Source organism: Scleromatobacter humisilvae, assembly GCF_023231945.1.
In the GTDB taxonomy this organism is placed as follows: Bacteria; Pseudomonadota; Gammaproteobacteria; order Burkholderiales; family Burkholderiaceae_C; genus Scleromatobacter; species Scleromatobacter humisilvae.
Genome location: NZ_JAJLJH010000008.1, coordinates 1 through 112435, shown reverse-complemented (window position 1 = coordinate 112435; position 112435 = coordinate 1). Strand labels below are relative to the sequence as shown.

Annotated in this window: 110 protein-coding genes and 1 tRNA gene (1 of these 111 cut by a window edge); 48 read left to right on the top strand and 63 right to left on the bottom strand. The window is 69.8% G+C overall.

Annotated elements, in window-relative coordinates; all coding sequences use genetic code 11:
- From LPC04_RS21855 to LPC04_RS21825, 7 genes are all read left to right on the top strand, one after another.
- Positions 1-316: the 3' end of a glycosyltransferase family 4 protein gene (locus LPC04_RS21855; RefSeq protein ID WP_275684409.1), read on the top strand. 923 nt of this gene lie to the left of the window's left edge; only the last 316 of its 1239 coding nucleotides appear in the window; the start codon falls outside the window, past its left edge; its stop codon occupies positions 314-316.
- Positions 317-432: 116 nt separating this feature from the next.
- A complete protein-coding gene (locus LPC04_RS21850) occupies positions 433-1572 on the top strand; it encodes an MraY family glycosyltransferase (protein WP_275684408.1) in 1140 nt (379 codons plus the stop codon).
- A 75-nt stretch (positions 1573-1647) separates the two neighbouring features.
- Complete coding sequence (locus LPC04_RS21845; RefSeq protein WP_275684407.1) at positions 1648-2817, top strand: DegT/DnrJ/EryC1/StrS family aminotransferase; 1170 nt, start codon at positions 1648-1650, stop codon at positions 2815-2817.
- A 17-nt stretch (positions 2818-2834) separates the two neighbouring features.
- Positions 2835-3431 (top strand): sugar transferase, encoded by a 597-nt coding sequence (locus tag LPC04_RS21840; RefSeq protein ID WP_275684406.1) that lies wholly within the window; start codon positions 2835-2837, stop codon positions 3429-3431.
- Between the two features lie 25 nt (positions 3432-3456).
- Positions 3457-5358, top strand: coding sequence for a polysaccharide biosynthesis protein (locus tag LPC04_RS21835; RefSeq protein WP_275684405.1), 1902 nt, complete (start codon positions 3457-3459; stop codon positions 5356-5358).
- A gap of 56 nt (positions 5359-5414) precedes the next feature.
- Positions 5415-6692 carry a Vi polysaccharide biosynthesis UDP-N-acetylglucosamine C-6 dehydrogenase TviB gene (tviB, locus tag LPC04_RS21830; protein WP_275684404.1) on the top strand — a complete coding sequence of 426 codons (1278 nt, stop codon included), beginning with the start codon at positions 5415-5417 and terminating at the stop codon, positions 6690-6692.
- Between the two features lie 17 nt (positions 6693-6709).
- Positions 6710-7762, top strand: coding sequence for an NAD-dependent epimerase/dehydratase family protein (locus tag LPC04_RS21825; protein WP_275684403.1), 1053 nt, complete (start codon positions 6710-6712; stop codon positions 7760-7762).
- A 9-nt stretch (positions 7763-7771) separates the two neighbouring features.
- On the opposite strand, the gene LPC04_RS21820 is transcribed toward LPC04_RS21825, so the two are convergent.
- From LPC04_RS21820 to LPC04_RS21755, 14 genes are all read right to left on the bottom strand, one after another.
- On the bottom strand, positions 7772-8902 hold the full coding sequence (locus tag LPC04_RS21820) for a glycosyltransferase family 4 protein (protein WP_275684402.1): 1131 nt from the start codon (positions 8900-8902) through the stop codon (positions 7772-7774).
- Positions 8899-10845, bottom strand: coding sequence for an asparagine synthase (glutamine-hydrolyzing) (asnB, locus tag LPC04_RS21815; protein ID WP_275684401.1), 1947 nt, complete (start codon positions 10843-10845; stop codon positions 8899-8901). Before asnB ends, LPC04_RS21820 begins: the two co-directional genes overlap by 4 nt.
- Position 10846: 1 nt before the next feature.
- The gene (locus LPC04_RS21810; protein ID WP_275684400.1) at positions 10847-11578 is read right to left on the bottom strand and encodes a DUF2334 domain-containing protein; all 732 of its coding nucleotides are present in this window, start codon (positions 11576-11578) and stop codon (positions 10847-10849) included.
- Positions 11578-12738 carry a glycosyltransferase gene (locus LPC04_RS21805; protein WP_275684399.1) on the bottom strand — a complete coding sequence of 387 codons (1161 nt, stop codon included), beginning with the start codon at positions 12736-12738 and terminating at the stop codon, positions 11578-11580. Before LPC04_RS21805 ends, LPC04_RS21810 begins: the two co-directional genes overlap by 1 nt.
- Positions 12735-13526: a hypothetical protein gene (locus LPC04_RS21800; protein WP_275684398.1), complete on the bottom strand. Its 792-nt coding sequence runs from the start codon at positions 13524-13526 to the stop codon at positions 12735-12737. Before LPC04_RS21800 ends, LPC04_RS21805 begins: the two co-directional genes overlap by 4 nt.
- Positions 13527-13537: 11 nt before the next feature.
- A complete protein-coding gene (locus LPC04_RS21795; RefSeq protein WP_275684397.1) occupies positions 13538-14554 on the bottom strand; it encodes a glycosyltransferase family 4 protein in 1017 nt (338 codons plus the stop codon).
- Positions 14555-14663: 109 nt separating this feature from the next.
- A complete protein-coding gene (locus tag LPC04_RS21790; protein WP_275684396.1) occupies positions 14664-16460 on the bottom strand; it encodes a right-handed parallel beta-helix repeat-containing protein in 1797 nt (598 codons plus the stop codon).
- Entirely contained in the window at positions 16391-17404 is a 1014-nt protein-coding gene (locus LPC04_RS21785) for an EpsG family protein (RefSeq protein WP_275684395.1), read from the bottom strand. Before LPC04_RS21785 ends, LPC04_RS21790 begins: the two co-directional genes overlap by 70 nt.
- A gap of 24 nt (positions 17405-17428) precedes the next feature.
- On the bottom strand, positions 17429-18535 hold the full coding sequence (locus LPC04_RS21780; protein WP_275684394.1) for a glycosyltransferase family 4 protein: 1107 nt from the start codon (positions 18533-18535) through the stop codon (positions 17429-17431).
- Positions 18532-19833 carry an O-antigen translocase gene (locus LPC04_RS21775; RefSeq protein ID WP_275684393.1) on the bottom strand — a complete coding sequence of 434 codons (1302 nt, stop codon included), beginning with the start codon at positions 19831-19833 and terminating at the stop codon, positions 18532-18534. Before LPC04_RS21775 ends, LPC04_RS21780 begins: the two co-directional genes overlap by 4 nt.
- Positions 19830-20942, bottom strand: a complete 1113-nt coding sequence (locus LPC04_RS21770) for a DegT/DnrJ/EryC1/StrS family aminotransferase (protein ID WP_275684392.1) — start codon at positions 20940-20942, stop codon at positions 19830-19832. Before LPC04_RS21770 ends, LPC04_RS21775 begins: the two co-directional genes overlap by 4 nt.
- A complete protein-coding gene (locus LPC04_RS21765) occupies positions 20942-21718 on the bottom strand; it encodes an acyltransferase (RefSeq protein ID WP_275684391.1) in 777 nt (258 codons plus the stop codon). Before LPC04_RS21765 ends, LPC04_RS21770 begins: the two co-directional genes overlap by 1 nt.
- Positions 21715-22602, bottom strand: a complete 888-nt coding sequence (locus tag LPC04_RS21760) for a WxcM-like domain-containing protein (RefSeq protein WP_275684390.1) — start codon at positions 22600-22602, stop codon at positions 21715-21717. Before LPC04_RS21760 ends, LPC04_RS21765 begins: the two co-directional genes overlap by 4 nt.
- A gap of 74 nt (positions 22603-22676) precedes the next feature.
- Complete coding sequence (locus LPC04_RS21755) at positions 22677-23075, bottom strand: MarR family EPS-associated transcriptional regulator (RefSeq protein ID WP_275684389.1); 399 nt, start codon at positions 23073-23075, stop codon at positions 22677-22679.
- Positions 23076-23320: 245 nt separating this feature from the next.
- On the opposite strand from LPC04_RS21755, the gene LPC04_RS21750 reads away from it, so the two are divergent.
- Entirely contained in the window at positions 23321-25468 is a 2148-nt protein-coding gene (locus tag LPC04_RS21750) for a hypothetical protein (protein ID WP_275684388.1), read from the top strand.
- Positions 25469-25534: 66 nt separating this feature from the next.
- Here the strand turns inward: LPC04_RS21750 and LPC04_RS21745 are convergent, their stop codons facing one another.
- Positions 25535-26638: a GumC family protein gene (locus tag LPC04_RS21745; protein WP_275684387.1), complete on the bottom strand. Its 1104-nt coding sequence runs from the start codon at positions 26636-26638 to the stop codon at positions 25535-25537.
- A complete protein-coding gene (locus tag LPC04_RS21740) occupies positions 26638-28605 on the bottom strand; it encodes an SLBB domain-containing protein (protein ID WP_275684386.1) in 1968 nt (655 codons plus the stop codon). The genes LPC04_RS21745 and LPC04_RS21740 overlap by 1 nt, the downstream gene beginning before the upstream one ends.
- A gap of 200 nt (positions 28606-28805) precedes the next feature.
- On the opposite strand from LPC04_RS21740, the gene LPC04_RS21735 reads away from it, so the two are divergent.
- Together LPC04_RS21735 and LPC04_RS21730 are read left to right on the top strand one after the other, a co-directional pair.
- Positions 28806-29756, top strand: coding sequence for a GDP-mannose 4,6-dehydratase (locus tag LPC04_RS21735; RefSeq protein ID WP_275684385.1), 951 nt, complete (start codon positions 28806-28808; stop codon positions 29754-29756).
- Positions 29757-30004: 248 nt separating this feature from the next.
- Positions 30005-31354: a DEAD/DEAH box helicase gene (locus LPC04_RS21730; RefSeq protein WP_275684384.1), complete on the top strand. Its 1350-nt coding sequence runs from the start codon at positions 30005-30007 to the stop codon at positions 31352-31354.
- 10 nt (positions 31355-31364) lie between these two features.
- Here LPC04_RS21730 and LPC04_RS21725 read toward each other — a convergent pair whose 3' ends face one another.
- From LPC04_RS21725 to LPC04_RS21650, 16 genes are all read right to left on the bottom strand, one after another.
- The gene (locus LPC04_RS21725; protein ID WP_275684383.1) at positions 31365-32411 is read right to left on the bottom strand and encodes an aromatic ring-hydroxylating oxygenase subunit alpha; all 1047 of its coding nucleotides are present in this window, start codon (positions 32409-32411) and stop codon (positions 31365-31367) included.
- Positions 32408-33043 carry an acetyltransferase gene (locus tag LPC04_RS21720; RefSeq protein WP_275684382.1) on the bottom strand — a complete coding sequence of 212 codons (636 nt, stop codon included), beginning with the start codon at positions 33041-33043 and terminating at the stop codon, positions 32408-32410. Before LPC04_RS21720 ends, LPC04_RS21725 begins: the two co-directional genes overlap by 4 nt.
- Positions 33040-33804, bottom strand: coding sequence for an SDR family NAD(P)-dependent oxidoreductase (locus tag LPC04_RS21715; protein ID WP_275684381.1), 765 nt, complete (start codon positions 33802-33804; stop codon positions 33040-33042). Before LPC04_RS21715 ends, LPC04_RS21720 begins: the two co-directional genes overlap by 4 nt.
- Positions 33801-34883: a ketoacyl-ACP synthase III gene (locus LPC04_RS21710; protein ID WP_275684380.1), complete on the bottom strand. Its 1083-nt coding sequence runs from the start codon at positions 34881-34883 to the stop codon at positions 33801-33803. The genes LPC04_RS21715 and LPC04_RS21710 overlap by 4 nt, the downstream gene beginning before the upstream one ends.
- Positions 34858-35094, bottom strand: a complete 237-nt coding sequence (locus LPC04_RS21705) for an acyl carrier protein (RefSeq protein WP_275684379.1) — start codon at positions 35092-35094, stop codon at positions 34858-34860. The genes LPC04_RS21710 and LPC04_RS21705 overlap by 26 nt, the downstream gene beginning before the upstream one ends.
- A gap of 13 nt (positions 35095-35107) precedes the next feature.
- The gene (locus LPC04_RS21700) at positions 35108-36127 is read right to left on the bottom strand and encodes a ketoacyl-ACP synthase III (RefSeq protein ID WP_275684378.1); all 1020 of its coding nucleotides are present in this window, start codon (positions 36125-36127) and stop codon (positions 35108-35110) included.
- A gap of 29 nt (positions 36128-36156) precedes the next feature.
- On the bottom strand, positions 36157-37146 hold the full coding sequence (locus LPC04_RS21695) for a WaaS/CpsH family glycosyltransferase (RefSeq protein WP_275684377.1): 990 nt from the start codon (positions 37144-37146) through the stop codon (positions 36157-36159).
- Entirely contained in the window at positions 37143-37697 is a 555-nt protein-coding gene (locus LPC04_RS21690; protein WP_275684376.1) for a serine O-acetyltransferase, read from the bottom strand. The genes LPC04_RS21695 and LPC04_RS21690 overlap by 4 nt, the downstream gene beginning before the upstream one ends.
- Positions 37694-38812, bottom strand: a complete 1119-nt coding sequence (locus LPC04_RS21685; protein ID WP_275684375.1) for an NAD-dependent epimerase/dehydratase family protein — start codon at positions 38810-38812, stop codon at positions 37694-37696. Before LPC04_RS21685 ends, LPC04_RS21690 begins: the two co-directional genes overlap by 4 nt.
- A 48-nt stretch (positions 38813-38860) precedes the next feature.
- Positions 38861-39679 (bottom strand): glycosyltransferase family 2 protein, encoded by an 819-nt coding sequence (locus LPC04_RS21680; RefSeq protein ID WP_275684374.1) that lies wholly within the window; start codon positions 39677-39679, stop codon positions 38861-38863.
- Between the two features lie 7 nt (positions 39680-39686).
- Positions 39687-40448 carry a glycosyltransferase family 2 protein gene (locus LPC04_RS21675; protein WP_275684373.1) on the bottom strand — a complete coding sequence of 254 codons (762 nt, stop codon included), beginning with the start codon at positions 40446-40448 and terminating at the stop codon, positions 39687-39689.
- Positions 40445-41665 carry a glycosyltransferase gene (locus tag LPC04_RS21670; protein ID WP_275684372.1) on the bottom strand — a complete coding sequence of 407 codons (1221 nt, stop codon included), beginning with the start codon at positions 41663-41665 and terminating at the stop codon, positions 40445-40447. Before LPC04_RS21670 ends, LPC04_RS21675 begins: the two co-directional genes overlap by 4 nt.
- Positions 41662-42771, bottom strand: coding sequence for a DegT/DnrJ/EryC1/StrS family aminotransferase (locus tag LPC04_RS21665; RefSeq protein ID WP_275684371.1), 1110 nt, complete (start codon positions 42769-42771; stop codon positions 41662-41664). The genes LPC04_RS21670 and LPC04_RS21665 overlap by 4 nt, the downstream gene beginning before the upstream one ends.
- A 4-nt stretch (positions 42772-42775) precedes the next feature.
- On the bottom strand, positions 42776-44128 hold the full coding sequence (locus tag LPC04_RS21660; protein ID WP_275684370.1) for a lipopolysaccharide biosynthesis protein: 1353 nt from the start codon (positions 44126-44128) through the stop codon (positions 42776-42778).
- A 98-nt stretch (positions 44129-44226) separates the two neighbouring features.
- Positions 44227-45018: an SAM-dependent methyltransferase gene (locus tag LPC04_RS21655; protein ID WP_275684369.1), complete on the bottom strand. Its 792-nt coding sequence runs from the start codon at positions 45016-45018 to the stop codon at positions 44227-44229.
- The gene (locus LPC04_RS21650; RefSeq protein WP_275684368.1) at positions 45015-45638 is read right to left on the bottom strand and encodes a Maf family nucleotide pyrophosphatase; all 624 of its coding nucleotides are present in this window, start codon (positions 45636-45638) and stop codon (positions 45015-45017) included. The genes LPC04_RS21655 and LPC04_RS21650 overlap by 4 nt, the downstream gene beginning before the upstream one ends.
- Positions 45639-45678: 40 nt before the next feature.
- Here LPC04_RS21650 and LPC04_RS21645 point away from each other — a divergent pair, with 40 nt between their 5' ends.
- From LPC04_RS21645 to ettA, 15 genes are all read left to right on the top strand, one after another.
- Positions 45679-46302, top strand: a complete 624-nt coding sequence (locus tag LPC04_RS21645; protein WP_275684367.1) for a YceD family protein — start codon at positions 45679-45681, stop codon at positions 46300-46302.
- Between the two features lie 188 nt (positions 46303-46490).
- Positions 46491-47672, top strand: coding sequence for a methionine adenosyltransferase (metK, locus tag LPC04_RS21640; protein WP_275684366.1), 1182 nt, complete (start codon positions 46491-46493; stop codon positions 47670-47672).
- A 204-nt stretch (positions 47673-47876) separates the two neighbouring features.
- Entirely contained in the window at positions 47877-48059 is a 183-nt protein-coding gene (gene rpmF, locus LPC04_RS21635) for a 50S ribosomal protein L32 (protein ID WP_275684365.1), read from the top strand.
- A 287-nt stretch (positions 48060-48346) separates the two neighbouring features.
- Positions 48347-49381, top strand: a complete 1035-nt coding sequence (gene plsX / locus LPC04_RS21630; RefSeq protein WP_420854754.1) for a phosphate acyltransferase PlsX — start codon at positions 48347-48349, stop codon at positions 49379-49381.
- 30 nt (positions 49382-49411) lie between these two features.
- Positions 49412-50425, top strand: coding sequence for a beta-ketoacyl-ACP synthase III (locus LPC04_RS21625; protein ID WP_420854753.1), 1014 nt, complete (start codon positions 49412-49414; stop codon positions 50423-50425).
- 79 nt (positions 50426-50504) lie between these two features.
- A complete protein-coding gene (gene fabD / locus LPC04_RS21620) occupies positions 50505-51443 on the top strand; it encodes an ACP S-malonyltransferase (RefSeq protein WP_275684364.1) in 939 nt (312 codons plus the stop codon).
- Positions 51444-51501: 58 nt separating this feature from the next.
- Positions 51502-52254: a 3-oxoacyl-ACP reductase FabG gene (gene fabG / locus LPC04_RS21615; protein WP_275684363.1), complete on the top strand. Its 753-nt coding sequence runs from the start codon at positions 51502-51504 to the stop codon at positions 52252-52254.
- Positions 52255-52351: 97 nt separating this feature from the next.
- Positions 52352-52591, top strand: coding sequence for an acyl carrier protein (acpP, locus tag LPC04_RS21610; protein ID WP_275684362.1), 240 nt, complete (start codon positions 52352-52354; stop codon positions 52589-52591).
- A 6-nt stretch (positions 52592-52597) separates the two neighbouring features.
- On the top strand, positions 52598-53842 hold the full coding sequence (gene fabF, locus LPC04_RS21605; protein ID WP_275684361.1) for a beta-ketoacyl-ACP synthase II: 1245 nt from the start codon (positions 52598-52600) through the stop codon (positions 53840-53842).
- Positions 53843-53865: 23 nt separating this feature from the next.
- Positions 53866-54375 (top strand): hypothetical protein, encoded by a 510-nt coding sequence (locus LPC04_RS21600; protein WP_275684360.1) that lies wholly within the window; start codon positions 53866-53868, stop codon positions 54373-54375.
- Complete coding sequence (rpoE, locus tag LPC04_RS21595; protein ID WP_275684359.1) at positions 54372-54986, top strand: RNA polymerase sigma factor RpoE; 615 nt, start codon at positions 54372-54374, stop codon at positions 54984-54986. The genes LPC04_RS21600 and rpoE overlap by 4 nt, the downstream gene beginning before the upstream one ends.
- A 90-nt stretch (positions 54987-55076) precedes the next feature.
- The gene (locus LPC04_RS21590; protein WP_275684358.1) at positions 55077-55754 is read left to right on the top strand and encodes a sigma-E factor negative regulatory protein; all 678 of its coding nucleotides are present in this window, start codon (positions 55077-55079) and stop codon (positions 55752-55754) included.
- Complete coding sequence (locus LPC04_RS21585; protein WP_275684357.1) at positions 55754-56866, top strand: MucB/RseB C-terminal domain-containing protein; 1113 nt, start codon at positions 55754-55756, stop codon at positions 56864-56866. The genes LPC04_RS21590 and LPC04_RS21585 overlap by 1 nt, the downstream gene beginning before the upstream one ends.
- A 71-nt stretch (positions 56867-56937) precedes the next feature.
- Positions 56938-58434, top strand: a complete 1497-nt coding sequence (locus LPC04_RS21580; protein WP_275684356.1) for a Do family serine endopeptidase — start codon at positions 56938-56940, stop codon at positions 58432-58434.
- Between the two features lie 150 nt (positions 58435-58584).
- Positions 58585-60249 (top strand): energy-dependent translational throttle protein EttA, encoded by a 1665-nt coding sequence (gene ettA / locus LPC04_RS21575; protein ID WP_275684355.1) that lies wholly within the window; start codon positions 58585-58587, stop codon positions 60247-60249.
- Positions 60250-60306: 57 nt separating this feature from the next.
- Here ettA and LPC04_RS21570 read toward each other — a convergent pair whose 3' ends face one another.
- The 4 genes from LPC04_RS21570 to trxB form a co-directional block, all read right to left on the bottom strand.
- Positions 60307-61074: a DUF481 domain-containing protein gene (locus LPC04_RS21570; RefSeq protein ID WP_275684354.1), complete on the bottom strand. Its 768-nt coding sequence runs from the start codon at positions 61072-61074 to the stop codon at positions 60307-60309.
- 214 nt (positions 61075-61288) lie between these two features.
- Positions 61289-61459, bottom strand: coding sequence for a 50S ribosomal protein L33 (gene rpmG / locus LPC04_RS21565; protein ID WP_275684353.1), 171 nt, complete (start codon positions 61457-61459; stop codon positions 61289-61291).
- 21 nt (positions 61460-61480) lie between these two features.
- Positions 61481-61714: a 50S ribosomal protein L28 gene (gene rpmB / locus LPC04_RS21560; RefSeq protein WP_275684539.1), complete on the bottom strand. Its 234-nt coding sequence runs from the start codon at positions 61712-61714 to the stop codon at positions 61481-61483.
- A gap of 138 nt (positions 61715-61852) precedes the next feature.
- Positions 61853-62818, bottom strand: a complete 966-nt coding sequence (gene trxB / locus LPC04_RS21555) for a thioredoxin-disulfide reductase (RefSeq protein WP_275684352.1) — start codon at positions 62816-62818, stop codon at positions 61853-61855.
- A gap of 147 nt (positions 62819-62965) precedes the next feature.
- Here trxB and LPC04_RS21550 point away from each other — a divergent pair, with 147 nt between their 5' ends.
- From LPC04_RS21550 to lolA, 3 genes are read left to right on the top strand one after another with little or no spacing between them, the layout of a single operon-like run.
- A complete protein-coding gene (locus LPC04_RS21550; RefSeq protein WP_275684351.1) occupies positions 62966-63628 on the top strand; it encodes a Crp/Fnr family transcriptional regulator in 663 nt (220 codons plus the stop codon).
- Between the two features lie 30 nt (positions 63629-63658).
- Entirely contained in the window at positions 63659-65992 is a 2334-nt protein-coding gene (locus LPC04_RS21545; protein ID WP_420854752.1) for a DNA translocase FtsK, read from the top strand.
- 2 nt (positions 65993-65994) lie between these two features.
- On the top strand, positions 65995-66618 hold the full coding sequence (gene lolA, locus LPC04_RS21540; protein ID WP_275684350.1) for an outer membrane lipoprotein periplasmic chaperone LolA: 624 nt from the start codon (positions 65995-65997) through the stop codon (positions 66616-66618).
- Between the two features lie 123 nt (positions 66619-66741).
- Here the strand turns inward: lolA and LPC04_RS21535 are convergent, their stop codons facing one another.
- On the bottom strand, positions 66742-67275 hold the full coding sequence (locus LPC04_RS21535) for a chemotaxis protein CheW (RefSeq protein WP_275684349.1): 534 nt from the start codon (positions 67273-67275) through the stop codon (positions 66742-66744).
- Positions 67276-67484: 209 nt separating this feature from the next.
- Here LPC04_RS21535 and LPC04_RS21530 point away from each other — a divergent pair, with 209 nt between their 5' ends.
- From LPC04_RS21530 to LPC04_RS21505, 6 genes are all read left to right on the top strand, one after another.
- Positions 67485-68786 (top strand): replication-associated recombination protein A, encoded by a 1302-nt coding sequence (locus LPC04_RS21530; protein ID WP_275684348.1) that lies wholly within the window; start codon positions 67485-67487, stop codon positions 68784-68786.
- A 512-nt stretch (positions 68787-69298) separates the two neighbouring features.
- Positions 69299-70222, top strand: coding sequence for a branched-chain amino acid ABC transporter permease (locus LPC04_RS21525; RefSeq protein ID WP_275684347.1), 924 nt, complete (start codon positions 69299-69301; stop codon positions 70220-70222).
- Positions 70223-70241: 19 nt separating this feature from the next.
- Positions 70242-71327 (top strand): ABC transporter permease subunit, encoded by a 1086-nt coding sequence (locus LPC04_RS21520; protein ID WP_275684537.1) that lies wholly within the window; start codon positions 70242-70244, stop codon positions 71325-71327.
- 19 nt (positions 71328-71346) lie between these two features.
- Positions 71347-72123, top strand: a complete 777-nt coding sequence (locus LPC04_RS21515; protein ID WP_275684346.1) for an ABC transporter ATP-binding protein — start codon at positions 71347-71349, stop codon at positions 72121-72123.
- A 14-nt stretch (positions 72124-72137) separates the two neighbouring features.
- Entirely contained in the window at positions 72138-72851 is a 714-nt protein-coding gene (locus LPC04_RS21510) for an ABC transporter ATP-binding protein (RefSeq protein WP_275684345.1), read from the top strand.
- Positions 72852-73158: 307 nt separating this feature from the next.
- Positions 73159-75360, top strand: coding sequence for a S53 family peptidase (locus tag LPC04_RS21505; RefSeq protein WP_275684344.1), 2202 nt, complete (start codon positions 73159-73161; stop codon positions 75358-75360).
- Positions 75361-75367: 7 nt separating this feature from the next.
- Here LPC04_RS21505 and LPC04_RS21500 read toward each other — a convergent pair whose 3' ends face one another.
- Both LPC04_RS21500 and LPC04_RS21495 read right to left on the bottom strand, forming a co-directional pair.
- The gene (locus tag LPC04_RS21500; RefSeq protein ID WP_275684343.1) at positions 75368-75790 is read right to left on the bottom strand and encodes a hypothetical protein; all 423 of its coding nucleotides are present in this window, start codon (positions 75788-75790) and stop codon (positions 75368-75370) included.
- Between the two features lie 22 nt (positions 75791-75812).
- The gene (locus tag LPC04_RS21495; RefSeq protein ID WP_275684342.1) at positions 75813-76850 is read right to left on the bottom strand and encodes a CDP-6-deoxy-delta-3,4-glucoseen reductase; all 1038 of its coding nucleotides are present in this window, start codon (positions 76848-76850) and stop codon (positions 75813-75815) included.
- A 99-nt stretch (positions 76851-76949) separates the two neighbouring features.
- Between LPC04_RS21495 and LPC04_RS21490 the strand changes: the two genes are divergently transcribed.
- Genes LPC04_RS21490 through LPC04_RS21480 form a run of 3 tightly spaced genes read left to right on the top strand, consistent with a single transcriptional unit; the run spans position 76950 to position 79461 of the window.
- The gene (locus LPC04_RS21490) at positions 76950-77627 is read left to right on the top strand and encodes a helix-turn-helix domain-containing protein (protein ID WP_275684341.1); all 678 of its coding nucleotides are present in this window, start codon (positions 76950-76952) and stop codon (positions 77625-77627) included.
- A 51-nt stretch (positions 77628-77678) separates the two neighbouring features.
- Complete coding sequence (locus tag LPC04_RS21485; RefSeq protein ID WP_275684340.1) at positions 77679-78572, top strand: DMT family transporter; 894 nt, start codon at positions 77679-77681, stop codon at positions 78570-78572.
- Positions 78573-78585: 13 nt separating this feature from the next.
- Complete coding sequence (locus LPC04_RS21480) at positions 78586-79461, top strand: SDR family oxidoreductase (protein WP_275684339.1); 876 nt, start codon at positions 78586-78588, stop codon at positions 79459-79461.
- 3 nt (positions 79462-79464) lie between these two features.
- Here LPC04_RS21480 and LPC04_RS21475 read toward each other — a convergent pair whose 3' ends face one another.
- Complete coding sequence (locus tag LPC04_RS21475) at positions 79465-80112, bottom strand: rhomboid family intramembrane serine protease (protein ID WP_275684338.1); 648 nt, start codon at positions 80110-80112, stop codon at positions 79465-79467.
- A 200-nt stretch (positions 80113-80312) separates the two neighbouring features.
- Between LPC04_RS21475 and LPC04_RS21470 the strand changes: the two genes are divergently transcribed.
- Positions 80313-80957, top strand: a complete 645-nt coding sequence (locus tag LPC04_RS21470) for a hypothetical protein (protein WP_275684337.1) — start codon at positions 80313-80315, stop codon at positions 80955-80957.
- 25 nt (positions 80958-80982) lie between these two features.
- Here the strand turns inward: LPC04_RS21470 and LPC04_RS21465 are convergent, their stop codons facing one another.
- Positions 80983-81267, bottom strand: a complete 285-nt coding sequence (locus tag LPC04_RS21465; RefSeq protein ID WP_275684336.1) for a hypothetical protein — start codon at positions 81265-81267, stop codon at positions 80983-80985.
- Between the two features lie 283 nt (positions 81268-81550).
- Positions 81551-81635, bottom strand: a tRNA-Leu gene (locus LPC04_RS21460).
- 128 nt (positions 81636-81763) lie between these two features.
- On the opposite strand from LPC04_RS21460, the gene cysM reads away from it, so the two are divergent.
- The 4 genes from cysM to LPC04_RS21440 all read left to right on the top strand — a co-directional run bounded on the left by cysM (position 81764) and on the right by LPC04_RS21440 (position 83931).
- Positions 81764-82669 carry a cysteine synthase CysM gene (cysM, locus tag LPC04_RS21455; RefSeq protein WP_275684335.1) on the top strand — a complete coding sequence of 302 codons (906 nt, stop codon included), beginning with the start codon at positions 81764-81766 and terminating at the stop codon, positions 82667-82669.
- Complete coding sequence (locus LPC04_RS21450) at positions 82666-83238, top strand: NUDIX hydrolase (protein WP_275684334.1); 573 nt, start codon at positions 82666-82668, stop codon at positions 83236-83238. The genes cysM and LPC04_RS21450 overlap by 4 nt, the downstream gene beginning before the upstream one ends.
- A 28-nt stretch (positions 83239-83266) precedes the next feature.
- A complete protein-coding gene (locus LPC04_RS21445; RefSeq protein WP_275684536.1) occupies positions 83267-83494 on the top strand; it encodes a sulfurtransferase TusA family protein in 228 nt (75 codons plus the stop codon).
- Between the two features lie 65 nt (positions 83495-83559).
- Complete coding sequence (locus tag LPC04_RS21440) at positions 83560-83931, top strand: hypothetical protein (protein WP_275684333.1); 372 nt, start codon at positions 83560-83562, stop codon at positions 83929-83931.
- Between the two features lie 38 nt (positions 83932-83969).
- On the opposite strand, the gene LPC04_RS21435 is transcribed toward LPC04_RS21440, so the two are convergent.
- The 16 genes from LPC04_RS21435 to LPC04_RS21360 form a co-directional block, all read right to left on the bottom strand.
- On the bottom strand, positions 83970-86804 hold the full coding sequence (locus LPC04_RS21435) for a valine--tRNA ligase (RefSeq protein WP_275684332.1): 2835 nt from the start codon (positions 86802-86804) through the stop codon (positions 83970-83972).
- Positions 86805-86860: 56 nt separating this feature from the next.
- Positions 86861-87490: a glutathione transferase gene (gene yfcF / locus LPC04_RS21430; protein ID WP_275684331.1), complete on the bottom strand. Its 630-nt coding sequence runs from the start codon at positions 87488-87490 to the stop codon at positions 86861-86863.
- On the bottom strand, positions 87487-88161 hold the full coding sequence (locus LPC04_RS21425) for a hypothetical protein (protein WP_275684330.1): 675 nt from the start codon (positions 88159-88161) through the stop codon (positions 87487-87489). The genes yfcF and LPC04_RS21425 overlap by 4 nt, the downstream gene beginning before the upstream one ends.
- Positions 88158-89525: a DUF58 domain-containing protein gene (locus LPC04_RS21420; RefSeq protein WP_275684329.1), complete on the bottom strand. Its 1368-nt coding sequence runs from the start codon at positions 89523-89525 to the stop codon at positions 88158-88160. The genes LPC04_RS21425 and LPC04_RS21420 overlap by 4 nt, the downstream gene beginning before the upstream one ends.
- A 12-nt stretch (positions 89526-89537) precedes the next feature.
- Positions 89538-90524 (bottom strand): AAA family ATPase, encoded by a 987-nt coding sequence (locus tag LPC04_RS21415; protein ID WP_275684328.1) that lies wholly within the window; start codon positions 90522-90524, stop codon positions 89538-89540.
- A gap of 24 nt (positions 90525-90548) precedes the next feature.
- Complete coding sequence (locus tag LPC04_RS21410) at positions 90549-91853, bottom strand: DUF4350 domain-containing protein (RefSeq protein ID WP_275684327.1); 1305 nt, start codon at positions 91851-91853, stop codon at positions 90549-90551.
- Positions 91850-92668 carry a DUF4129 domain-containing protein gene (locus LPC04_RS21405; protein WP_275684326.1) on the bottom strand — a complete coding sequence of 273 codons (819 nt, stop codon included), beginning with the start codon at positions 92666-92668 and terminating at the stop codon, positions 91850-91852. Before LPC04_RS21405 ends, LPC04_RS21410 begins: the two co-directional genes overlap by 4 nt.
- Entirely contained in the window at positions 92649-93383 is a 735-nt protein-coding gene (locus LPC04_RS21400; protein ID WP_275684325.1) for a hypothetical protein, read from the bottom strand. The genes LPC04_RS21405 and LPC04_RS21400 overlap by 20 nt, the downstream gene beginning before the upstream one ends.
- Positions 93380-94417, bottom strand: a complete 1038-nt coding sequence (locus LPC04_RS21395; protein ID WP_275684324.1) for a stage II sporulation protein M — start codon at positions 94415-94417, stop codon at positions 93380-93382. The genes LPC04_RS21400 and LPC04_RS21395 overlap by 4 nt, the downstream gene beginning before the upstream one ends.
- Complete coding sequence (locus tag LPC04_RS21390) at positions 94417-95130, bottom strand: RDD family protein (RefSeq protein WP_275684323.1); 714 nt, start codon at positions 95128-95130, stop codon at positions 94417-94419. The genes LPC04_RS21395 and LPC04_RS21390 overlap by 1 nt, the downstream gene beginning before the upstream one ends.
- Positions 95131-95155: 25 nt before the next feature.
- The gene (locus LPC04_RS21385) at positions 95156-95785 is read right to left on the bottom strand and encodes an RDD family protein (RefSeq protein ID WP_275684322.1); all 630 of its coding nucleotides are present in this window, start codon (positions 95783-95785) and stop codon (positions 95156-95158) included.
- 150 nt (positions 95786-95935) lie between these two features.
- Positions 95936-96526, bottom strand: a complete 591-nt coding sequence (locus LPC04_RS21380; RefSeq protein WP_275684321.1) for an RDD family protein — start codon at positions 96524-96526, stop codon at positions 95936-95938.
- Positions 96527-96579: 53 nt separating this feature from the next.
- Complete coding sequence (locus LPC04_RS21375; RefSeq protein WP_275684320.1) at positions 96580-97158, bottom strand: RDD family protein; 579 nt, start codon at positions 97156-97158, stop codon at positions 96580-96582.
- Positions 97159-97263: 105 nt separating this feature from the next.
- Entirely contained in the window at positions 97264-97815 is a 552-nt protein-coding gene (locus LPC04_RS21370; RefSeq protein ID WP_275684319.1) for an RDD family protein, read from the bottom strand.
- Positions 97816-97894: 79 nt separating this feature from the next.
- On the bottom strand, positions 97895-98872 hold the full coding sequence (locus LPC04_RS21365; RefSeq protein ID WP_275684318.1) for a GMP reductase: 978 nt from the start codon (positions 98870-98872) through the stop codon (positions 97895-97897).
- Between the two features lie 22 nt (positions 98873-98894).
- Complete coding sequence (locus tag LPC04_RS21360) at positions 98895-99578, bottom strand: hypothetical protein (protein WP_275684317.1); 684 nt, start codon at positions 99576-99578, stop codon at positions 98895-98897.
- A gap of 69 nt (positions 99579-99647) precedes the next feature.
- Between LPC04_RS21360 and LPC04_RS21355 the strand changes: the two genes are divergently transcribed.
- Both LPC04_RS21355 and LPC04_RS21350 read left to right on the top strand, forming a co-directional pair.
- Complete coding sequence (locus tag LPC04_RS21355) at positions 99648-102041, top strand: UvrD-helicase domain-containing protein (protein ID WP_275684316.1); 2394 nt, start codon at positions 99648-99650, stop codon at positions 102039-102041.
- Positions 102041-102973, top strand: a complete 933-nt coding sequence (locus LPC04_RS21350; protein WP_275684315.1) for a GNAT family N-acetyltransferase — start codon at positions 102041-102043, stop codon at positions 102971-102973. Before LPC04_RS21355 ends, LPC04_RS21350 begins: the two co-directional genes overlap by 1 nt.
- A 4-nt stretch (positions 102974-102977) precedes the next feature.
- On the opposite strand, the gene LPC04_RS21345 is transcribed toward LPC04_RS21350, so the two are convergent.
- The 4 genes from LPC04_RS21345 to LPC04_RS21330 form a co-directional block, all read right to left on the bottom strand.
- On the bottom strand, positions 102978-103472 hold the full coding sequence (locus LPC04_RS21345; RefSeq protein ID WP_275684314.1) for a hypothetical protein: 495 nt from the start codon (positions 103470-103472) through the stop codon (positions 102978-102980).
- Positions 103473-103524: 52 nt separating this feature from the next.
- On the bottom strand, positions 103525-104394 hold the full coding sequence (locus LPC04_RS21340) for a BPSS1780 family membrane protein (RefSeq protein ID WP_275684313.1): 870 nt from the start codon (positions 104392-104394) through the stop codon (positions 103525-103527).
- Positions 104395-104399: 5 nt separating this feature from the next.
- Entirely contained in the window at positions 104400-105368 is a 969-nt protein-coding gene (locus LPC04_RS21335; RefSeq protein WP_275684312.1) for a homoserine kinase, read from the bottom strand.
- A 66-nt stretch (positions 105369-105434) separates the two neighbouring features.
- On the bottom strand, positions 105435-105821 hold the full coding sequence (locus LPC04_RS21330) for a hypothetical protein (protein ID WP_275684311.1): 387 nt from the start codon (positions 105819-105821) through the stop codon (positions 105435-105437).
- 97 nt (positions 105822-105918) lie between these two features.
- Here LPC04_RS21330 and polA point away from each other — a divergent pair, with 97 nt between their 5' ends.
- The 4 genes from polA to LPC04_RS21310 all read left to right on the top strand — a co-directional run bounded on the left by polA (position 105919) and on the right by LPC04_RS21310 (position 111988).
- Positions 105919-108690: a DNA polymerase I gene (gene polA, locus LPC04_RS21325; RefSeq protein WP_275684310.1), complete on the top strand. Its 2772-nt coding sequence runs from the start codon at positions 105919-105921 to the stop codon at positions 108688-108690.
- Complete coding sequence (locus tag LPC04_RS21320; protein ID WP_275684309.1) at positions 108690-109265, top strand: hypothetical protein; 576 nt, start codon at positions 108690-108692, stop codon at positions 109263-109265. The genes polA and LPC04_RS21320 overlap by 1 nt, the downstream gene beginning before the upstream one ends.
- A gap of 127 nt (positions 109266-109392) precedes the next feature.
- A complete protein-coding gene (gene ppk1, locus LPC04_RS21315; RefSeq protein WP_275684308.1) occupies positions 109393-111486 on the top strand; it encodes a polyphosphate kinase 1 in 2094 nt (697 codons plus the stop codon).
- Between the two features lie 25 nt (positions 111487-111511).
- The gene (locus LPC04_RS21310; RefSeq protein ID WP_275684307.1) at positions 111512-111988 is read left to right on the top strand and encodes a SixA phosphatase family protein; all 477 of its coding nucleotides are present in this window, start codon (positions 111512-111514) and stop codon (positions 111986-111988) included.
- 267 nt (positions 111989-112255) lie between these two features.
- On the opposite strand, the gene LPC04_RS21305 is transcribed toward LPC04_RS21310, so the two are convergent.
- Positions 112256-112435, bottom strand: a 180-nt coding sequence (locus tag LPC04_RS21305) for a hypothetical protein (protein WP_275684306.1), incomplete at its 5' end; no start/stop codon positions are given.

The following is a 112435-nucleotide window of genomic DNA, read 5'->3' as shown; positions in this document are numbered from 1 at the left end:
CGACATCGCCTACATCGGCTGGCAGCGCGTGCCGATCTACCGCTTCGGCATCGCACCCAACAAGCTGATGGACTACATGATGGCCGGACGCGCCGTGCTGCACTCCGTGGAGGCGGGCAACGACCCGGTAGCCGAGGCGGGCTGTGGCGTCACCGTCGCGCCGCAGGACGCCCGTGCCGTCGCCGACGGCCTGCTCAAGCTGGCCCAGCTGGCGCCCGCCGCGCGTGCCGTGATGGGCGAGCGCGGGCGCGCGTTCGTGCTGGCGCGCCACACCTATCCGGTCCTGGCGAAGCGGTTTCTCGATGCCCTGAAGTGAGCGCACCGGTTCGGGGCATTCCGACCCGGCGAGTGGCTGTCCCGGCGCGCTCCGCCCCCTCCAAAGAGGGATACGGGTATGCCGTGCCCCAAATTCGAACACCGTAGAATCCCGTAATGATCTGGATTCTCATGGTTGCGCTCGTCTGCTCGTCGGTCGCAATGCTTTTTGTCGTCACCCAGGCGGAGCGCCTCGCGCACTGGTTCGACGACCACGACCTCTCCGGTCCGCAGAAGATGCACGTCAAGGCCGTCCCGCGCGTGGGCGGCATCGGCATCCTGGCGGGCGTCTGCGGCGGGCTGGCGGCGGCCGCCTGGATGCATGGCGCGCTGGGTTCGGGGATCCTGCTGATGCTGGCCTGCATGGTGCCGGCCTTCGGATCGGGCATCTGGGAGGACTTCACCAAGTCGATCTCGCCGCGGCGCCGCATGGTGGCGCTGGCGCTGTCGGGCCTGCTGGGCGTGCTGCTGCTCGGCGGCAAGTTCACACACACGGGCTGGCAGGCGTTCGACGACATGCTCATGTCCAACGGCCTGCTGTGGCTGGGGGCGGTCGGCGCCGTCTTCGCGGTCACCGGCGTCTCCAACTCGGTCAACATCGTCGACGGCATGAACGGCCTCGCCTCGGGCTGCACGATGATGATGAACCTCTCGCTCGCCTACATCGCATGGCGCGTCGGCGACGAGCTGGTCTTCAGCGTCGCGCTCGCCACGGCCGGCGCGACGCTGGGCTTCTTCCTCTGGAACTATCCGCGCGGGCTGGTCTTCCTCGGCGACGGCGGCGCCTACCTGCTCGGCTTCATCGTCGCGGAGCTGGGCATCCTGCTGACGACGCGCCATCCGCAGGTATCGATGGTCGCGCCGCTGCTGCTCGTGGCGTATCCGGTCTTCGAGACGCTGTTCACGATGTATCGCCGGCGCTTCATCCACCAGCGCTCGATGACGCAGCCCGATGGCAGCCACCTGCACACGCTGATCTACCGCCGCCTCAAGCGCGGGCCGGTCGACGAGTCGGGCGTGCGGGGATCGACGCGCGGCAATTCCGGCACCTCGCCGTACCTGTGGCTGCTCAACGCCGTGGCCGTCGTCCCGGCGACGATCTGGTGGGGCAACACGCCGGCGCTCGCGCTGAGCCTGGCGGTGTTCGTCCTGGCCTACCTGGACGTCTACTGGCGCATCGCCAGGTTCCGTTCGCCGAAGTGGATGGGCGCGCGCCGCGAGTCCGCGCCGCCGGCCGAATCCTTCAACAAGTCGTGAAGCGTTGCGCCGCCGGGAGGTTCCGGCCGGTGCCCACTGCCGTGCAGGCTTCCCGATGACCGACAATCGGGCCCCATGAACGAAGCATCCAGACCCTTCCTCCCATTTGCCCTGCCCGAGATCGGCGACGAGGAGATCGCCGAAGTCGTCGACACGCTGAAGTCCGGCTGGGTCACCACCGGCCCGAAGGCCAAGCGCTTCGAGACGGCGTTCACCGAATTCCTGGGCGACGCGTCGCTCGAGTCCATCGCGGTGAACTCCGCCACGGCCGGCCTGCACCTGGCGCTCGAGGCGCTGGGCATCGGCCCTGGCGACGAGGTGATCACCACCACGCACACCTTCACCGCCACCGCGGAAGTCGTGCGCTACCTGGGCGCCGACGTGGTGCTGGTGGACGTCGACCCCGACACGCTGTGCATCGCGCCCTGGGCCATCGAGGAGGCGATCACGCCGCGCACCAAGGCCATCATCCCGGTGCACTACGCCGGCCTCGCCGCCGACATGCCGGCCATCCTCGCGATCGCGAACAGGCATGGCCTGAAGGTGGTCGAGGACGCGGCGCACGCGCTGCCCACGTTCAGCGCGGGCCAGCTGGTCGGCACGCTCGATTCCGACATCACCGTCTTCAGCTTCTACGCCAACAAGACGATGACCACGGGCGAGGGCGGCATGATCGTCACGCGCCATCCCGAACTCGCGCGGCGCATGAAGGTGATGCGCCTGCACGGCATGAGCCGTGACGCCTTCGACCGCTTCACGGCCACCGTGCCGAGCTGGTACTACGAGATCGTCGCGCCCGGCTTCAAGTACAACCTGACCGACATCGCGGCCGCGCTGGGCCTGCAGCAGCTCAAGCGCATCGACGGCTTCCAGAAGCGCCGCGTGGAGCTGGCCGACGCGCTCGACGCCGGCCTCGCCGGCCTGCCGCTGATCCTGCCGCCGCGCGCGCCGCGCGACGGCCAGCACTCGTGGCATCTCTATGTCGTGCGGCTGACGGACGAGGCCAAGGTCTCGCGCGACGTCTTCATCGAGCGCCTGTTCGCGCAGGGCATCGGCGTCAGCGTGCACTACATCCCGCTGCACCTGCAGCCGTACTGGCGCGACCGCTACTCGCTCACGCCGCAGCAGTTCCCGCACAGCCAGCGCGCGTTCGAGCGCATGGTGAGCCTGCCGCTGTACACGCGCATGACCGATGCCGACGTCGCGCGCGTGTGCGACGCGGTGCGCAGCGCGCTCGCGGGTTGATCCCGCTCGCGGCCAGCATGTTCAAGCGCCTGTTCGACGTCGTGTCGGCGCTGCTCGGCCTGCTGGTCTTCGGCCTGCCGATGCTGGCGGTGGCCGCGTGGATCCGGCTGGATTCGCCCGGCCCGGTGTTCTTCCGCCAGGAGCGCGTGGGCCGGCACGGCAAGGTGTTCCGCATCCACAAGTTCCGCACGATGACGGTGGACGCCGAACAGCGCGGCCCGCAGCTGACGGTGGGCGCGGACGCGCGCGTCACGCGCGTGGGACGCGTGCTGCGCGCCAACCGGCTCGACGAGCTGCCGCAGTTCTTCGACGTGCTGGCCGGCGACATGAGCCTCGTCGGCCCGCGGCCCGACGTGCCGCGCTACGTCGAGCGCTGGCCCGCCGACCTGCGCGAGCGCGTGCTCGCCGTGCGCCCGGGCATCACCGATCCGGCGTCGCTGAAGTTCCGCGACGAGGCGACGCTGCTCGCGCAGGCGGCCGACCCCGAGCGCGAATACATGGACGTGATCCTGCCGCGCAAGCTCGCGCTGGCCGCCGACTACGCCGACCACGCCTCGCTGTGGACCGACCTCGCCGTGATCGGGCGCAGCGTCGGCGTCCTTCTCTTCCGCTGATCCCGCCGCCCGTCGTCGCACGCCCGTGAATCCGCCCTCGAAGCCCACTCCGCCCACCGTCTGGCATCGCCTGGACCACTTCCTCGCGCGGCTGCGGCCGCATCGCGAGCCGCTCTCGCTGGTGGTGGACGGGCTGCTGATCGCGTTCGCGTGGAACGTCACCTACCTGTTCCGCATCGGCTTCGACCGCTGGTTCGACGCGCGGCCCTGGTACGACTTCTGGGTGATGCTGGGCATCATCGCCGCGTACCTGACGCTGTTCTGGATCCTGCGCGTGCCGCAGAGCATGTGGCGCTTCTCGGGCTTCGGCGAAGTCAAGCGCCTCACCTGGGCCTGCCTCGGCGCGGGCGTGGCCTGCGCGGCCACGGTGATGGGCCTGCAGCTGTATGGGGTGCCGCGCTCGGTGCTGGCGCTGCATCCGCTGGTCACGCTGATGTCCGTGTGCATGGTGCGCGTGGGCTATCGCATGCTCTACGAGCACTCGCGTGCGCAGATCACCGGCGGCGACAAGGAGGTGCGGCGCGCGCTGATCCTCGGCGCGGGGCAGGCCGCCAAGCGGCTGATGGCGGGCATCCACCAGCAGGGCTGGATCGTGATGGGCATGCTCGACGACGATCCGGCCAAGCAGGGCGCGCGCATCTCCGGCGTTCCGGTGCTGGGGCCGCTGGAGGCGGTCAGCGACCGCGCCGTGCTGGGCGCGGCCACGCACCTGATCATCGCGCTGCCGGGCGCCGCGGCGCGCCAGCGCCGGCGCGCGTTCGAGCTGGCCAGTTCCGCCGGCCTGCCGGTGCTGACCGTGCCGTCGGCCGACGAGCTGCGCCTGGGCACGGGCAGCGCCGAGCGCGTGCGCGACATCGAGCCGGAGGACTTGCTCGGGCGCGAGACCGTGCAGCTCGACGAGCAGGGCATCGACATGGTGCTGCACGGCAAGACGGTGCTGATCACCGGTGGCGGCGGCAGCATCGGCGCGGAACTGTGCCGCCAGGTCGCGCGCTACAAGCCCGCGCGGCTGGTGCTGGTGGAGCTGTCGGAGTTCAACCTGTACACGATCGAGCAGGAGCTGAGCCAGCGCTTTCCCGAGCTCCCGCTGCTGCGCCTGGTCGGCGACGTGAAGGACCTGGACAACCTGCGCAACATCCTGCGCGCCACGCGTCCGGCCGTCGTGTTCCATGCCGCGGCCTACAAGCACGTGCCCTTGATGGAGGAGCACAACGCCTGGGCGGCGATGCGCAACAACACGCTGGGCAGCTACAACGCGGCGCTGGCGTCCGCCGAGGCCGGCGTCGAGCGCTTCGTCCTCATCAGCACCGACAAGGCCGTCAACCCGACCAACGTGATGGGCGCGACCAAGCGGGCCGCGGAGATCGTGATCTCGGCGCTCGTGCCGGCCTGGCCGGCCACGCGCTTCATGGCGGTGCGCTTCGGCAACGTGCTGGGCTCGTCGGGCAGCGTGATCCCGAAGTTCAAGGAGCAGATCGCGCGCGGCGGCCCGATCACCATCACGCATCCCGACATCATCCGCTACTTCATGACGATCCCCGAGGCCGCGCGCCTGGTGCTGCAGGCCGCCGCGATCGGCACGAGCGGCCAGGTGCTGGTGCTGGACATGGGCGAGCCGGTGCGCATCGTCGACCTCGCGCAGCAGCTGATCCGGCTGAGCGGACACGCCCCGGAGGACATCCCCATCGTGTTCTCGGGCCTGCGCCCGGGCGAGAAGCTGTTCGAGGAGATGCTCGCCGATTCCGACACCACGATCGCCACGCCGATCGCGCGCCTGCGCATCGCCCGCCTGCGCGAGCGCGGCTCCGACGACGAGAGCGTGGATGCGTGGCTCACCGCCTTCGAGGCCTTGCGCTACGCGGAGGACGAGGCGATCCGCACGCACCTGCGCCGCCTCGTTCCCGAATTCCAGCCGCCGACGCATTGAGCCGCGCGCTTTCTCCGGCGGCGTCCCACCCACTCCTCTTCCACACAAGACAAGACATGGATATCACCAGCGCAAGAGTCGCCATCATCGGCCTCGGCTACGTGGGCCTGCCCCTGGCCGTCGAATTCGGCAAGCGCCGTCCGGTGCTGGGCTTCGACATCAACCAGACCCGGATCGCGGAGCTGCGCGGCGGCACCGACCACACGCTCGAGACCGACGCCGAGGAACTGGCCGCCGCCTCGCAGCTGGCGTTCAGCCACGACCGCGCGGATCTGAAGTCCTGCCAGGTCTTCATCGTGACCGTGCCGACGCCCGTCGACCAGGCCAACCGTCCCGACCTGACCCCGCTCGTCAAGGCGAGCGAGACCGTGGGACAGGCCTTGAAGAAGGGCGACATCGTGGTCTACGAATCGACCGTCTATCCCGGCGCGACCGAGGAGGTCTGCGTGCCCATCCTCGAGAAGACCAGCGGCCTGAAGTTCAACGTCGACTTCTTCTGCGGCTACAGCCCCGAGCGCATCAACCCGGGCGACAAGGAGCATCGCCTGCCGACCATCAGGAAGGTGACGAGCGGCAGCACGCCCGAGGTCGCCACCGCGGTGGACGGCCTGTACGCGCAGATCATCACGGCCGGCACGCACAAGGCCAGCAGCATCAAGGTGGCCGAGGCCGCGAAGGTGATCGAGAACACGCAGCGCGACCTGAACATCGCGCTGATGAACGAGCTGTGCCTGATCTTCCGCAAGCTGGGCATCGACACGCTGGAGGTGCTGCAGGCCGCGGGCACGAAGTGGAACTTCCTGCCGTTCCGCCCGGGCCTGGTCGGCGGCCACTGCATCGGCGTCGACCCCTACTACCTCACGCACAAGGCGCAGGAAGTGGGCTACCACCCCGAGGTCATCCTGGCCGGGCGCCGCATCAACGACAGCATGGCGGCCCACGTGGCCGACGAGACCGTCAAGCTGATGCTCAAGAAGAACATTCCCGTCCTGGGCAGCCGTGTCCTGGTGCTGGGCCTGACGTTCAAGGAGAATTGCCCTGACGTGCGCAACACGAAGGTGGTCGACATCGTCAAGACGCTGCGCGGCTACAACACCGAGGTCGACGTCTACGACCCGTGGATCGACACGGACGAGGCCATGCACGAGTACGGCCTCGCCTGCCTGAAGGACGCGCCGCAGCCGGGCCGCTACGCCGCGGTGGTCGTCGCGGTGGGCCACCGCGAGTTCCATGCGATGGGCGCGCAGGGCATCCAGGCGCTGGGCATTCCCGGCGCCGTGATCTTCGACGTCAAGGGCCTGCTGCCCTTCGGCGTCGCCGACGGTCGACTTTGAACAAGGGCGAGGCGCACATGGTTTCCAACGCAACTCCGACTGCTTTCGAGACGCTGCAGGCGACGCTGCGCGCCCAGCCGCGCACGTGGCTGGTGACCGGCGTCGCCGGCTTCATCGGAAGCAACCTGCTCGAGACCTTGCTCCGGCTCGACCAGCGCGTGGTGGGCCTGGACAATTTCGCGACCGGCCACCAGCGCAACCTGGACGAGGTGCGCACGCTGGTCGACGCGTCGCAGTGGGCGCGCTTCCGCTTCATCGAGGGCGACATCCGCGAACTCGCGGATTGCCAGGCGGCCTGCGCCGGCGTCGACCACGTGCTGCACCAGGCCGCGCTCGGCAGCGTGCCGCGCAGCCTGGCCGACCCGATCTCGACCAACGCGGCCAACATCACCGGCTTCCTGAACATGCTGGTGGCCGCCCGCGATGCCGGCGTGTCGCGCTTCGTCTACGCGGCCAGCAGCAGCACCTACGGCGACCACCCGGGCCTGCCCAAGGTGGAGGACGTGATCGGCAAGCCGCTGTCGCCGTACGCGGTGACCAAGTACGTCAACGAGCTCTACGCCGACGTGTTCGCGCGCAGCTACGGCTTCCAGAGCATCGGCCTGCGCTACTTCAACGTGTTCGGCGCGCGCCAGGATCCGGCGGGCGCGTACGCCGCGGTGATCCCGAAGTGGGCCGCGGCGCTGCTCGCCGGCGAGACGGTGTTCATCAACGGCGACGGCGAGACCAGCCGCGACTTCTGCTACGTGGCCAACGCCGTGCAGGCGAACCTGCTGGCGGCCACGACGCCGGAGAAGGAGGCCGTCAACCAGGTCTACAACGTGGCCGTCGGCGACCGCACCACGCTCAACCTGCTCTTCGCCTTGTTGCGCGACGGGCTGTCCGCGCAAGGCGTCGACGCGGGCGTGCAGGCCGTGCACCGTGACTTCCGCGCGGGCGACGTGCGCCATTCGCAGGCCGACGTCTCCAAGGCCGCGCGCCTGCTCGGCTACGTTCCGAGCCAGGCCCTGCGCGATGGCATCCGCCTGGCCTTGCCCTGGTACGTCGAGCGGTTCCGGCCCCGGGCCTGACGGCCGGCCTCAGGCGCCGCGCCGGGCATCCCGGGCGTGATGAAGCAGGGCGCTGGTGTAGCGGTCGATGATGGCGGATTCGTCGAACAGCCGCACCGCGCGTTCGCGCGCCCGGGCGCCCATCGCGCTGCGCTGCGCCGCGGGCATGTCGAGGAACTCCTGCATGGCCTGGCGCAGCGATTCCGCGCTCCGGGGTTGGCACAGCCAACCGGTGACGCCGGGATCGACGACGTCGCGGCAGCCCGGCGTGTCGGTGGTGATGACGGGGCGTCCCATCGCGGCGCCTTCGATCAGCGAGCGCGGCACGCCTTCGCGGTAGTACGACGGCAGCACCAGGCAGTCCGCCTGCGCCATCACCGTGGGGACGTCGTCGGAGGTGCCCAGGTAGTCGACGAGGCCCTCGTCCTGCCAGGCGCGGATCTGGGCCAGGCTCAGGCCGCGCCCTTCGTCCGCCGCGCCGAGCAGCTGGAAGCGGGCGCGCGATCCCTGCACCCGCAACGCCCGCGCGGCCTCGACGTATTCGGGGATGCCTTTTTCGGGAATCAGGCGCGCGACGAGCAGGAACGTCACCTCGCCGCGGGTCGCCGACGGCAGCGGACGCAACGCGAAGCGCTGCAGGTCGACGCCGGAACCCATGAGCCGCTCCGCGCGGTCCGGCTCGATGATGCCGGCCGCGATGAACTGCGCCATGTCGTCCTCGTTCTGGAAGAACACGTGGGCCGCGCGCCGCGAGATGACGAGCCGGTAGAGCCCGCGCACCAGCGCGGCCAGCGGCCCGCCGGCGCTGAACACCGCGCCGAGGCCGGAGATGTTGGGCAGCAGCACGCTGGGCCGCCCGAACAGGGCCGCGCCGCTGTAGATGTTGCCCTTGGGCGTGTAGCTCAACACGGCGTCCAGCTTCTCGGCGTGGAACTGGCGGCGCAGGGCCATGACGCTGCGGATCTCGCTGACGGGGTTGGTGCCCGTGCCCGACAGCGGCCAGTGGCGGTGCGCGAAGCCGGCCTCCTGCAGCTTGGCCGCATAAGGATCGGCCGGGCTGATGAAGACGAGCTCATGGCCATGGGTACGAAGCGCCCTGGCCAGGTTCAACCGGAAGTTGTACAGGTACCAGGCGGTGTTGGCGACGATGGCGATCTTCAAGAGGTCGGCGCTCCGGGTTCAGGGCGGGCGCGCGACGCGTCCCGGTCGGCCAGCCATTGCTGGAGCATGAGCACCGGCCAGAGGCGGCGCGACCAGTCCCGGTGGCCGGCGAGGTGTTCGTTCCAGCACCGTTGCACGGGCTCGGCGTGCAGCAGGCCCTGGCGTTGCAGGAGCGACGTCTGCAGCAGGTCGCCGGCCCACTCGCGCAGCTCGCCGCGCAGCCACGGGCCGATGGGGGCGCTGAAGCCCTGCTTGGGACGGTCGACGAGGGCCAGCGGCACGTGACGCTGCAGCAGTTCGCGCAGCAGCCATTTGCCGCGGCCCGCGCGGATCTTCTGCTGCATCGGGCGCCGGAACGCGAAATCGACGATGCGGTGATCGAGCAGCGGCGTGCGCGTCTCGAGGCTGGCGGCCATCGCCGCGCGATCGACCTTGACGAGGATGTCGTCAGGCAGGTAGCCGGTGAGGTCGTGTCGGCTCATGGCCTCGGCCTGCTGCAGCGCATCCGTCGCGCCGGGCAGCGCGCCGTAGCCGCGCGGACGCCTCGGCGCCGGCGTGCGCATCAGTTCGGCCGGATCGCGCCACAGCGCCGCGAAGCCCTGCGCGAATTCCGGGAAGTCCCGGCTGGCGAGCAGCGGCAGGCCCTTGTGGACACGGTCGCCCAGTTGCGGCCGGCCGACCGTGCGGCCCACCGCGTCGACCAGTCCGTTGTCGCCCAGCCAGCCGGGCAGCCGCCGTCGCAGCGACGCGGGGACGCGCCGCGTGGCGGCATAGGTGCTGGGGTATTGCAGGTAGCGGCCGTAGCCGCCGAAGAGCTCGTCGCCGGCATCGCCTGACAGGGCCACCGTCACCTCCTGGCGCGCGGCGCGCATCAGCAGCGCGGTCGGCAGGGCCGAGGGGTCGGCGAAGGGTTCGCCGTACATCGTGGACAGGCGCGGCACCAGGGCCAGCGCGTCGGCGCCGCGCACGGTCACCTCGCGATGCCGGGTGCCGAGATGGCGCGCCACGGCGGCCGCCTGCGGGGCCTCGTTGTAGGCGGCCTCGTCGAACCCGATCGTGAAGGTGGTGAGCCCGCCGTCGCACAGCTTCTGCCCGAGCGCGGCGATCAGCGACGAGTCCACGCCGCCCGACAGGAAGGCGCCCACGGGCACGTCGGCCATGAGCTGCAGGCCGATCGACTGCCGCAGCAGGCGCTCCAGTTCGTCCAGCGCCTCGGCATCGCCCAGCGCGGGGCCTTCGGCCGCCTCGAACGGGCGCCAGTAGGCCTGCTGCGTGCGCGTACCGTCGCGTGCGATGCGCAGCCAGTGGCCCGGCGGCAGCTGGCTCACGCCGGCCTCGATGCTGCGGCCCTCGGCGACGTAGCCATGCTGCAGCAGCGAGGCCAGCGCCTCGGGGTCGATGTCGCCGCGCAGCATCCCGCCCGCGCGCAACGCGCCGAGCTCCGACGCCCAGGCCACCGCCTGGCCGCGTTGCGTCACGTACAGCGGCTTCTCGCCGAGGCGGTCGCGGGCCAGCCAGAGGCAGTCGCCCTCCCGATCCCACACCGCCAGCGCGAACATGCCCACCGCGCGCTCGAGCGTCGCGGGAATGCCCCAGCGCTCGAAGCCGTAGAGCATGGTCTCGGTGTCGGAGTGGCCTCGCCAGGCGGGCGGGGCCTCGGCATCCAGCGCCTTGCGCAGTTCGACGTGGTTGTAGATCTCGCCGTTGAAGACGGTGACGTAGCGCCCGCCGGCCGACGCCATGGGCTGCGCGCCCGCCGGCGACAGGTCGACGATGGCCAGCCGACGGTGGCCGAGGTAGATGCCGCGCTCGGGCGCCGACCAGAGGCCTTCGCCGTCCGGGCCGCGATACGAGATCGCGTCGGTCATCGCCTTGACGCGCGCCCGACCTTGATCGTCGCCCAGCTGGCAATCGAGTTGCCAGAGTCCCGCGATGCCGCACATGTCAGTGCCTCCGCCGACGTGCGGCGTGCAGTGCGGCCTGGGTCACGGCCCGCAGCGGGGCGCCCAGGCCGGCGGGTGCGCGGCGCGCCAGCGCCTCCTCGAAGCCGATGAACGCGTGTTCGTGGTCCGCCATGAAGCGCAGCATGGCGTCGGTGCGTTGCGGGTTCATCTCGTTGGTGTGCAGGCAGATCGTGTAGAGGCCGAAGCCGAGGTGTCGCGGGGTCGCCAGCAGTTGCGGCACCAGGGTCAGGCCCTCGACCTCGTAAGGATAGACGCCGAAGCCGTCGGTCACGCCCTTGAAGCCGAGGGCCCGCAGGGCGCGCAGCGTGTCGAGGTCGAAGCTGTGCGACGGCGCCATGAAGTAGGGCTGCCACACGCCTTCGGCCTGCAGGATGGCCTGGCCGGCGGCGAGCATGCGCTGTTGCTCGGCGAGCGGCAACCCCGTGAATTCGCTCTTGCTGCCGATGCCCAGCAGGCCGCCGCCGGGCCGGCTGTAGACGTGGGTGTAGCCGTGCTGGGCGATGGTCCAGCCCTGGTCGCGCCAGCTTCGCACGCGGGCCCAGAAGTCGGCCACGCGAGGCTGGACGTCGAGCTTGGGGTCGCGGTTGTCCGGCACGACGCCCAGCAGGGGCTTGATGCGCGGATGGGCCGCGAAGAAGGCCTCGAACGGCGCGAAGCGCGACCAGTCCATGCCGGGGCAGATGTCGTCGAAGCGGACGATGAAGCGGCTCATCAGGCGGATTCCGTGGGGAGCAGGCCGGGGACCAGCTGGTTGTAGGTCTGGCGATACAGGGCCGCCACCCGTTCGAGCTCGTAATGTTGCTCGATGCGCTGCCGTTGCGCGTCAGCCCAGGCCGCGCGCTGCTGCGGCGACTGGCGCAGGCAATCGGCGAGCGCGCGCGCCATCGCAGGGGCGTCGCCGACCGGAACGAGCCAGCGCGGGTCGCCCAGCATCTCCGGCGCCTCGCCGACCGGCGTGCTGAAGCTGACGCAGCCGTGCAGCGCGGCCTCGGCGACGACGTTGGGAAAGCCTTCGGTGAAGCTCGAGAGCACGTGCGCGTCGAGGGCCGAATACACGGCCGTCATGTCGTGGCGCACCCCCAGGCCGATGAGGTGGTCGCCCAGTCCGAGGGACTGCGCGCGCCGGCGCAGCGTCTCGCCGTCGGTGCCCTTGCCGCACAGCAGCAGGCGCAGGCCGGGCATCTCTTCGATCAGCAGCGCGGCGGCGGCGAGCAGGGTGTCGTGATCCTTGAAGGTGTCGATGCGCGCCGCCATGCCGACGACGGGCGCGCCGGGCGCGATGCCCAGTTGCGCGCGCAGCGCGGCACCCGCGGCGGCGTCGCGGCGCTGGCTGCGGGTGTCGTAGCCGTTGGGGATGACGCACAGCTTGTCCGGGGCGTAGCCCAGCGCGGCGTGGGCCTCGCGCGCGCGTTCGCCGCAGCAGACGATGCGCTGCACGTAGCGCCGCGACAGCCACGGATTGAGCCGCTGCGCCAGCAGCCCGGTCAGGCGCTTGCCGCGCGCGCCATGGCTGCTGCGGATGCCCCAGGCCAGTGGCAGCCGCCCGAGCACCTGGGCGCTGAGGCTGGCGATGCTGTCAGCCAGGTAGAGCCAGCTCTGCACCAGGCGCGTGCCGGGCGCGTGGATGCGGCGGTGGATGCGCCACAGCCGCAGCGGCAGCCGCCAGTCGGCCTGCAGCGGCTGTCGTTCGACCGGGATGCCGAGCGCCAGGAACTTCGGCAGCAGGTCGTCCTGCGGACGCACGCTGAGGATGGCGGAATGGGCGCGCAGCACCTCGTCGCGCTGCAGCAGCTTGAGCAGGAAATTCTCCGCCCCGCCGGGGCTGAGGCCGGCGATGACGTGCAGCAGCGGTCGCGCCAAGGGCTGCTTCATTCGGCCGCCGTCCCGCCGGAGCCGCGCAGGCGATCCTTCATCGCCAGCAGCGCCAGCGCCAGTCGCCCGCGCAGGCTCGCGGCCTCGATGCGGTTGAACTCCTTGACCAGCTCGCCGCCGAAGCTGCGCTTGAAGTCGTCGATCGCCTTGAGCGCCTCGCCCATCGAGATGCCGCCCATGTCGTAGCAAGCCACGCCCGCGGCCTTGAAGTGCTGCAGCGCCTGCCAGTGCAGCAGCTTGTTGGCGCGGCCGATGCGCTGGCGGTCGGCCGTGGCCGCTTCGCCGACCGGGCTGGCCGAGTGGTAGAGGCGCGTGCGTCGCCCATCGACGATGTAGGCATGGGCGCAGAGCCAGCCCGCGTCGGCGGCGCCCGGATCGGCGATCCAGGCGAGCTGCAGCGCGCCGGCGGCGCGCAGGGCCAGGAGCTTGTCGCGGTTCGCCAGGGTCAGCTCGCGCGACGCGGCGAAGGCGTCGTAGAACGCGAAGAAGGTGTCCAGCCGAGCCTGGTCGGGCACGCAGAAGCTGGCTTGCAGGCCGTCCTTGTCGCGCGCGCGGCGGATCTCGTAGCGGACGCCCTTGTTGATGCCTTCGAGCAGGGCCTCCTCGTCCTGGCGCAGGTCGATCAGCGAGGTGTAGAAGTCCGTCGACCGCGGCGCGGCCACGGGCGACTGCAGGAAATACAGCAGGTCGACCTTGCCCGGCGGCAACTGCCGCGCGTGCTCGGCGAAGAACACGTCGCGCACGCGCAGGCCGGACTTTCGGCGATCGATGAAGAGGGGTACGGTCATGGGTATCCGGATCAGGGCGTTGGCAGCGTCGCCAGAACCTGGCGCCACTGGTGGGCGATCGTCTCCAGGCTGAAGCGCTCGACGACGAGCTCGCGGCCCTGCCGGCCCATGCGCTGGCGCAGCGCATCGTCGCCGATCAGCCGCTCGAGCGCGTCGACCCAGTCCTGCTGCGTGCGCACGCCCAGGCCCACTTCGCGCATCGCGAGGACGTCCCGGTTCATCCCGAGATCCGTCGCCACGACGGGCACGCCGCAAGCCATGTAGAGCAGCATCTTGTAGCTGCACTTGCCCAGCGACCACAGGCTGTCGTCCAGCGGCATGAGGCCGATGTCCATGTCGGCCGTCAGCGCGGCTTCGGTGTCGGGACTCCACGAGCGGTATTCGACCTGCCCTGGCGGCAGGCGGTCCAGCGTGGCCGGGCGATCGGAGACGAAACGCAGCCGCCAGTCCGGGTGGCGGCGCAGCAGCGCGGCCAGCGCATCCTGCAAGGGCTCGAAGTACAGATAGCCGCCCCAGGTGCCGGACCAGCCGATCACGCGCGGCGCGGCCGGGTCCCGCGGGACGGGACGGAAGCGCTGCACGTCGACCGCGGTGGCGATGACGGACACCGGCTTGCCGTAGCGCGCGAAGTGCTCGGCCAGGTAGTCGTTGCCCACCACGATGTGGTCGGCGGCCTTGGCGAGACTGTCGGCGGCGTGGCCGCCGCGGTTCAGCCAGATCGCGTCGTCGATGTCGGCCACCATGGGCCGGCCGGCCCAGGATTCGAGGCTGGGCAGGGTCGAGATCAGTTCGCGCTGCACGATGGAGGCGTCGTAGCGCCGCGAGCGCCACGCGCGGCGCGCGGCGTCGCCCAGGGCGGCCGCGGCCCAACCCAGTCGGGCCGCCGTGCCCGGCGGCGGATACGCGCCCGGCCGTCCGACCAGTTCGTCGATCTGGATGCCGGCTGCCTGCAGGGGCGCGATCAATTGGCGGATGCGGAATCGTGCCGAGGGAATGCTCTGTCCCTGGGTCAGCGCAGCAATCTTCATGTGGGCATCAATGAGCGAGGTCGAATTTTAGCGGAGGCGATGCTGGAAGCCGGGGCCGACGGCCCGATCGGACGTGCGTGAGGCGTTGCGAGAGGTCGTTGCGGCGGCGCTATTGCTCCACCCACGCCGAGCCGCCGTCCGACTTCAGCGTGACGAGCCGGCCCGGCGCGAGGATCAGTTGCCTGCCCTCCGCGCCTCTCGCGGGACGGATGTGGTCGCCGCCCTCGGTCGCGATGGTCGTGCCCTGGACGGCGTCGGCCGCGGACACGATCATGGCCAAGCCCCGGCAGTTGGCGGCCTGCGGCAACAGGAAGTGCAGGCCGGAGCGCGTGGCCCGGAGGCTGCGGCCGCCCATCTCGTGCAGCGACGCGTCCGTGTCCATGTCGACGGCGGCCTGCTTCGTGTACTCGACGCTCGCATCGGCGAGGCCTCCCGGCACCTCGCTCGCGAGCGTGCTGAAGTCGTATTTCAGTGTCGAAAGCGCATTCTTCACAGAGAAGTCGACAACCGCGACCTTGCGCACCGACTTGCCGGGATCCACCGCCAGGATGCCGCCGCGAACCATGCGCGCGTCCTTGCGGCGGTCCTCGGCCCGGCATCGGACCAGGCGGATGTTGCCGAGCGCCTGCACGGCCTGGCGATGGTCGCAGTAGATGACGAAGCCGGTGCGCGCCGCGTTCGAGCGGGCGTTCCCGGTGCCGTCGGGGTCGAGCACCGACACGTCCTCGAGCAGGGCCAGCGGCGCCTTGTCCGCGTCCCAGTTGGTGAACCCCACGCCGCTCGACTTCGGCGAGACGACCTGGAACTTGCGCAGCGCGACCTGACCCGCGACGGGATTGGCCATGAGGCCGCCGCATGCGAAGCGGACGGCCGGGTAGTCGTCCAGCGAGCCGTCGCCGTGGCTTTCGCCGCCGACCACTTCCACGTCGAAGCGCGCGTCCTTGCGCACCGAGGACGCGCCCGGCACGAACAGCAGTCCCGGCCCCGCGTTGTCCTGCGTGCGCACGTTCACGAGCTTGACGCCGATCGCCTGCTGGTTCTCGTTCGGCTCGACGTCGATGCCCGCCCACGGCCCATGGGGCGCACCGGCGCTGGCGGCGAACAGGCCGCCGACGACGACGCAGCCGTCGCAACCGACGATGGACAACGCATTGCGGCGGCATTCGCGGACTTCGCAGTTCTCGATGCGCACGTTGCGCGACGGACGGTTGCCTGACGACTCGCCGCCGACGCACAAGCCGTCCGTCGCGAAGCCGCGAAGCCGGAAGTCGCGCACCACCACGTTGCTGCTGCCGTAGATCAGGATCCCGGTCTGGCTGCCCTCGACGCCATGGCGCGCGTGCGCGGCGCTGCCGATCAGTTCGGCGCCGTTGCCCGCCAGCTCGATGTCCGACTGGCCCGCCGCCACGAACAGGCTGGTCTCCTCCGACGGCAGGCGGGTCGCGTCGATGCGCACCCCCGGCTCGAAGACGAGACGATGGCCGCTTCCGATCTTCAGCGTGCCCGAGACGACGTAGACGCCCTTGGGGATCCGCAGCACCCGGCCTGCGTTGGACGGCCTGCCGTTCAGCATCGTGTCGGCCAGGGCGGCGTTCAGCGCCTTCGTGCTGTCCTGCAGGCCCTGGGGATCGGCACCGTAGGCCAGCGCAGAGACATGGCCGGCGTCCGCGGCGCCTTCATCAGCCGCCATCGCGGCCAGGTTCGGTAACGCCCATGCGGCGGCGGCGAGGCCGAGGATGTTGCGCCGGGAACGCGTCCGGGAGCGGTTTGGCATGGCGGCGGTCCAGGTTGCTTGCGCGGGGCGGGCCATCGGAACGTCTCGGTCGATGGAAGCGGTCACAGCAATACCGCCCAAAGCCCGCGCAGGATGTTCGACAGCGACAGGACGCCGATCATCATGCACCACGATGCGGCCTGGAACGCCAGCACCCGCCGGTGCATCATGCGGTCGCGCGCGAGGAACTGCAGCAGCATGAAGACCCAGGCCAGCTCCATCACGCGCGTGGCCGCGGTAACGACGGGCAAGGTCAGGATGAGGGACATCGCCACGACGAAATACGACGCGGTCAGGCTGTCCTTCGACAGCACCGCATGGTGCGCCGGCAGGCGTCCCCGCAGGCTCCTGGACAGCAGCAGCAGCGACAGCAGCGTCGCGCCCGGCATGATGAACGCGAGCGGCGTGCCGCGGTTGTCCAGGTACTGGATGTAGCGCGCGTCTTCCTCGACGAAGGACAGCAATGCCGGCAACGCGATGGGCACGAGGACGACCAGGCCGATGAGGATGGCGCGCCACCAGCGCGGCCAGATGCGGCCCGCGACCACGAACAGCACCGACATGTGGCTGGCCAGGCCCAGCGAGATCCACAGCGCGCGCCATCGCACGCGCCGGACCGCCAGGTAGCCCAGCATGATCAGTCCGATCGCGAGGCCCGCGCGGATGGCCGCGAACTCGAGTCCCGGCGCGACGAAGACGGCATAGAGCGCCATGAACGCCGTGCGCTTCTTCGGCAGCGCCGCCGTCGCGAGCACCTTCGTCGAGACCGCCAGCGCGGCCACGATCGCGAAGACCAGCTGCACGTTGTCCGTCACGAGCCCCGCCAGGTCGATGATGAACAGGAAGACCGGGTCCTTCGCCGAGAACAGCTGCAGCGCCAGCGGCTCGTCGGACAACTGCCGCGTCGTCTCGATGGTGGCGACGTATTCCTCGTGGTCGAATCCCTGCGTGAACAGGCCCGCGCAAGCCGCGAGCACGGCGCCGACCAGCCATGCCAGCGCGCCGTCCCAGCGCGGCGCCAGCCGCGCGAGCAGCGTCGCGGCGAGCGAGACGGCGACGAGCAGGAGCAGGATCATGGCGGGCGCGGAATCGGATGCGCTTCAGCGCGGCGCCGGCGCGGCGGCGAACTGCTGCAGGAAATCCTGCGAGACCTGCTCCCACGAGAAGCGCTGGACGGCCGCGTGCGCGAGATCGAGGCGCCTGGCCAACACCGCTTCGGGCGTGGCGACCACGTCCAGGATGGCCTTGGCGACGGCCTCGCTGTCACGCACCGGCACCAGCCAGCTGTTCTCGGGCGAGGCCGGCAGGTAGCCCGTCGTGACGACCGGCGTACCCGACGCCATCGCCTCGAGCACCGGATAGTGGCAGGCGCCGAGCTGCACGGTGCCTGGCGCGGCGAGGATGTCGACGGAGCGGTAGTACGCGGCGAGCTGGTCGTCGCCGCGCGGCACGACGACCTCGAGGCCGGGATGCGACCAACCCTCGGGCAGGTTGCCGAACGCGACGCGCAGCCTGAAGCGCGGGTTCATCGCATGCAGGCGCTCGAAGGCCTCGATGACGTGGATCGTGCCCTTGGTGGCCTCGCTGCGGCCGATGGTGCCGATCACGACGGGCGAGTCGTCCTGCCGGAACGAGGGCATCGTCGACCGGCGATGGAACACCGAGACATCGAGGCCCGGCGGAATCCACGTGCGAGCGCGGATCGACGCGTGGTCGACGTAGATCGGCGAGTTGGCGATCTGGGTCAGCGCGAGGCGGTAGCTCCACTCGGAGAAATGGCGCAGCACGGCCGACTTCCAGCCCGGGTCCAGCTGGAACATCTCCGGCTCATAGGCCTGGACGTAGTAGAACTTGCGCGCGGCGCCGGTGCTCGCGAAGCGCACGGGCCAGGCGGTCAGCGAATGATTGGCGAGGATGACGTCGTACGAACCGCCGATGGCGTTCAGGCCGCGATGCATCCCGCGATAGATGGACAGCGCGTTGCCCGAGGACGCGAACGCGGCGCCTTCGGGGGGCGGCCCATCGACCAGGCCGTTGCTGTCGAACCGGCGGATGCCGGCGTCGGTCGGGAAATAGGGCAGCGGCGACCGCGCGTCGACCAGGAAGTCGGTCGGATGCCCCGCGGCCGTCCAGGCGCTGGCCAGGCGCGACAGCACGCGGGCGCCGCCGCCGTGGCCGAAGTTCGTGATCGGGATCAGGATTCTCATGATGGGGCGGCCTCGGCGGCGATCGCGAGGTCGGGGGCGGGCTTGCTGCCCAGCCGCGCCAGCAGCCGTCGCAGCACGAACCACATGGTGATGCCGTAGAGCGCGTAGGTGGCCGCGTAGCCGAGCGCGGCGCCGCGCAGGCCCATCGTCTGCGAGAACCACACCGTCAGCCCGGCCAGCACCGCGGAGAACAGGATCTCGGTGACCACGTAGACGCGCGTCTGTCCGTGGCTCAGCATCGTGTAGGCCGGCACCAGGCTGACGACCTTGAGGATGTCTCCCAGCAGCTGCGGGCCGAACGCGTCCAGCATCGGCAGGAAGCGGTCGCTGAGCATCAGCCTGACGATCTGGTTGCGCCCGAAGAACAGCAGGCCCGACGTGCACAGCACCAGCGGGATGACGAAGGCCAGTCCGCGCTTCAGCTCGCGGCGCAGCTCGCCGGCGTCCTGGATCTCGGCGAAGCGCGGCAGGAAGTAGACCGACAGCGTCGACGTCAGCAGCAGCAGGTGCGTCTCGCTGATCTTCCACAAGGCCTGCCACAGTCCGGCGGTGGACCAGCCGAGGGTGCGCGCCAGGTGATCGCGCATCACCATCTGCGCGATGGGCACGACGATGGCGCTGGTCAGCCCCATGATGGCGAAGCGGCCCAGGCCGCGGGCCAGTTGCGGATCCAGCCGCCCGACCATGCTGCGCAGCGAGGCACCGACCTGGCGGCGGAAGATGAACAGCGTCACCACGAAGGCCACTGACTGGCTGACTGCCAGCGCGGCCAACGCGCCGTTCAATCCCTGCCAGGTAACCAGGCCGATCGCCGTGAGCGCGCTGATCACGCTGCCGGCGATGTTGGCCACGACCAGCGCGCGCACCTGCTTCAACCCGTTGAGGATCGCCAGCAGCAGCGCATTGAGCACCATGAAGGCCAGCGCGCAGGCCAGGATCACGACGAGATAGGAGCGATCCGCATCCGCGATCGACCAGGCGGCGAGCGGGCGCTGGAAGCACACCATCAGGACGGCCAGGCCCAGCGACAGCATCAGGCCCAGCGTGGCGGCCGTGCGCCACACGGCCGCCCGGCGTTCCGGCTGGCCGCCGAACTCCGCCGTGTACTTCACGACGCCGTTGGTCACTGGCGCGCTGGCGAGCGCGACGATCATGCCGGCGAAGCTCTGGAACTGGCCGATGACGCCATAGCCGGTGGGGCCGACCATGACCGCGAGCACCTTGTTGAGGGCGAGTCCGGTGAACAGGCGCGCGAGGACGGCGATGCCGTTCAGCAGCGTCGTGCCGACGAGCGTCATGCGCCGGCCAACGATTCGAGCGCGGCGCGGACTCCGGCGGCGACCTCGTCGGCCTGCTGCAGGCTCATGACGGGCGAGATCGGCAGGCTGATCACCTCGCGATGCAGCCGCTCGGAGATCGGCAGCGTGCCCGCGGCGATGCCCAGCGGGGCATAGGCGGGCTGCAGGTGCGGCGCAATCGGATAGTGGATGACCGTGCCGATGCCGCGCTCGGCCAGCAGGCGCGCAAGCGCGTCGCGCTGCGGGTGGCGCACGACGAACAGGTGCCACGCCGATTCGCAATCGGGATGGACCTCGGGCAGCTGAAGGCTCGTGCCCGCCAGCGCCTGCAGATAGCGTTCGGCGATCAGCGAGCGCTGGCGGTTCTCGGCATCGAGGGCCGGCAGCTTCGCGCGCAGCAGCGCGGCCTGCAGCTCGTCGAGACGCGAGTTGTAGCCGATCACGTCGTTGTGGTACTTCGCCTTGGAGCCGTAGTTGCGCAGCTCGCGGATCGATGCGGCAAGCGCCGCGTCGTTGGTGGTGATCGCGCCGCCGTCGCCGAGCGCGCCGAGGTTCTTGCCGGGATAGAAGCTCCACGTGACGATGTCGCCGTGCGCGCCCAGGCGCTCGCCCTTGTAGCGGGCACCGTGCGCCTGCGCGCCGTCCTCCACCACCTTCAGGCCGTGCTTGCGCGCGAACGCCAGCAGCGGGGCGAGTTCGACCGGCTGGCCGTAGAGGTGCACCGGCATGATGACGCGCGTGCGCGGCGTCAGCGCCGCTTCCAGGCGGGCGGGGTCGACGTTGGCGGTGCGGTCGTCCGGCTCGACCGGAACCGGCGTCGCGCCGACGTGGCTGACGGCCAGCCACGTGGCGATGTACGTGTTCGACGGCACGATCACCTCGTCGCCCGGCCCGACGCCGAGCGCACGCAGCGACAGCGTCAGCGCGTCGAGCCCGTTGGCGACGCCGACGCATTCGCGCGCGCCGCAGTAGTCGGCGTACTCGGCTTCGAAGCGCGTGAGCTCGTTGCCCATGATGTACCAGCCGGAGTCGAGGACGCGCTCGAAGGCGGCCACGAGGTCGGCGCGATGCGCCTGGTTGACGGCCTTGAGGTCAAGGAACGGGATCATCAATCGTGCTCCGGGTTGCTTGCCGCCTGCCGGCCCTCGCCGAACTCGGCCAGCCATCGGGCGACCACGTCGTCGGGATAGCCACGCGTGAAGTGGCGGCGCCATGGATATGCGGGACGGCCCGAGCCGTCGCGCAGCTTGATCTGCTCCGTCGGGCAGACGAACTTGGCGGGCGCGCCGGCGACGACGGTGTCGGCGTCGACGTCGCGGCTCACCGAGCTGTGCGCGCCGACGAGCGCGCCGCGGCGGACGGTGACGCCCGGCAGCACGATCGACATCGTGGCGACCGCGACGAAGTCCTCCAGCGTGACGCCCCGCATGACGGAGCTCGGCGGATGCGGGTCATTGGTCAGGACGACGTACGGAAAGATCCACACGTAGTTGCCGATGGTCGAGTGCTGCCCGATGTGGACGTTGCTGTGGAAGCGCGTGTAGTCGCCGACCGTGCAGGTGCCCTGGATGTCGCACAGCGTGCCGATCTGGAAGTTGATGCCGGCCTGCGTGCCTTCGCGCACCGTGACGCGATGCCCCGTGGTCAGGCCGGGGCCGAAGGTCGAGCCTTCGTAGAAGACGCTGTGCGAGCGGATCAGGCTGTCGTTGCCGATCACCAGCGGGCGACCCTCCGCGCGCGGCGCGGGGTGGCCGATCTCGCAGTGCGAGCCGATCGAGCAACGGTCGCCGAGCTCCACGTTGTCGTGGATGACCGTGAACGGCCCCACGCTGACTTCCCGGCCGAGTCGGGCCTTGGGCGAGATGAGGGCGGTCGGGTGGATCATGGCAGCTCCTGCGCCGTGGTGGATGTCGTGCCCGCGCCGTCGCGGCGGGCGACGAGCTGGAGGTATTGCCGGTAGTCGCGGATGTAGTCGGCGCTGTCGTAGTGATGCGACGCGAAGACGAGCAGCTTGGCGTCGGCGCTGTACTTGTACTGGATGCCCCAGGTCATCGGCGGCAGGTACACGCCCAGGCTCGGATCGTCCAGGAGCACTTCGAAGCGCTTGTTGCCGTCGTCGGCGACGAGCGCGCAGCTGCCCTCGACGCAGATCAGGAACTGATGGCATGCCAGGTGCGCATGCTCGCCGCGGATCTCGCGGCTGGGCACGCCGAACACCATGAAGAAGCGCAGCGGCGTGAACGGCACCTGGCGGTCGAACTCGCCGACGGTGAGGTTGCCGCGCAGGTCGGGATGGATGGGAAACCGATGCACGGTGACGCCCTTGACCGGCGTCTGTTCCACGGAGGCCGCGCGCCGCCCCGCCGTCGTCGAGCGGGGCAGGTTGTCGAACTCGGTATCGACGTAGCCGATGATCGTGGCCGGGTTGCCCTCGACGATGGCGCAGGACGGCACCGAGCGCGTCACCACCGCGCCGGGCCGGATCTCGCAGCGGTCGGCCAGCGTCGCGCCGGCGCAGATCGTCGCGTTGGCGCCGATGCGCACGCCGGAGTGCACGCGCACGCGCGACGTGTCGAAGTCGGTGCCGGCGGCCTCCAGCGTCGCGTTGGGGCCGACCACGACGTCCGAGTCCAGCCAGGCGCCGGCACCCAGGTGGGCGCCGCTGCGCACGATGCAGCGGGCGCCCACGACGCAGCCGTTCTCGATCACGGCGTGGGGATCGATGACGGCCTGCGGGTCTATCGTCGCGGCGACGTCTCGATCGGTCATGGGTGCGGGAGGTGACATGGGCGATGCAATCGGTGGAAAGTCGGGTGCGGCCGGTCGCGGCCGGGGCGGACGGATCAGGGCGCGTGCGGAGGCACGGCGTCGGCACTGTCGCCGGTGGACGCAGGCCCACGCGCCAGTTCGGCCTTCAGCGCGGCGATCTGCTGGTGCAGGTGGGCGTAGTCGGCTTCCTTGCGCGCGATGAACGCTCGGGTGAGCCGCGCCTTCTCCGCGATTCCCGACGGCGTCAGCAGATAGAGATAGCCGATCTTGTGATCGCTGCGGCGAAAGTTCTCGACCTTCACGAGCCCTTTGCGCAGCAGCGCCTGCAGCAGGAAATTGGTCTTGCCCACGCTGATGCCCAGACGCGCCGCCAGCTCGCGCTGCGAGCCGACCGGCTCGGCCGACACCTGGCGCATGGCGGCCAGCTCCAGTTCGTCGGAGGCGCCGGCTTGAAGGTGGGTGAGTCTGTTCATGCTGTGAACGAGCATTATAGGGACCGCGGCTCGATCACCGAACCGACACATGCGTGAACGGATGTTGCGGGCTCGTCCACCCTCGTGGCGGCAGTGACCCAATCGAGCATTTGGACGCAAAAAGCGGGGCACTTCCGAATGCATTCCTGCTCATCCGTTCAGTAGACTTGGAGGTTCATCAAACTGTCATCCTGAACGTGATTCCTGCAAACACCGCTGCATTCCGGGCCTCGCGAATCCGCACGATGCTTTTTCGATTCACTGCTCCGATCCTGATGGCCGGAGCGCTTGCAAGCTGCGGCGGCGGCGGAAGCGGCGGCGATGGCTCCCCCGCCGAACAACCGCTCGTCACCAACGGCCGTGTCTATCCCGCGGCGAGCGGCCTGGTCCTGATCGAGTACGGCCAGTCCGGCAGGGAACTGCAACGCTCCAGCCCCACTGCGGCCGATGGCAGCTTCCAGTTCAGCAGGCAGCTGATGGGTTCGCGCATCGAGGCGCTGTACACGACCTCTCCCGACCGCGTGCAGCCGGTCTATTCGGCGCGACTGGGCAACGTGTCGACGATCGCGCAGCTCGAGGTGACGCCCCTGACCACCTGGTACGACCAGTTGATGGTCGGCGGCGTGTCCAGTACCGATGCTGCCAGCGACATCAAGAACCTGCTGGCCACGAACTGTCCGGCCCTCGCGGCGCCGCTGGATGCGCAGTACCTGACCGGAACCGCCACGCTGCCCGCTCCGGATCACGACTGGCTCCTGAATGCCGCCTCCGCCTACATGCAGGCCGCGCGCAGGCTCGGCGTCGGCCCCAAGGTGGATTTCACCGGCTGGTCCAGCGTGATGGACAGGCACGGCGACACGCTGTCGCAGCTGTGCGCGTTCTCGGCCGCCATCTCGGACCCGGCGTGGGCCGCGACACAGGCCGACAGGCTGCGGCAAGAGGCCAACGTCCAGACGCCGGACGCCGGCAAGCTGGCGGTGGCCATCGACGGTGCGCGCAGCCAAGGCCTGTCCTTCCTCGCGCTGCAGATCCAGAAGAGCGAATTCCCCACGCAGACGGTCGCGCTGCAGGCCGTCGGCGCGACGGGCCAGGAACTGTCGCTGGGCTCCGACCTCGTGATGGCGCAGTACCAACTGGCGCAGGCCCCGGCGGCGAAGGCGCAGGATCTCGTCGCGCTGGCGGCCGGCCCCGACACCGGCGGCAGCGCGGACGCCCCCGTCAGCACCAGGGCGAGCGTGGCGCTCACGTCCACGGGCACGATCGTCAATGCGCTCCAGGGCAGCGTGACCGTCGACGGGACCGCGGCGGCCAGCATGCGGCTGGTCAACGACGCCAGCACGGACAAGACGGTGCACCTCGCGCTCAACGGCCAGGACATGGCGGACTTGTCCGGCATCATCCAGCAGATCGTGGCCATGCCGGTGGCGTATTCCGGCGAACCCCTTTATCGCAAGGCCTGGCGCTACCTGGTCGCCCACAAGCGCAACACGCAGCAACTGGCCATCAGCGCCTTCCAGTTCCAGCCGGACCTCTGGCTGCGCTCCCTCGGATCCAGCTACTGCGAGGCACAGTCCGCGGTGCTGTACCGGATCTGGACCGCGATGGGCTACCAGGCCCGCGTATATGCCTTGACGGGCCACGTCACGGTGGAAGTGATGGTCGACGGCCACTGGCAGGTCTTCGACCCCTACCTGGAGGCCTACTACACCGATCGCCACGGCCAGATCGTCGGGGTGGCGGAGCTGGCGCAGGATCCGTCGCTGATCACGCACCCGCAGACGCCGCTGCTGCCCCTCAGTTCGTGGGCCTATTCGGCCAAGGTCGCGGGCATCTTCGCGTCGACCGGCAACAACTACCTCGGCACCGCCTACATGTCCACGGAGCCGGAGCCCCTGGACAACACCGTGCAGCTTCCCGCAGGCGGTTATCTCGAGGTCGACTCCGCCACCGACGTGGCGATGGACTCCGTCGAACCGGGGAGCGAGGTGCCCATGTCCACCATGAAGCTGTGGGTGCCGCCGGGCTACACCGGCATGCTGCGGCTGCCGCTGCTGCTGCTGGGCATCGAAGGCGCGGGCAACGTGCAGTTGTTCGGCCGCACGCTGGACGCCTCGGGCGCCGTCGACCCCTGGCATGGCCTGGCTGCCCTGGGCGGCCTGGACACCGCCGCCACCGACCCCAGCATCCATGACCGGCTGCAGTACTTCTACTTCAACGACACCTCCGACATCGGCGTGACCGAGATCCTGGTCAATTCATCGGGTGCCGACGGCCTGACGCTGACGCTGATGGCCAACCCGCTGTACTTCCCGACCCAGAAGCAGCTGACCGTGCGCGCTTCGGCCGCGGACATGGACGGGCTGCGTTTCGCGCCGACGCCGACGACGCCGTGAGCCCGCGCCGCCGACGCGCGCCGGCGACGACGGTCCCGGCGCGCTGCGCGGCCGGTCAGCGCGCGATCACGGTTTGGCGGGGCGCAGGCGCGCGGCGAGGGCGATGATCAGCCCCAGCAGCAGCGTGCCGCCGATCGCGGCACCGAGCGTGATGAGCGCGCGCTTGGGCCAGATCCGGCGCTCGGCCGGGCGCGCGGGATCGACGACCTGGATCAGCGCGCCTTCACGGCTCTCGTCCGCGCGTGCCAGCTCGTACTGCTTGGCCATCAAGTCGAACAGCGTCTCCTGGTACTTGAATTCGCGGTACTTGCCGATGTAGTCGGGACTGCTGCCGGACGCGTCGGCCCCACTGCGTTCCAGCGAGTCCACTTGACGCTGCAGCGCGGCCACGGTGATCGACAGCTGCATGACCTGGGGGGACGTGTCCGCCATCGACCCGCGCATCGTCTCGAGCCGGACCTGCGCCGAGGCCAGGTCCGCACGGGCCTTCGCGTAGGCCTCGGCGGTCGCGTGAGGCTCCGCCTTGATGGCGCCGGCGTCGAAGCCGCTCGCCTGCAGGGCCGTCTGGGCGGCGACCAGCCGCACCTTGGTGGCCTGCAGCTGGTTCTCGAAGAAGACCCGGCGCTGCTGGGCTTCGGAGACCGCCAACGTCGACGTCATCGCACGCAGTTCCTGCACGTACTGGTTGGCCATCTCCGCGGCGCGCTGGGGATCGGTGTCCTCGACCTGGACGGTGATCATCCCGCTCTTCTTGTCGGCAGCGATCTTGGAGCGGTGCGCGAGCGCGACGCGCGTCTGGTCGCGGTACTTGAGCTCGTAGACCTGCATCAGCTTGAACCGGTCGATGATCCGGTCCTGCACCGTCTCGCTCTGCATCAGGCCGATGTACTCGTCGACCGGACTCTTGATGCCGCCGCCCGTCGCCAGTCCGGTCAGCGAACCCAGCGACGCCAGGGCGGCCGCCGCGCTGCTCTGTTGCTGCTGCGGCGGCAGGAAGGTCGTGTGCGATTCGAACACCGGGGTGATCAGGTAGCTGACGCCGGCACCGATCGCGCCGAAGACAAAGGGCGCCGCGAGCAGCATGCGCCAGCGCTGGCTGATCGGCCTGAGGAATTCCTGCAGGCTCAGCTCCGATTCGCCCTCGGGCAGGGACTGGTCGTGGTCCGCCATCACAGTCCCAACGTCTTGATGCCCGCCAGGCCCAGGCCGAACTGGTACAGGATCTGCGTCCAGTCCTTGGCGTCCTGGACGAAGGTCGACTTGTTGAGCTGCTCGGGCACGAACAAGGTGTCCCCGGGCTCCACCACCGTCTCGGCCAGGGAGTTGCCCGAGCGCCAGAACGACGCGCCCTGCTGCGCGCTGACGACCGATCCGTTGGCGCGGATCATGAAGATGCTGTTCTTGTCCGCGCCGCGGGTCGGGCCGCCGGCGAGGGCGAGGTACTGTGTCGTCGTGTGGCCGGGTTCGAAGACGAAGCTGCCCGTGTTGAAGACGCTGCCGAAGACGCCCACCGAGGAACCGCGCGGCGGGATCGAGATCGAGTCGCCGTTCTCCAGCGGCAGGTCGGGCAGCGACGTCGCGTCGGGCGGCATCTGGAGCACGACGCGCCCCGTCGGCCGGACCTGGCGCAGGCGTTCGAGCAGGCGGTTGTTGGCAGTCGCCGAGGCGCTCTGTGCGTTCAACTCCTCGGCGGAGGTCGCGCGTTGGCTCGCCTGCGTCCGCGACATGTCGGTCTCGAGGTCGCGCAGCGCCCGGTCGTAGTTCGCCTGCTGCGTCTGGCGGACGCTGTCGCGGGTCAGCTCGGTGCCGTAGGGGTATGCCGCGGCCGTCATGCCGCCGGCGGCGCGCAGCGCGTCGGCGACGCGGCTGCCCGGCGGCAGGATGTAGTCGCCAGGATGCATGACTTCGCCGTCGACGTGGATGCGCTCGTTCTGCGAACCGAGCGACAGCGTCGAGGTGACGGTGCTGAACGCGCGGATCACGTCGCCGGTGCCGAGCACCGTGCCGCCCTGGGCGGGCAGCGCGAACTGCGCGACGTGGCCGTTGGTGCGGTCGGCGAGTCGCTCGACGGCGACGCGCGTGCGATCGGCCACGGCGCTGAAGCCGCCGGCCATCGCCAGCACGTCGTCCAGCGTCTGCCCGGGCTTCAGTTCATAGATCGCCTGCTGGTTGACGCTGCCCAGCACCGCGACCTGCGTTCCCACCGGGCCGACGAAGATGATGTCGTCCGGCTGCACCAGCTGGTCGGTGTTGCGATCGCCCTTGAGCAGGAGGTCGTAGAGGTCGAACACGGCCACCTCGTGGCCCGCGCGACGCAGGTGGATGTCGCGGAAGCTGCCCGCCACCGACGGGCCGCCCGCGCGCATGAGGGCGTGCAGCACCGACGACAGGCCGTTGACGGTGACGCTGCCTGGGCGCTGCACGTAGCCGCTGACGAAGACGCGGATCGCGCGCACCTGGCCCAGCGTGGCGGTGAGCTGGAAGTTCTTGAACGTCTGGGCGGTGCGGCGGCTGATCGCGTCGGCCAGGTCGGCATTGCGCAGGCCGGCGACGCTGATCGTGCCGACGCGAGGCACCGAGATCCGGCCGGCGCGGTCGACCGTCAGGCGCAGGTCTGCGTCGACCGTGCCCCAGATCGTCAGCGCGATCTCGTCACCCGGACGGATGATGTAGTCGCCGGGCACGGAAGGCAGCGGATCCTGCGTCGCCGAGGCGATGGCGTCGTCGGTCACCAGGTTCGCGCCGAAGCGCCGCACGTCCTGCGGCGTGCCCGAGCCCTGCGCGACCACGAGCTGCTGCACGTATTGCTCGAATTCGCCCGGCTTGTACGGCTCCGCGGGGAGCACGAGGCGCGGCTCGGGCTGCCCGTCGCGCGGGCCGTAGGTGGCGGGGGCCGGCTGGCGCAGGCGCTGCACCGCATCGGGGCTGTCGGTGGCGGCCGGGGCAGGGTTGTTGACGCGGGAAACGTCGGTGCTGGACGGTGACGTCACGTCGTTCGACGTGTTGCCGCTGAACTGGGCCTGCGCGGCGGTCGGACAGGCGCCGATGGCGACGGCCAGACAGATCGAACTCACCAGCAGCGCGCCGAACCTGCGCTGCGGAAGCGGCGCGGCCGCCATAAAACGTGTCATCGACATGGAACGGGCTTCGCCGTGGTTGGATCGGACGATTGTCACGGGCGCCTGCAGGGTCACGCCTCTGGCATGCGTCGAAACTCTTGGAGCCGCGAATTCTAGCTGCTCGAGGTTGCGCGCCGGACGCGGAGTCGCTCGCAGAGGATACTTGCGGCGAACCCAACCTCCGCAGGACACGTGACACAGGCCTGCCATTCCCGACCATGAAAACTGCACTGATCACCGGCGTGAGCGGACAGGACGGCAGCCTGCTGGCGCGGCTGCTGCTCGAAAAGGGCTACCAGGTCTGGGGCACGTCGCGCGACGCCCAGGGCGCGTCGTTCGCCAACCTGCAGCACCTGGGCATCCGCGAACGCGTGCGCTGCATCAGCATGGTGCCGGAGGACTTCCGCAGCGTGCTGGTGGCGCTGCGCCGGAGCCAGCCGGACGAGATCTACCACCTGGCGGCGCAGTCGTCGGTCGGGCTGTCGTTCGAGCAGCCCGCCGAGACGATCCAGAGCATCACGATGGGCATGCTCAACGTGCTCGAGGCCTGCCGCATGCTGGACAAGCAGGCCCGCATCTACCAGGCGGGCTCCAGCGAGAGCTTCGGCGACACCGAGGGCGTCGCCGCCGACGAGACGACGCCGTTCCACCCGCGCAGCCCGTACGCCGTGGCCAAGGCCTCGGTGTTCTGGCTGCTGGACAACTACCGCGAGGCGTACCAGCTGTTCGCGTGCAACGGGATCCTGTTCAACCACGAGTCCGTGTTGCGGCCCGAGCGCTACGTGACGCAGAAGATCGTCTCCGCCGCCCGGCGCATTGCGGCGGGCAGCGGCGAGACGCTGCGCCTGGGCCGGCTCGACATCGCGCGCGACTGGGGCTGGGCGCCCGAGTACGTCGAGGCGATGTGGCTGATGCTGCAGCAGGACACGCCGCAGGACTTCGTCATCGCCACCGGCCACACCTTCACGCTGGAGGCGTTCGTGGCGGCGGCGTTCGGGCACTTCTCGCTCGACTGGCGCCAGCATGTCGTGCAGGACGAGAAGCTGTTTCGTCCCACGGACATCCAGGTCAGCCGCGCCAACCCGGCCAAGGCCAGGGCGGTGCTCGGTTGGGAGGCCCGGCTGTCCGGCGCGGAGGTGGTGCGCAGCATGTTGGCCAAGATCGACTGACTTGGCGGCAATTGCGGCGCCAAAGCCGCGTTGCGCGGGCCTTTTCGAGGCGTCCGCGGGCAACGTCATGCGCGATTCATCGGTACAAGCGATAATGGCGGTTCATGATAGAAGCATCCCAAGCCCAGGTCCCGGCTCAAACGGACCCCGCCAACGATCAACCAGTCGCTCCCGCGCCGGCCCGTTTCGACACCCTCCCACTTGACGCAAAGCTGATCCGGGCCGTCGCCGACCAGGGCTACGCCTTCATGACGCCGATCCAGGCGAAGGCGATTCCGCTGGTGCTGCAGGGCCGCGACGTGATGGGCGCCGCGCAGACCGGCACCGGCAAGACGGCCGCGTTCTCGATCCCGCTGCTGCAGAAGATGATGCGCCACGAGACGGCCAGCGTCTCGCCCGCGCGCCACCCCGTGCGCGCGCTCGTGCTGGCGCCCACGCGCGAGCTGGCCGACCAGGTCGCCAACAACATCAAGGCCTACGCCAAGCACTCCAACCTGCGCGTGGCCGTCGTCTTCGGCGGCATCGACATGAAGCCGCAGACGCTCGAGCTCAAGGGCGGCGTCGAGGTGCTGATCGCCACGCCGGGCCGGCTGCTCGACCACATCGAGGCCAAGAACTGCGTGCTGAACCAGGTCGAGTACGTCGTGCTCGACGAGGCCGACCGCATGCTCGACATCGGCTTCCTGCCCGACCTGCAGCGCATCCTCAGCTACCTGCCCAAGCAGCGCCAGACGCTGCTGTTCTCGGCCACGTTCTCGCCCGAGATCAAGCGCCTGGCCAACAGCTACCTGCAGGATCCGGTCACCGTGGAAGTGGCGCGCGCCAACGCCACCGCGTCCACCGTCGAACAGCGTTTCTACAGCGTCACCGACGACGACAAGCGCGGCGCGGTGCGCCAGATCCTCAAGGAGCGCGGCATCGTGCAGGCGCTCGTGTTCGTCAATTCCAAGCTGGGCGCCGCCCGCCTGGCGCGTTCGTTCGAGCGCGACGGCCTGCGCACCTCGGCGCTGCACGGCGACAAGTCGCAGGACGAACGCCTGAAGGCGCTGGCCGCGTTCAAGAAGGGCGAAGTCGACATCCTGGTATGCACGGACGTCGCCGCCCGCGGCCTCGACATCGCCGACCTGCCCGCGGTCTTCAACTTCGACGTGCCGTTCAATGCCGAGGACTACGTCCACCGCATCGGCCGCACCGGCCGCGCCGGCGCATCGGGCCTGGCCGTCACGCTGGTCACGCGCGACGACGCCCGCAACATCTCGGACATCGAGAAGCTGATCCACAAGAAGATCGAGCTCGAGCCGCTGGAGGTCGCCGACGAGCGTCCGCGCCGCCCGCCGCGCCGCGAGTTCGACGACGAGCCGCGCCGCGAGTCGTCGCCCACGTTCGTGCGTCCGGTCGCGCCCCCGCGCGCGCCGACGCCGCAGAAGAACCGCGATCCGTTCTTCGACAAGCCCTACGAGGCGAGCAGCACGTCGGCCGACAAGCCGGAGTGGGAAATGGCCACGCCCGTCGCGCCGGTCGGCCGCGCCGCGCTGTCGGCCAACATTCGCTCCAAGCGCAAGGTCGCCGCGCTGCTGGGCGGCGGCACCAAGGCCTGAAGCGGCTGGATCAGGCGCTCGCTTCGGGCGCCTGCGCCGCCAGATGCTGGCGGCATGACTCGCGGAAGTGCGAGATCTTGATCTCGTCGACGCTCGGATAGCGCAGCGGCGCCGTGCTCCACGAATCCGCCGGCAGCCGTTTGCAGACCTCGTGGTCTTCCTCGAACACGCGGCGGTTGACCTGCACGGTCGAGTCGATGAACGTCCGCAGCATGCTCGCGGCTCGCTCGTCGACGGCCGGCACCGTCAGCAGCCGGCTGCTGAAGCTCGTGCGGCGCGGCGTGTCCGGCGCGGGTGCCGGGAAGAAGTGCTGCAGCGAGTACGAGTAGCCGTACGTCGACGACAGCATGGTGAACGGGAACAGGTACAGGCTGAAGTAGCCCTCGTAGCCGTGGTCGATGCGGAAGAATCGCCGCAGGCTCTCGAGCCGGCGCCGCAGCCGCGCGTTGCCCACCGGCGCCTCCCACACGGAGTTGACGCCCAGGAAGCGGTTCTCGCCGTCCTGCAGCTCCAGCGTCGCGAGCGTCTCGGGGTGCACCAGCGAGATGTGGTGCGGCTCCAGCGCGTTCTCGATGGCCAGCGGCCAGCGGCACTCGTAGTCGTAGCGGTTGACGTCGACGCATGCGTCGATGTTGAAGGAGATGTTCTCCAGCACGCCCGCGGCCTCGCCGAGCTGCTCGGCCAGCGCGGCCTGCGGCGCGATGCCGACGAACAGGAAGTCGCCGCACCAGTCGGTGCGATATTGGTTCAGCCGCGCCGTCGTCAGGTCGCAGCCGTCGAACTTCTCGCGCTGCGGGATGATCATGACGCCGTTGGCATGCGTCCAGCCGTGGTACCTGCAGCTCGCGGGCCGGTTGCCCGAGGCGCCGTCGTAGAGGCGCGCGCCGCGGTGCGGGCAGCGGTTGTCGAAGGCGATCAGGTCGCGGCCGTCGTTGAACACGGCGATGTCGCCGACGACGGTCTCGAAGCGGAGATAGTCGCCCGGCGCGGGCAGCTCGCGGCGGTGGCAGAGCAGGTGCCACCAGCCTCGCACGAGCGAGGCGTCGAGATCCGTCACAGCTTCTTCGCCGGCGCGGCGTACATCGTGGCCTCGGGCTGCACGTGGCGCATGACCACGGCCCCGGCGCCGATGCGCGCGCGCTCGCCGATGCGCACGCCGGGCAGCGCCCGCGCGCCGCTGCCGAAGAAGCAGCACTCGCCGACCTTCACGTGCCCGGTGATGTCGACGTGCGCGCTGAGGGTGCTGAAGTCGCCCAGCTCGACGTCGTGGCCGATGCTGCACATCGCGTTGATGGCGACGAAGTCGCCGATGCGCGCGTCGGCCGACACCATCGCCAGCGGGCAGACCACGACGCCCTCGCCGAGCCGGGCCGAGCGGGCAATGACGCTGGTCGGATGGACGACGCTGGCGAAGCGCGCCCCGCGCGCGCGCAGCGACGCCACCGCGCGCTGCTTGACGAGCGGATCGCCGATCGAGACGAGCAGCAGCTCGCCCTCGCGCGGCGCGTAGTCGGCGTCGGTGCCGCGGTATTGCAGCCCGTAGCCGAAGCCGTCCAGGGGGCTGGCGTCGGCGTCGAGGAAGCCGGTCACGCGCGGGGTGCCGGAGGCGCGCGCCGCGTCCTCGCACCAGTTGATCAGCTCGCGGCCGAAGCCGCCGGCGCCGACGAGTGTGATGAATGGCGTAGTCATTTGCAGAGATACCCTCCGTCGACGACCCAGGTGGTGCCGGTGATCCAGCGGCCCGCGGGGCCGAGCAGGAACGCGGCGGCGTTGGCGATGTCCTGCGGCTCGCCGAAGCCCAGGAGGTGATGGTTGCGGTAGGTGTCGACGGTGTCGTCCGCCGCGCCCTTCGTCAAGCGATCGTGCATCGGCGTGCGCACCGCGCCCGCGGCGATGGCGTTGACGCGGATGTGGCGCGGCGCGAACTCGCAGGCCAGCGAGCGCACCATGCCGTCGACCGCGGCCTTGGCGGCCGAATAGGCGCTCATGCCGGACTGGCCCGCCGAGCCCGCGACCGAGGACATGAAGACGAGCGAGCCGCCGTCCTTGAGCGCGCCCTTCTGCGCCGCGGCGCGGGCGAGTCCGGCCGCGGCGAACACCGCGCCGCCGAAGACCTCGTCGAGCTGGGCCTGCTTCGTCAGTCGCACGGGCCGCACCAGCTCGACGCCGGCGGCGTGGAAGACGCCGTCGAAGGCGCCATGCTCGTCGATAAGCGTCTTCATCCAGGCCGCGGCTTCGTCCGCCTTGTCGAAGGCCTGCGGCCGGGTGAGGTGGCCCTGCCCGGGCAGTTGCGCGACGGCCGCGGCCAGGCGCTCTTCGTCGCGCCCGGACGCCGTGATGCCGGCGCCGCATTCGGCGAGCAGGGCGGCGGTGGCGCGCCCGATGCCCGACGAGGCGCCGGTGACCAGGAAGCGCCGGCCGGCGAGGTAGTCCGTTGCGAAGGTCGTCATGCCTCGATGTTCTCCACGACGCGCAGCGGGCCGACGTCGAGCGACGCCGAGGCCCACGAATAGCCGACGCCGAAGCCGAACAGGCCCAGGCGCTGGCGCGACGACGCGAGGGCGTCGCGCAAGCGCGTGGTCATCAGCAGCGGGATCGACGCCGAACTCGTGTTGCCGAATTCCTCGATGTTCAGCGGCGCCTGCTCGGGCGGCAGCTTCGCCTTCTTGACCAGGTGCTTGAGCATGAACTGGTTGGCCTGGTGGAACAGGAAGAAGTCGTGCGCCTTGCCGTCGGCCTCGCCGAGCGCCTTCGTGCGCGCGACCAGCGGCGGCACGGCGCGCAGCGTGAAGTTGAAGATCTCGCCGCCGTCCATGTAGAGCGAGTCGGTCGAGCGGCCGTCCAGGCGCGGGTCGCCGCTCGCGCCGTGGTCGCGGAAGCCGCCCGTCGGCACGATGAGGTTGGTCGCGCCCTTGCCGTCGCTGCCCAGCACGAAGTGCGCGGGGCGGGCCTCGGCGTCGAGCTCGAGCGCCGTGGCCGTGCCGGCGTCGCCGAACAGCAGCGCCGTGGCGCGGTCGTTGGGGTCGACGATCTTGCTGACGGTGTCGCCGACGGCCAGCAGCACGCGGCGGGCCGCGCCGGTCTGCAGCATGCTCATGCCCAGCCACAACGCGTACGGATAGGCCGAGCAGCCGAGGTTGACGTCGAACGCGATGCAGGACGTGCCGATGCCGAGATCGGCCTGCAGCGCGCAAGCCGTGGCGGGGAGGCGGAAGTCGGGCGTCTGCGACACGAAGATCAGCGCGTCGATGCTCTCGGGCGCCCACTCGAGGCCGGCCAGCAGGCGTTGCGCCGCGAGGCGGCACAGGTCGCGCGTGGTGACGTCGGCCGCGGCCTGGCGGCGGCTCTGCACGCCGATCATCTTGACGACGTCGGCCACCGAGTCCTCGCCGAAGGTGGCGAAGAAGTCGGCGTTGCGCCGCACGTCCGCGGGCACGCACGTGACGACGCCGGCGATGCGTCCGCCCGTGGTCGTCGCCTCGCGGCCGACGGCCGGCGCGGGCTCAGGCGTTGCGCTGGCGGGCTGCATCGATCAGGGCCTCGATGTCGGCGACCGTCCCGCAGGCCACCAGCGCCTTGCCGTCGACCATCACGTTGTAGCAGTCGTCGATCAGCGCGATGGTGGACACCACGGCCAGCGAATCCCAGTCGGCGTTGGCGCTGGCGAGCGGGAGCTCCGGCGTCACCGCGTCGGTGTCGACTTCCAGGATTTCCGCGAGGCCCTCGTAGAACGTGGTCATAGGTGAGTTGGGTCTAGATGGTCAGGATACAGGCGGCCCACGACAGGCCGACGCCGAAGCCGATCAGCATCAGGCGCTTCGGCGAATCGAGCAGTCCGTCGCGGCGCATGGCGACGAGGGCCAGCGGGATGGTCGACGAGACGGTGTTGCCGACGTCTTCCATGCAGATCGGAACACGTTCGGCGGAAACGTTCAATTTTTTTCGCAGCGCTTCCAGCATGAAGCGGTTGGCCTGGTGCAGCACGAAGTAGTCGATGCTGTCCGCGGCGAGCGCGGCCTTTTCCAGCAGCGCCTTCGCGGTGCGCGGCACCTCGCGCAGCGTGAAGGTCATGACCTCCGCGCCGTTCATGTACAGGTGCTCGGCGGAGCGGACGTTGTCGGAGGCGTCGCGCTCCTCGGCGCCGGTCTGCGCGTCGCGCGGCCGCCGGAAGCCGCCGGCGGGCACGATCAGGTGCTGCGCGCCGCTGCCGTCGGTGCCGAAGACGAACGGGCCGATCGCGGGCGCCGGGCGCTCCGCGCGAACGACCGCCGTGGCGGCGGCGCCGTCGCCGAACAGCGTGCGAACGCTCTTGTCCAGCGGATGGATGTATTTCGAGTACGTGTCGGCCGTCAGCAGCAGCACGCACTTCGCGGCGCCCGTCTCGATCAGGCCGTTGGCCAGCGACAGCCCGTAGACGAAGCCCGAGCAGCCGAGGTTGACGTCAAGCGCGCCGGCGCGCGTCGAGATGCCCAGCGCGTGCTGCAGGACGCAGGCGGTGGTGGGCAGGATGTAGTCGGGCGCCTGCGTGCACAGGATGATGAAGTCGACGTCCTCCGCGCGCACCTTGCCCTGGGCGAACAGCTGGCGCGCCGCGGCCAGCGCGAGGTCGCCGGCCGTCTCGTCGTCGGCGGCGATGTGGCGCGTGCGGATGCCGGTCTTGTCGAGGATCTTGTCGGCCGGCCAGGCCGGATAGAGCGCCGCCAGCTCCTCGTTGCCGAGGATGCGGCTCGGGACGTGGCCCGCGATGTCGGCGATCTCGGCGATGTCGGCCATGCGGGTCATTATCGGGCCGTGGGAATCCCTCACGAGCCGCACACCTCGCGCACCCAGGTCTCCAGCCGATAGCGCTGGTGGATGGCCTCGGGCACGGGGCGGAAAGGCGTCGTCAGGAAGCCCGTCGGCAGCCGCGGCTTGCGGCGGTCGACGATCGCGATGTTGTGGCGGTCGTAGAAGTCGTAGGCGCTGACGGTGGCGTTGGTGGTGATGAGCTTGGTCTGGCTGCCGAGCGCCTCGATCGTGCGCATCGTCAGGCCGCGCTGGTCGGGATGCTCGATGTCGAGCGTCGCGCGCGAGCGCAGGAAGATGTCCTGCACCGCGGAGCGCGCCAGCGGCTCGAAGCGGAACTCGGAACGCGGCGCGCCGTCGACGGTGTTGGTGAAATACCGGCGCGCGCTGTACATCCAGGGCGCCTGCAGGTACAGGTACCAGAACGCGCGCGACGGATCCGCGAGCTGCTTCGAGATGCGCCGCACGATGCGGTAGCGATCCGAATGGATGGTGCCCACGAAGCTGACGTCGTAGTCGAACGACGGCGGCGCCGTGCGCTCGAAGCCGGGCGTGAAGAACAGCGGCCGGAAATGGATGTTGCAGCTGGCGGCGTCCAGCTCGTCGAAGCTGAAGCACTCGTCGTACAGCGGCAGCTGCTTCTTCGAGCGCGGCTTGTTGGAGACGGAGTCCCAGGTGTAGAAGACCAGCCGCGCCGCCGGGAACTCGGCGCGCAGCATGCGCAGCGTCGGCTCGAAGATGCATTCGCCCTGGATGACCAGGATCAGGTCGTAGCGCGCCGGCGCCAGCTTCTCCAGCGATTTCGCATAGAAGCGGTTCGCGGCGGGCGCGGTGAAGGTCGGCAGGACGCGCGTGAAGGCCTTGAGCGCGGCGGTGTCGAACGGGCGATCCGGCAGCATGTCGACCTGCCAGCCGTCGCGTTCGAGCTGCTCGCGGATGTCGCGTTCGTAGCCGAAGAAGCGCGGGGCGATCAGCAGCGCGCGGCCGTTGCGGGGCGACATGGTCATGCCGCTTGCGCGGGCTCGTCCCGCGCGACGATCCGCGCCGGGACGCCCACGGCCAGGCTGCCGGCGGGCACGTCGGCGAGCACGACCGCGTTCGCGCCGACGACGCAGCCCCGCCCGAGCCGCACGCCGCCGAGCACCTTGGCGCCGACGCTGAGCGTCACGCCGTCCTCGACCGACGGCCGCAACGCCGGCGTGAAGGCGACGTCGATCGCGGCCGCGCCGAGCGTGACCTGGTGGAAGATCGTGACGTCGCTGCCGATGGCCGCCGCGCCGAGCACGGTGCCCTGCGTGTGCGCGATCACCAGCCCGGGCCCGATGGCCAGTGCCGCCGGCACCTCGAGGCCGAAGACGACGAAGTTGGCCAGTTGCACCAGCTTGGCCAGGCGGCCCCAGCCGGCGCAGTGCAGCGCGTGGGCGTGACGAATCAGGCTGACGGGCGCGAAGCGCGGCGAGAAGTGGTGGACCCAGCGCCGCCCGGCCTGCGGCTGGCCGCTCAGTTGCGCGAGCCGCGCCCAGTCGGCGTCGAGGGTCTGCCTGAGCGCGAAGGTCACTTCGTCAGGCCCTTGCTGCGAAGCTCGGCGGTCGCCGCGGCCGATCGATCCTCGTGCACCGGCTGGCCCACGCCCCAGGCGCAGAAGCGGCGCAGGCCCTCGTCCAGCGTGACCTGGGGCTCGAAGCCCATCAGGCGCCGGGCCAGGCCCAGGTCGGCGTGGCAGTGGCGGATGTCGCCGACGCGGAACTGGCCGGTGACGCGCACCGGCACGTCGATGCCCGCTGCCTGCAGGAGACTGGACGCCAACGTGCGCACCGACGTCGGCTGGCCCGCGCCGAGGTTGATGACGGCGCCGGGCGGCAGGTCCGTCGACAGCGAGGCATGCAGCGCGGCGGCGATGTCGGAGACGTGCACGAAGTCGCGCGACTCCAGGCCGTCCTCGTACAGCGGGATGTCCAGGCCCTGGCGGGCGCGGTTGAAGAAGATCGTGATGATCCCGGTGTAGGGATTCTGCAACGACTGGCCTTCGCCGTAGACGTTCTGGAAGCGGAAGACGGTCGACCGGAAGCCGAGTGCCGTGGCGGTGGAGTTGATCAGCAGTTCCTGCGCGGCCTTGGTCGCCGCGTAGATCGAGCCGGGGGCGAACGGCAGGGATTCGGGCGTCGGCACGGCGACGAGCGCCACGCCGCTGGCGTCGCGCGGTTCCCAGTCACCCGCCGCCAGCGCCTCGGGCGCGCGCGCCGCGGGCTGCAGCAGCTGCGTCGGCGCGTCGGGGCGCACGTAGGCGCCCTCGCCGTAGACGCTGCGGCTGGACGCCAGCACCACGTGGCGCGGGCGCTTCGAACACTTCGCGATCGCCTCCAGCAGGGCGGCCGTGCCGCCGCAGTTCACGCCGGTGTAGTGGGCGATGCGGTACATGGACTGGGCCGTGCCCGTCTCGGCGGCGAGGTGGAAGACGGCGTCGCTGCCGTCGATCAGCTCGGGGTGCTCGGGCAGCAGGCTGGTGTCGAGGCGCACGACGCGCGCGCCCTCTGGCACGGACACCGAAGGGATGTCGCCATGGATCTGCGCGATCAGGGAATCGACGAGCAGGACGTCATGACCCGCCGCGATCAGCCGGGTCGCGAGATGTTGGCCGATGAAGCCCAGTCCGCCGGTAATGACGATTTTCAAGGGAAGGTGGTCCTGTGAGAAGAAATCCGTCGCAATTCGAGCATTTGATCAGGCATTCGCGGGCAAGTGGCGAAGCAGGACACGCCGCATGAACTTGAGGAGGGAAAAAACGGTGGCGAGCAGATACACGGGCAGCGTGCAATCGGCGCGGCGCCAGGCGCGGTGGATATTGGCGAGCTCGCCGCGCTCCATCCGCCATATATTGGAACTCAAACCGGCGACGCCGAAGCCGCCCTTGCCGCCAGCGTAGTCCACTAACGCCTCGTTGAGCAGGATGCACGGCGAATGGGCGGCGATCCGCAGGAAAAGATCACCTTCCTCCGCATATCTCTGGCCGGCGGGAAACAGTCCGACCGCATCCAGCACGCTGCGCCGCACGAGTACCGTGGACGTCTGGAAGAAATTCTTGAAAAGCTGCGCCCGGGCGGTGATCCGCATTTCCGGGCCCAGCGCGTCGATTCTGCGATCGACCAGCGTCGATTTCATCGTCGTCCGGGTTCCGACCAGGCCGACCTCGGGCCGGGTGTCGAGAATGGACAGCTGCCTGGCGAGCTTGTCCGGCAGCCAGCGGTCGTCGGAATCGAGGAAGGCGAGATACTGCGTGCTCGTCTGCCGGATTCCCGCGTTCCTGGCGCTCGCCGCGCCGCCGTTGGGGATGCGGACGATGCGCACCGGCGGGTTGCCGTCCTCGACGGCCGCGGCGATGGCCGCGGCGCTGCCGTCGGTCGAGCCGTCGTCGACGACCACGATCTCGCGCACCGGCACCGTCTGGGCCTGCACCGAGCGGATCGCGCCGAGGGCGTCCGCCCCCGAGTTGAAGACCGGGATGACGACCGCGACGTCGGCGATGTTGCTGGTGGCCGACATGTTCCGGCTACCCGCGCAAGGCCGCGAGCACCAGCCGCGGCGCGCGCCAGAGCACGCTGCGCCACGCGCTCCAGGCGCCCGACTCGCGCATCGCCCGCGCGTGTTCGAGGACGTTGGCGCGGTAGTCGCCGGAGGCGCCGCCGACGGTGAACACGCCGACGACGTCGTCGATCTCGCGCGTGACGCCCGCGCGCCGGGCCGCCATCAGGAACTTGGTGTCGGCGGCGATGCGGTAGCTGGCGTCGTACCAGCCCAGCCGGCGGTGCGCGTCCAGCCGGATCAGGGTGCCCGCTGAATGATTGCGAATGAGCATCTCGCCGTGCCGCGGCGAGTCGAAGCGGACGCGGCCGAACACGACGTCCACGCCGTCGGCCTGCCGCGCCAGCGCCTCGACGCCGCCCGGCAGCAGGCAGTCGTCGCAGCCCAGCACCACGTACGACGCGCCGCGAGCCAGCCGCAGGCCCTTGTTGAGGGCGTCGTAGATGCCGCCGTCGGGCTCGCTGATCCAGCAGGCGATGTCACGGTCGAAGCGTTCGAGGACGGCGACCGTGCCATCGGTCGATCCGCCGTCGACGATCACGTGCTCGACGTTCGGCCAGGTCTGCGCCATGACGCTGCGCAGGCAGGCTTCCAGGGTCGCCGCGCCGTTGCGCACGACCGTGAGCACCGTGACCAGCGGATGCGCGGGGTCGTCGACGGCTTGGCGGCCCGCGTCCGGCGCGTGGCGCCATCCGCCCGTCCGTGTCGTCGGGATCTCGCTGCGGGTCACGGCAGGCCCCTCGATCGCGACGCGCGCAGGCTGGCCGCGAACTCGATCGCCTCCAGCATCCTTCGTCCGCACTGGACGCGGCGCGCCTCGCCCTGTCGGAACAGTTCTGCCGGGTCGGCGCGGGCGCCGTCGTCGGTGGCGATCGCCTCGTCCATGCGCGCGGCCAGGGCCTCGGGGTTGGACGCCTCGAACCAGCTCACCGTCGGTTCGCGCAGCTCGCGGTTGACGGCGATGTCGGAGACGATGGAGCGCGTGCCGACCGAGACGGCGTCGGAGACGGCTCCGCCGCCCGGGCCGCCCTCGAACAGCGTCGGCTGCAGCAGCGCGATGGCGCCGCGGATCAGGGCGACCTGGTCGAGCTTGGAGATCAGGCCGAGGACGTGGATGCGGTCGGCGACCCCCTCGCGCCGCGCATAGGCCATCAACTCCTCGAAGTGGCCGGGATAGCGGTAGTCGTTCGTCGCGCCGGTGCACACCAGCGACAGCGCCGGATGGCGCGCGGCGAGCGCGGCGAAGGCCTTGAACGCGGTCTCGTGATCCTTGTGCTTCCAGAACTGGTTGCAGACGATGAAGTAGGGCCCCGGCACGCCGTGGCGCCGCGCGACGGTCGCGGGATCCTGGTCGAACCAGTCGGCCCCGGGCGCCGCGTTGAACGGCAGCGCGAACAGCCGCGCGCGGGCGTCGGGGTAGAAGCGGCGGACGTCGTTGGCGACGTCCTGCGCGTTGACGATCAGCGCCCCGGCCGCATCCAGCATGCGCGCGAACGCCGCGTCGCGATGGGCGCGTTCGGCGTCCGGGAAGAAGTGCGGCAGGTGCTTGTGCTGGAAGTCGAACAGGTAGCCGACCCAGGGCGCGCCGAGGTCGTCCGGCAACGGCGCGATCGCCGGCAGCAGGGCGTCCAGGCCGAGTCGCCGCACCGCGCCGGCCAGCGCGGCCGGCCCCAGATCGATCGCGTGAATGCGGGCGCCGGTCTCGGCGAACGTGCGCTCCACGTGCGCCCGCCCGGGTCGGTGCGCGGCATGCGTCGGTCGGCCAACGAGCCGCTTGACGCGCTCCCGCACGGCCTCCAGCACCACGCGCGGGCCGCGCAACGGCAGCAGCACGTGCTGTTCGAGCTGCGGGTCGGCGAAGTGCAGGCTGGTGCTGATCCCGCGCAGGAAATCGACGCCGCCGCCCCAGTCGACGAAGCCTTGCGCCAGGATCCCGACCTTCCTCATCGGCCGTCGGTCTTGTAGAACGCGGCGATCGACGACGTGATGCGGCGCACCTGCTCGGGCTGGAGCCCCGGCCAGCTCGGAAGGTTGATGCCGCGCCAGGCCAGTTCCTCGGCCACGCGGTGCTTGCGGTAGTTGTGCGCGTACATCGGCATCGTGTGCACCGGATAGAACAGCGGACGTGTCTCGATGCCAGCCTGCGTGAGGTGGGCGCGCAGCGCGTCGCGCTGGTCGGGGCGCTCCACGAGGATGGAGAACATCCACCAGCTGTGCTCGGTGTCGGCGGTCTCGCCCTGGAACTCGACGGGCAGCCCGGCGAGCTGGTCGACGTACTGCGCCGCGAGCGCGCGCTTGGCGGCGATGAACTCGTCCGCGCGCTCCAGCTGGGCCAGCCCGATGGCGGCCTCGATGTTGGTCATGCGGTAGTTGTAGCCCACCACGTCGTGCCAGTACTCGCGATGCGCGGCCAGGCCCTGTCCCTTGAGGTGGCGCGCGCGCTCGATCAGCGTCTTGTCGTTGCTCACGACCATGCCGCCTTCGCCGGTCGTGACCGTCTTGTTGCCGAAGAAGCTGAAGCCGGCGATGTCGCCGAAGGTGCCGACGTGGCGGCCCTTGTAGGTCGTGCCGATCGCCTCGGCGCAGTCCTCGACGACGAACAGGCGGTGCTCGTTGGCGATGGCCAGCAGCGCGTCCATGTCGCAGGCCTGGCCGTAGAGGTGCACGGGCATGATGGCGCGGGTGCGCGGCGTGACGTGGCGCCGCACGTCGTCGGGGTCGATCTGCCAGGTCGAGCGTGTCGAGTCGACGAAGACCGGCGTGGCGCCCGTGTAGGCGATGGCGTTGACCGACGCGACGTAGGTCAGCGTCGGCACGATCACCTCGTCGCCGGGCCCGATGCCCAGCGCCATCAGGCACAGGTGCATGGCCACGGTGCCGTTGCAGACCGAGGCCGAATGCGTCGCGCCGACGAAGCCGGCGAACCTGTCCTCGAACTCCTTGACGAAGCGGCCGCGCGACGAGATCCACGAGGTGTCCAGGCACTCGTTGACGTAGGCCTTCTCGTTGCCGCTCAGGTCGGGCTGGTAGATGGGGATGCGGGTGTCGGTCATGGGCTCACTTCCGTGCGGCAAAGACGGTGCGGTAGACGAAGAACTGTCCGGGTATCGCGATCATGCAGTAGGCGGCGATGGTCGCGAGGACGCTGCCGGTCGGGCCGAGGACGCTCACCAGCATCCACTTGCCCCCGAATGCGACTGCCGCCATCAGGAGCGCGACGACCACCTGGATGCGCACGAGATTGGCGCCGTTCATGAAGACGCCGCTCACCGAGCCCATCGCCTCGATGACGGTCCAGGTGGCCAGCGCGACGCACAAGGATAGCGGTGGCGCGAACGACGTCCTGAGCCAGTGCGTGGTGATCCAGCCGATGGACAGCACCAGCGCCAGCGACGCGGCCGAGGCGAACGACGCCGCCACCAGCAGGCTGCGCACCAGCACGCGCTTGGCCCAGGCGAGGTCGTCGCGGGCGATGGCGTCGCCGAACGCGGGCCACAGCCCGAGCAGCGCCGAGTTCAGCAGCATCGAGACGAACAGGAACAGCTTCTGCACGACGGCGAAGTCGCCGTAGGGCGCCTGGCCGAGGCGCTGGGTGATGACGATGGCGTCCGACTGGAACGCGAACGCCACCGCGATCTGCAGCGCGAAGAACTGGCCGCCGACGTGCAGCAGGCCGCGCAGGGTCGGCGCGTCGACGAGATCGCGCGCGGACGCGCCGGCGAAGATGCGGTTGCGGCGCAGCCACCACGCGCTGCTCGCGAGATTGCCCAGCGTCTGCGCGCCCAGCGTCGCCAGGATCAGCAGGTACAGCGGCCCCCGCGCATGCAGGATCAGCGGCACCGCCACCAGCGCCACGAGCGCGCTCGCGAACTGCGTGATGCCGATCCAGTGGCCCTGCTGCGAGCCCAGCTGGGCCTTCTGCACCAGGCTCGCCGGGATGTTGACGGCGATCAGCAGCGCGAACGTGCTGAGCGCGGCCAGCACCGGCGGCGCGTTGGCCGGTGAGATCCGTCCCGCGACCGACACCGGCGAGGTCGCCAGCGCGACCCACGTGCACCAGGCCAGCAGCAGCAGCACGCCCGAAGCCAGCGCGCAGGCGTAGCCGGAGCCGAGCACGCGCCGCAGCGCCTGCGCGTCGTCGGCCGCGCGGGCGCGCGTGACGCCATTGAGCACGCCGTTGCCGATGCCCAGGTCGGCGAACGAGAAGAAGCCCAGCAGCGCAGTGAGCATCATCCAGACGCCGAACAGCTCGGGCGGCAAGGAGGCGCGCGCCATCGGCACGGTGACGAGGACGACGATGCCAGCACCGAAGCGGCCGACGTAGCTGGCGCCGGCGGTGGCGAGGACCCGCAGCAGGCGGGGATCGGCGGCGAACGGCAGGCGGGCTTCCAGGAGGCGGCGAATCGTCATTCGTCCTGGTCGCGGGCCTGGGAGCCGGTCGTCTCGTCGGACATCGGGTTGCGCATGGAAGCCCTTGGGGAGGAGCCTGATTTTAGTCCTCGGGCGCGTCAACCCAGCAGGCTGAACACCGCCGGCACGCGATCGGGCAGTTCGACCTTGGCGGCCTTCCACTGCGCCGCCGTCCTGCACAGCGACCAGCCGTCCGGCAGCGTCAGCCCGCAGCTGATCGCCAGCCGCGTGGTCGGCTGCAGCACTTCGAGCGCGGCCTCCAGCATCACGGCGTTGCGGTACGGGGTCTCGATGAAGACCTGCGTCTGCTGCAGGCGCTTCGACGTCGCCTCGAGCTCGCGCAGCCGCGCGCGGCGCGGGTTGACGTCGGTCTGGAGGTAGCCGTGGAAGACGAAGCTCTGGCCGTTGAGGCCGCTGGCCGCGATCGCCAGCGTGATCGAGCTCGGGCCGCTTAGCGCGACGACCGGGATGCCGAGCTCGTGCGCGGCGGCCACCAGCAGCGCGCCGGGGTCGGCCACGCCGGGCAGGCCGGCTTCGCTGAGCAGGCCGATGTCGGCGCCGGCCAGCGCGGGCGCGAGCAGAAGCTCCCACGCCGAGGCCTTGGCGACCTCCAGCTTGGGCGGCTTGCCGGGCACCGTGCGCTGGGCGCCCTTGGGGGCGCGCGGCAGCTCGGAGATCAGCGTCTGCTGCAGCGGCTGTGCGAGCGGGGCGACCTTGTTGACGCGATTGAGGAAGGCACGCGCGCTGCGGGCGTCCTCGACGACCCAGTGCAGCAGCCTGCTGGCCTGGGCGATCACGCCGCCAGCGAGGACGTCGGTCAGCGGCACCTCCTGCGCGCCGAGATCGAGCGCGTTGGGCATCAGCAGGAGGCGGCCGGGGGCGTGGGTCATGTCGTGGATCCGTTCGGGAAAGGAGGGCGGGCGCGCAGCGGGTCGAGCCCCGCGGCGCGCAGCAGGGTGCAGGTCGTGATCAGGGGCAGGCCGATCAGCGCGGTGGGATCGTCGGACTCGATCGCCTCGAGCAGCGCGATGCCCAGCGTCTCGCACTTGGCGCTGCCGGCGCAGTCGTAGGGCTGCTCGGTGCGCAGGTAGAACTCGATCTCGGCGTCGGCCAGCGTGCGAAAGCGCACCGGCACCGGCACGCGACGCACCTCGGCGAAGCCGGTCGCCTCGCGCACGACGGCCAGCGCGGTCTGGAAGACGATCGTGCGGCCGCTCATCGCGCGCAGCTGTTCGACGGCGCGCGCGTGGTCGCCGGGCTTGCCGATCGCCACGCCGTCGACGTCGGCCACCTGGTCGGCGCCGATCACGACGGCATCGGGGAAGCGGGCGCCGAGCGCGCGCGCCTTGGCGAGCGCGAGGCGCTCGGCGAGGGCGGGCGGCGTCTCGCCGGGCAGCGGGGTCTCGTCGGTCTCGGGCGACAGCGCGCGGAACGGCAGGCGCAGGCGTTCGAGCAGCTCGCGGCGATAGCGCGAGGTGGAGGCCAGGATCAACTCGGGTTCTTGGGGCACGGGCGAATTGTCGCCTGCGACGCAGGTCTAGAATCGTTTCATGACCTCGCCCGCCCTTGATCCGCTGCGACTGCACGTCGCCAACTTCGCCGCCGACGCGCAGGAAGCCGAGGGCGACTGGGCCATCGCCGAGCTGCCGCGGCTGGCCGACAGCGAGTGCCCGCTCGACGCCGGCTCGCCGATCAAGGCGAAGGCCGACGCACCCGGACTGCCGCCGCGTTCCGCGAGCGACCTGGGCCGCCGCGTGCGCTGGCACGCCGTCGGCTCGACGCGTACCGTGGGCGGCGAGGACCAGATCTGGCTGCACCTGCTGGCCGGCGCCGACGTCATCCTGCAATGCCAGCGCTGCCTGCTGCCGCTGGACGAGGCGGTGCACGTCGACCGCCATTTCCGCTTCGTGGCCGACGAGGACACCGCCGCCGCGCTCGACGACGAGTCGGAGGACGAGATCCTCGCGCTGCCCAGGACGCTCAACCTGCGCGACCTGGTGGAGGACGAGATGCTGCTGGCGCTGCCGCTCGTGCCGCGCCACGACGTCTGCCCGGAAGCCGTCCCCATGCAGTTCGGCGACGTCGAGATCGTCGAGGAAGAGGCCAACCCGTTCGCCAGCCTGGCGCTGTTGCGCAAGGACAAGGACGGCGACGGCGGCCCCGACATCGTCTGAACTGCCCGGGATGTCCAATCCTTATTCATGTCCTGACCAAACGGGCTCCCGTACAATGGAGAGATCGCCGGGTTAACTGAACAACTTGTGGGGCGATCCATAAATTCCACTAAAGCGTTCGCCGGGCAGTACGCGCAAAGACGGCCGAACGCGATTTCCTCGAACTCGCGCATCTGGAGCTTTGACACGTGGCGAACGACTTTCTCTTCACCTCCGAATCCGTTTCGGAAGGTCACCCGGACAAGGTAGCCGACCAGATCTCGGACGCGATCCTCGATGCGATCTTCGAGCAGGATCCGCTCTCGCGCGTGGCGGCCGAGACGCTGTGCAACACGGGCCTGGTCGTCCTCGCCGGCGAGATCACCACGCAGGCCAACGTCGACTACATCCAGGTCGCGCGCGACACCATCAAGCGCATCGGCTACGACAACACCGAGTACGGCATCGACTACAAGGGCTGCGCGGTCCTCGTCGCCTACGACAAGCAGAGCAACGACATCGCCCAGGGCGTCGACCGCGCGAGCGACGACTACCTGAACCTCGGCGCCGGCGACCAGGGCCTGATGTTCGGCTACGCCTGCGATGAAACCCCCGAGCTGATGCCCGCGCCGATCTACTACGCGCACCGCCTCGTCGAGCGCCAGGCCCAGCTGCGCAAGGACGGCCGCCTGCCGTTCCTGCGCCCGGACGCCAAGAGCCAGGTCACGATGCGCTACGTCGACGGCAAGCCGCACTCGATCGACACGGTCGTGCTGTCGAGCCAGCACTCGCCCGAGATGAGCGACGGCGCGAAGATGAAGCCGGAGTTCATCGAGGCCGTGGTCGAGGAGATCATCAAGCCGGTGCTGCCGAAGGAATGGCTCAAGGAGACGCGCTTCCTGGTCAACCCGACCGGCCGCTTCGTCATCGGCGGCCCGCAGGGCGACTGCGGCCTGACCGGGCGCAAGATCATCGTCGACACCTACGGCGGCGCCTGCCCGCACGGCGGCGGCGCGTTCTCGGGCAAGGATCCGACCAAGGTCGACCGTTCCGCCGCCTACGCCGCGCGCTACGTGGCCAAGAACATCGTCAAGGCCGGACTGGCGCGCCAGTGCCAGATCCAGGTGGCGTACGCGATCGGCGTGGCCAAGCCCATGAACGTGACGGTCTACACTGAGGGCACCGGCGTCATCCCCGACGACAAGATCGCCGAGCTGGTGAACGAGCTGTTCGACCTGCGCCCCAAGGGCATCATCCAGATGCTGGACCTGCTGCGTCCGATCTACCAGAAGACCGCCGCCTACGGCCACTTCGGCCGCGAGGAGCCGGAGTTCTCGTGGGAGCGCACCGACAAGGTGCAGGCCCTGCGCGACGCGGCCGGCCTGAAGTAAGCGGCGCGGAGTTGGCGGAGGGGTCTCCGCCCCTCCGGCTGCGTGTCGCCGGCGCTTGGCGAATCGCGCCGAATGCGCTATGATCGCAGGCTTTCCCCAATCTTTGCCCGGCAGCTGCATTCGTTTGCAGTGTTCGGATCCGCAGCAAGGGCATGGGTTCACAGAACGGCCGCTGGCGTCAGCGGCGTTCCCAGGAGTATCGAAATGGCTGTCCAGCAAAACAAGAAGTCGCCCTCCAAGCGCGGCATGCACCGTTCGCACAACGCGCTGACCACCCCGGGCACGGCGATCGAAGCCACCACCGGCGAAGTGCACCTGCGCCACCACATCAGCCCGACCGGCTTCTACCGTGGCCGCAAGGTCCTGAAGACCAAGGCCGACGCCTGATCTGGCTGCCGGCCGCGATTCGTCGCGGCCACCGCGGCGCGGCCCCGTCCGCGCCCGATCCTCTCGCCGGCCCGCCGCTTGCCAGCGTCATCTGCCCCTGGGCGCAATGACGCGGCTTTGCTGTTTCCGATGCGCAACGGGGTCATTCGGGTTGTCATCTGGCCACTCGACATGAGCCTCTGCTATGGTCCTGGATTGCTGGAATTAGATCGGCCCGACCGATCCCGACTGTGATTCATCCTGTACCCCTGACACCCCGAACGCGCGTTCGCCTGGCGGTGGACTGCATGGGCGGCGACCATGGTCCGTCCGTGACGCTGCCGGCCTGCAAGGCGTTCCTCGACAGCCATGCCGAGGCCGAGCTGCTGCTGGTCGGCAGCCCGGGAGCGCTGGCGCCTGCCACCGACTGGCAGCGCTGCACGCTGATCACGGCGAGCCAGGTGGTCACGATGGACGACACGGTCGAGACGGCGCTGCGCCGCAAGCGCGATTCGTCGATGCGGGTGGCCATCGAGCAGCTCAAGGCCAACGAGGCCGGCAACGTCGCCGCCGATGTCTGCGTCTCGGCCGGCAACACCGGCGCGCTGATGGCCGTGTCGCGCTACCTGCTCAAGACGATGGACGGCATCGACCGCCCCGCGATCGCCGCCTTCATGCCCAACATGAAGGATCAATACACCTGCGTGCTCGACCTCGGCGCCAACGTCGACTGCACGGCCGAGCACCTGCTGCAGTTCGCCGTGATGGGCGGCGCGCTGGTGACGGCCACCGAGGGCCGCGCCGAGCCGGTCGTCGGCCTGCTCAACATCGGCGAGGAAGTGATCAAGGGCAGCGAGGTGATCAAGCGCGCGGGCGAGCTGCTGCGCACGGTCGCGTCGCAGGGCCATCTGAACTACTTCGGCAACGTCGAGGGCGACGACATCTTCAAGGGCACGGCGGACGTCGTGGTCTGCGACGGCTTCGTCGGCAATGTCGCGCTCAAGAGCAACGAGGGCGTGGCCAAGATGATGAAGGCCATGATCCGCCAGGAGTTCGAGCGCAGCGTCTTCACCAAGCTCGCCGCGCTGCTGGCGATGCCCGTGCTGCGCCGCTTCCAGTCGCGCGTCGACCCGCGCCGCTACAACGGTGCCGCGCTGCTGGGCCTGAAGGGCCTGGTCTTCAAGAGCCACGGTGGCGCCGATGCGTTCTCGTTCGGCCAGGCGCTGATCCGCGCCCACGACGCCGCCCGCAACCGTCTTCTCGATGGCGTCCACGATGCCATCGTCGACACCATGCAAGCCTTGCCGCCCACCGGCGGCGAATCGGTTCCGCAAGCCGCATGAGCGCCCGTCCGTCCGCCGGAAGGCGCCTTCGTGCGTGCTCGTGCTGGGGAGTACTCTCAAATTAACGCGCCCCGCCATTCCCGCATCGCCGGCACCGGCAGCGACCTGCCGCCGCTGCGCCTGACGAACAACGACCTCGTCGACATGCTCGCCCGCCGCGGCGTCGAGACCTCCGACGACTGGATCGTCGAACGCACCGGCATCCGCGCCCGCCACTTCGTGGGCGACGACGTCAACGCAAGCGACCTCGCCACCGCCGCGGCGCTGCGCGCGCTGGAGGCGGCCGGCCGCACGGCGGCGGACGTCGACCTGATCATCGTCGCCACGTCCACGCCGGACATGGTCTTCCCGTCCACGGCCAGCATCGTGCAGCGCAAGCTGGGCGTGTTCGGCTGCGCGGCGTTCGATGTCCAGGCCGTGTGCTCGGGCTTCATCTATGCGCTGAGCGTGGCCGACGCGATGGTCAAGGCCGGCAGCGCCAACTGTGCGCTCGTGATCGGCTCGGAAGTGTTCTCGCGCCTGCTCGACTTCGACGACCGCACCACCTGCGTGCTGTTCGGCGACGGCGCCGGCGCGGTCCTGCTCGAGGCGAGCGACACGCCGGGCGTCGTCGCCACCAAGCTGCATGCGGACGGCCGCCACCTCGAGATCCTGTGCACGCCGGGCACCGTCAACGGCGGCAAGGTCTTCGGCGACCCGCTGCTCAAGATGGACGGCCCGGCCGTGTTCAAGCTGGCGGTGGGCGTGCTGGGCGATGTCGCCAACGAAGTGCTCGAGCTGGCCGGACGCACCACTTCCGACGTCGATTGGCTCGTGCCGCACCAGGCGAACATCCGTATCATGCAGAGCACGGCCCGCAAGCTGAAGTTGCCCGCGGACCGCGTGGTGGTGACGGTCGACGAGCACGGCAACACCTCGGCCGCCTCGATTCCGCTGGCGCTCGATGTCGCGATCCGCTCGGGCCAGATCCAGCGCGGACAGCGATTGCTGCTTGAAGGCGTCGGCGGCGGCTTCACATGGGGTGCAGCGCTGGTCGATTACTGAGTCGCAGGCCACTCCCAGAGACAGGCGGCGCGGCGTTTGCCGCCTCGCCATTGACGAGAACAACAAGATTTCCGATCCCATGACCGCATTCGCATTCGTCTTCCCCGGCCAAGGCTCGCAGAGCGTCGGCATGCTCGACGCCTGGGGCGACCACCCGGCCGTTCTTTCGACGCTGAAGGAGGCCTCCGCGGCGCTCGGCGAGGACGTGGGTCGCCTGATCCACGACGGCCCCAAGGAACAGCTGGACCTCACCACCAACACGCAGCCTGTCATGCTGACCGCCGGCATCGCGGCCTATCGCGCCTGGTGCGCCGAAGGCGGCGCGACGCCGGCCGCGGTCGCGGGCCACTCGCTGGGCGAGTACACCGCGCTGGTGGCCGCCGGCGTGCTGACGCTGGCCGACGCGCTGCCGCTGGTGCGGCTGCGCGCGCAGGCCATGCAGGACGCCGTGCCCGTGGGCGTCGGCGCGATGGCCGCCATCCTCGGTCTCGACGCCCAGGCTGTGCGCGACGGCTGCCAGGCCGCCGCGGCGGCGAGCGGCGAGGTCGTCGAGGCCGTCAACTTCAACGACCCGAAGCAGACCGTCATCGCCGGCACCAAGGCCGGCGTGGACAAGGCCTGCGAGATGCTCAAGGCCGCGGGCGCGAAGCGCGCGCTGCTGCTGGCCGTGTCGGCTCCGTTCCACTCCAGCCTGATGAAGCCGGCGGCCGAGCGTTTGAAGGCCGCGCTGGAAAAGGTCACGCTGCACGCGCCGGCGATTCCGGTCGTCAACAACGTCGACGTCGCCACGCCGGCCGACGCCGCCGCGATCCGCGACGCGCTGGTGCGCCAGGCCGCGGGCGCGGTGCGCTGGGTCGAGGTCGTCCAGTCGCTGAAGGCGCGGGGCACGACGCACGTCATCGAATGCGGCCCGGGCACGGCGCTGTCCGGCATGGTCAAGCGCATCGACGCGGAGCTGGTCACGGGCGGCATCCACGACCCGGCGTCGCTGGCCGCGATGAAGGGGGTGCTGGCATGAGCACGCACGGCCGCCCAAAGGGCGAATTGACCGAAGTGCGCAGCACGGAGGTTTCGAAATGAGCGATCTCAACGACGGCAACGTGCAGACGGCGCTGGTCACCGGCGCCTCGCGCGGCATCGGCCGCGCCATCGCGCAGGAGCTCGCGACGCGCGGCTTCCGCGTCATCGGCACCGCCACCAGCGACGCTGGCGCGCAGGCGATCACCGAGGCGCTGGCCGGGCATTCCGGCTGCAAGGGCGTGAAGCTGGACGTCAACGACGGCGCGGGCGTCACGGCGCTCGTCGACGGCATCGTCAAGGAATACGGCGGCGTGCACGTGCTCGTCAACAATGCAGGCATCACGCGCGACAACCTGGCCATGCGCCTGAAGGACGCCGACTGGGACGCGGTGCTCGACACCAACCTGAAGTCCGTCTTCCGCATGGCGCGCGAAGTCATGCGCCCGATGATGAAGCAGAAGTTCGGCCGCATCATCAACATCACGTCGGTCGTGGGCGCCAGCGGCAATCCCGGCCAGGCCAACTACGCCGCGGCCAAGGCCGGCGTCGCGGGCATGACGCGCGCGCTGGCGCGCGAGCTGGGCAGCCGCAACATCACCGTCAACTGCGTCGCGCCGGGTTTCATCGAGACCGACATGACCGACACGCTGCCCGAGGCCCAGAAGGCCGCGCTGCTGCAACAGATCCCGCTGAACCGCCTCGGCAAGCCCGAGGAGATCGCGCAGGCGGTGGCGTTCCTGGCCTCGCGCGAGGCCGGCTACATCACCGGTACGGAGCTGCACGTCAACGGCGGCATGTACATGAATTGAGCGGATTGCCGTATCGGCCGCAAGGCCGGTTCGGCCGTCTGGTTATCTGGGCAAGTAGAATCCGCCCGTTTTTACGCAAACCTCCCGGAGGAGTGTCATGAGCGACATCGAAGCACGAGTCAAGAAAATCATTGCCGAACAACTCGGCGTTCCCGAGGCCGACGTGGCCAACGACAAGGCCTTCGTGGCCGACCTGGGCGCGGACTCGCTCGACACCGTCGAACTGGTGATGGCGCTGGAAGACGAATTCAGCATCGAGATCCCCGACGAAGAAGCCGAGAAGATCACCACGGTGCAACTCGCCATCGACTACGCCAAGGCGCACGCCAAGGCATAAGCAGCTATGAGTCGTCGTCGCGTCGTCGTCACCGGACTGGGTCTGGTCTGCCCCGTGGGCAACACGGTTGCAGAGGGATGGGCCAACATCGTGGCCGGCAAGTCCGGGATCGCCACGGTCACCAAGTTCGATGCCAGCGCCTTTGCCTGCCATTTCGCGGGTGAAGTGAAGGGCTTCAATGTCGAGGACTACATCCCCGGCAAGGACGCCCGCCACATGGATACGTTCATCCATTTCGGCGTGGCGGCGGCGTTGCAGGCGATCAAGGACGCGGGTCTGAAGACCGGCGACCAGCTTTCCGAACAGGAAGGCGACCGCATCGGCGTCCTGATGGGCGCCGGCATCGGCGGCCTGCCGGAAATCGAACACACGCAGACCGAATACGCGAACCGCGGCCCGCGCCGCATCTCGCCGTTCTTCGTGCCGGCCTCGATCATCAACATGATCTCGGGCCACGTGTCGATCTACTGCGGCTACCGCGGCCCCAATCTCGGGCTGGTGACGGCCTGCACGACGGGCCTGCATTCGATCGGCATGGCCGGTCGGATGATCGAATATGGCGATGCCGACGTGATGATCGCCGGCGGCGCGGAATCCACCGTGTCGCCGCTGGGCATCGGCGGCTTCGCGTCGGCGCGCGCGCTGTCCACGCGCAACGACGATCCCGCCGCCGCCTCGCGGCCGTGGGACAAGGAGCGCGACGGCTTCGTCCTCGGCGAGGGCGCGGGCGCGCTCGTGCTCGAGGAATACGAACATGCCAAGGCACGCGGCGCCACGATCTACGCCGAGCTCGCGGGCTTCGGCATGAGCGGCGACGCGTACCACATGACCGCGCCCAACGTCGACGGCCCCAACCGCTCCATGCGCGCGGCGCTGACCAACGCCGGCATCAACGCCGACCAGGTCGACTACCTCAACGCGCACGGCACGTCCACGCCGCTGGGCGACCTGAACGAGACCAACGCCATCAAGAAGGCGTTCGGCGACCACGCGAAGAAGCTGGCCATCAGCTCCACCAAGTCGATGACCGGCCACCTGCTGGGCGGCGCGGGCGGCATCGAGTCGGTGTTCACGGTGCTCTCGCTGCGCGACCAGCTCGCGCCGCCGACCATCAACCTGGTCAATCCCGATCCCGAGTGCGATCTCGACTACGTCCCGAACACGGCACGCAAGATGAAGATCGACGTCGCGGTCAAGAACAACTTCGGCTTCGGCGGTACCAACGGAACCCTGGTGTTCCGCAAGGTCTGAACGCCGTCCCATCCCGGCGAGCCATGCGCGCGCCGCCCCCCGTCGAGTTCACGAGCGCGTTCGGCCGTGCCTGGCGCGCGGCCCTGTCGTTGCTGGTCGGCGCGTCGGTCGCGGTTCCGCTTGCCTGGGGGCTGCCGTATTTCGCGGCGCATTGGGGCAGCCCGCAGCCCGACGTGCTGCTCGAGGCGCTGGCCGATCCGCGCGGCCAGGCGCTGATCGCGATCTGGGGCGCGGCGATGGCGGTCGCGGCCTTCTGGCTGGCCCGTCGCCGCTCGACGGCAGGTGGGCGCACGCTCCGTTGGGATGGCCACGACTGGGTGCTCGCCGGCGACGCGGGCCGTCCCGACCAGCGTGGTGACGCCGCCCTGATGCTGGACCTCGGCCCCTGGATGCTCGTCCGCTTCCTGCCGTACGCGGGCATGGGCTCCGCCACCTGGCTGCCGCTGACGGCCGGGCTGGATCTCGCCCGCTGGGCGGCGCTGCGCGGCGCGCTGTGGAACTGGCGCGCCGGCCGCGGGGATGCACGTCCATGACGATGCTCAACCCGGATCCGGACGCCGCGCTGGTCGAGCGCGTCAAGCAGGGCGACGTGCGCGCCTTCGAGATGCTGGTCGTCAAGTACCAGCGCCGCATCGAACGGCTGATCGGCCGCATGGTGCGCGACGTCGACCTGGTGGCCGACATCGCCCAGGAGACCTTCATCCGCGCCTACCGCGCGTTGCCGCAGTTCCGCGCCGAGAGCGCGTTCTACACCTGGCTCTACCGGATCGCCGTCAACACCGCCAAGAAGGCGTTGGTCGACATGAAGCGCGATCCCGTGATGACCTACACGTCGATCCAGGGCAACGACGACGAGGATGAAACTTACCGCGGCGGAATGGAACCAACCGACGGCGAGACGCCCGAGGCGCTGCTCGCCAGCAAGGAAATCGCCGCGACGGTGAACGCGGCCATTGCCGCGTTGTCGGAAGATCTGCGCCAGGCCATCACGCTGCGCGAGATCGAGGGCCTCAGCTACGAAGAGATCTCGGACGTGATGAACTGCCCGATCGGTACCGTGCGTTCACGCATCTTCCGCGCCCGCGAGGCCATTGCCGAGCGGTTGCGGCCGTTGCTGGACACGCGCGACGGTAATCGATGGTGAGTGCGCACTACGCAGAACAGAACGACGCCATGAATTGTTTTCCACTCCAGACTGCCACCCGGCGAACCGATGACCCGTTGCGAGGTTTGAATGTCACAGCCTGATAGCGATCGTTCCGAGTCCAACCGCCGCATCCTGTCGGCCCTGGCCGATGGCGACGCCACCGACAGCGAAGCCACCCGCGCCTTCCAGGCCTGGCGCGACGATGCCGATGCACGCGCGTCGTGGCACGCCTACCAGCTGATCGGCGACGTGCTGCGCAGCGACGACCTGGCCGCCGAGCCGGCCGCCGACGAGGCCTTCCTCGTCGCCTTGCGGGCCCGCCTGGCCGACGAACCGGTTGTGCTGGCGCCGCAGCCGCGCGTCGAGGCCGAGCCGGCGGCGATGCCCGCTGCCGTGAATGCCGTCACCGCGGCCACGCGTTCGCGCGGTCGCTGGCAAGGGCCGGTGGCGATGGCCGCGGGCTTCCTGGTGGTGATCGGCGGCCTCAACATCGTGCGTCCCTTCGGCCACGGGGGCGGCGCGAACGTGGCCGCTGTCGGGGCCTCCGGGCCGATCCTGGCCTCGGCGACGTCGATCGACAACACCGGCGTGGCCGCGAGCTCGCCGGGCAAGGACGCGGTCGCGGTGGCGGCGGCACAGAGCAAGGCTGCGGCCGACCAGCTCGCGCCCTACCTCGCGGCGCATCGCCAGTCGGGGATGAGCGGGCCGTTCCAGATGCCCGGCAGCGACATCCGCAACGCGTCCCTGGTGCAGCCCGCGCGGTGATGGAGCGGGTGCTGTCCACGGGCCTGCGCCTGCCCGCGCTCCCGCGCGTGCGCGTCGCGCCCGCGCGCGCGACGCTGGCGCGCGTGTCGCGGTTCTCCGGCGCGCTGGTATGCGCCGCCGCCCTCAGCGCGGGGACGGCGCGCGCGCAGTCGCAGAAGCCTCCGGCGCCGCCGCAGTCCGCGGCCAGCGGCGAGAGCGCCGGCGACCTGCGCGGCTGGCTCGTTCGCATCCACGATGCCGCCGCGCGCAGCAGCTACGTCGGCACGATGGTCAACAGCACCGGCACCAGCGTCGTCAGCACGCGCGTCGGCCACTATTGCGAAGGCAAGAACACGCTGGAGCGCATCGACGCGCTCGATGGCGAGCCGCGCTCGATGCTGCGCGTCAACGACGAGGTGCGCACGCTGTGGCCGCGCTATCGGGTCGCGGTGATCGAGCCGGTCGACCCGCGCGCGTCGTTCCCGTCGCTGGTGAGCGGCAGCGAGAAGCACATCCCCGATTTCTACGAGCTGCACGTCCAGCCCATGGAGCGCATCGCCGGCCACGACGCCGACCGACTGCTGCTGAAGGCGCGCGACGACAGCCGTTTCGACCACGTGATCTGGGCCGACCACGCCACGGGCCTGCTGCTGCGCGTGGACGTGCAGGTGGCCGGCCGCACGCTGGAGTCCTCGGGCTTTTCCGACGTCAACATCGGCGTCAAGCCCGATGCGGCCGCGGTCTATGCCGAACTGCATCGCGCCGACGGCTACCACGTCGTCAAGCCGGCGATCCTGCACACGAAGCTCGCGGACGAGGGCTGGGTCATGCAGTCGGCGATGCTGCCGCCCGGTTTCCAGGCGCTCGACTGCGTGCGCCGCGCGCTCGACATGCCCGGCGAGACGGGCGTGCAGGCCAAGGTGCTGCAGGCCATCTGGTCGGACGGCATCACGCACGTGTCGCTGTTCATCGAGCCGTTCCAGCCGCAGCGCCATCGCAGCGAGGGCTTGACGGTGATCGGCGCGACGCACACGCTCACGCGACGCGTCAACGACATGTGGCTGACCGCCGTCGGCGACGTCCCGCCCGCCGCGCTCGACCAGTTCGTCCGCGCCCTGGAACGCAAACAGTGAGAATCCGTGGACGCGCCATGCACCAGGCGCGCGTCCACAATACCGAACCCCTGTTCCGGAGCCATCGCTCGATGTCCAAGCCCCACGTCCCCCAAGCCATCTCCGCCGCGCTGGCGCTTGCCACCGTGCTCGGAGCCGCGCTCCCGCTGACGTCCCGGGCCGAAGCCACGCCGGCGCCCGTGCCCGTGCAGGCGCCCGACACCGCCATCCGCGGCCTGCCCGACTTCACCGGCCTGGTCGAGACGGTGGGCCCGGCGGTCGTCAACATCCGCACCAACATCAAGCCGAAGGCGGCCGGCCCGGACACCTCGCTGCAGGCGCAGATGCAGCAGCTGATCGAGGAATACATCCGCCGCCACGGCGGCCGCGGCGGCCGCAATGCGCCTCCCGGCGGCAACGAGCTGCCGGACGACGAGGACCAGCCGGAGCAGGGCTACATCGGCTCGGGCTTCATGCTGTCGCCCGACGGCTACGTGATGACCAACGCGCACGTGGTCGAGGGTGCCGACGAGGTCACCGTCACGCTGACCGACAAGCGCGAGTTCAAGGCCAAGATCATCGGCAGCGACCAGCGCACCGACGTCGCGCTGCTCAAGATCGAGGCCGCGGGCCTGCCCTTCGTCAGGATCGGCAGCGTCGACCGGCTCAAGGTCGGCGAATGGGTGATCGCCATCGGCTCGCCGTTCGGCCTCGAGAGCACGGTCACCGCCGGCATCGTCAGCGCCAAGCAGCGCGAGACCGGCGACTACCTGCAGCTGCTGCAGACCGACGTCGCGATCAACCCGGGCAACTCGGGCGGCCCGCTGATCAACATGCGCGGCGAGGTCGTGGGCATCAACTCGCAGATCCTCAGCCCGTCGGGCACCAGCGCCGGCATCTCGCTGGCCATCCCGATCGACGAGGCGATCCGCGTGTCCGACCAGCTGCGCGCGAGCGGGCACGTCACGCGCGGGCGCATCGGCGTGCAGATCGGGCCGGTGTCCAAGCAGGTCGCGGAGACGCTGGGCCTGGGCAAGCCGATCGGCGCGCTGGTCGAGGGCGTGCAGGCCGGCCTGCCGGCCGAGAAGGCCGGCATCGAGGCGGGCGACATCATCACCCAGGTGCAGGGCAAGACGGTGGAGCGCTTCTCCGACCTGCCGCGCCTGGTGGGCATGGTCAAGCCCGGCGACAAGGTCAAGCTGCAGGTGTTCCACGACGGCAAGTCGCGGGAGATGACGGCCGACGTGATCGACTTCGGGCCCGAGACGCCGCCGACGCTGGCCGACGCGGTGCCGGACGTGACCAGCAACACCAAGGCCACGCTGGGCCTGAAGGTCACCGACCTCGCCGACGCCGATCGCGCGCGCCTGCATATCAAGGGCGGCGTGCGGGTGGACAGCGCCGAAGGAGCGGGCGCACGCGCGGGCCTGCAGGAGGGCGACGTCATCCTGCAGATCGGCAACGTGCAGGTGACGTCCGCCAAGCAGTTCGCCGCGACGGTGGCCAAGCTGGACAAGACCAAGGCCATCGCGGTGCTGGTGCGCCGCGGCGATTCCGCAAATTACCTCGTGATCCGCCCGAGCAAGTAAAATCCCTGGTTCGGTGGACTGACACGGATCAGCTCCGCCCCCGGCCCGGCTCGTTCGCGCCACGCGAATGTCCGGGCCGCGTCCATTTCCGAGGTCCGCCGGCACGCGTGGCTTCGCACCTCTTTCGCATCTCTTTCGCAGGTCACCCAGATGGCACAGTACGTTTTCACGATGAATCGCCTCGGCAAGATCGTTCCGCCGAAGCGAGAGATCCTCAAGGGCGTGTCCCTGAGCTTCTTCCCCGGCGCCAAGATCGGCGTGCTCGGCCTGAACGGCTCGGGCAAGTCCACGCTGCTCAAGATCATGGCCGGCGTCGACAAGGAATTCGAAGGCGAGGCCACGCCGATGCCCGGCCTCAACATCGGCTACCTGCCGCAGGAGCCGCAGCTCAACCCCGAGCAGACGGTGCGCGAGTCCGTCGAGGAGGGCATGGGCGGCGTGCTGGCCGCCAAGAAGCGCCTGGACGAGGTCTACGTCGAATACGGCCTGGAAGACGCCGACTTCGACAAGCTCGCCGCAGAACAGGCCGAGCTCGAGGCCATCATCTCGTCGGCCGGCTCCGACAACGTCGAGCACCAGCTCGAGATCGCCGCGGACGCGCTGCGCCTGCCGGCGTGGGAGGCGGTCGTCGGCAACCTGTCCGGCGGCGAGAAGCGCCGCGTCGCGCTGTGCCGCCTGCTGCTGTCCAAGCCCGACATGCTGCTGCTCGACGAACCCACCAACCACCTGGACGCCGAGTCGGTCGACTGGCTGGAGCAGTTCCTGCAGCGCTTCAGCGGCACCGTCGTGGCCATCACCCACGATCGCTACTTCCTCGACAACGCCGCCGAGTGGATCCTCGAACTGGACCGCGGGCGCGGCCTGCCTTACAAGGGCAACTACTCCGAGTGGCTGCTGCAGAAGGAGCAGCGCCTCGAGCAGGAGCAGAAGACCGAGGACGCGCGCACCAAGGCGATGAAGAAGGAACTCGAGTGGGTGCGCTCGAACCCGAAGGGTCGCCAGGCCAAGAGCAAGGCCCGGATGGCGCGCTTCGAGGAACTGTCGGACTTCGACTACCAGAAGCGCAACGAGACCAACGAGATCTTCATCCCCGTGGCCGACCGCCTGGGCCATGAGGTCATCGAGTTCACCAACGTCAGCAAGGGCTTCGGCGATCGCCAGCTGATCGACAACCTCAGCTTCAAGGTGCCCGCGGGCGCCATCGTCGGCATCATCGGCCCGAACGGCGCCGGCAAGTCGACGCTGTTCCGCATGATCTCCGGCAAGGAGCAGCCGGACTCGGGCACGGTGGCCATCGGCAAGACCGTGAAGATGGCCTTCGTCGACCAGACCCGCGACGACCTCGAGGATGCGAAGACCGTGTGGCAGGACGTCTCCGGCGGCCTGGACAACCTGACGGTGGGCAAGTTCGTGATGCCCAGCCGCGCGTACATCGGCCGCTTCAACTTCAAGGGCAACGACCAGCAGAAGCTCGTGGGCAACCTGTCCGGCGGCGAACGCGGCCGCCTGCACCTGGCCAAGACGCTGATCCAGGGCGGCAACGTCCTGATGCTCGACGAGCCGTCCAACGACCTCGACGTCGAGACGCTGCGTGCGCTGGAAGACGCGCTGCTGGAGTTCGCCGGCTCGATCATGGTCATCAGCCACGACCGCTGGTTCCTCGACCGCATCGCCACCCACATCCTCGCCTGCGAAGGCGATTCGCAGTGGGTGTTCTTCGACGGCAACTACCAGGAGTACGAAGCCGACAAGAAGAAGCGCCTGGGCGAGGAAGGCGCGCGTCCGAAGCGCGTGCGCTACAAGGCGCTCAAGTAAGGCGTTCGCCGAGCCTGGCGACGAGAAGGCCGCCCGCCGAGGCGGCCTTTTTCATGCTCAATCGAAGCGCAGCGAGACGCCGGTGACGAACAGCGTGTCGTTCTTCTTCAGGCCGTCGCCGGGCTGGCTGTCGTAGCGGTGGGACAGCGTCGCGGTCAGGGCCAGCTGCTTGGTCATCGCCACCGACAGGCCCGCGTCGAACACCGTGCGAACCCCGTCGCCCTGGCTGACGCTCGGGTAGATCGTGAGCTTCTGCTTGAACGACGTGGTGTCGCTGAGCTTGTTGTTCGACTCCTCGGCCAGCAGCAGCTCGGCGTGATCGTAGCGGCTGCGCAGCTCGTCGTGGACGACCTGCGGCGCACGGTAGCGATCCCAGGTGTAGGCCAGGCCGGCGGAGACGTCGAAGGTCTGGTCGGGCCTCTTCACGACGTGATAGCCCACGCCGGTGCTGGGCGTGACGCGCGACGAGATGTCGCTCGGGATGTCGCGCACGAGATCGAGTTGGCCGAAGCCGTACCACGTCGGGGTGATGTCCTGGTTGTACAGGCCGGTGAACGTCTGCCGGTCGGCCGTGGTCGCACCGGCGCTGCGCGCGTACTGCCCGGCGGCGTTGAATTCCCACTTGTCGGATGTCGTCAGCTTGATGACGTCGGCGCCCACCGAGGCGCTCTTGGCGTCGGAGTTGCCGTTGGCGACGCTGGCACCGGCGGTGAACAGCGAGCGCCACTGGCCGTCGGGCTTCTGGGTGACCTGGGCGTGCGCCAGCAGCGGCGAAATGGCGGCCGCGCACAGGGCGGCGCGGCGGGCGGGAAAGCGTGACTTCACGAGGCGACTCCGAAGGGGAAACGCGCGGCGCGGCAGTTGGCGCGCCCAGCGCGGTGTCGTGCGGTGTCAGGTGCAGGCGGATGTTTCAGGCCGGCGTCGGCAGGATGGCCAGCGCACGCCGCGGGACGGGGATTTCTGCCCGGAAATGCAAAAGCCGCCCGGAGGCGGCTTTCTTCGACCAGGAAAACGCGGCGGCGCCGCGGCTTCCATCCGATCAGCGCAGCTTGATTTCCTTGTACAGGACGTGCTTGCGCGCCTTCGGATCGAACTTCATGAATTCGAGCTTTTCAGGCGTCGTCTTCTTGTTCTTGTTCGTGGTGTAGAAGTGACCCGTACCCGCGGTCGACTCCAGCTTGATCTTTTCGCGTCCACCCTTGGCTGCCATGGTGTATCTCTCCAGTGATGATTAAAGAGCGCCCTTGGCGCGCAGGTCGGCGAGGACGGCGTCGATGCCGTTCTTGTCGATCAGACGCAGCGCGGCCGTCGAAATACGCAGGCGGATGAAGCGGTTCTCGCTCTCGACCCAGATGCGGCGGCTCTGCAGGTTCGGCAGGAAGCGGCGCTTCGTACGGTTGTTGGCGTGGGAAACATTGTTTCCCGTCATCGGGTGCTTACCCGTCACTTGACAGACACGAGCCATGAAGCTCTCCTCAATTGGAACGAAGCGCAACAACGCACTTCGGCTGGAGAGCATGCACTTACGCCAATAGGGCGGCATGACTCCAAGGGAACCCGGGATTCTACGCTGAAAATCCCGGGAGCGCCAAGATTTCGCGTTTCAGCTCAGCGATTCCAGGTAGCGCTGCGCATCCAGCGCCGCCATGCAGCCCGTGCCGGCCGAGGTGATCGCCTGGCGGTAGACGTGATCCTGCACGTCGCCGGCGGCGAAGATGCCGTCGACGCTGGTCATCGTCGCGAAGCCGTCCAGGCCGGTCTTCGTGCGGATGTAGCCGTCCTTCATGTCCAGCTGGCCCTCGAAGATCGTCGTGTTCGGGTGGTGGCCGATGGCGATGAAGCAGCCCTTGACCGCGATCTCCGCGGTGGCATCGCCCTCGACCGACCGCGTGCGCACGCCCGTGACGCCGGTCTGGTCGCCCAGCACCTCGTCGAGGGTCTGGTCCAGATGCAGCTGGATCTTGCCTTCCTGGGCCTTGTGCATCAGCTTGTCGATCATCACCGCCTCGGCGCGGAACTTGTTGCGGCGGTGGATCAGGTGAACCTTCTTGGCGATGTTGGACAGGTACAGCGCCTCCTCGACGGCCGTGTTGCCGCCGCCGACCACGCAGACTTCCTCGCCGCGATAGAAGAAGCCGTCGCAGGTGGCGCAGCCGCTGACGCCGCGGCCCATGAACGCCTCCTCGGAGGGCAGCCCCAGGTATTTGGCCGAGGCGCCGGTGGCCAGGATCAGCGCGTCGCAGGTGTAGGTGCCGGAATCGCCGACCAGCGTGAACGGGCGCTTGCTGAAGTCGACCTTGTTGATGTGGTCGAACACGATCCTTGTATCGAAACGTTCGGCGTGCGCGAGGAAACGCGCCATCAGGTCGGGGCCCTGCACGCCGGCGACGTCCGCCGGCCAGTTGTCCACCTCGGTGGTGGTCATCAGCTGCCCGCCCTGGGCCAGGCCGGTGATCAGCATCGGCTTGAGGTTGGCGCGGGCCGCATACAGAGCGGCGGTATACCCGGCCGGGCCGGAGCCCAGAATCAGCACCTGTGCGTGGTTGGAGGTGTTCTCAGAGTTACTCATTACGGGTGCGGGCTCGGAAATTGCGAAATGGACGGCACAATGTCACACGACAAACTGCATCCGTGATTGTAGGGATGCCGGCAGGTACCCGCCGCCGGCATGCGGTGCAGGGCTCATCGTCCCAAGGGATTTGCGAAAGGTTTTTGAATGTCGATGCTCTCGAATCTGGACCTGATCCGACGCGTTCCGCTGTTCTCGATGCTGACGACCGATCAGGCACGTGTGGTGGCGGATGGCGTCGTCAAGCGCCGCTTCCGGCGCGGCGAGCTGGTCGTCGAGCAGGGCAAGAAGAGCAATGCGCTCTTCATCCTGCTCAGTGGCCGGGCGCGCGTCACCACCTCCGATCCCCGCGGTCGCGAAGTGATCCTGGCGGTGCTCAATGCCGGCGACTACGTCGGCGAGATGAGCCTGATCGACAACGAACCCCACTCCGCCACGGTGCGCTGCGAGCTGCAGTGCGACGTGCTGATCCTGGGCCGCGCCGAGTTCGCGCGCTGCCTGCCCGAGAATTCGAGCCTGTCGTACGCGATCATGCGCGGCCTGGTCACGCGCCTGCGCAGCGCCGACCGCCAGATCGAATCGCTCGCGCTGCTCGATGTCTACGGCCGCGTCGCCCGCACGCTGCTGGACATGGCCGAGGACGTCGAAGGCGAGAAGGTCATCAAGTCCAAGGTCTCGCGCCAGGACATGGCCAAGATCGTCGGCGCGTCGCGCGAGATGGTCAGCCGCGTGATGAAGGATCTGGAAGAACGCGGCATCATCGAGACCCAGGAAGACGGATCGCTGAAGATCCAGAACCGAAAGAGTTGACCGGCCTTGGCGCCGGGAAAGTGATCTGATTTGAGTCTCGCACTTCCGAAGTTCTCGGCGTTCTCGCGCACGACCACCGAAGCCGCACCGCCCGTGCCGCGCTCGGTGTGGAAGCAACGCATCGCGGCCCTGGTCGGCGTCGTCGTCTGGGCCGCGATCGCGCTGTCGCTCGCCACGCATCACCTGAGCGACCCGGGTTTCACGACCTCCGGCGACGGCGGCCCGGTGCTGAACCTGCTCGGCCGTCCGGGCGCGATGCTGTCGGACATCCTGCTGCTGGCGCTCGGCGCATCGGTGTCGTGGCTGCCGCTGGTCGGCCTGCTGCAGGCCTTGCGCAACCTCGCGCGCGGGTCGCGCGCGCTCGCGGGCGTCGACGACGACGTCCCCGAGCCGCGCTGGCCGCGCCTGCGCTTCTGGGCCGGCCTCGTCGCCCTGCTGTGCGCCAGCACGGCGCTCGAATGGACGCGGCTCTACACGCGCGAGGCCAGCATGCCCGGCGGCCACTCGGGCGGCATCCTCGGCTATTTCCTGGGCCCGCTGTCGATGCACTGGCTGGGCTTCGTCGGCTCGGGGGTGCTGTGGATCGCGCTGCTCACGCTGGGCATGTCCGGGGCGCTGCGCTTCTCGTGGGTGCGCCTGGCCGACGGCATCGGCGGCTGGATCGACGGCCGGCGCGTGCACCGCGCGGTCGCGCGCGAGCGCGCCGAGGACGAACGCATCGGCGAGATGGCGCTGCGCGAACGCGAGCAGCAGGCCGACGAGATCCGCATCGAGGACGTGCTGCACGCGCCCATCGTGATCGAGCCCGAGATCGTGCAGGTGGTCGAGTCCAAGCGCGTCGCGCGCGAGCGCCAGAAGCCGCTGTTCGTCGAGCTGCACGACAACAAGCTGCCGCAGGTCGACCTGCTCGACGCCGCGCCCACGCGCATCGAGCAGACGGTCACGCCCGAGTCGCTGGAGATGACCAGCCGCATGATCGAGAAGAAGCTGGGCGACTTCGGCGTCGAGGTGCGCGTGGTCGCCGCCGCGCCGGGCCCGGTCATCACACGCTACGAGATCGAGCCGGCCACCGGCGTCAAGGGCTCGCAGATCGTCAACCTCGCCAAGGATCTGGCGCGTTCGCTGAGTCTCGTCAGCATCCGCGTGGTGGAGACGATCCCCGGCAAGACGACGATGGCGCTGGAGCTGCCCAACGCGCGGCGCCAGATGATCAAGCTGTCGGAGATCCTCGGCTCCAACGTCTACAACGAGGCCGGCTCGATGCTGACCATCGCGCTGGGCAAGGACATCGTCGGCAACCCGGTCGTGGCCGACCTCGCGAAGATGCCGCACTGCCTCGTGGCCGGCACCACCGGCTCGGGCAAGTCAGTGGGCATCAACGCGATGATCCTGTCGCTGCTGTACAAGGCCGAGGGCAAGGACGTCCGCCTGATCCTGATCGACCCGAAGATGCTCGAGATGAGCGTCTACGAGGACATCCCGCACCTGCTGTGCCCCGTCGTCACCGACATGAAGCAGGCCGGCAACGCGCTCAGCTGGTGCGTCAACGAGATGGAGCGGCGCTACAAGCTCATGTCCAAGATGGGCGTGCGCAACCTGGCCGGCTACAACAAGAAGATCGACGATGCGAAGGAGCGCGGCGAGCTTCTTCCGAACCCGTTCAGCCTGACGCCCGAGTCGCCCGAGCCGCAGGAACGGCTGCCCTTCATCGTCGTCGTGATCGACGAGCTGGCCGACCTGATGATGGTGGTCGGCAAGAAGGTGGAAGAGCTGATCGCCCGCCTGGCGCAGAAGGCGCGCGCCGCGGGCATCCACCTGGTGCTCGCCACGCAGCGGCCCAGCGTCGACGTGATCACCGGCCTGATCAAGGCCAACATCCCGACGCGCCTGTCGTTCCAGGTGTCCAGCAAGATCGACAGCCGCACCATCCTCGACCAGATGGGCGCCGAGGCGCTGCTGGGCCAGGGCGACATGCTCTACCTGACGCCCGGCGGCGGCGTGCCGCAGCGCGTGCACGGCGCCTTCGTCAGCGACGACGAGGTGCATCGCGTGGTCGAGTACCTGAAGTCGCAGGCGCCCGCGAACTACATCGAGGGCATCCTCGAGGGCGGCGTGATGGACGAGGATCTCGCGGCCGGCGAGGGCGGCGGGTCAGCCGATGCGGAGGCTGATCCGTTGTATGACCAGGCGGTGGCGGTGGTGCTGCAGAACAAGCGGGCGTCGATCTCGCTGGTGCAGCGCCACCTGCGCATCGGCTACAACCGCGCGGCGCGGCTGCTCGAGCAGATGGAGCAGTCGGGGCTGGTGTCCAGCATGTCGGGCAGCGGCAACCGCGAGATCCTGGTTCCCAAACGAGACGAATGACGATGACCGCATTTCCGAAGTCCCTGCGTGCCGTGACCGTGGCGGCGCTCTCGCTGGCCTGCATTGCCGCACATGCCACCGCCACCGACGAGCTGCGCGACTTCGTCAGGAACGTGAAGTCCGGCAAATCGACGTTCACGCAGACCGTGCTGTCGCCCAACGGCAAGCAGAAGGTGTCCAACGGCAGCTTCGCGTTCGAGCGTCCCAACCGCTTCCGCTTCGTCTACGAGAAGCCGTATGCGCAGACGGTCGTCGGCGACGGCACCAAGGTGTGGATCTACGACCCCGACCTGAACCAGGCCTCGTCGCGCAAGACCGGCGACGCGCTGGCCAACACGCCGGCCGCGCTGATCGTGTCCAACGACATCGATAGGGTCTTCACGCTGGCCGACCAGCCGTCGAAGGACGGCCTCGACTGGGTGCTCGCCACGCCGAAGCAGGCCGAGGGCACGGTGCGCGCCCTGAAGGTGGGCTTCCGCAACCACGCGCTGGCGCAACTCGAGATCGACGACAGCTTCGGCCAGAAGTCGATGATCGTGTTCAGCGCGTTCGAGGCGAATGCGAAGCTGCCGGCGGACACGTTCGTCTTCGTGCCGCCGAAGGGGGCGGACGTCGCGGAGCAATAGGCTCGCGCCGCCCAAGAAAACGGCCGCGGCGGTTGCCCGCAGCGGCCTTCGAACCCTTCGAGGAAATTGTCCGGAGTCCAGGCGCGGTGAGGACGCGCCGTTCCTTCGCCCCGGATCAGCACGTCAGTGCATCATCGGTTCGTCCATGAGGCCCATGTCGGGGGCGGTCATCATCTGTTCGATGTCCATCAGGATCAGCATGCGCTCGGCATCGCCGCTCTTGATCGTGCCCAGGCCGGTAATGTAGGCCGCCTCGATGGCGCCGTTGAATTCCGGGGCCGGCTTGATGGCGTCGCCGCCGAGCTCGAGCACGTCCGACACCGAGTCCACCACCATGCCGACCGTGCGGCTGGCGATGTTCAGGATGATGACGACGGTGAAGCTGTTGTACTGGACGTCCGACAGGCCGAAGCGCAGGCGCATGTCGACGATCGGCACGATCACGCCGCGCAGGTTGACGACGCCCTTGATGAAGTGGGCAGCGTTGGCGATGCGGGTCGGGTTCTCGTAGCCGCGGATCTCCTGCACCTTCAGGATGTCGATGCCGTATTCCTCGGCGCCGAGCTTGAAGGACAGGTATTCGCGCGGCGCGCCGTGCACGGCCGAGGAGGCCGCTTGCGCGACGTTGCGGTTTTCGGTGGCGTTGATGGCGCTCATGGGCGGAATGGCTCCTGGCTACGGGACTTGTCTCTAGACCCAGGCAGGCAGCCGGGTCGCGTCGATGCCATGCAGTGTGAAGCCGCCGCGGCCCGCCGAATGCCCGAAAAGACCGCCGCGACCCCGCCAATTCAGGAATAGCACACGCTCCGCAGCGCCGCGTGCGGCCGAGCCGGGGCCCGCGGCCGCTGTAGGATCGACGACAAACCATGGCCGACCTCTTCTCCACCAAACCCGTGCCGCCGCTGGCCGAGCAGATGCGCCCGCAGACGCTGGACGACGTCGTCGGCCAGCGCCACCTGCTCGGGCCGGGCAAGCCGCTGCGGCTCGCGTTCGAGTCCCGCAAGCTGCATTCGTTCATCCTGTGGGGGCCGCCGGGGGTGGGCAAGACGACGCTGGGCCGGCTGGCGGCCAAGGTGACCAACAGCCACTTCATCGCGATCTCGGCGGTGCTGGCCGGCATCAAGGACATCCGCGCCGCCATCGACGACGCCCAGGAGGCGCTCGACCGCGAAGGTCGCTCCACGGTCGTCTTCGTCGACGAGATCCACTCGTTCAACAAGACGCAGCAGGACGCGCTGCTGCCGCACGTCGAGTCCGGCCTGCTGACGCTGATCGGCGGGACGACCGAGCACCCGGGCATGCAGGTGACCAACGCGCTGCTGTCGCGGGCGCAGGTCTACAACCTGCAGCCGCTGTCGCAGGACGACTTCAACGAGCTCTACGAACGCGCGCGCCAGCACCTGCCGGCGGTCACGGTCGACACGGACGCGCTCGCGCTGCTGGGCGGCTACGCCGACGGCGACGGGCGGCGCTTCCTGAACCTGCTGGAGCAGGTGAGCAACGCCGCGGCCGGCGCGGGCCTGGCCACCGTCGATGCGGCCTTCGCGGCCTCCGCGACCAGCCCGTCGCTGCGGCGCGCCGACAAGAGCGGCGATTCGTACTACGAGCAGATCTCGGCGTTCCACAAGTCCGTGCGCGGCTCGCAGCCCGACGCGGCGCTCTACTGGCTCGCCCGCATGATGGACGGCGGCGTCGACCCGCGCCAGGTCACCCGCCGCATGATCGCCATCGCCAGCGAGGACATCGGCAACGCCGACCCGCGCGCGTTGCAACTGGCCATGAATGCGGCCGAGGCCGTCGACCGCCTGGGCCTGCCCGAATGCGAGCTGGCGCTGGCGCAAGCCACCACGTACCTGGCGGCGGCGCCGAAGTCGAACGCGTCCTACCTGGCATGGAAGCAGGCCAAGGAGTTCGTCCGCACGGACGGCACGCGCGCCGTGCCGATCCATTTGCGCAACGCGCCCAGCAAGCTGATGAAGCAGATGGGCTACGGCAAGGAATATCGCTACGCGCACGACGAGCCGAACGCCTACGCCGCCGGGGAGAGCTGGTTTCCCGACGACGTCGAGCCCCAGCGCTGGTACCACCCGGCGCCGCGCGGCATGGAGATCAGGATCGGCGAGAAGCTGGCCGCGCTGCGCGCGCTGGACGACGACGCCAAGGAGTGAGGCGGGGGCACCTTGCCGGTGCCGGCGCACCGTCGCAAGGCGCGCCGTGGCGACCAGGCGTACGGGACGATGCGCGTGCATCGATACGCTGTTGCACGCCGTCGATACTTTCGCGACTCGCATCGCTTCAACTTGAAGACAGTGTCACCCCGGCCCCCGGCCGCGGCCACGAAGGGGCGGCGAGCAAATCTCGGCCGGATGGCGCGAATCGTCCCCCGCAACGAACAAAGCTCGCGCATCGACCCGGCGAATAGTGGCTCGTTCGGTTTCTCGCGGGTAAGTCCGTCCGCTCTCACGGCAGGGCGCTCCTAGAATCCGCCAACGCGCAGGGGTCTGAGACTTCTGTCATCGGCGTGCCACACGGCGCGCGGGTGGCCGGGTTCTTGCAACGCCTGCACGTGCCGCATGCGGGTATTGCCCGTGGCGGCCGGCTTCCAGCTTCCCGATGCTGGGGCCCAGGAGTTGCGCCCCATCGCGGTGGGGCGCGGCGTTCAAGACCAGGAGACCCCCTGATGGATATCTTTCTGCAGCAGATGATCAACGGGCTGGTGCTCGGGAGCATGTATGCGCTCGTGGCACTCGGCTACACGATGGTTTACGGCATCGTCAACCTGATCAACTTCGCCCACGGCGAGGTGTTGATGGTGGGCGCACTCACCAGCTGGTCGGTGACCGTCTGGCTGGGGCCGATGGGCATGCCCGGATGGCTGCTGCTGCTGATCGCGCTGCTGTGCGCAGTGGTCGTCTGCTCGGTGCTGAACTTCACCATCGAGAAGATCGCCTACCGGCCGCTGCGCAACGCGCCTCGCCTGGCGCCGCTGATCACCGCGATGGGCATGAGCCTGCTGCTGCAGACGCTGGCCATGATCATCTGGAAGCCGAACTACAAGATGTACCCGACGCTGCTGCCGCGCGATCCGATCTTCGTCGGCGGGGCCGTCACCAACTTCACGCAGATTGCCATCATCGTGGTCACCGCGATCACGCTGGGCGGCCTGATGTGGCTGGTCAACAAGACCCGGCTGGGCCGCGCGATGCGCGCCACCGCGGAGAACCCGCGCGTCGCCGCGCTGATGGGCGTGCGGCCGGACAACGTCATCTCCGCCACCTTCGTGATCGGCGCCGCGCTGGCCGCGCTGGCCGGCGTGATGTGGGCGTCCAACTACGGCTCGGTGCAGCACACGATGGGCTTCCTGCCCGGCCTGAAGGCCTTCACGGCGGCCGTCTTCGGCGGCATCGGCAACCTGGCCGGCGCGATGGTGGGCGGCATCCTGCTGGGCATCATCGAGTCGCTCGGCTCGGGCTACATCGGCGACGTCACCGGCGGCGTGCTGGGCTCCAACTACCAGGACATCTTCGCCTTCATCGTGCTGATCCTCGTGCTCACGCTGCGCCCGAAGGGCCTGCTCGGCGAACGCGTGGCCGATCGCGCCTGACCCCCGGAGAACCCACATGATGAAGAACAAGTTCGCCCTCTTCGTGGCCGGTGCGATCGCGCTGCTGATCCTGCCGCTGTTCGCGCAGTACTTCGGCAACGGCTGGGTCCGCATCCTCGACTCCGCGCTGCTGTACATGATGCTGGCCCTCGGCCTGAACATCGTCGTCGGCTACGCCGGCCTGCTGGACCTCGGCTACGTCGCGTTCTACGCGGTCGGCGCCTACATGTTCGGCCTGCTCGCCTCGCCGCACCTGACCGACACCTTCGACTGGTTCAAGAACACGTTCCAGCACGGGCTGCACGCCTCGGTCTGGCTCGTCATCCCGCTCGGGGCGCTGGTCGCGGGCACGTTCGGCGTGCTGCTGGGCGCACCCACGCTGCGGCTGCGCGGCGACTACCTGGCCATCGTCACGCTGGGCTTCGGCGAGATCATCCGCGTGTTCCTGAACAACCTCGACGCGCCGGTCAACATCACCAACGGCCCGAAGGGCATCGACACGATCGACTCGATCCACATCTTCGGGGCCGACCTGGGCAAGGACCACACGCTGTTCGGCATCGAGTTCCACTCGGTGACGATGTACTACTACCTGTTCATCGCGCTGGTGATCTTCGCGGTGCTGATCTGCTACCGCCTCGAGCGCTCGCGCATCGGCCGCGCGTGGATGGCGATCCGCGAGGACGAGATCGCTGCCAAGGCGATGGGCATCAACACGCGCAACCTCAAGCTGCTCGCGTTCGGCATGGGCGCCACGTTCGGCGGCGTCTCGGGCGTGATGTTCGGCGCGTTCCAGGGCTTCGTGTCGCCGGAGTCGTTCTCGCTGGCGGAGTCGGTGATGATCGTCGCGATGGTCGTGGTGGGCGGCATCGGCCACATCCCGGGCGTGCTGCTCGGCGCGCTGCTGCTGTCGGCGCTGCCGGAGGTGCTGCGCTACGTGGCCGGCCCGCTGCAGGAGGCCACGGGTGGCCGCCTCGACGCGTCGATCCTGCGCCAGCTGCTGATCGCGCTGGCGATGATCGGCGTGATGCTCTCGCGTCCGCGCGGCCTGTGGCCGTCGCCCGAGCACGGCAAGGCGGCGCCCGTGCCCGTTCCCGTCAAGTAAGAACAAGAGGGCATCACACATGAGCAACGCGGTTCTCCAGGTCAATGGCGTGTCCAAGCGCTTCGGCGGCCTCCAGGCGCTGTCGGACGTCGGCATCACGATCAACGCCGGCCAGGTCTACGGCCTGATCGGCCCCAACGGCGCCGGCAAGACCACCTTCTTCAACGTCATCACCGGCCTGTACACGCCCGACGCCGGCAGCTTCATGCTGGGCGGCGCGCCGTACCAGCCCACCGCGGTGCACGAGGTCGCCAAGACCGGCATCGCGCGAACGTTCCAGAACATCCGCCTGTTCGCCGAGATGACGGCCATCGAGAACGTGATGGTCGGACGCCACGTGCGCACCCACTCCGGCCTGATCGGCGCGGTGTTCCGCACGCCGAAGTTCAAGGCCGAGGAGGCCGCGATCCGCGCGCGCTCGCAGGAGCTGCTCGACTACGTCGGCATCGGCCGCTTCACCGACTACAAGGCGCGCACGCTGTCCTACGGCGACCAGCGCCGGCTCGAGATTGCACGCGCGCTGGCCACCGATCCGAAGCTGATCGCGCTCGACGAACCCGCCGCCGGCATGAACGCCACCGAAAAGGTCGTGCTGCGCGAGCTGATCGACCGCATCCGCAAGGACGGCCGCACCATCCTGCTGATCGAGCACGACGTCAAGCTGGTGATGGGCCTGTGCGACCGCGTGACGGTGCTGGACTACGGCAAGCAGATCGCCGAAGGCACGCCTGCCGAAGTGCAGGGCAACGAGAAGGTGATCGAGGCTTACCTCGGCGCCGGCCACAAGCCGCATTGAGGGAGCCCAAGCAAATGGCAAACATCCTGTTGGAAGTCGAGAATTTGCGCGTCGCCTACGGCGGCATCCAGGCCGTCAAGGGCGTCAACTTCAAGGTCACCGAAGGCGAGCTGGTCAGCCTGATCGGGGCCAACGGCGCCGGCAAGACGACCACGCTGAAGGCCGTCACCGGCATCCAGCCGATCGCCGCCGGCGACATCAAGTTCCTCGGCAAGTCCATCGCCGGCCAGGGCGCGTGGAACCTCGTCAAGCAGGGCCTGGTGATGGTGCCCGAGGGCCGCGGCACGTTCACGCGCATGACCATCACCGAGAACCTGCTGATGGGCGCGCACGTGCGCAAGGACGACGAGGTGCAGGCCGACATCGACAAGGTCTTCACGACGTTCCCGCGCCTGAAGGAACGCGCCACGCAGCTCGCCGGCACGATGTCCGGCGGCGAGCAGCAGATGCTCGCGATGGGCCGCGCGCTGATGGCGCGTCCGAAGGTGCTGCTGCTGGACGAACCGTCGATGGGCCTGTCGCCGATCATGGTCGACAAGATCTTCGAGGTGATCGAGTCCATCCACAAGCAGGGCACGACGGTGCTGCTGGTGGAGCAGAACGCCAGCCGGGCGCTGTCCATCGCCGACCGCGGCTATGTGATGGAGTCGGGCGAGGTCACGATGGACGGCGCGGCCGACATGCTGCTCAACGACCCGAAGGTGCGCGCGGCCTACCTCGGCGAGTGAGGCTCGCGACCACCGCCATGGAGCGCGCTTGCCGCGACACCTCGAGGCGCTGATCCCGTTCGCGTTTCCGTTCGCGTGGCTGGCGACCACGAGATGCTGGCCGTCAAGAGCGGCTGGACGGAGCTTGCCGATCCGGCTGCGCGGGCGCGACAGGATCATCCGCTTCCGCGGCGACATCGGCCGTTGCGTGCTCAACACCTGGGCGCGCGTGGGCAGCCCGTCGGACTGAGGCCCGGGCCGGCCTGCGGGCGCGCGTTGGCTATGATGCGCGCGGCTCGAGCCAAAAAAGAATCGGGGAGAGGGAGTGATGCAGATCCAGAAGATGGCCGTCGCCGGCGTGCTGGCGGCGGGTTTGAGTGCGTGCAGCGGCGGCGGCGGCGGAGGAGGCAGTTCCAATCCGCCCGTCCAGCCGACACTGAGTGCCGACCAGCAGACCTTCGAGAGCGTGAACCTGCAGGGCGGGCAGTTCTCGCTGCTGTGGAAGCTGCCGCCCGGCGGCGGCAACCTGGTGCCCGGCACCCACTACCTTTCCGCGGTGTCCAACGGCCTGCTGCCGCAGTCGCCGGCCCGCGGCGGCGCGCAGATCCAGACCGGGCATGCGACGACGCTCGACACGGCGCTGGACACGCGAACTTTCGCGCCCACGCGCTACCTGTCCGCGGGCGCCGTGGTGGTCGCTCCGCTCGACGCCATCCGGCGCGTGAGCTACGTCGGCGACGGCGTGCGTGTCGACTACCTCGCGAGCGACGGCGCCACGGTGCTGACCTCCGCGCAGTTCAGCCAGTTCGCGGTCGTGCCGCTGTCCGGCGCCGTGGGCGGCTCGCCCGAGGAACTGCTGGCCAGCGTGCCGATCGAGGACTGGATCGCCTTCAACAACTTCGCCGCCAACGCGACCTGGCAGGCCGGCTCGGCCTATGTCCGCCAGCACGGCGTGCGCGTCGGCGACGTGGTGATCGCCCAGGACTGCCCGAACGACACGACACCCACGACGACCACCGGCAACCAGCCCACGCCGTGCGCGACGGGCGCGACGCTGGAGCAGGTCTTCCCGGCGACCCTGCCGCTCCAGACGCTCAAGCCCTACGAGCACGACCTCCTGGCCGACGGCCGGATCGCGCAGGTCGCGGGCGTCCGCATGTGGGTCGCGAACGCGCCTCTGCCGCTGGAGCAATCCATCACGCCGGCCTACCGCGTCTACTACGAACTCAATGGCAACGTGTACGCCGGCCTGCTGGAGAAGGACGGCGCCCCGTTCCACTATCGTCAGGCCGACGGCTCGGTGGTGGACTACGCGGTCTCGCTGAACCAGGCCGCCGTCAGCAGCGTGCAGGCGGGCGTCATCACCGGCGCGGCCCCCGGCTCGCTCGCGGGGTCCGCCGCGGAGGTCGGCGCCACGGTCGACCTGTTCGGCATCGGGGGGCACGGCATCGACGGCGCGCTCACGCCGGCCGACCTGCGCGCGCACTACGACATTCCGGCAGGGCTGGACGGCACCGGCCAGACGATCGCCATCGTCGATGCCCCGGCGCTCTACGACGTCGCCCAGGCCGACCTGAACGTGTTCAGCCAGACCTACGGCCTGCCCCAGTGCAACGCCGCCAACCCGTGCTTCCGGCACGTGGACCTGTCCAACGGCGTGGCCGCGCCCGATGACGGCTGGAGCGGCGAGATCGCGCTCGACACGCAGATGGCCCACGCCATCGCGCCCGGGGCGACCATCGTGCTCGTCACGGCCGCCAGCCGTTCCGAGGCGGACTTGATGGCGGCCGTCGACTATGCGGCGGCGCTGCCCGGCGTGACGGCCATCAGCATGAGCTTCAGCGGCAACACGTGGGCCTCGCACGCGGCGGAACAGGACGCGCGCTTCGCGGCCCTGCAGGCCAACGGCATCGCGGTGTTCGCGTCCACCGGCGACGACGGCTTCTCGAACGCCGCGCGCTATCCGGCGGCGTCGCCCTACGTCACCGCAGTCGGCGGCACCACCATCACCGCCGTCGCGGGCGCGGCGGGCGTCGGCAACGAGTCGGCGTGGCAATACTCGGGCGGCGGCCCGAACCCGAGCGAGCTGATGCCTGGCTGGCAATCGGCCGCGATCGGGTCCATCGCCATCGCGGCCAACGGCAACGTGCGCACCGTGCCCGACGTCGCCGCCGTGGCCGACTTCCAGCACAGCGCCTTCGCGACCTACCGCGAACAGCAGTGGGTGATGGCCGGCGGCACCAGCGCCGCGACGCCGCTGTGGGCCGGCATCAGCGCGTTGATGGCGCAGAACCTGGCCGGCAAGGGCTCGTCGCTGGCCGCGCTGGTGCGCACGACGCCGGGCGGCTTCAACGGCCTGCTGTACCAGCCGCGACTGGGGCAGGGCGCCACGCCGGCGCTGGTGGGCATCGCGTCGGGATCGAACGACCTCAGCGGTGGCTTCTGCTCGCTCTGTGCCGCCGCGGGGGGCTACAACGACGCGACCGGACTGGGCCGCCCCGACGTGGCCAGCCTGATCGCCGCGTTCTGATCCGCGCTCAGACGCAGGTGCCGGCGAGTCCGCAGCCGGCCGCCAGCGTCGCGAACGGTTCGATCCCCAGCGCCAGCACGGCCACGACGAGCGCCGTCGCGCGCGCGTGACGCGCGGACGCCCCCGCGCGCGCGAGCGACTGCGCCGACGCCACGCACACGGCGTTGGGCAGGCCGATGAACAGGGGCAGCGGCAGCCAGCCGATCGCGCGGCCGAGGGCCTGGCGCCCGCCGATCAAGTCGACCGACACCGGCAGGAAGCCCAGCGTCGTCAACCCGACGCAGGCCGCGATCACGAGCAGCGCGACGACCAGCCCCGTGCGCCGGCGCGCGACGGCCGCCCATTCCGACAGCGGCCACAGCGCCGCGATGGCGAAGACCTCCGCGCCGATCAACAGCGCGAGCAGGACGTCCTTGGCGGAGACAAGCATCGGCAGCCGTATCGAGCGGCGCTCAGGCGCCGTGCTTGTCCGCTTCCGAGGTGAAGCTGTCGGCGTAGAACTCGTCGTCGGGCAGGCCGCACCGCGCGACGAAATCGCGCTGGGCCGACTCGATCACGATGGGCGCGCCGCAGGCGTAGACCTGGTGGCCCGAGAGGTCGGGGAAGTCCGCCATCACGGCCTGGTGGACGAAGCCGGTGCGGCCCGTCCAGGCGTCCTCGGCCGTGGCATCCGAGACGACGGGCACGTATTCCAGCTGCGGCAGCAGCGCCTTGGCCTCGGTGAGCCAGTCGTTCAGGTAGAGATCGGCCGGGCGGCGCGCGCCCCAATAAAGCCGCACCGGGCGGATGCTGCCCAGGTGGTGCAGCTGCTCGATCAGCGCCTTGATCGGCGCGAAGCCGGTGCCCGAGGCGAGCAGCACGATGGGCTTGTCGCTCTCCTCGCGCAGGAAGAAGCTGCCGAACGGGCCTTCCATGCGCAGGATGTCCTTCTCCTTCATCGCGGTGAAGACGTGGTCGGTGAACTTGCCGCCGGGCATGTGGCGCAGGTGCAGCTCGATGGACGCCGGCGTGCCGAGGTTGTGCGGCGCGTTGGCCATCGAGTAGCTGCGGCGCGCGCCGTCGCGCAGGATGAACTCGACGTACTGCCCGGCGCGGTAGCGGAACGGCTGCGTCGCCGGCAACTGCACGCGCACGATGGCGACGTCGTCGCTCGGACGCGCCATGCTCAGCACGCGGCCGGGCATCTTGCTGATCGGGTATTCGCCGGCGCCCACCACCATGCGCGCCTCGACGACGCAGTCGGTCTGCGGCGTGGCGCAGCAGGTGAGGATCAGGCCGGCGGCCTCTTCGGCCTCCGACAGCGCCTTGGGCTGGTGCGCGCCGTGGATGACGCGGCCGTCCTTGAGCTTGCTCTTGCACGAACCGCAGGCGCCATCGCGGCAGCCGTAGGGCAGGCCGACGCCGGCGCGGATCGCGGCCGACAGGATGGTCTCGTCGCGCGCGACGTCGAAGGCCCGCTCGGCGGGATGGAGGGTGACGGTGAAGGTCATGGGCTGGCGGCGGCGAAGGCCGAATATCGCGATGGGTGCCCGGCGGCACCGAATGGCGGATTATCCCGCGCCGGCCGCGACTCGCTCTAGACTTGCGACATGTCCGACCACGCCGTGCCCCTCGAACCGCTGCTGAGCGTGCGTTCGTACAGTGGCGAGCAGACCGTGCACTCGCACGACTACGCGCAGGTGCTGTTCGCCTGGCGTGGCCGTATGGACCTCGAGGTGGGCCCATCGACCGACTTCGCGGACAACTCCTGCGGCCTCGTGATCCCGGCCGGCTGCACGCATGCCTACGCGGCCTCGCCCGACCTGCGCATGGTCGTCATCGACGTCGCGCCGGATGTCGGCCTCGATCGCTCGCGGCGCTTCGTGGTGACGCCGGGCGTGCGCCAGCTGGCCGCGGCCGGCCGCGCCGACCGCCTGCTGGCTGCGATCCTGCAGGCGCCGCGCGTCGGCGTGCGCCGCGGCATCGCGCTCGACGGCCTGCGTGCCACGCTCGCCGGCGCGCTGCACGAGGGCTGGACGACCGCGCGCATGGCCGCGCGCTGCAGCCTGAGCACGCAGCGCTTCCACGCGCGGATGCTGGAGCTGACGGGCCTGTCGCCGCAGGCCTGGCTGCGCACGCTGCGGCTGGACGAGGCGCAGCGCCTGCTGCGTCGCGGCCTGACGCTGGAGGCCGTCGCCGCGCGCGTCGGCTACGCGTCGGCCAGCGCGCTGGCGCACGCGCTGCGGCGCGACCGGGAAGTCGGCGCGCGTTCGCTGCGCCACGACTGAAGTCGAGAGTCTCTCGACAAAAGCCTCGCGCCGGCGCGCCACGATGGACGCATGAAGACCTCGTCCTGGCCGGGCATCGTCCTGGCACTGTCGGCCGCCGTGCTGTGGGGCACGACCGGCACGTCGCAACACTTCGCCGGCGCGCGCCTGTCGTCCTATTGGATCGGCGGGCTGCGGCTCGCGATCGCCGCCGTGTTCTTCGCGCTGCTGGTCGGCGCCACCGAGCGCGGCCGCGCCGCGCGCCCGCGCGTGCCCGGGCTGTGGCGCCGGCAGCTGCTGGCCGGCACGGCCATCGCGGCCTACAACCTGGCGTTCTTCGCCGGCGTGCGGCTGGCGGGCGTTGCGGTGGGCACGACGATCGCGATCGGCAGCGGGCCGCTGTTCGCCGGCGCGCTGCAGGCGCTGGTCACGCGCCGGCCGCCGGTGGCGCTGTGGTGGCTGGGCACGGGCCTGGCGATCGGCGGCGGCGCGGCGATCGCGCTCGGCAACGGTGGCGTCGCCAGTGCCGACCTCACCGGCCTCGCGCTGTGCCTCAGCGCCGGCTTCTCGTACGCGGTCTACACGCTGACTGCGAAGTCGTTGGCGACCCACGCCTCGCCCGCGCGCGCCAGCCTGTGGGTGTTCGGCACCGCCGCGGTCATTGCGTTGCCCGCGGCATGGTTGATCGCGCCGTCGGGCGGCGTCGACCTCCTCGCCACGGGCGGCCGCGGCTGGCTGGTCGTCGCCTGGCTGGGCGTCATGGCGACGGGCGTGGCCTACCTCTTGTTCAGCAGCGCGCTGCGCTTCATCTCGGCCGCCACCGGCGTCGCGCTGGCCTTGGGCGAGCCGCTGACCGCGTTCGCGCTGGCCGTGCTGGTGCTGGGCGAGCCGCTGCGCGCCAGCGGACTGGCCGGCATCGCGCTGATCCTGGCCGGGCTCGCGCTGGTGGTGCGCGCCGAGCGCTGACAATGCAGGCCTGATGGCGAAGCGATCCTCCCTGTTGATCGTCGGTTGCGGCGATGTCGGCCTGCGCGTCGTGCGTGCGCTGGGCGGGCGGCTGCGCGTGTTCGCGCTGACCTCGTCGCCGGCGCGCCGCGACGCGCTGCGCGCGGCCGGCGTGACACCGCTGCTGGGCGATCTCGACGACCCCGCCGCGCTGAGCCGGCTCGCCGGCCTGGCCGATGCCGTGCTTTATCTCGCGCCGCCGCCGACGTCCGGCCACACCGACCCCCGACTGCGCGCGCTGCTGGGCGCCCTGAGCCTGCGCTCGCGTCCCGCGCGCGTCGTCTATGCGAGCACGACCGGCGTCTACGGCGACTGCCGAGGCGAGCGGGTGACCGAGACGCGCCCTCTCAACCCGACGACCGATCGGGCGCGCCGCCGCGTCGATGCCGAGTCGCGCCTGCGCGCCTGGGGCCGCGCGACGGGCGCGCGCGTGACGACGCTGCGCATCCCCGGCATCTACGCGATGGACCGCGAGGGCGGCGATCCGCGCGAGCGCGTGCGGCGCGGCACGCCGGTGCTGGCGGCCGCGGACGACGGCTACACCAACCACATCCACGCCGACGACCTCGCGCGCGCCTGCATCGCGGCGCTGTGGCGCGGCAAGCCGCAGCGCGTCGTGCAGGTCTGCGACGACTCCGACATGAAGACCGGCGACTACTACGACCTCGTCGCCGACCTCAGCGGCCTCGCGCGCCCCGCGCGCGTGACGCGCGCGCAGGCGGGCGAGCACTTCAGCGCCGCGCAGTGGAGCTTCCTCAACGAGTCGCGCCGGTTGTCCAACGAGCGCATGAAGCGCGAGCTGCGCCTGCGGCTTTCGCGCCCCACGATCCGCGAAGGACTCGCGGACTGACGCTCAGTGCACGCGCCGGATGTGCGTCGGCGGCTTCTTGCGCTTGAACGAGGGCGGGCGCCAGCGCCAGTACAGGATCATCAGGTAGCCGCCGAGCGCGCCGCCGAGCTGCGCGACCTGGCTGATCCAGGCGCCTGTGCCGTTGAACATCTGCCCGATCATCATGATGACCGCCAGCCCGATGAACACCCACACGGCGGTGCGCATGGTCACCTCGGCCACGAAGTACAACATGATGCGCTGGTTCGGGAACAGGATCCCGAAGGCGACCAGCATGCCGAACGTGATGCTCGCCGTGGTCGTCAGCGGCACAAAGGTGCCGATGACCAAGGTGAGCAACGCATACACGATGGCAGCCGCCACGGTGCAGGCCAGCAGGAACTGGATGTAGCGCCGCGTGCCCCAGATCTCCTCCAGCCGGCTGCCGAAGAAGTAGAGCATCAGCATGTTGAAGAACCAGGACAGGCCGTCGAGGTGCACCAGCGGATAGGTGACCACCTGCCAGGGCCAGAAGCCCGACATCACCGGGAACTGCGCCAGCCACTGCAGTTCGAGCGCGCCCAGCGGGCGGATCGCGGCGCCCAGGAACATCAGGACGCTGCAGGCGATCAGCAGGGCACGAGTGACGGGCGGCGGCAGTTGCAAGGGCATGGCGGGACGAGGCAGTGAGCGCCCAGTGTGCCATGGCGCCGCCCGCCGCGTTCCCGCGGTGCCCGCGCATCTCGACGTCGCGTGCGGTTGTTCCGCGACCCTCCTGGAGAGGCTCGCCATCGGGCACGCCTTGCCTGCTAGCATGCCGGCCACGCGCCCCGACGAAGAGGGTGCGATCGGACGGATCGGGAGGAATCGCCTTGGCCAGCAGTCTTGCATCTCGCGCGGCGCTCGCGCTCTGCGTCGCCGTGGCCGGCTGCGCGACGAAGCCGCCCGTGCTGGACTTCGAACAGGCGCCGCGAGCGCACGTGGCCGCTGCCGACGAGGCGATCGATCCGGCTGCCGCCTACGTCGTCGTCGTGCCGCACGTCGCGAGCCGCTCGGGTCCGCTCGACGACACGTGGTACATGGTGCACGTGTCGGTGTCCGACAAGCCGGAATTCCTGGCCTGGCTGACCAGCGCGCCGCCCTTCGGCCAGGCGCCGGTCAACCTCGCTGTCGCGGTGTCGACCGCGCGACCCACGGTCGTGCGCGTGCCGCCGGGCCGCTGGTTCGTCTCCAAGGTCTTCGTCCAGTCCCACTACTACGACGTCGACCCGGACTACTCGCTGTTCGACGCCCGTTCCGGCCAGCTGAACTATCCCGGCGACTGGACGGTCGAAGCCGGCTATCACGAGTCGACGCGCGGCGCGTTGCACATCGGCTGGTATTTCAATGCGACGCTTGCGGAGAGCGACACCAGCGACCTGGGTGCGGTGCTCGCCGAGGGCGCCGGCCCGCTCGGCCGCCTGCCCCGTGCCTACACGCGGCTGCCGTCGGCGAGGCCGGCACCGGGCGGCGGCTGAGCGATCGCGGCGAGAGACGGCGGCCTCAGTTCGCAGTTCGCAAGGCGACGGACGGCGCCTCGGACGACACGACGTCCACGACGTGGTTCAGGCAGATCAACCCCCAGTGTTGCAGCGGCCCGGGGTGGTCGCCGTCCGCGAAGGTCGCGGACGCGACGAAATCCAGATAGCGCGAACGGCTGTACTTCACGAGCATCCGGCCCTGGAATTCCTCGTCGCGGTCCGTCGAGACGAAGCTCTCGTTGCGGACCGGGTAGGCGACGCAGGTTGTCCAGTGCAGCTGGAAGACGCCGGATCCCTCGACTCGCACGATCGCGCGCGCGCCGGAAGCAGTTTCTCAAGAGCCGGATCCCCGGCGAGCGTCGCGGGATCCGCGGGGCCTGCGGCGACCGCTTCGGCGAAGACGATCCGCAATTCATTGTCGGAGAGTTCCGAGATCTGGTCCAGGTACAGATACCTGGACGCCTGGATCCGTCCCGGAACATCGTTCGTCATCGAGACATCTGAAACGATATCGCCGCGCGAGCCAGCATGGGCGCAACGCGCGCCTGGCCCGCATCGACCGTTGCTGCCGAGCGCGAACGGGAGGGCCCTGGTGCCTCGGGTCGGACTCGAACCGACACCCCTTTCGAGAACGGATTTTGAGTCCGTCGCGGCTACCGATTACGCCACCGAGGCAGGGGTTGCGGCAGGCGACGAAAGCCTGCGCAGGGGGCGGATTATCACATGGCGAAGGCGGGCTTTGTGGTGCGCTGCGACAATCGGGCCTGTCCCGTCCAGCTTCCTTTCCTGGAAACATCGCTTCCATGCCGACGTACATGACCCTCGAAGAAGCCATCGGCCACACGCCGCTGGTGCGGCTGCAGCGCGTGATCGGCGCGGAGATCGCGGCGCGCGGCAACGTGGTGCTGGGCAAGCTCGAGGGCAACAACCCGGCCGGCTCCGTGAAGGACCGTCCCGCGATCTCGATGATCCGCGGTGCCGAGCAGCGCGGGCAGATCAAGCCGGGCGACACGCTGATCGAGGCGACGTCGGGCAACACCGGCATCGCGCTGGCGATGGCCGCGGCGATCAAGGGCTACCGCATGGTGCTGATCATGCCGGAGGACCTGTCGATCGAGCGCGTGCAGACGATGAAGGCCTATGGCGCCGAGCTGATCCTGACGCCCAAGTCCGGCGGCATGGAATACGCGCGCGACCTCGCGCTGCAGATGCAGGCCGACGGCAAGGGCCTCGTCCTCGACCAGTTCGCCAACCCCGACAACCCGCGCGTGCACTACGAGACCACCGGCCCGGAGATCTGGCACGACACCGATGGCCAGATCACGCACTTCGTCAGTGCGATGGGCACGACGGGCACGATCACCGGCGTGTCGCGCTTCCTCAAGGAGAAGAACCCGGCGATCCGCATCCTGGGCGCGCAGCCGGCCGAGGGCTCGCGCATCCCGGGCATCCGCAAGTGGCCCGAGGCCTACCAGCCGAAGATCTACGAGCCGTCGCGCGTCGACGAGCTGATCCTCGTGCGCCAGGACGACGCCGAGGACATGGCGCGCCGACTCGCGCGCGAGGAAGGCCTGTTCGGCGGCATCTCGGCAGCCGGCGCGTGCTGGGCCGCGCTGCAGGTCGCGCAGCGGCTGGAGAACGCGACCATCGTGTTCGTGGTCTGCGACCGCGGCGACCGCTACCTGTCGACCGGAGTGTTTCCCGCATGAGCGGCACCGCATGGCGCTATTGCCCGCAGTGCGCCAATGCGCTCGCGTTCATCACGCAGGACGAGGACGGCGGCCCGAAGGAGCGGCTGCGCTGCGCGCACTGCGGCTTCACCCACTGGAACAACCCGACGCCGGTGCTCGCGGCCGTCGTCGAGTGCTCCGACCGCGACGGCAAGGTGCTGCTCGCGCGCAACGCGGCCTGGGCCGGCCGCATGTTCGCGCTGATCACTGGCTTCATGGAGGCCGGCGAGACGCCGGAAGAGGGCGTCGCGCGCGAGGTGCTGGAAGAGACCGCGCTGACCGTCGAATCGGTCAAGCTGATCGGCGTGTGGGACTTCCAGCGCATGAACCAGGTCATCATCGCGTACCACGTGGTGGCGCATGGCGAGGTGACGCTGTCGCCCGAGCTCGCCGAGTACAAGCTGTTCGCGCCAGCCGACATCGTCTGCTGGCCGGCCGGCACCGGCTACGCGGTGGCCGAGTGGCTGCGCGGCAAGGGCATCGAGCCGAAGTTCATGAGCTTCGAGGAGCGCGCCGCGCAAAGGGCTGCCGAGCCGGACGCGTCATAGAATGAATCACGCTCACGAGGTCAAGCCCATGCAAGCCCACAAGGAAATCGATACGCGCGGCCTCAACTGCCCGCTGCCCATCCTGAAGGCCAAGAAGGCGCTGGCCGAGATGCAGACGGGCGAGGTGCTCAAGGTGGTCGCCACCGACCCGAGCTCCACGCGCGACTTCCAGGCGTTCGCACGGCAGACGGGCAACGAGTTGCTGGAGCAGTCGCAGGACGGCGGCGAGTACATCCACTTCATGCGTCGGCGCTGAGCCGGTCCGGCGTTCGAAGGCACGCGCCGCCGGCCTCGGCGCCCGGCCGCCTGCGGCGTTCGCGCTTGGCGCGTGGCTGGCATGCAGGGGCGCCGCGCAAGCGGCCGACGATCCGGATCCGCGAGCGCGTGCAGGCCGACGCCCGGCTGGGCCGCGGCCTGCTGCACCTGCCCGATGCCGCGCCGCCGGAGTTGCCGGACGCGCACGTCCGGGAAGCAGGTGATCTTGCGCAGTTGCTGCCGGCGTCCCCGATCGCGCTGATGGGCCACTGGACGCGGCCCGACGACGATCCGCCCGACGACGGTGCCCGCCAGTACCTGGCCGGCAACTCGCACCTCGTGCAGTTCGAGCAGGGCGGCAGGATCGCCGACGACGAACTCTCCGCCGAGCGCGTGACGTCCTTCATCGAGATGCCCTGGCGCGAACCGCTGCCTTGAGCGGGCACGTGCCGCCTGCCCGCTGCAGGCCGGGGCCATCAGCCGCCCAGCTGTTCCCGCTGCGCCTTCATCCGCGCCACCGTCTCGACGAAGCCCGCCAGGCGCGTGCGCATCTGCTCGACGACCTCGGGCTTCGCGCGCGAGACGAAGTTCTCGTTACCCAGCTGCTTGTGCGCCTTCTCGATCTCGTTGTCCAGGCGCGCGATCTCCTTGTCGAGACGCTCGCGCTCGGCACCGACGTCGATCTCGACGTGCAGCGCCAGGCGGACGTTGCCCTCGACCGCCACCGGCAGCAGCTTGGTCGCGTCCACGAACGCCGCCTCGTCGGCGATGACCTGCACGTCGCCGACCTTGGCCAGCGCCTTGAGCAGCGGCGCGGCCTGCGCGACGAACTCGGCGTCGCCATGCGTCAGCAGCGGCGGACGCTTGTTCTCGGCGATGTTCATCTGCTTGGCCACGCTGCGGGTGGCGAGCACCAGCGCCTTGAAGCGCGCGACCCAGGCGCAGGCCGCCTCGTCGACGCGTTCCAGCTGCGCAACGGGGTAGGGCGCGGTCGCGATGGTCTGGCCGGCGGCGGGCGCGCGGCCGGCGATCGGGGCGACGGTCTCCCACAGCTCCGCGGTGACGAAGGGCGTGACCGGATGCATCAGGCGCAGCACCGTCTCCAGCGTGCGGACCAGCGTGCGTCGCGTGCCGCGCGCGGCGGCCTCGTTGCCCGCGGCCTTGGCCTCGGCCAGCTGCGCCTTGGCGATCTCGAGATACCAGTCGCAGTACTCCGTCCACACGAACTGGTAGATCGCGTTGGCGACGTTGTCGAGGCGGTACTCGGCGAATCCCTGCGCGACGGCGGCCTCGGCGCGCTGCAGCTCGCTGGTGATCCAGCGGTCGGCCTGGCTGAACGAGTTGTACCCCGGGGGGCATTCGGTCTTGTCGCCCTCGAGGAGGCCGCAGTCCTGGCCCTCGCAGTTCATCAGCACGAACTTGGTCGCGTTCCAGAGCTTGTTGCAGAAGTTGCGGTAGCCCTCGCAGCGCTTGGAGTCGAACGCGATGTTGCGGCCGAGGGTGGCCAGCGCGGCGAACGTGAAGCGCAGCGCGTCGGCGCCGTAGGCCGGGATGCCTTCGGGGAATTCCTTCTTCGTGTTCTCGCGCACGCGCGGCGCGGTCTCGGGCCGGCGCAGGCCGATCACGCGCTTGTCCAGCAGCGGATCGAGCGCGATGCCGTCGATGAGGTCGACCGGGTCCAGCACGTTGCCCTCGGACTTGGACATCTTCTGGCCCTGCGCATCGCGCACCAGGCCGTGGATGTAGACGTCGCGGAACGGCACCTTGCCGGTGAAGTGCGTGGTCATCATGATCATCCGGGCGACCCAGAAGAAGATGATGTCGTAGCCGGTCACGAGCACCGACGACGGCAGGAACAGGTCCTGTTCGAGCGTCTTGCCGGGCCAGCCCAGCGTGGAGAACGGCACCAGCGCCGACGAATACCAGGTGTCGAGCACGTCCTCGTCGCGCACCAGCTTGCCGGTGTAGCCGGCCGCGGCGGCCTTCTGCGCGGCTTCCTCGTCGCTGCGCGCGACGAAGATCTGGCCATCGTCCGCATACCAGGCCGGGATCTGGTGGCCCCACCACAGCTGGCGCGAGATGCACCAGTCCTGGATGTCGTTCATCCAGTGGTTGTAGGTGTTGACCCATTGCTCGGGGTAGAACTTGACCTCGCCCGATGCCACGGCCTTGATGGCCTTGCCGGCGATGGACGTGCCGTCCGCGCCCGGCTTGGTCATCGCCACGTACCACTGGTTGGTCAGCATCGGCTCGATGACCTGGCCCGTGCGCTCGCAGCGCGGCACCATCAGCTTGTGCTTGCGCGTCTCGACGAGGAAGCCCTGCGCGTCGAGGTCTGACACGATGCGCTTGCGCGCGACGAAGCGGTCGAGGCCGCGGTAGGGCTCGGGCGCGTTGTCGTTGATCGTCGCGTCGAGCGCGAGCACGCCGATGATGGGCAGGTCGTGGCGCAGGCCGACGGCGTAGTCGTTGGCGTCGTGCGCGGGCGTGACCTTCACGACGCCCGTGCCGAACTCGCGGTCGACGTAGTCGTCGGCGATCACCGGGATCTTCTTGCCCACCAGCGGCAGGATCACTTCCTTGCCGACCAGCGCGGTGTAGCGCTCGTCGCCGGGATTCACCATCAGCGCGACGTCGCCCAGCATGGTCTCGGGACGCGTCGTCGCCACCGTGAGGTCGCCCGAGCCGTCGGCCAGCGGGTAGCGCACGAACCACAGGAAGCCGTCTTCCTCCTTGCTGTCGACCTCGAGGTCGGACACCGCGGACTTCAGCACCGGATCCCAGTGCACCAGGCGGCGGCCACGGTAGATCAGGCCCTCGTCGAACAGGCGCACGAACGTCTCGGTGACCGTCTTCGACAGCCCTTCGTCCATCGTGAAGTACTCGTGCTTCCAGCTCACCGAATCGCCCATGCGGCGCATCTGGCGGGTGATCGTCGAGCCGGACTCCTGCTTCCAGTCCCACACTCGCGCGACGAAGTTCTTGCGGCCCAGCTCCTGGCGCGAGAGCCCCAAGTCCTGCAGCTGGCGCTCGACGACGATCTGCGTGGCGATGCCCGCGTGGTCGGTGCCCGGCACCCACAGCGTGTTGAAGCCGCGCATGCGGTGGTAGCGCGTCAACGAGTCCATGATGGTCTGGTTGAACGCGTGGCCCATGTGCAGCGTGCCCGTGACGTTGGGCGGCGGCAGCTGGATCGAGAACGACTGCTTCGCGGGATCGAGCGTGGGTTCGTAGACGCCGGCCTGTTCCCACAGCGGCGCCCAACGGGCCTCGATGGCAGCGGGTTCGAAGGACTTGGCGAGTTCGGACATTGGCGGGCTCAGCAGTGATTTCTGAGCCCGATTGTAGGCGGCGTCCGGGTTTGCGCTTAGAGCCGCGGCCTCTCGAAACCGGCCCATCGGCACACGGCGGGATGCGTCCACTGCCGCGTCGCGTACTCGGCCAGCCGCGCAGGCACCGCGTCGCCGTGCATCACCAGTCGATTGAGCATCAGCGCCAGGTCGGCATCGGCGATGCACCAGTCGTCGAACAGGTGCGCGTTGCCGGCGGGCAGCAGCGCCTCGACCGCCGCGAACAGCTTGCTCGCCGCCGCCTCGCCCGCGGCCGACAGCGCGGGCGCCTTCGCGCCGTGGAACACGACCTCCGTCGAGCGCTCCATGCGGATGGGCATCAGGTCGCTGCGCAGCCAGGCCTGCACCTGGCGCGCGCGGGCCTTCTGTCTCGGATCCCGCGGATACAGCGGAGCGCCGGGAAACACGTCCTCGATGTATTCGTCGATGGCCGACGACTCCGACAGCGCGAACTCGCCATGCACCAGCGTCGGAACGCGGCGCGTCATCGACAGGCCGGCGTATTCCGGCGCGTGGTTCGCGGCGGCCGAGAGGTCGACGGTGCGCAGTTCGAAGGGCAGTTGCTTGACGCTCAGCGCGACGAAGGCGGACATCGCATACGGGCTGGCGTATTGGGCGTCGACGTGGAGGGTGAGCTGGTCGGTCATCGTTCGTGTTCGTTGTCGGGTCGGGCATGTGACTCGACAAGTTTGAGAGGCGCTTCAAGAGCGTCCTCGTCGATGCGGTGCAGCGCGTAGTCGCGCAACGCCTGGCCCAACGCGAGGACGGCGCCCGCGTCGGAGTCCTTCGATCCGGGCCGCGCCTCGCCGACCAGCTCGTCGAACTGGCCGTCGAGCGCCGAGACGGTCGCGTAGATCCACGAGCCGTCGGTGCAGGCGGTGCGGCCCGCGCCGCGTTTCTTGTCGACCAGTTCCGCCGGATAGTGGGTGCGTGCCAGGATGGGCGTCACGCCGCGGTGGATGCGCTCGGCCAGGGCGGGCGGCAGGTCGCGCGAATCCACGACACCTGGCCCCGGGCCGTTCAACTGCGCGCTGCTCTTCGCACGAAGCAGCGCGATGCGGAAGCGGCCCTGGTCGCCGCGAAGCAAGGCGACGTCGTAGACCGGCTGCCAGCCCGGTTCGGAGCGGCCGTCGACCTCGATGAAGTCGAACCAGAGTTCCTCGTCGTTGCGGCCGATCGTCGGCTTCGGATCCGCCACGGCCGCCTCGATGTAGAGCCGCGGATTCGTCGCGGGGTAGAAGCCGTCGACCGGGCACGGCGGCATCGCCGCCGCTCGCAGGCACGCGCTCGCGGCGAGCAAGGCCAGGCAGGACTTCACAGCAGCCGCGCCCGCTTGACCGCGTGATAGCGATTGACCAGCGTCGCCGCCAGCATCGAAGGCTCGACGTCGACCAGCAGCTGGTTCTTGCCGGACAGTCGCCGGAACGCCTCGGCCCGCGCGTTCTGGAACCAGTGCGCGGCGGCGACGTCGACGATGGCCTGGTGGTCGTCCATCGGCTGCGACGCGATCTCGGCGACGACGCCTTCCTTCAGGCTCGCGAGCAGCACGAGGTGGCGCGTGCGCATCAGCTTGAGCGCGTCCTCGAGCTCCTCGCAGTCCTCGTCGCGGAAGTTCGTGAGCACGACGACGAGCGAACGGCGGCGCACGCGCAGCATCAGGTCGCGCGCGGCGGCGAGATAGTCGGAGTGGGTCGGGCTCGGCTCGATGTCGTGCAGCCGCGCGACCAGCGAATTCAGCGCCGCCATGCCCTTGGCCGGCGCGAAGTGGCGCTGCTGCGAGGCGTCGTGGCCGAAGGTCATCGCGCCGACGGCGTCGCCGTCCTTCAGCGCGACGTAGGCCAGCAGCATCGCGGCGTTGAGCGCCTGGTCGAAGTGGCTGCCGTCGTGGCCGGAGCGTTCGTCCGCCCTCATCCGCCGGCCGCAATCGAGCAGGAACATCACGGCCTGGTCGCGGTCGTCCTGGTACTCGCGCACCACCGGCCGGCGATGCCGCATCGACGCGTTCCAGTCGATGTGGCGCGTGGGCATGCCGGGCACGTATTCGCCGAGCTGCTTGAAGTCGGTGCCGGCGCCGCGCGCGATGTAGCTCTTGATGCCGATCTCGGCGAGCCGCCGGTCGCCCGCGAGCCAGGCGTAGCGCGACAGCGCGGCGAAGTTCGGATAGACCTGCACCGACTGCGCCGCGCCGATGCGCAGCTGCAGGTCGGCCAGCCCCAGCCGCGAGCGCACGCGGATCGCGGCCGGCTCGAAGACGACCTTGCCGCGCTGCGTCGGCGTGATCTCGTAGCGCACGTCCAGCCTGCTTGCGGCCGGCAGCACGACGGATGCCGGCAACAGCCGCTGCGTCATGGTGGCGGGCACGTGGTCGAACAGCTCGAGCTTCCACGGGCGCGTGCCCTCGTGCGACAGCGTGACGACCAGGCCGTGCGGCTGGCCGAGCGCGAACGCACTGGGCATCTGGCGCTCGAACAGGATCGGATGGCGGCGCAGCTGCCACGCGGCGAATGCGGCGTCGGCCAGGAACAGCAGGGCCAGCCCGGCCGCCAGGCCGCCCGCGACCGGTGCGATCGGCGTCGCGCCCAGGTCGCGCGCCTTGGCCACCAGCAGCGCGATGGCGGCGCCGGTGGCGATCGCGGCCAGCGCGATCACCGTGCGCCGCGTGGGCATCAGCAGGCGTGGCACGCGCTCGCTTCCTTACAGCCGCGGCGCGTCGACGCGCGTGGCGATCTCGCGCAGCACGTCATCGACGGCGCGGCCCTCGAGTTGCGCGTCCGGCGACAGCACCACGCGATGGCGCAGCGCCGGCAGCACCTGGCGCTTGACGTCGTCGGGCGTGGCGTAGTCGCGGCCGGCGATCAGCGCCGCCGCGCGCGCGGCGCGCACGAGCGCGATCGCGCCGCGCGAGCCCGCGCCGTTGCCCAGGCCGACGGCCCCGCGCGTGGCGCGCGTCAGGCGCACCGCGTAGTCCACCACGCGATCGTCGATCAGCACCGAGCTGACGCACTGCTGCAGGCGCGAGACGTCGGCCTCGGTCAGGCAGCGCTGCACCTTGTCCAGCGGCAGCGCGTCGCCGACCTGGTGGCCGGTGGCGGCCTTGACCACGTCGACCTCCTCGGACTGCGTCGGGAAGCCGATGTCGATCTTGAACAGGAAGCGGTCGCGCTGCGCCTCGGGCAGCGGATAGGTGCCTTCGGAGTCGATCGGGTTCTGCGTGGCCAGCACCATGAACGGGCGCGGCAACGAGACGGTCTGGCCTTCCAGCGTGACCTGGCGCTCCTGCATGACCTCCAGCAGCGCGCTCTGCGTCTTGGCCGGCGCGCGGTTGATCTCGTCGCCCAGCAGCAGGTTGGTGAAGACCGGCCCCTTGCGCAGGCGCAGCCGCCCGATACCCCCGTCCGTACCGGGCTCGAGCACGGCGTGGCCGGTGAGGTCGGACGGCATCAGGTCGGGCGTGAACTGCACGCGCGAGAACTGCAGCGACATCGCCTGCGCCAGCGCGCGCGCCAGCAGCGTCTTGCCCAGGCCCGGCAGGCCTTCGTAGAGGATGTGGCCGGAGGCGACGAAGGCAATGAGCGTCTGGTCGATCACCTCCTGCTGGCCGACGACGGCGCGGCCGACCTCCGTGCGCAGCTTGCCGAGCGCCGCGACGATGAATTCGAGTTCCTTGGAGTCGATGGCCATGGTGATGTCCAGTGAAGTAGTCGGTTAGACGAGCGGGGCCGCGGGGGCGCGCAGCAGCGCGCGCCGGGCCTGCTCGAGGACGGCGGTCGCCGCCAGGATCTGGGCCGGCGCCGCGCCGCCGCCGATGTGCATGGCCGCGCGCAGCGCCGCCCGGTCGATCGCCTGCGCGGGCTGCAGCGTGGCGGCCAGCGCCTCGATGCGCGCGTCGTCGTCCAGTTCGGCCCAGCCCTCGACGCGCCGGCGCGCCGCCGCGTCGAAGGCCTGGCGGGTGGCCGCGTGCAGCGCGCGCGGGTCGGAGCCAGCGATGAAGTGGCCGGTGCCGCGCACCTGCTCGCCCATCGAACGGCGTGCCTGCGGCGGCAAGGCCTCGCGCGGGCCGAAGCGCAGCATCAGGCGCCACAGCGCGAGCGCGATGGCGGCCAGGGCCAGCAGCGACGGCGTGCGCGCCTCGTGCCACATCCAGCCCAGCAGCGGCTCGCGCGCCTCGTCGCCGACGATCCAGACGACGCGGCCCGGCGCGGCCTGCAGCACCGCCGCGGCGATCAACGCGTTGTCGCCGTGCAGCAGGCCCATGTTGTGCGTGACGAGCGGCGCGGTGAGGCCGGTGACGTCGCCGCGGCCGATCGCCACGCGCATCGCGAGCGTGCCCTTGGCGCCGGTGAGCTGCCAGGTCGGCGCGACGTGGTTGAGCGTGCGCAGCGGCCCCGCCCAGGTGCAGCCGTGATAGACGCGGCCCGGCTCGAACGCGGGCTCGGGGGTGGCGTCCGTCTCCTCGAAGTCCGCGCAACGGTCCCATGGCGTCTTGGGATCGAACAGCCTGGCCAGCTTCTTCTGCTGGGCGTTCGGGCGCGGCTTCCGGCGTGTGGCCGGGGCGTCCTCGTCGTCGTCGGTCTCGTTCGTGTCCTCGGCGTCGGACGCGGCGTCGTCCTGCGCCTTCGCGGCCGGATGGCGCTGCGGCCGCGCGAACGACAGCGGCACCCAGCGCAGGACGTCGCCGTCGAACTTCCACCGCGTCACGACCAGGTGGCCGCCGTTCTCGACCCAGGCCTTCAGGCGTGCGTCGCGCTCGGGGAAGATGTCCCAGACGGTCGATTCGAGCAGCAGCGTCGCGCCGGCTGGCGGCATCGGCTCGAGCGCGGTGCGCGTCTCCAGCGTCGCGCCCGCGCCTTCGAGCACGTGGCGCAGCGAGTAGACCTCGTCGCTCGCGGCCGCCCCGCGCGCCGGGTCGTCGACCTCGATCTCCTCCCAGCGCGTGTGCCAGACCACCCAGCCCAGCAGCGCCAGCACGAGCAGGCCCACCAGCGTGCGGATCAGCGCGGCGCCCTTCATGACCCGCTCTCCGCGCCGATCGGCGCGCTCGTGTCCAGGCGCTGGCCGAAGCCCGTGCACAGCGCCTCGCCCATCGCGAGCGACAGCGTGCGCCCGCCGTAGATGTTGGCCTCCCACGCGCGCACGACCTGCGTGACGTAGCGCAGCGCCGTCGCCTCGAGCCGGCCGCGCGCGAGCTCCAGGCATTCGCCCTCGGTGGCGGACGCGGTGATGGGCACCTGGAAGCGGTGGATCATGCGCGACAGCGCGCCGCGATACAGCAGCGACAGCGCCGCCGGCACCTGCCCGGACTGCCACAACGCCCAGGCGGCGGCGCCGACGTCGTCGGGCAGGCTTTCCGGACGCACGTCGAGGTCGCGCACGTGGCTGACGGCCTGCGCGGCCTTCGCGCGGCGGAACGCGCGCAGCTGCACCACGTGGCGCACGCTGACCAGCGCCAGCGCCACCAGCACGAGCACGATGCCCCACAGCAGGAAGCGGCCCATGTCGTTGATGAAGCGCGCGAACGACCGCATCCACTCGAAGAGCCACGAGCCGTCGCCCGGCCTGGGCGGCGGCTCCTCCTTCGCGTCGTCCTTCCAGCGCAGCCGGTGCTCCTTGTGCTTGCCAGAGAGCAGCGGGTCGGCACGCAGCTTGTCGACGGCCGACTCGATGCGCGCCGCGCGCGGGTCGGCCGGGGCCGAGGCGTCCGCGGCGGGCGCCGACGCCGCCACCGGCGCATCGACGGCATCCTGGGCGAACGCGCTCGCCTCGCCGCCGAACGCGCAGGCCGCCGCGAGGACGATGCGCGAGACGTCAGCGCGCGGCGAACGCATGGCGCAGGTCCTGTTCGACATCCCAGGCCTCGAGCTCGACCCGGCGATTGAGGTACATCGCGAAGCCCGAGGCGACGAAGAACGGCTCGACGAAAAGCACGGCCGCGGCGTGCGCCGCATACAGCACGCCGGTGGCCGCGAGGCTCTCGCCGGTGAGCCAGCGCACGGCGTCCCAGTTGCGCAGGCCCGGCGTCATCCACGGGATCGCCGACAGCAGGCCCAGCACCAGGAAGAACTCGATCCAGCTGAACGTGGCCTGCGCCATCGTCGCCGCGCCGCGGTGGCTGCGCAGGATGGCCTTGACGCGCTGGCGCCGCGCCGCGCCGGTCTGGCCTTCGAGCTGCGCCACCGGCATCGAGTACGCGCGCCAGAACGACAGGCGCCAGAGTGTCAGCCACTGCAGCATGGTCAGCCACGGCGCGCTGCGGCGCGCCTCCCAGGCGTCGTTGAAGCTCGTCTCCTCGCCGAAGGCCTGGCGCGCGTAGATGTGCAGCAGCGTGCGATCGAGCCAGGGCTTGAACCACCACAGCAGCGTCGACGGCAGCCACGGCGCGATCTCGACCGTCGCGCCGCAGGCGACGACCAGCAGCAGCGCCAGCGGCAGGAAGGCGCGCCGCAACGAGCGCCAGCTGCGCTGGGTCATGCCCACGCCGAGGTCGACGGCCTCGTAGGCCGGACGCGGGCGCAGCGCGAGCTGGAGCTGCTCGGCCTTCATCGCGCGTCGCCTCCGGCGTGGCCGCGGCCCTGCAGCCCGAGGTAGGCGAAGACCAGCGCCCAGCAGCAGCCGCCGACCGCGTACTTGACGCCGGGCGCGATCCAGCCGGCCGACGACCAGAAGGCCTCGAGCGCGGCCGCGATGATCAGCATCACGAAGAAGCAGAACACCACCGGCGAGGTCTCGCGCGCCGCGCGCATCAGCGCCTGCGTGCGCGTGAGGCGCCCGGGCGCGAGCACGGCGTGGCCCAGCTTCAGTCCGGCCGCGCCCGACAGGACGATGGCCGTGAGCTCGAACGCCGAATGCGTGACGACGAACGAGAAGAAGCGCTCGCTGTCGCCGCGCGTCACGAGAAAGCCCGCGATCGCGCCGAACAGCAGACCGTTGTAGCCGACCATCACGAGGCTGCCGATGCCCAGCATGAGGCCGGCGGCGAAGCACTGGAACGAGATGCCGACGTTGTGCATGATGTAGAAGCCGAACATCTGCCAGTCGTCGCCCGAGGTGCGCCCCAGGTGCTCGCCGGCCTGCTCGCCGTACATGCCGTCGAACATGCGCACCTGCTGCGCGTCGACCACGGTCAGCACGAAGTGCGGGTCGACCCAGGTCGCCACGCCCACCACGAGGATGGGCAGCACGAACACGAGCACGACGACCAGCAGGTGCCAGCGCAGCGCGCGCACCGCGGCCGGCGCGTCGTAGAGCACCAGGTCGCGCAGCGCGCCGAGACCGAAGTCGTGGCGCCGGTAGATGCGCTGGTGCGCGCGCGCCGTGAGCGCCTCCAGGCGGTCGACCAGGTGCGGCGGATAGGCGCGCTCGCGCGCCAGCGCCAGGTGTTCGCAGCACTGCCGATAGAGCTGCGCGACGCGCGCCGCAGTCGGCGGCGGCGTGCTGTCGGTCGGGAACTCGCCGGCCTTGAGCTTGCGCGGCTTCTTCTCGCCGCCCTTGCCACTGTCCAGCGCGGCCAGGCCGCGTTCGAGCTCGACCCAGGACGGCTCGTAGCGCGATTCGAACTGGCGCGGGGTCATGGACATCAACGCTGCCCCATCAGCCACTGCGCGACGGCGATCAGGCGCGGCCCCGGACGGATCGGTGCCGGACTCGAGCCGCCGGGCGCGTAGTTGGCGGGCGGCAGCGCGTTCTCGGCGAGCGCGGCGAGCTCGTCGACGCGCTCGCCGGTCAGCCGGCGCGCGCGTCCGGCCAGGTGCAGGATCGCGACCTGTTGCGCGCGCGTCAGCGGCACGCGCGGCGCGAGCGGCTCGGCCGGCGGCAGCGCGCCGGCCAGCCGCACCTTGTCGGCATGCACGACCAGCGTGCCGGCGACGATGTCGCCCAGCCGCTTGAAGTCGCGCCGCAGCAGCATGGCCAGCAGCGCGAAGGCGTAGGCGACGGGCATGAAGTCGGCCACGCGCAGCAGGTTGCGCGTGACCGCCGCGGACGGCGTGACGGGCAGGCCGGTGTCCATCATCACCTGCAGCCCGAGCGCGCGCTTGCCGGGCGTCGCCGCGCCGGGCAGCAGCTCGAAGGCGATCGGGTAGATCCACTCGAGTGCGAAGAACACGATCAGCATCACGCCGACGCCCACGCCCTTGAACCCGCCGAGGATGGCCGCCGCGATCGACCACACGACGAAGCGGATGAAGATGTCCAGCCCATAGGCGAGCGCGCGCGGCACGGCGCCCGCGGGACGCAGCAGGATGGCGATGCCCTCGGGCGTCTCGGCGAGGAGCGTGGTGTCGAGCGTCAAGGAGCGCGCGCGTGCCCGGCGGGGGTCAGAAGTCGATCGTGCGCAGGGTCGCGCTGGCGTACTTCGCGTCGCCGTTCAGCGTGGCATCGACCGAGGACGCGGCGGTGACCACGCGGGTGTCGGCGATGTCGTCGTGCAGGCAGCGGCTCGACTCGCGGAAGATCAGCAGCGGGTCGACCAGCGCGACGATGCCGCCGATGAAGGGGATCATTCCCACCACGGCCAGCGGCAGCCAGCGCAGGAAGACGAAGCGCCCGAACGTGACGCGGCCGCCGTCGACGCGCACCACGCGGATGTTCATCATGCGCTTGCCGAAGGTCTGGCCGTAGCGGTAGACGAGCACGATGCTGTAGATGGCGTAGGCCAGCAGCGCGATGCCGGCCAGCAGCGCCCACGTGCCGGTCATGTGGTGCCCGCTGCCGAGCGCCGGCGGATCGATGCCGGGCGTGTGCTCCTGCTTGTAGCGCTCGTAGGCGGGAATGGCGACCGCGGCGACGATGCCCAGCGTGAGGATGATCGTCGGAACACTGTCGATCAGGACCGCCAGCAGGCGCGCGCCGCGGCCGGCCTCCACCAGCCCGGCCTCGACGTCGGCCTGGAGCTCGACATCCGCGCGCGGCGGCGCGAAACGGTTCTGTGCTGCGATTGCGGACATCGTCCGAGCTCCCTCTTTCTGACCCTTGGAATCCGGCGACGTCGTGGCGTGCCTGGTGGAATCCGCGCATGGTAACGCGGCGTCGGCCGGATCAGCCCGGGGATCCCTCTGAAGAGGGAGTGACCGAAGTCACGCCGCCGCCGTCTTCGGTCAGCGGGCGCCGGAGCCCGCCAGCGTGGCGTGCGGCGCCGACGCGGCGGTGACGACGATCGTGTCGGCGATGTTGTCGTGCAGGCACTGGCGCGTGTCGCGGAAGATCAGCAGCGAGTCGACCAGGCCGGTGACGTAGCCGATCCAGGGAATTATGCCGAGGACGAACATCGGAAGCCAGCGCAGGAAGACGAAGCGGCCGAACGCGACCCGCGTGCCGTCCGTGCGCACGACGCGGATGCCCATCGCCCGCTTGCCGATCGTCTGGCCGTAGCGGTAGACCAGCGTGGCATTCCACGCGAACACGCCCACGATGGCCAGGAAAGCCAGGCCGCCGACGAGGACCAGGGCCGGGCCCGTCTGCGTCGGATCGCCGCCGGCGCGCCGCTGGTAGCTGGCGTAGGCCGGAATGGCGATCGCGGCGACGATGCCGATGATGGCGACGACGCCACCGACCGCCACGCCGTCGATCAGCGCGGCCGCCAGGCGCGAGCCGCGCGTGGCCGGCACCTGCGCGGACGCCACGTCGGGCCTGTCCTCCACCACGGCGCGCGGCGGCGCGAACGGGTTGTGCGCGGTGACTTCGTTCATGGCTCCTCCCTGTTGATCTCGATGGCGCCGACGGCGCCGTGGAGCGAGCGGATTCAGCGCGCGCGCGTCGCCTCGAGGCTGGCGCCCTGCGACGACGCCGCGGTGACGACGAGGGTGTCGGCGATCTGGTCGTGCAGGCACTGGCGCGACTCGCGGAAGATCAGCAGCGAGTCGACCAGCGCCCACAGGCTGCCCAGCAGCGGAATGCACGACGGCAGGACGGCCGCGGCCCCGCGGCCGAAGAACAGGCGCACGAAGCCGGCGCGGCTGCCGTCGGTGCGCACGATGCGCAGGCCCATGATCTTCTTGGCCAGCGTGCCGCCGTACGCGTGCAGGCACCACGCCTGGATGATGACGACGACGATGTAGCCCGGCACCATCGCCACGAACATCGCACGCATCATCGCGAACGGATCCTGCATCGCCGCCGCATCCGGATGCATGAACATGCTGGAGCCGCCGAACACGAAGAACAGCGGATACGCGATCAGCGACATCAGCAGTCCGTCCAGGAGCACCGCGACGAAGCGCAGGCCGCGGCCCGCGAGCACCGGGCCTTCGGCCAGGCTGGCCGGCTCGACGAGTTCGGCCTTGGGCGGCGCGAAGCGGTTGTTGTCGATGAGGTCTGACATGGCGGGCTCCCTGTGGTCCTTGCGAATCGTGGCCGATGCTAACCGGCCCGCGAGGCGCCGCCCGTCAGGGTCTCGCCGGAGGGAACCCGCGATCCGGCGCGGTGTTCAGGTTCGTGCAGGCATGGCCGCGCCGGCCTGGGAGGACGTCGCCGTCACCACGATGGTGTCAGCGACGTAGTCGTGCAGGCAGCGGCGGGGCGCGCCGAAGATGAAGAGGCAGTCGATGAACCCGAAGAACGGCCCGATGAACGGGACGAAGCCGGCCAGCCCGAACAGGAACAGCCGCAGGCCGAAGGCGCGGCCGAAGCTGGCGGGGCCGCCGTCGGTGCGCACGATGCGCACGCCCATGGCCATCTTGCCCAGCGACTGGCTGCGCTGGTAGATGAACCAGCCCTGGACCACGTAGAAGATGCCGAGGTAGCCGACCAGGCCCGGCAGCACCGACAGCTTGCTCTGTCCCATCATCCGGGCGTACGAGAGACCGTACATGGGCAGCATGATGGCCAGGGACAAGGCGAGCGCGAACAAGCCGTCGATCAGCGCGCCCGCGAAGCGCTGGCCGCGCGTGGCCAGTTGCGGCCCGTCGCTGGCGTCGATGTCCTCGACGTTGGTGCGCGGCGGCGCGAAGCGATTGTTGGATTGCGCGATGTCGTCCACGTCCTTTTGCTCCCTCGTTGAAATCAGCGGGGGATGCTAGCGCAGGACGCGGCCGCGCCGACTCGGGATCGCCCCGATCTCACATGAACAAATGCTCGCCCGCGTTCTCGCCGCCCAGCACCACGTAGTTGACCTTGCGGATGTCCGTCGCGCAGCGCCCGCCGGCGTACGAGATCGAGCTCTGCAGGTCTTCCTGCATCTCGCGCAGCGTGTCGGCGAGCCGGCCCTTGATCGGCTCGAGGATGCGCTTGCCCTCGACGTGGCGGTACTCGCCCTTGTTGAAGTCGGACGCGCTGCCGTAGTACTCCTTGTACAGCTTGCCGTCGACCTCCACCGTCTGGCCCGGGCTTTCCTCGTGGCCGGCGAACAGCGAGCCGATCATCACCATCGTCGCGCCGAAGCGCAGGCTCTTGGCGATGTCGCCGTTGTGGCGGATGCCGCCGTCCGCGATGATGGGCTTGGTCGCCACGCGCGCGCACCACTTGAGCGCCGACAGCTGCCAGCCGCCAGTGCCGAAGCCGGTCTTGAGCCGCGTGATGCAGACCTTGCCGGGGCCGACGCCGATCTTGGTCGCGTCCGCGCCCCAGTTCTCGAGGTCGATCACCGCCTCCGGCGTGCCGACGTTGCCGGCGATGACGAACGCGTTCGGCAGCTTGTGCTTCAGGTGGGCGATCATCTTCTTGACGCTCTCGGCGTGGCCGTGCGCGATGTCGATGGTGACGTAGTCGGCGCCGACGCCGCTCTGCGCCAGCCGGTCGACGACGGCGTAGTCCTCGGCCTTGACGCCCGCGCTGATCGACACCGGCAGGCCCTTGTCGCGCATGGTCTTCGCGAAGGCGACGGTGTCGAGGTCGAAGCGGTGCATCACGTAGAAGTAGCCGTTGCTCGCGAGGAACTCGGCGATCGGCACGTCCAGCACCGTCTTCATGTTGGCCGGCACCACCGGCAGCTTGAAGCGCTGCGGGCCGAACTCGATCGAGGTGTCGCACTCGCTGCGGCTCTCGACGACGCACTTGCGTGGCAGCAGCAGGATGTTGTCGTAGTCGAAGATTTCCATGAGAGGTCTCGGTAGTAGCGGGTTACTTCGGGTCGGCGCAGCGGTCGGTGGCGATCTGGGTGATGCGGCCGCCGGCGTCCTCGATCCAGGCCGTGGCCACCAGCTGGTCGGCGTGTGCGTTCTCCGGCCAGCGCAGTCCGTACAGCGGCGCGACGGCGTTGCTGGCGCCCGGGCCGGCCGGCAGCTTCAGCGGGCCGACCAGCACGCGCACCAGGCGGCGCGGGATCGGCGTGTCGCGCACGCCCACCGGGATCAGCTCGACCAGCGCGATCCAGCCGGTGCTGCCTTCGGGCCAGACGCCCGTCGCATGCATCTGCACGCCCATGTAGCCGTTGTGCGGCAGGCTCGAGTGCACGAAGAACCGGCGCTTCGCGGACGGCGCGTCGAGCACGGTGGTGGCGTCGAAGGCGGACGGCGGCGCGGCCAGCAGCGCGGGCAGGCCGGGGCCGATGCGCGCGAGGCGGTCGGCGGCCTCGGGCAGTGCCCCGGGCGCCATCGGGGCGTCGTCGGCGGCCGGGGCGATCCAGTCCATGGACCATTCGCTGTCGCCGACCGGGCCCGCGCCGGGCGCGGGCGGCGTCGCCTTCCAGCAGTCCATGCAGTCGGCACCCATGAAATGTTCCACCACCGCGCTGGCGTGGACGGGGCAGTTGGCCGCGACGCCCGGCGGCGGCTTGGCCGCGGCGAGCGCCAGCGTCGACGCCATGGCGCCCACCCCGAATGCCACCAGGGAAAGAAACCTGGGCGGGCGAGTCCGCGAAACTAGAATAGGTGGATGCATATCCAGCATTCTGACGCCGATCCCGAAGCCCCGACGACCGACCGGTTGCTGCGCGGCCTGAACGCCGAGCAACTGGCGGCCGTGACGCTGCCAGCGCGCCCGGCGCTCATCCTGGCCGGCGCGGGCTCGGGCAAGACGCGCGTGCTCACCACGCGCATCGCCTGGCTGCTGCAGACCGGGCAGGTCTCGCCCGGCGGGCTGATGGCCGTCACGTTCACCAACAAGGCGTCCAAGGAGATGCAGGCGCGGCTGTCGGCGATGCTGCCGATCAACGTGCGCGGCATGTGGATCGGCACCTTCCACGGCCTGTGCAACCGCTTCCTGCGCGCGCACTGGAAGCTGGCCGGGCTGCCGCAGGGCTTCCAGATCCTCGACACGGCCGATTCGCTGTCGGCCGTCAAGCGCATCATCAAGGCGATGCAGCTCGACGAGGAGCGCTTCGTGCCCAAGCAGGTGAGCTGGTTCATCGCCGGCGCGAAGGAGGACGGGCTGCGCGCCAAGGACGTCGAGATCCACGACGGCCAGACGCAGAAGCTGGCCGAGATCTACAAGGCCTACGAGGACCAGTGCCTGCGCGAGGGCGTGGTCGACTTCGCCGAGCTGCTGCTGCGCGCCTACGAGCTGATGCGCGACAACGAGGCGCTGCGCGAGCACTACCGGCACCGCTTCCAGCACATCCTGGTCGACGAGTTCCAGGACACCAATCGCCTGCAGTACGCGTGGCTGAAGATGTTCGCGGGCCCCCACGGCGCGGTGTTCGCGGTGGGCGACGACGACCAGAGCATCTACGGCTTCCGCGGCGCGCTGGTGGGCAACATGGCCGACTTCGAGCGCGAGTTCCACGTCGACAAGGTCATCAAGCTGGAGCAGAACTACCGCAGCTTCGGCAACATCCTCGATGCGGCGAACCACCTCATCGACCGCAACTCCAAGCGGCTCGGCAAGAACCTGCGCACCGACCAGGGCCCGGGCGAGCCGGTGCGCATCTTCGAGTCGACCAGCGACTTCGCCGAGGCGCAGTGGTTCCTCGAGGAGGCGCAGCAGCTGCACCGCTCGGGCACGGCGCGCTCGGAGATCGCGGTGCTCTACCGCAGCAACGCGCAGTCGCGCGTGATCGAGTCGGCGCTGTTCAATGCCGGCATACCCTACCGGGTGTATGGCGGGCTGCGCTTCTTCGAGCGCGCGGAAGTCAAGCACGCGCTGTCGTACCTGCGGCTGATCGAGAACCCGAACGACGACACGAGCTTCCTGCGCGTCGTCAACTTCCCCACGCGCGGCATCGGCGCGCGCACGATCGAGCTGCTGCAGGACTCGGCGCGCCAGACCGGCCGCAGCCTGTTCCAGAGCGTGGGCAGCGTGGCGGGCAAGGGCGGCAGCAACCTCGCGCAGTTCACCGGCCTGATCGAACGCATGCAGCAGGCCACGCGCGGCCTGACGTTGCGCGACATCATCGAGCACATGCTGGCCGAGACGGGCCTGATCGACTTCTACCGCGCCGACAAGGAAGGCGCCGACCGCGTCGAGAACCTGGAAGAACTGATGAACGCCGCCGAGGCCTTCGTCACGCAGGAGGGCTTCGGCCGCGACGCGGTGGCGCTGCCGGTCGACGAGCTGTCGCCCGGCACGCTGGCCTCGCGCAACACGTCGCGCGACGTCCCCGGCATCCAGCTGGACGCGCCCGTCACGCCCGACGCCGAGACCGGCGAGATCATGTCGCCGCTGGCGGCCTTCCTCACGCACGCGTCGCTGGAGGCCGGCGACAACCAGGCCCAGGCCGGCCAGGACGCCATCCAGCTGATGACCATCCACTCGGCCAAGGGCCTGGAGTTCGACTCGGTGTTCATCACCGGCCTCGAGGAAGGCCTGTTCCCGCACGAGAACTCGCTGCAGTCCAACGACGGCCTCGAGGAGGAGCGCCGCCTGATGTACGTGGCGATCACGCGCGCCCGCAAGCGCCTGTACTTGAGCTTCAGCCAGACGCGGCTGCTGCACGGCCAGACGCGCTACAACGTCAAGAGCCGCTTCGTCGAGGAACTGCCCGAGGCCAACGTGCGCTGGCTCACGCCGCGCAACCAGGCCTTCGGCTCGGGCTATGCGCGCGAGTACAAGTCGGCCTGGGAACGCGGCACGGGGCTGGGCTCGATGATCGGCGCGGGGCGCGTCGAATCGTCGCCGGTGCCCAAGGCCATGCAGGACAGCCGCTCGGCGACGAGCAGCAGCGGCCAGCAGCTGCGCCAGGGCCAGTCCGTCTTCCACAACAAGTTCGGCGAGGGCGTGATCGTGACGCTGGAAGGCGCCGGCGAGGAGGCGCGCGCGCAGGTCAACTTCGGCCGGCACGGGATGAAGTGGCTGGCGTTGTCGGTGGCCAAGCTGACGCCCGTGGACTGATGACGCCCGTCTTCGACGCCAACGTCCGCCTCGTCGCCTTCTTCGACGGCAGCCACCTGTTCGACCTCGACAACGACTGGGTCGCCTTCCACGAACGCGACCACGTGTTCGCGCGCGGCGGGCGCTGGCTCGGGCCGTTGAGCGACGGCACGTTCCAGGATGCGGACGGCCGCGCGGTGGCCTGGCTCGCCGGGTCGCGGCCCGCGACGGGCATGAAGCCGGTGCGGCCGATGAACCCGAAGCTGCCGCTGCATCCCAAGCGTCCGCTGCGGCCGCGCACGCCGTTGCCGCCCCCGTCGCCGATGCAGCCGGCGGGCGGCTGGTCGGCGCTGGCCTGGGCGCAATGGCTGGGCCGCGAGCCGGCCGTCGAGGCCTCCGCCATCCGCATCGAGCCGGTCGACGACGCGGGCTTCGACGTGCTGTTCCGCTACCTCGACGACCACCTGTCCGACAACGGCCGCGACGGCCAGTACTTCATGCCGATGCCGCGCGGCGAGTCGCGCTTTCCGGCGGACAAGACGCAGTCGTTCCGCGACGGCTGCGTCGCGGCGGTCGGCATGCCGGGATGGCGTCGCGCGTGGGTCGCGCGTGACGCGCGCGGGCGCGTGGTCGGCCACGTCGACCTGCGCGCGCATCCGGAGCCGGGCACCGCGCACCGCTGCCTGCTCGGGATGGGCGTCGATCGAGACCATCGCCGCCTCGGCCTCGCGCGCCGCCTGCTCGCGCACGCGACGCAGTGGGCGGGCGAGCAGGGCCTGCGCTGGATCGACCTGCGCGTGCTGTCGGCCAACGAGCCCGCCGTCGCGCTCTATCGCGGCCAGGGCTTCCAGATGCAGGGCGGCACGCCGGACATGTTCGTGATCGACGGCCAGTCGTTCGGCTACGTCGCGATGGCGAAGCGGCTGCCGGGGTCTGCGGCAGGCACGACCTGAGCCGCTAGGGCGCCCGCGGCGTTGCGGGCCTGACCGAGGCCTGCGTTGCGGACAGGAACCGGTGCGCCTGCAGCACGAGGCCGGCCTGCCGGATGATCGCGGCGAACACCGCCAGGAGGAAGACGCACATCGCGCCCAGCACCCAGACGGTGGAACCCTGGTCCGGCTGCGGGTGGCGCAGTGTCAGCCAGGTGAGGAAGCACTGGCCGGCCGCGAGGATCGCGAACACCGCGGTGACCAGGATCCACGACGACGGCTTGTCGCACACCATGCGGCCGGTCGAGTGGTCGACCCACCCCACCAGCCACGACCACCCGCCCTCGCGCGGAAGCACCACCGTCAGCTCGACGCCTTGCGGGATCTCGTGCCGGCCCTTGATGCGCGCATCGCGGACCGTCCTGCCATCGGCCTCGAAGCCGAACTGCGTGGTGACGCCGTTGCGCAACGTGACGTCGCGCACGTCGAAGACGCGATCGAAGCGGATGCGGCGCGTGTACATGCCCGGATTGGAGCCGAAACCGCGGGCCTTGTCGCCCCTCGTCGAAGGGAAGTCAGGACGCCGCGGAGTCGTTGCCCGCCATCACCGTGCGATAGGGAACCGGCGCGGTGATCTCGAAGGTGTCGACGAAGCCGAACCACATCGACAGGAAGTAGACGATGCTCAGCATCATCTGCCCGGTGAGCGCGGCCAGCGAGATCGCCTCGAAGCCGAAGGCGGCCGCCAGCAGTTGCACCAGCGCGTCGAAAGCGATTCCCACCAGGAACCAGCCGGCCATGAACGTGAGGAATGCGCCCTTGGTGCGCCAGAGCGCGACCACGCTGGAAAACAGCGCCTGCGCCGCGCCCTGGCGGCCCCAGTGCACCAGGGCCGGCGCGTACCAGAGCGGAATCGAGACCAGGGTCAGCCCCAGCATCACGAAGCGCATCGACGCCACGCTCGCCTCGCTCGGCGTGGGCATCGCCGGCGGCTGTCCCGCTGGCGGTGGCGTCATCACCACGTGCAGCCATCGTCGCGTCTCGCCGCCGTCCATCGCGTCGGCGAAGATCGCCAGCAGCGCGATGGCCGCGACATAGACCGCCATGATTGCCAGCATGCCCCGGGCCGCCTGCGGCGTGCCCGCGAACGGCGCCCGAAATACGCCGGGCCGCAGCTTCAGGTCGTCGAGCACGTCCGACGCCGCCTGCATGTAGCCGACGGTCACCAGCGGCAGGAAGGCGGCGATCGCCAGCATCGCCAGCGGGCTGACGGCGATCGCCATCACCATGACGACGAACAGGCACAGCGTGAAGAACAGCCACAGGCCGATGAAGCCGAGCGGGCGGCGCCAGAACAGGCCGAAGCCGCGGCGGATCCACTGCAGTCCGGCGGAGGGGGGGAGGCTCCGCAGCCGGATCTTGACGGATGCGGGTGGGCTTCGCATCGCGCTCAGAGCTCGGGGTGCCAGGGGTTGTCGACGCAGTCGACGAGCACCCGCTCGAAGTGCGTCGGATCCTTGGGCTTGAGCAGCGCGGCCTCGCGCGGCAGGTACCAGTCGGCCAGGCGCGACAGCCAGAAGCGCAGCGCGGCGGCGCGCCGCATGCCGGGCAGCGCGCGGAGTTCGGCCGGGCTCATCGGGCGGTGCACGTGATACGCGCGCAGCAGCGCCTGGGCGTGCTCGGGCTCGAGGCGGCCGGTGTCGAGGTCGACGCACCAGTCGTTGACGCACACCGCCAGGTCGTAGACGTGGTGGTCGACGCCGGCGAAGTAGAAGTCGAACACGCCGGACAACCGCGGCGAATCCGGCGCGCCGTCGAACAGCGCGTTGTCGCGGAACAGGTCGGCGTGCACCGGCCCGCGCGGCAGCGACTGCGTGCTGGCGGCGGCATGGAAGCGCTGCTGGAAATCGAGCTCCTCGGCCAGGCGCTGGGCCAGCGCCTCGCCGACGTGCGGCTGGACGATCGGCACCGTCGTCGCCCACCAGTCGAGGCCGCGCAGGTTGGGCTGCTGCGCCGGGAAGTCGAGCGCGGCGGTGTGCATGTGCGCCAGCGTGACGCCCAGCAGCGAGCAGTGCGCGAGCATCGGACGATCGATGCTCTCGCCGGGCAGCAGGTTGACCAGCGACGCCGGCTTGCCGGCGATCGAGTGCAGGAAGTTGCCCGACGCGTCGGTGCGCGGCTCGGGCACGGGCAGGCCCTTGCGCGCGAGGTGCTGCATCAGGCCCAGGTAGAACGGCAGCTGCTCGAAGCCCAGGCGCTCGAACACCGTCAGCACCCAGTCGCCCTTGTCCGAATGCACGAAGTAGTTCGTGTTCTCGATGCCGCCGGCGCAGCCTTCCATCGCCGTGAGCGTGCCGGCGTCCAGCGTGCGCAGCAGCGCGGCCGCCGTCTCGACGTCGACTTCGGTGTAGACGGCCATCAGGAGCTCAGGCGGGCGGCGGCGGAGTCACGCGGCGCGGCCGCGGTCGGCGTGCCGGACACGGCCTCAGAAACCCCAGGAGAACGTGCGCATGCCCGCGCCGGCATCTTCCCAGCGCGGCTTGCTCGGATCGCGCGGCTGGATCTCGTAGCTGCCGCCGGTGACCTTCGAGTGCACGACGATCTTGGTGGTGACGCCGCGCACGCGGGTCTCGTCGATCTTGACCTGCGAATCCTCGGTCACCAGGTGCTCGATCTTCGCGTCCTTGGTGGGCACGGGCGGGGCCTCGTCGACCAGCGCGCCGGTTTCCGGGTCGACGGACGCCTTCGGCGCGGGCGCGGGCGCCGGCGCCGCCTTCGGAGCAGGCGCGGGGCCGTGCTGCGCGACGGCGGACGCGCCGGCGAGCGCCAGCAGCGTGGCGAAAACGAAGGGCGGCAGGGAGCGGGCAGTCATGTGGTGATTCTAAGCGCTGGCGCTTGCGCGGAGCTTCGCGCGTTTCGAAGCCTCGTTGTCGAGCGCGCCGACGCCCGGCGCCCGGCACAATGGCGGAATGACCGAGAAAACCCTCCTTCTGGTGGATGGCTCCAGCTATCTCTACCGCGCCTATCACGCAATGCCCGACCTGCGCGGCCCCGGCGGCGAGCCCACCGGGGCGATCCGCGGCATGGTGGCGATGATGAAGCTGCTGCGCGACCAGATCGGCGCCGACTACGCCGCCTGCGTCTTCGATGCCAAGGGCAAGACCTTCCGCGACGAGTGGTACCCCGAATACAAGGCCAACCGGTCGTCGATGCCGGAGGACCTGTCGGCGCAGATCGAGCCGATCCACGCGGTGGTCGCGATGCTGGGCTGGCCGATCGTCATGGTGCCCGGCATCGAGGCCGACGACGCGATCGGCACGCTCGCGCGCGCCGCCACCGCGGCCGGCTGGAAGACGGTCATCTCCACCGGCGACAAGGACCTGGCCCAACTGGTCAACGAGCACGTCACGCTGATCAACACGATGAGCAACGAGACGCTGGACGTGGCCGGCGTGCTGGCCAAGTTCGGCGTGCCGCCGCACCAGATCATCGACTACCTCGCGCTGATCGGCGACACCGTCGACAACGTGCCGGGCGTCAACAAGGTCGGTCCGAAGACGGCCGTCAAGTGGCTGCAGGAGCACGGCTCGCTCGACGCCATCATCGCAAACGCGCACACGATCAAGGGCGCCGTCGGCGAGAACCTGCGCCAGGCGCTCGACTGGCTGCCGATGGGGCGCAAGCTCGTCACGGTGGTCACCGACCACGACATGGCGCCGCACGTCGAGAACTGGCCGGCGCTGGACGCGCTGGCGCTGCGCCCCGTCGATCACCGGAACCTGCTCGAGTTCTACCAGCGCTACGGCTTTCGCGGCTGGCGCGACGAGATCGAGAAGCAGCTGGGCGTGACCGCGCCCCCGAAGCCGGTCGTCGCCAACCCCGGGCTGTTCGACGACCACGAGGCTGACGCGCCCGCCGCGCCGGCGCAGGAGCTGGCGCGCCAGTACGACACCATCTTCACGTTCGAGCAGCTCGACGCCTGGATCGCGAAGCTGCAGGCCGCGGAGTTGTCGGCGCTCGACACCGAGACCGACTCGCTCGACGCGATGCGCGCGCGCATCGTCGGCATCTCGTTCGCGGTCGAGCCCGGCAAGGCGGCCTACGTCCCGCTGCGCCATGACTACGCCGGCGCGCCCGACCAACTGCCGTTCGACGAGGTGATCGCGCGCCTGCGGCCCTGGCTCGAGAACCCGGCCGCGAAGAAGGTCGGCCAGCACATCAAGTACGACCATCACGTGTTCGCCAACATCGGCGTCACGGTGCAGGGCTGGGCGCACGACACGCTGCTCGAGAGCTACGTGCTGGAGGCGCATCGGCCGCACGGCCTGTCCAGCCTCGCGCAGCGCCATCTCGAGCGCAAGGGCCTCGACTACGAGGACCTGTGTGGCAAGGGCGCCAAGCAGATCCCGTTCTCGCAGGTCGACATCGAGCGCGCGTCGTTGTACTCGGGCGAGGACAGCGAGATGACGCTGCAGGTGCACCAGGTGCTGTACCCCCGCCTGGCCGCCAATCCGGGCATGAAGTTCGTCTACGAGTCCATCGAGATGCCGACGAGCGCGGCGCTCGGGCGCGTCGAGCGCCACGGCGTGCTGATCGACCCGGCCCGCCTGGCCGAGCAGTCGCGCGTGCTGGCCGAACGCATGATGGCGCTCGAGAACGAGGCCTACGAGATCGCCGGCCAGCCGTTCAACCTCGGCTCGCCCAAGCAGATCGGCGAGATCCTGTTCGGCAAGCTGGGGCTGCCCGTCGCCAAGAAGACGGCCTCCGGCGCGCCGTCGACGGACGAAAGCGTGCTCGAGAAGCTGGCGCTCGACTACCCGCTGCCGGCCAAGCTGCTGGAGCACCGCGGGCTGTCCAAGCTCAAGGGCACGTACACCGACAAGCTGCCGCAGATGATCAACCCCGACACCGGCCGCGTGCACACGCACTACGCGCAGGCCGTGGCGATCACGGGGCGCTTGGCCAGCAACGACCCCAACCTGCAGAACATCCCGATCCGCACGGCCGAGGGCCGGCGCGTGCGCGAGGCCTTCGTCGCGCCGCCGGGGCACGTGATCGTGTCGGCGGACTACTCGCAGATCGAGCTGCGGCTGATGGCCCACATCAGCCAGGATCCGGGCCTGCTGCGCGCGTTCAACGACGGCATGGACGTGCACCGCGCGACCGCCGCCGAGGTGTTCAATCTGGCGTCCGAGGAGGTCACCAGCGAGCAGCGCCGCTACGCCAAGACGATCAACTTCGGGCTGATCTACGGCATGGGCGCGTTCGGGTTGTCGCAGTCTCTCGGCATCGAGCAGAAGGCGGCCAAGGACTACATCGACCGCTACTTCGCGCGCTTCGCGGGCGTGCGGCGCTACATGGACGAGACCAAGGCGAGCGCCGCCGAGAAGGGCTATGTCGAGACGCTGTTCGGGCGCCGCATCTCGTTGCCGGAGATCAACGGCGGCAGCGGTCCGCTGCGCGCCGGCGCCGAGCGCCAGGCCATCAACGCGCCGATGCAGGGCACGGCCGCCGACCTGATCAAGCTGGCGATGCTGGCGGTGCAGAAGGCGCTCGACGACGAGGGCAAGGCCACGCGCATGGTGATGCAGGTGCACGACGAACTCGTCTTCGAGGTGCCCGAGGCCGAGGTCGAGTGGGTCCGGTCCGAAGTCCCGCGGCTGATGGCGGGCGTGGCGCAGCTGTCGGTGCCGCTGATCGCCGAGGTGGGCGTCGGGCCGAACTGGGACGAGGCGCATTGATGGCCGATGGGGGCGACGGCGGCTTCGCGGTCGGCGGCAGGGCGCTGGTCGCGGCGCTGGTCGTCGCGGCGCTGTGGGTCGCCTGGGGACTCGCGGTGCATCCCGGGTTCCAGCCGGCGCACCTGCTGCGCGTCGCGGCGCCGGTCGTGGCCCTGCTGATCGGCGGCGCGTTCACGCGGCTGGTGGCGCAGGCGCGCTCGCGCGTCGACGAGGCCCGCGAGTTCGACCGCGGCGGCAAGGCGCTGTTCATGGGCTTCGCGATGGTGGCGGCGACGATCCTCGCGTGGCTGCTGGTGTCGCAGGCGATCCCCGCGACGCTGACGTCGCTGGCGGGCGTGCCGCGCACCGAGCCCGGCGTCGTGTCGCACCGCGTGGCCGAGACGTCGGACGCCGACTGCCGCTTCCGGCTGGTGGTGGCGAGCGCGTCGGCCGATGGCGGCGCCGTGCCGCGGCCATATGACGAATGCGTCGACGAGGCGGTGTGGAAGCAGGCGACGGAGGGCGGCCCGGTGACGCTGCAACTGCTTCGCGGCTCGCTCGGCGCCGAACTGGTGGGTGTCGAGTCGGCGCATTGAGCCTGCCGCGGATGAAGCGGGGCTGTCACGCAGGATCGCGGTGAAAGACGGTACCCTCGGGGTGGTTCCGCGGGTAACCACGGACCCTTGTCGTGATCTTGTCATCAAACATTCATAAACTGAGGCGATGTCCGACGTCATTCCGTCTGCCCCCGCCTTGCGGGTTCCCCTGCTCAATCGCGAGCGATCCATCCTCGAATTCAACCGGCGCGTGCTCGCCCAGGCCCTGCGCGCCGACGTGCCGCTGCTGGAGCGGCTGCGCTACGTCACGATCGTCTCGTCCAACCTCGACGAGTTCTTCGAGGTGCGCTTCGCGGACGCGCTGGAAGCCGCGCGCATGCCCGGCGCCGGCGACGCGCTGCGCGAGCTGACGGTCATCTCCGTCGAGGCGCATGCCTTGATCGACGAGCAGTACGCCGTCTTCAACGAACAGGTGATGCCTTCGCTCGGACTGCACGGCATCCGCGTCGTCAACCATGCCGAGCGCACGCAGGCCCAGCGCGAATGGGTGGCTCGCTTCTTCGAGCGCGAAGTCCGGCCATTGCTGGTGCCGGTCGGGCTCGATCCCGCGCATCCGTTCCCGCAGGTCGCCAACAAGTCGCTGAACTTCATCGTGCAACTGGGCGGCCGCAACGCGTTCGGACGCGAGAACACGATCGCCATCGTCAAGGTGCCGCGCGTCCTGCCGCGCGTCATCAAGCTGCCCGAGAACTGCTGCCCGAAGGGCGAACAGCACTTCGTGCTGCTTTCCAGCGTGATCCGGGCGCACCTGGCCGAGCTGTTTCCCGGACGGATCGTCGAGTCGTTCTCGCAATTCCGCGTCACGCGCGACTCCGAGCTCGAAGTCGACGAGGACGACGTCCGCAACCTGCGCCAGGCGCTGCGGCGCGGCCTGACGACGCGCCACTACGGGCGTGCGATCCGCCTCGAGGTCGTCAACACGTGCCCCGAGGCGCTGTGGCGACTGCTGCTGGCGCAGTTCGACCTGCCCGAGGCGGCGCTGCACCGAGTCAACGGGCCGGTCAACCTGGTGCGCCTGAACGAGCTGATCGACCAGGCCACCGATCCGCAGCATGGGCCGGTGCTGCGCTTCGCGCCCTACGAGGCGTCGTGGCCGCTGGGCCGGCTGCCGCGCACCAGCTCCATGTTCGAGCGCCTGCGCGAGAACGACGTGCTGCTGCACCATCCGTTCGAGAGCTTCGAGCCGGTGGTGGCGTTCCTGCGCGAGGCGGTGCAGGATCCCGACGTGCTGGCCATCAAGCAGACGATCTACCGCACCGGCGAGAAGTCGGTGCTGATGGACCTGCTGATCGAGGCGGCGCGGCGCGGCAAGGAGGTGATGGCGGTCGTGGAGCTGAAGGCGCGCTTCGACGAGGAGGCCAACATCAACTGGGCCGAGCGCCTCGAGGCGGTCGGCGCGCAGGTGGTCTACGGCATCGTGGGCCTGAAGACGCACGCCAAGCTGCTGCTGGTGACGCGGCGCGAAGCGACGCCGCGTGGCCCGCGGCTGCGCCGCTACGTGCACCTGTCCACCGGCAACTACAACCCGAAGACGGCGCGCTTGTACACCGACGTCGGCTATCTCAGTGCCGACGACGGCATCACCTCCGACGCCGACCAGATCTTCCAGCAGATCGCCAGCCTGACGCGCATGAAGCCGCCGCGCCACCTGATGACCGCGCCGTTCGTGCTGCACAAGCGCCTCATCGCGCACATCGCGCAGGTGCGCGACGCGGCGCGCGCGGGCAAGCCGGCGCGCATCGTCGTCAAGGTCAACGCGCTGACCGACGGTGCGCTGATCGATGCGCTGGTCGAGGCCGGGCAGGCCGGCGCGAGCATCGACCTGATCGTGCGCGGCGCCTGTTCGTTGCCGCCCGGCATCGAAGGCCTGACCAACAACATCCGCGTGCGCTCGGTCGTCGGGCGCTTCCTGGAGCACTCGCGCATCGTCTACCTGCGCTGGGGCGAGTCCGACGACGACGAGGCGCTGTTCCTCTCCAGCGCCGACTGGATGGTGCGCAACATGCTGCGCCGCATCGAGCTGGCGTGGCCGATCCGCGACCCGGCGATGCGCCAGCGGGTGATCGACGAATGCCTGGTGCCCTACCTGCATGACACACGGGATGCATGGTTGCTGCAGTCCAATGGCAAGTACGAACGCATCGGCAGCGATGGCGTGAGCGCGCAGCAGGCCTTGATGGCCCGCTTCCGCAGCAAGTAGTCAACTTGTCCCTGGAGCGAAGGAAATGGATCTGATCCTGTGGCGACACGCCGAAGCCGGCGACCATCTCGCGGACCCGGTCGCCGACCTGGAGCGGCCGCTGAGCCCCAAGGGCGAGCGCCAGGCGCGCCGCGTGGCCGACTGGCTCAACCAGTTCCTGCCCGACTCGGCGCGGGTGCTGACCAGCCCGGCGCTGCGCTGCCAGCAGACGGTGGCGGCGCTGGGCCGACGCGTGAAGAAGACCCCCGCGCTGGGCCCGGACGGTGACGTCGAGGGCCTGCTGGCCGCCACCCGCTGGCCCGACTCGCGCGAGGCCGTGCTGGTCGTCGGCCACCAGCCGACCCTGGGTCGCGTGGCCGCCTATCTGATGGCGGGCGAGTCGGCGCGCTTCGGCGATCCCTGGACGATCAAGAAGGGCAGCGTCTGGTGGCTGCGTCACCGGCCGCGCGAAGGCCGGGCCGAGGTGCAGATCATCGCGGTGCGTACCGCGGAAGGCCTGTAGGGCGGGCTCCTCCCTATAGAAGCAGGCGCGACCGGCGGCCGCTCTCTTGAAAAAGTTGCGAAGGGGGCTTGCACTGCCCGCAAAGCTTGCTGCATAATCGTGGGCTTCGCTGATCACAAGTCAGCACCGACCGCGACGCAGCGGGTGAGCCGGAAGGCTCCTCGAGCGCAGCGATCGGCGACCGAAAGGTCAGCGAAGAAGCCTGAAAATAAAGCTTGACGGTGGTTTTAAATCAAGCATAGAATCTAAGGCTTCGCTGATAACAAATCAGCTTTTGAATTTGATCGCTAAAGCGACCAGCGCAAAAGCCGATAAGCAGTCAGCGAAAACGAAGCGAAGTCTGACTGCTTGACAAGGTTTTAAAAGCAGATCATAATTCCGCTTCTGTGCTGATAACAGCACGACGACGCAAACAACGGTTTGCCTCGCAAGCTCTTTAAAAATCAA

Bases quoted from the DNA above. Each gene is read 5' to 3' on its own strand.
- LPC04_RS21365 (WP_275684318.1), bottom strand. From the start codon at position 98,872: ATGGAAATCTTCGACTACGACAACATCCTGCTGCTGCCACGCAAGTGC.
- LPC04_RS21405 (WP_275684326.1), bottom strand. From the start codon at position 92,668: ATGCGTTCGCCGCGCGCTGACGTCTCGCGCATCGTCCTCGCGGCGGCC.
- LPC04_RS21580 (WP_275684356.1), top strand. From the start codon at position 56,938: ATGTCCAAGCCCCACGTCCCCCAAGCCATCTCCGCCGCGCTGGCGCTT.
- LPC04_RS21410 (WP_275684327.1), bottom strand. From the start codon at position 91,853: ATGAAGGGCGCCGCGCTGATCCGCACGCTGGTGGGCCTGCTCGTGCTG.
- LPC04_RS21765 (WP_275684391.1), bottom strand. From the start codon at position 21,718: ATGATCCACCCGACCGCCCTCATCTCGCCCAAGGCCCGACTCGGCCGG.
- LPC04_RS21340 (WP_275684313.1), bottom strand. From the start codon at position 104,394: ATGCGAAGCCCACCCGCATCCGTCAAGATCCGGCTGCGGAGCCTCCCC.
- LPC04_RS21475 (WP_275684338.1), bottom strand. From the start codon at position 80,112: ATGCCCTTGCAACTGCCGCCGCCCGTCACTCGTGCCCTGCTGATCGCC.
- LPC04_RS21535 (WP_275684349.1), bottom strand. From the start codon at position 67,275: ATGAGCGCCATCAACGCCACCGAAAACCGCAACGTCGCGCAAGCGGCC.
- ettA (WP_275684355.1), top strand. From the start codon at position 58,585: ATGGCACAGTACGTTTTCACGATGAATCGCCTCGGCAAGATCGTTCCG.
- fabG (WP_275684363.1), top strand. From the start codon at position 51,502: ATGAGCGATCTCAACGACGGCAACGTGCAGACGGCGCTGGTCACCGGC.
- trxB (WP_275684352.1), bottom strand. From the start codon at position 62,818: ATGAGTAACTCTGAGAACACCTCCAACCACGCACAGGTGCTGATTCTG.
- LPC04_RS21720 (WP_275684382.1), bottom strand. From the start codon at position 33,043: ATGACTACGCCATTCATCACACTCGTCGGCGCCGGCGGCTTCGGCCGC.
- LPC04_RS21485 (WP_275684340.1), top strand. From the start codon at position 77,679: ATGAAGACCTCGTCCTGGCCGGGCATCGTCCTGGCACTGTCGGCCGCC.
- LPC04_RS21450 (WP_275684334.1), top strand. From the start codon at position 82,666: ATGAGCGGCACCGCATGGCGCTATTGCCCGCAGTGCGCCAATGCGCTC.
- LPC04_RS21510 (WP_275684345.1), top strand. From the start codon at position 72,138: ATGGCAAACATCCTGTTGGAAGTCGAGAATTTGCGCGTCGCCTACGGC.
- rpmB (WP_275684539.1), bottom strand. From the start codon at position 61,714: ATGGCTCGTGTCTGTCAAGTGACGGGTAAGCACCCGATGACGGGAAAC.
- cysM (WP_275684335.1), top strand. From the start codon at position 81,764: ATGCCGACGTACATGACCCTCGAAGAAGCCATCGGCCACACGCCGCTG.
- LPC04_RS21310 (WP_275684307.1), top strand. From the start codon at position 111,512: ATGGATCTGATCCTGTGGCGACACGCCGAAGCCGGCGACCATCTCGCG.
- LPC04_RS21775 (WP_275684393.1), bottom strand. From the start codon at position 19,833: ATGACGCTCGTCGGCACGACGCTGCTGAACGGCATCGCCGTCCTCGCG.
- LPC04_RS21700 (WP_275684378.1), bottom strand. From the start codon at position 36,127: ATGGCCGACATCGCCGAGATCGCCGACATCGCGGGCCACGTCCCGAGC.
- LPC04_RS21745 (WP_275684387.1), bottom strand. From the start codon at position 26,638: ATGGCGGACCACGACCAGTCCCTGCCCGAGGGCGAATCGGAGCTGAGC.
- LPC04_RS21500 (WP_275684343.1), bottom strand. From the start codon at position 75,790: ATGCTTGTCTCCGCCAAGGACGTCCTGCTCGCGCTGTTGATCGGCGCG.
- plsX (WP_420854754.1), top strand. From the start codon at position 48,347: ATGGGCGGCGACCATGGTCCGTCCGTGACGCTGCCGGCCTGCAAGGCG.
- LPC04_RS21385 (WP_275684322.1), bottom strand. From the start codon at position 95,785: ATGTCCGCAATCGCAGCACAGAACCGTTTCGCGCCGCCGCGCGCGGAT.
- rpoE (WP_275684359.1), top strand. From the start codon at position 54,372: ATGACGATGCTCAACCCGGATCCGGACGCCGCGCTGGTCGAGCGCGTC.
- fabD (WP_275684364.1), top strand. From the start codon at position 50,505: ATGACCGCATTCGCATTCGTCTTCCCCGGCCAAGGCTCGCAGAGCGTC.
- LPC04_RS21590 (WP_275684358.1), top strand. From the start codon at position 55,077: ATGTCACAGCCTGATAGCGATCGTTCCGAGTCCAACCGCCGCATCCTG.
- LPC04_RS21445 (WP_275684536.1), top strand. From the start codon at position 83,267: ATGCAAGCCCACAAGGAAATCGATACGCGCGGCCTCAACTGCCCGCTG.
- LPC04_RS21805 (WP_275684399.1), bottom strand. From the start codon at position 12,738: ATGAAGCAGCCCTTGGCGCGACCGCTGCTGCACGTCATCGCCGGCCTC.
- LPC04_RS21380 (WP_275684321.1), bottom strand. From the start codon at position 96,526: ATGAACGAAGTCACCGCGCACAACCCGTTCGCGCCGCCGCGCGCCGTG.
- LPC04_RS21785 (WP_275684395.1), bottom strand. From the start codon at position 17,404: ATGATCCTGCTCCTGCTCGTCGCCGTCTCGCTCGCCGCGACGCTGCTC.
- LPC04_RS21695 (WP_275684377.1), bottom strand. From the start codon at position 37,146: ATGACCATGTCGCCCCGCAACGGCCGCGCGCTGCTGATCGCCCCGCGC.
- LPC04_RS21600 (WP_275684360.1), top strand. From the start codon at position 53,866: ATGCGCGCGCCGCCCCCCGTCGAGTTCACGAGCGCGTTCGGCCGTGCC.
- LPC04_RS21795 (WP_275684397.1), bottom strand. From the start codon at position 14,554: ATGAAGATTGCTGCGCTGACCCAGGGACAGAGCATTCCCTCGGCACGA.
- LPC04_RS21335 (WP_275684312.1), bottom strand. From the start codon at position 105,368: ATGGCCGTCTACACCGAAGTCGACGTCGAGACGGCGGCCGCGCTGCTG.
- LPC04_RS21705 (WP_275684379.1), bottom strand. From the start codon at position 35,094: ATGACCACGTTCTACGAGGGCCTCGCGGAAATCCTGGAAGTCGACACC.
- fabF (WP_275684361.1), top strand. From the start codon at position 52,598: ATGAGTCGTCGTCGCGTCGTCGTCACCGGACTGGGTCTGGTCTGCCCC.
- polA (WP_275684310.1), top strand. From the start codon at position 105,919: ATGACCGAGAAAACCCTCCTTCTGGTGGATGGCTCCAGCTATCTCTAC.
- LPC04_RS21735 (WP_275684385.1), top strand. From the start codon at position 28,806: ATGAAAACTGCACTGATCACCGGCGTGAGCGGACAGGACGGCAGCCTG.
- LPC04_RS21415 (WP_275684328.1), bottom strand. From the start codon at position 90,524: ATGGCCATCGACTCCAAGGAACTCGAATTCATCGTCGCGGCGCTCGGC.
- LPC04_RS21585 (WP_275684357.1), top strand. From the start codon at position 55,754: ATGGAGCGGGTGCTGTCCACGGGCCTGCGCCTGCCCGCGCTCCCGCGC.
- rpmF (WP_275684365.1), top strand. From the start codon at position 47,877: ATGGCTGTCCAGCAAAACAAGAAGTCGCCCTCCAAGCGCGGCATGCAC.
- lolA (WP_275684350.1), top strand. From the start codon at position 65,995: ATGACCGCATTTCCGAAGTCCCTGCGTGCCGTGACCGTGGCGGCGCTC.
- LPC04_RS21395 (WP_275684324.1), bottom strand. From the start codon at position 94,417: ATGTCCATGACCCCGCGCCAGTTCGAATCGCGCTACGAGCCGTCCTGG.
- LPC04_RS21435 (WP_275684332.1), bottom strand. From the start codon at position 86,804: ATGTCCGAACTCGCCAAGTCCTTCGAACCCGCTGCCATCGAGGCCCGT.
- LPC04_RS21670 (WP_275684372.1), bottom strand. From the start codon at position 41,665: ATGAGGAAGGTCGGGATCCTGGCGCAAGGCTTCGTCGACTGGGGCGGC.
- LPC04_RS21490 (WP_275684341.1), top strand. From the start codon at position 76,950: ATGTCCGACCACGCCGTGCCCCTCGAACCGCTGCTGAGCGTGCGTTCG.
- asnB (WP_275684401.1), bottom strand. From the start codon at position 10,845: ATGTGCGGCATCGCGGGACTCTGGCAACTCGATTGCCAGCTGGGCGAC.
- acpP (WP_275684362.1), top strand. From the start codon at position 52,352: ATGAGCGACATCGAAGCACGAGTCAAGAAAATCATTGCCGAACAACTC.
- LPC04_RS21655 (WP_275684369.1), bottom strand. From the start codon at position 45,018: ATGACCCACGCCCCCGGCCGCCTCCTGCTGATGCCCAACGCGCTCGAT.
- LPC04_RS21550 (WP_275684351.1), top strand. From the start codon at position 62,966: ATGTCGATGCTCTCGAATCTGGACCTGATCCGACGCGTTCCGCTGTTC.
- LPC04_RS21525 (WP_275684347.1), top strand. From the start codon at position 69,299: ATGGATATCTTTCTGCAGCAGATGATCAACGGGCTGGTGCTCGGGAGC.
- LPC04_RS21740 (WP_275684386.1), bottom strand. From the start codon at position 28,605: ATGTCGATGACACGTTTTATGGCGGCCGCGCCGCTTCCGCAGCGCAGG.
- LPC04_RS21780 (WP_275684394.1), bottom strand. From the start codon at position 18,535: ATGAGAATCCTGATCCCGATCACGAACTTCGGCCACGGCGGCGGCGCC.
- LPC04_RS21845 (WP_275684407.1), top strand. From the start codon at position 1,648: ATGAACGAAGCATCCAGACCCTTCCTCCCATTTGCCCTGCCCGAGATC.
- LPC04_RS21515 (WP_275684346.1), top strand. From the start codon at position 71,347: ATGAGCAACGCGGTTCTCCAGGTCAATGGCGTGTCCAAGCGCTTCGGC.
- LPC04_RS21660 (WP_275684370.1), bottom strand. From the start codon at position 44,128: ATGACGATTCGCCGCCTCCTGGAAGCCCGCCTGCCGTTCGCCGCCGAT.
- LPC04_RS21350 (WP_275684315.1), top strand. From the start codon at position 102,041: ATGACGCCCGTCTTCGACGCCAACGTCCGCCTCGTCGCCTTCTTCGAC.
- LPC04_RS21710 (WP_275684380.1), bottom strand. From the start codon at position 34,883: ATGCAGCCCGCCAGCGCAACGCCTGAGCCCGCGCCGGCCGTCGGCCGC.
- LPC04_RS21680 (WP_275684374.1), bottom strand. From the start codon at position 39,679: ATGTCGGCCACCAGCAACATCGCCGACGTCGCGGTCGTCATCCCGGTC.
- LPC04_RS21715 (WP_275684381.1), bottom strand. From the start codon at position 33,804: ATGACGACCTTCGCAACGGACTACCTCGCCGGCCGGCGCTTCCTGGTC.
- tviB (WP_275684404.1), top strand. From the start codon at position 5,415: ATGGATATCACCAGCGCAAGAGTCGCCATCATCGGCCTCGGCTACGTG.
- LPC04_RS21840 (WP_275684406.1), top strand. From the start codon at position 2,835: ATGTTCAAGCGCCTGTTCGACGTCGTGTCGGCGCTGCTCGGCCTGCTG.
- LPC04_RS21345 (WP_275684314.1), bottom strand. From the start codon at position 103,472: ATGTACACGCGCCGCATCCGCTTCGATCGCGTCTTCGACGTGCGCGAC.
- LPC04_RS21495 (WP_275684342.1), bottom strand. From the start codon at position 76,850: ATGACCTTCACCGTCACCCTCCATCCCGCCGAGCGGGCCTTCGACGTC.
- LPC04_RS21770 (WP_275684392.1), bottom strand. From the start codon at position 20,942: ATGATCCCGTTCCTTGACCTCAAGGCCGTCAACCAGGCGCATCGCGCC.
- LPC04_RS21520 (WP_275684537.1), top strand. From the start codon at position 70,242: ATGAAGAACAAGTTCGCCCTCTTCGTGGCCGGTGCGATCGCGCTGCTG.
- LPC04_RS21665 (WP_275684371.1), bottom strand. From the start codon at position 42,771: ATGACCGACACCCGCATCCCCATCTACCAGCCCGACCTGAGCGGCAAC.
- yfcF (WP_275684331.1), bottom strand. From the start codon at position 87,490: ATGACCGACCAGCTCACCCTCCACGTCGACGCCCAATACGCCAGCCCG.
- LPC04_RS21330 (WP_275684311.1), bottom strand. From the start codon at position 105,821: ATGACTGCCCGCTCCCTGCCGCCCTTCGTTTTCGCCACGCTGCTGGCG.
- LPC04_RS21800 (WP_275684398.1), bottom strand. From the start codon at position 13,526: ATGACCGTACCCCTCTTCATCGATCGCCGAAAGTCCGGCCTGCGCGTG.
- LPC04_RS21850 (WP_275684408.1), top strand. From the start codon at position 433: ATGATCTGGATTCTCATGGTTGCGCTCGTCTGCTCGTCGGTCGCAATG.
- LPC04_RS21750 (WP_275684388.1), top strand. From the start codon at position 23,321: ATGCTTTTTCGATTCACTGCTCCGATCCTGATGGCCGGAGCGCTTGCA.
- LPC04_RS21360 (WP_275684317.1), bottom strand. From the start codon at position 99,578: ATGGCGTCGACGCTGGCGCTCGCCGCGGCCAAGCCGCCGCCGGGCGTC.
- LPC04_RS21645 (WP_275684367.1), top strand. From the start codon at position 45,679: ATGACCTCGCCCGCCCTTGATCCGCTGCGACTGCACGTCGCCAACTTC.
- LPC04_RS21755 (WP_275684389.1), bottom strand. From the start codon at position 23,075: ATGAACAGACTCACCCACCTTCAAGCCGGCGCCTCCGACGAACTGGAG.
- LPC04_RS21505 (WP_275684344.1), top strand. From the start codon at position 73,159: ATGCAGATCCAGAAGATGGCCGTCGCCGGCGTGCTGGCGGCGGGTTTG.
- rpmG (WP_275684353.1), bottom strand. From the start codon at position 61,459: ATGGCAGCCAAGGGTGGACGCGAAAAGATCAAGCTGGAGTCGACCGCG.
- LPC04_RS21730 (WP_275684384.1), top strand. From the start codon at position 30,005: ATGACGCCGATCCAGGCGAAGGCGATTCCGCTGGTGCTGCAGGGCCGC.
- LPC04_RS21375 (WP_275684320.1), bottom strand. From the start codon at position 97,158: ATGTCAGACCTCATCGACAACAACCGCTTCGCGCCGCCCAAGGCCGAA.
- ppk1 (WP_275684308.1), top strand. From the start codon at position 109,393: ATGTCCGACGTCATTCCGTCTGCCCCCGCCTTGCGGGTTCCCCTGCTC.
- LPC04_RS21530 (WP_275684348.1), top strand. From the start codon at position 67,485: ATGGCCGACCTCTTCTCCACCAAACCCGTGCCGCCGCTGGCCGAGCAG.
- LPC04_RS21825 (WP_275684403.1), top strand. From the start codon at position 6,710: ATGGTTTCCAACGCAACTCCGACTGCTTTCGAGACGCTGCAGGCGACG.
- LPC04_RS21760 (WP_275684390.1), bottom strand. From the start codon at position 22,602: ATGACCGATCGAGACGTCGCCGCGACGATAGACCCGCAGGCCGTCATC.
- LPC04_RS21320 (WP_275684309.1), top strand. From the start codon at position 108,690: ATGGCCGATGGGGGCGACGGCGGCTTCGCGGTCGGCGGCAGGGCGCTG.
- LPC04_RS21355 (WP_275684316.1), top strand. From the start codon at position 99,648: ATGCATATCCAGCATTCTGACGCCGATCCCGAAGCCCCGACGACCGAC.
- LPC04_RS21810 (WP_275684400.1), bottom strand. From the start codon at position 11,578: ATGAGCCGCTTCATCGTCCGCTTCGACGACATCTGCCCCGGCATGGAC.
- LPC04_RS21400 (WP_275684325.1), bottom strand. From the start codon at position 93,383: ATGAAGGCCGAGCAGCTCCAGCTCGCGCTGCGCCCGCGTCCGGCCTAC.
- LPC04_RS21480 (WP_275684339.1), top strand. From the start codon at position 78,586: ATGGCGAAGCGATCCTCCCTGTTGATCGTCGGTTGCGGCGATGTCGGC.